Here is a 111,487-nt window from a genome sequence, read left to right as displayed (position 1 = left end):
GCAGAGCGGGGTGTTTTCGGCAGTTGGCGCGGAACTGTAAAATCCGGCGCAACGATTTTCACACCGGAAGAGCCGGAATTTTACAAAGCAGGAAAAGCCTGTGCAAACAATTTACTTCGATTTTTCCCGCGCGTGGTCGCAGTAGCAGAAGGACGGCGGTACAATAAAGGCGTTCCAAGGGAAAACACAAAAAGGAAAAAAGAACCGGGAAAATACGACCCGGATATGGTTATGGAGGAAAACATTATGAAAAAGATCACGCGTCGTTCGTTCCTTGCTGTTTGTGGTGCCGCAGCCGCCGCTGCTGCCCTGACCGCCTGCGGCGGTTCCGCTTCTTCCACTGCGGCTTCTTCCGCCGCTGCATCCACGGCCTCTTCGGCCGCTTCCACTGCTTCCGGCAGCCTGTCCGGCAATGTGGCTACCGGCGGTTCTACATCTATGAAGAATGTCATCGCTGCCCTGACCGAGGGCTTTGCCGAGGTGGAGCCGGGTGTCACCGTCAGCTACGACCCCACCGGTTCCGGCGCAGGCATCACCGGTGCTACCGATAAGACGCTGGACATCGGCCTGTCCTCCCGCGCCCTGAAGGACGACGAGAAGAAGGATGTGGACGGCACCACCGTGGCGCTGGACGGCATCGCCATCATTGTCAACAAGGACAGCAAGGTGGCAGACCTGACCGTGGACCAGCTGAAGCAGATGTTCACCGGCGAGATCACCAACTGGAAGGATGTGGGCGGCGACGACGGCGAGATCGTTCTGGTGGGCCGCGAGGCCGGTTCCGGTACCCGCGATGGCTTTGAGAGCATCGTGGACGTGAAGGACAGCTGCAAGTACGCACAGGAGCTGACCGCTACCGGCGCAGTCATCAGCGCTGTGGAGGCCAATCCTCTGGCCATCGGCTACGCCTCCCTGTCTGCCGTCGGCGAGACTGTGAAGATGGTCACGGTCGGCGGTGTGGCCTGCAGCGAGGATACCGTCAAGGACGGCAGCTACAAGATCCAGCGTCCCTTCGTGTTCGTCACCAACAAGAGCGTGACCCTGTCGGAGCAGGCACAGGCCTTCTTCGACTTCGCCACCAGCGCCGATGCTGCGGACCTCATCCGTACCGCCGGTGCAGTGCCTGTGAATGAGTAATCGAGTATGAAACAAAACGCTTCGCTTCTGAAAAAGATCGAGCTGCCCCGCACCCCCGCCGAATGGCTGGAAGCGGTGATGAACTTCATCTTCTTCCTGTGCGGTATGCTGGCGGTGGGCTGCGTGGTGCTCATCTCGGTGTACATGGTGATCTCCGGCGTGCCGGCCATCCACAAGATCGGCCTGTTCCAATTCCTGTTCGGCACAAAGTGGGCCTCCACGGCGGCCCAGCCGCTGTTCGGCATCCTGCCCTTTATCCTGTCCAGTATCTACGGCACGCTGGGCGCTGCCATCATCGGTGTGCCCATCGGTCTGCTGACGGCGGTGTTCCTCTCCAAGGCCGCCGACCCCAAGCTGCGCACCGTGGTGGTCACCGCCATCGAGCTGCTGTCCGGCATCCCCAGCGTGGTGTTCGGCCTGCTGGGCATGCAGGTGCTGGTGCCCGCCGTGGCAAAGACCTTCGGCAAGGCTTCCGGTGCCTGCCTGCTGAGCGCTATCGTGGTGCTTTCCATCATGATTTTGCCCAGCATCGTGTCCGTGTCGGTCACGGCACTGAACGCCGTGCCGCCGGAGTATGAGCAGGGCAGTCTGGCACTGGGTGCCACCGACACCGAAACATGGTTCAAGATCAGCATCCCGGCAGCTAAAAGCGGCATTGCCGCAGGCGTTGTGCTGGGCATCGGCCGTGCCATCGGCGAGGCCATGGCGGTGATGATGGTGGCAGGCAACAGCCCCAACATGCCGGACAGTCCCTTCCGCAGCGTCACCTTCCTGACCACCGCCATCGCCAAGGAGATGAGCTATGCCGGCGGTCTGCAGCGGCAGGCGCTGTTCAGCATCGCGCTGGTGCTGTTCGTCTTTATCATGATCATCAATGTTGTGCTGAACGTTGTGCTGAAGGGAGGAAGCCGGGATGAATAAGGGCCTTTCGCCTTCCCGTCAGATGTGGAACCGGGTCATGACCGCACTGGTCTGGGCCAGCGCCGTGCTGGTGATGGTGCTGGTGGCCGGTATCATCGGCATGGTGCTGGTGCGGGGCATCCCCCACATCAGCTGGAAGTTCCTTTCCACCACCGCCAGTGTGCTGAAAAAAACTGACGGCATCCTGCCTGCCATCCTCAACACACTGTATGTCATTGTGCTGACATTACTGATCGTACTGCCTCTGGGCGTGGGCGCGGCGGTCTACCTGACCGAGTATGCCTCCAACCGGCGGCTCATCGAGGTCATCGAGTTCACCAACGAAACGCTGGCGGGCATCCCCAGCATCATCTACGGTCTGGTGGGCATGCTGGTGTTCAGTCAGGCGCTGGGCTTCCAGACCTGTCTGCTGTCCGGTTCGCTCACGCTGGTGGTCATGAACCTGCCCACCATCATCCGAACCACGCAGGAATCCCTCAAGACGGTGCCGCAGGGCTACCGGGAGGGTGCCATGGGCTTGGGTGCAGGCAAGTGGCACATCATCCGCACCATCGTGCTGCCCTGCAGCATCGACGGCATCGTGACCGGCTGCATTCTGGCTGTGGGCCGCATCGTGGGCGAAAGTGCCGCCCTGCTCTTCACCGCCGGTGCCGCAGAGGTCATTGCCAAGAGCGTGGCCAAAGCCTACACCTCCAACGGTGCCACCCTGTCGGTGCTGCTGTACCTGCGTGCCTTTGAGGACGGCGATTTTGATTCCGCATGGGGCATCGGCGCGGTGCTGCTGGTGCTGGTGCTGGCCATCAACCTTGCGGCGCGGCTGGCAAAGACTAAGCTGAAACAGAAACAGTAAAAGGGAAAAAGAACCCTCTCCGTCAGTGCTTCCGCACTGACACCTCTCCCGAAGGGCGAGGTTCAGAAGTGCCGGTCAATGCAGCACAAAAGCTCTCCCTTTGGGAGAGCTGCCGAGCGGAGCGAGGCTGAGAGGGTCGTTTCCGATCAAATACGAGGATTTTGTCTATGACAGAGACTGCTCCCATCATCACCGCTAAGGACCTGAACCTCTGGTACGGCGACTTCAAGGCGCTGAAAGGCATTTCGCTGGACGTGGGCGAGCGGGAGATCACCGCGCTCATCGGCCCTTCCGGCTGCGGCAAGTCCACCTTTTTAAAGACCCTCAACCGCATGAACGACCTTGTGCCGAATGTGCGCATCGAGGGCGATGTGCGGCTGAAGGGCGAGGACATCTTTGCCCGGGAAATGCAGCTTACCGACCTGCGCCGCCGGGTGGGCATGGTGTTCCAGAAGGCCAATCCCTTCCCCATGAGCATTTACGACAACATCACCTACGGCCCCAAGCTGCACGGCGTGCGCAATAAGGCTGAGCTGGACGAGCTGGTGGAAAGCTCGCTGCGGGGCGCGGCCCTGTGGGACGAGGTGAAGGACCGCCTGAAAAAGAGCGCGCTGGGCCTTTCCGGCGGACAGCAGCAGCGTCTGTGCATCGCACGCGCACTGGCGGTGAAGCCCGAAGTGCTGCTGATGGACGAGCCCACCAGCGCATTGGACCCCGGCTCCACCATGAAGGTGGAGGAGCTGATGAGTGAGCTGAAGAAGAACTACACGGTGGTCATCGTTACCCACAACATGCAGCAGGCGGCCCGTATCAGTGACCGCACCGCCTTCTTCCTGCTGGGCGAGCTGGTGGAAGTGGGCCCCACGGCCCAGATCTTCAGCGCACCGCAGGATAAACGCACCGAGGACTACATTTCCGGTCGGTTCGGCTGATGAGGGAGGTCACAGTATGACAGTTCGCACACAATACGAGGCCGACCTTACCGCCCTGAAGGCGGCGCTGGTCGAGATGGGCCAGAACTCCGCCGACGCGGTGGAGGCCGCGCTGGAGGCCCTCTGCACCGCTGACGCCGCGGCCGCTGCGGCCATCGTGAAGGAGGATGCCCGCATCAACAATATGGAGCGGGATATCGAGCACCGCTGCATGACGTTGCTGCTGCGTCAGCAGCCGGTGGCAGGCGATCTGCGCCGCATCTCCACCGCCATGAAGGTGGTCACGGATATTGAGCGCATCGGCGACCATGCCGCCGACATCGCCGAGATCATCCCCCACCTTGTCACCGTCCGCAAAGAGGGCGACCCGGCGGTAAGTCAGGCCATCCGGATGGGCCAGAAAGCCCACAAGATGATCCTGGACGCCCTCGCCGCCCTGGCCGGGGAAGATGAGCCTGCCGCCCAGAAGGTTATTGCCGACGACGACGAGGTGGATTACGACTTCAACGCCATCAAGCATCAGCTGGCGCAGGAGATCGCCGAAGACCCCGGCAAGGTGGATGCAGCGCTGGACCTGCTGATGGTCATTAAGTATCTGGAGCGCATCGGCGACCACGCCGTGAATGTGGCCGAGTGGGTGCAGTTCGTGCGCACCGGCCGCTACCACAACGAGAATATGTTCTGAGTTTCTCCCGGAAGATTTTGTGTTTTCCTCACTTTTCCGGAAAAGCTGCCGCCTGTGCCGGGCGGCGGCTTTTTTGTGTAAAATTGTGAAAGTTTTGGTGTGCTCAAAATTTTAGGGAACTGCTGCAATCTTTTGCCAGGTACGACCGTATTATAGTCAGAAGGGCTTCCCAGAAAGCCCATGGAACTGGCAGCGGCGGGCGTCCGGCATCCCCCCTTTGTCCCCTCGCCCGCCGCGCCGCAACGGAGGACCGGATTCTTATGAAACAGATGCAGAAATTTCCGCTGGAAGCGCGCGGCGAGACTGTCAGCCGGGAAGCGCTGGTCCAGGCGGCCTTACAGGAGATCACCCAGAATTACCGCGAAGCAAGCCTTTCCAACGTGGCACGGGAGTACGGCGTTTCGCTGGCATATGTCAGCGAGTGCGTGCGTGCCCAGACCGGACGCACCTATAAGGAATTGCTGCAAAAGCACCGTATGGAGACCGCTGCCCGCATGCTGCGCCGCAGCGACATGAACATCCAGCAGATCATTTCTCTGGTGGGCTACGAGAACACCAGCTATTTCTACCGCCTGTTCCACGAGCGCTACGGCCAGAGCCCCCGCGAGTACCGCAATGCCCGCCAGCGCCGCCCCCATGTGTGATGTGCGGGTTCCTTTCCGACGGCCCTCTCCGCTTTTTGGCGGAGGGGGCCGTTTTGTGTCCGGTCAAAACTGGAATTTCGGCCCGGATTGTGATAAAATGAGACCAATAGACTGGATGCGTCGGTTTCTGCGCATCGCAAGAGAGGGTGAATGAACATGTTTCGTGGAGCGAGACGCTCTGATCTGGACGCTATCATGCAAATTTATGCCCGCGCCCGGCAGGAAATGGCCGCCAGCGGCAACCCGACCCAGTGGGGGACGAGCTTTCCCCGCAGGACCTGATCGAAGAAGACATCGACACCAACCGCCTGTTCGTGTATCTGCACAATGGTGAGATGGAGGCCGTGTTCGCCTTCGTCCTCGGCCCGGACCCGACCTATGCAAAGATCGAAGACGGCCAGTGGCTGAACGATGCGCTGCCCTATGGCACCATCCACCGGCTGGCCTCGGCGGGCAAGCGCCCCGGCGTGGCGACCGATGTCATCAACTGGTGTCTGGAGCACTGCCAGAGCCTGCGTGCCGACACCCACGCCGACAACAAGATCATGCAGCATCTGCTGGAAAAGAACGGCTTTACTCGCTGCGGTGTCATCCATGTGGCCGATGGAACGCCCCGCATCGCCTACCAGCGCCTGTCGCGGGAGGGGATGGCACGATGAACAAAGCGCTGAACGAAGCCGTTGCCGCCCTGCGGCCGGAGATGACCGCCGCTTTGCAGCGGCTGGTGCGGAAGAAGAGCGTGGAAGGGCCGGAGCTGCCCGGCAAGCCCTTCGGTGCAGATGTGGACGCCTGCTTTACGGAGGCGCTGACCCTCTGCCGTGAGCTGGGGTTCGAGACGACCGACCTTGACCGGTACATCGGCTGGTGCGAGATCGGTTCCGGCGACGAGATGGTGGCCGTGCTGGGCCATCTGGACGTCGTGCCCGAAGGCGAGGGCTGGCACCACCCGCCCTATGGGGCCGAGATCGTGGACGGTCGGCTCTTTGGCCGGGGAGCCATCGACGACAAAGGCCCGGTGGTGGCCAGCCTGTTTGCGCTGAAGGCCATCCGGGATCTGAACATCCCGCTCCGGCGCCGGGTGCGTCTGCTCTTCGGCCTGAACGAGGAGACCAACGACCGGGATGTCTTCTATTACCGCGACTATGGCGGCGAGATCCCGGTGCTGGGTTTTACGCCCGATGGCGAATACCCGCTCATCAACGGCGAAAAGGGCATCCTGAATGAGAGCTATGCGGTGCAGCTGCACCAGACCGGGGCCTGGAAGCTGGTCTCGGTCCGAGGCGGCGTGGCCGGCAATGTGGTGCCGGACTACGCCTGCGCCGAGCTGACCGCCCCGGCGGGGGCTTCCCTTCCGGCGGCTGCGCACATCACCTGCACCGCCATCCCCGGCGGCTGGAAGGTGGAAGCCGACGGCGTTTCGGCCCACGGCAGCCACCCCGAACAGGGGCAGAATGCCATCGGGCGGCTGGCGCTCTATCTGAAGCAGCTCCCGCTGGAAGGCGACGCACAGAAGGCCGTGGCCTTCCTGGCAGAAACGCTGGGCATGGACCCCTACGGCGAACGGCTGCTGGGCCACCGGCTGGAAGACGACCTCTCCGGCTCCATGAGCTGCAATCTGGGCCTCATCGAGGGCGACGAGACGCACCTCTGGGTCAAGCTGAACTACCGCTACCCCGTCACCAAAACGGTGGACGACTGCGCTCCCGCCGTCAAGGCCGCCTTCGAGGCCGCCGGCTGGGCGCTGGACCAGTCCGTCCATAAACAGAAGCTCTATTACCCGGAGCAGACCCCGCTCGTGCAGGCGCTGCTGGGCGTCTACCGCGACGCCACCGGCGACCGGTCTGCCCCCAAGTGCATCGGCGGCGGCACCTATGCCAAAGTCCTGCCGAACACGGTGGCCTTTGGCCCCCTCTTCGACGGCGACCCGGTGACGGAACATCAGCCGGACGAGTTTATCGACCTGGACCGTCTGGTGCAGAACGCACAGATCATTGCGCAGGCTGTGGTCAAACTGGCCAACCTGCCGCTGGAATAAGGAGGATGGGCGTATGAAGATCACGCAGGTGCGGCTGGGCCGCATTTCCACCCCGCTGCGGGTGCCGTTCAAAACGGCACTGCGCACCGTCAACAGCGTCGAGGACGTCATCGTGGAGCTCCACACCGACACCGGTGCCGTGGGCTACGGTGAGGCACCTCCCACCGGTGTGATCACCGGCGACACCACCGGTGCCATCATCGGTGCCATTCAGGACCACATCGCCCCGGCCATCCTCGGCCATGACATCGACGAGTTCGAGGACCTGACCGCTGCCGTGCAGAAAGCCCTCGTCCACAACACCAGCGCCAAGGCTGCTGTGGATATGGCCCTGTGGGACCTGCTGGGCCAGAAGTACAACGCCCCGGTCTACCGGATGCTGGGCGGTGCCCGGAAGAACATCGTCACCGACATCACCATCAGCGTCAACGACCCCGAAGAGATGGTGCGCGATGCCCTGAACGCCATCGACCGCGGCTACGACTGCCTGAAGGTCAAGGTCGGCATCGACCCGGAACTGGATGTGGCCCGGCTGGCCGCAGTCCGCGAGGCGGTGGGCAGCGAGGTCTGCATCCGCATCGACGCAAATCAGGGCTGGACCCCCAAGGAAGCCGTGCGCATCCTGAACCAGATGCAGGACAAGGGGCTGGACATCGAGTTCGTGGAGCAGCCCGTCCCGGCGGCAGACCTGGAGGGGATGCAGTACGTCACCCGCCACGCAGACGTCCCGGTGCTGGCCGACGAGAGCGTGTTCTCCCCGCAGGACGCACTGACCATCATGCAGATGGGAGCCGCAGACCTCGTGAACATCAAGCTGATGAAGTGCGGCGGCATCACCAACGCGCTGCGGATCGCGGCGGCGGCAGAGGTGTACGGCGTGGAGTGCATGATCGGCTGTATGCTGGAAGCCAAGATCTCGGTCAACGCTGCCGTGGAGCTGGCCTGCGCCAAAAAGATCATCACCCGGATCGACCTCGACGGCCCCGTGCTGTGCAGTGAGGACCCCATCCTCGGCGGTGCCGTCTTTGACGAAAAGAACATCACCGTCTCTGACGCGCCCGGCCTCGGCATCCAGGGCTTCGTCCCCGGCAAGGTGCAGTATCTCGGCTGAACTGTGAAAAAACGGACCTCCTCCCGTCTGTTTTCAGGCGGGAGGAGGTCTTTTTCTGTCGAATTGTATTCCGTGCAAGGACGATAAAAAACTTCGTGCTTGGAGATGGGTAGATGAAAAACCGAAAAAAGTGGGCGAAATCGTTGACTTTTTGGGAGCCAGAGACTATAATTACACATGTTCCGTGTAGAGGAATGGGAAAATCTGTGCGCGATGGGCGCACAATGAGTGGAAAGAGGAGTGTTTGAATATGAAAACGCTGAAGGCTCTCGTGGCAAAATACAATGCCGCCAGCCTCATCCTGCGCATTCTGGTGGGCCTGCTCGTCGGCGTGGTGCTGGCTCTGGTGGCCCCCGGTGCAGGCTGGGTGGGTGAACTGGGCAACCTGTTCGTTGGCGCACTGAAGGGCATCGCCCCGGTGCTGGTGTTCGTGATCGTGGCAAGTGCTCTGGCACAGGGCTCTTCCAAGCTGGACCGCCGCTTCGGCACGGTCATCTGGCTGTACATGCTCACCACCTTTCTGGCTGCGGCCATTGCGGTCGTCACGAGCTTTCTGTTTCCGCAGACCATCGTTCTGGCAGACGCTGCCCAGTCGGACGTGGTGCCGCAGGGTCTGGGCGAAGTGATGGGCACTCTGCTCACCAACTTTGTGGCAAACCCCGTCAGTGCCATCATGAGCGGCAACTACATCGGCATCCTGTTCTGGGCCTGCATGTTCGGCGTGGCTATGAAGAAGATCGGCTCTGACACCACCAAGACCTTTATGGCAAACACCGCCGATGCGGTCTCCCAGATCGTGCGCTGGATCATCAATCTGGCACCCTTCGGTATCATGGGCCTGGTCTACACCAATGTTTCCGGCAACGGCCTTGCCATCTTTACCCAGTACGGCAAGCTGCTGGCCCTGCTGGTGGGCACCATGCTGTTCATGGCATTGGTGGTCTCGCCGTTCATCATCTTCCTGTATCTGCACTGCAATCCCTATCCGCTGGTGTTCCGCTGCCTGCGTGAGTCTGGCCTGACCGCCTTCTTCACCCGCAGCTCCGCCGCCAACATCCCCGTGAACATGGCCCTGTGCGAAAAGCTGGGTCTGGACAAGGATATGTACTCCGTCTCCATCCCGCTGGGCGCCACCATCAACATGGACGGTGCCGCCATCACCATCACCATCATGACGCTGGCCGCTGCTAACACCTTGGGCATTCAGGTGTCTCTGCCTGCAGCCATCCTGCTGTCGGTCATGTCGGCACTGGGTGCCTGCGGTGCTTCCGGCGTGGCCGGCGGTTCCCTGCTGCTGATCCCCATGGCCTGCTCCCTGTTCGGCATCTCCAACGATGTCGCCATGCAGATGGTGGGTGTCGGCTTCATCATCGGCGTGGTGCAGGACTCTGTTGAGACTGCCCTGAACTCTGCCGGTGACGTGGAGTTCGCTGCCACCGCCGAGTACCATCAGTGGCGCAAGCAGGGCAAGTCCCTGCCGGAGTTCCTGGGCGGAAAAAAGTAAAACGAAAATGCACATCGGCCTCCCTGCTGTTCTGGCAGGGAGGCCGTTTTTGCTGCATGGGTCTGGGACGGATCGCAGGCTTTTTAGCTCCAGAATAATGGAACGGCCATGTGCTCGTCAATGTATACAAGAAGTTTCGCGCAGAGGAAAAACCTTTTGTGAACGCGGAACAATGAACGAAAAAACGTAAAAAATGCAACTATAAATTCATAGAATGTTCATAGTTCGTTCTGCTTTTCTTCATAAATAGATGGCATAATATGGCCATCCCAAGAGGAAAAGGAGATGAAAATTATGAAGGTTCTGAAGAAGATCGCTCAGATCATCGGCGAGGTTTGCTCCGTCAACGCTGGCATCGATTTCTACGCTGGCTAATGAAAAGTTCTGGTTCCTGTGGGAAAGTGGAACACGAACTTTTGAGCAGATAAAAAAGCAAAACGCTTTGATGATAGAACAAAGGGGAGCCCCGCAGCCATTTGGCTTGCAGGAGCTCCCCTTTTTGCGTCCGGGAATGGATCAGTCGATGAAGTTTGCTTTTTGCAGGGCGGTCAGGATGAGCGGGATGAGGATGAGCTGGGCGATGATGCCGGGGATGGCGGTGAGCAGCGCACCGGACAAAAACGCGCTGAACGGGAAGCTGGAACCGGTCAGGCCGGCCAGCACAAAGCGTACCGCACCCCAGACCAAACGGCCTGCCACCATGGCGGTGACGAGGGCGGCATACATCATGGGCAGCGTGTGCCGGACTTTTTTGTACATCCAGCCTGCCACAGCGCCGTAGGCGGCCAGCTCAAAGGCCATGGCAATGGCGATGGGGAACATCGGCGGCATGCCGAACAGCACCGACCGCACCAGCGGAGCAATGAAGCCCACGGCAAGGCCCCATGGGCCGCCCAGCACAAAGCCGCACAGCAGAATGGGAAAGTGCATCGGGCACAGCATGTTGCCCACCTGCGGCACATGGCCGGTGATCATGGGCAGCACAAAGGCCAGCGCCAGAAACAGCGCGGCCAGAACGAGATCCCGTGCGGGAGAGTGGGTCTTGGTGTTCATGAATGGTTCCTCCTCTGGGCAGACAAAAAAAGGGCCTGCCCCGGCGTTCCTCGCCAAAGGCAGACCCCTTCATGGTGTCCGTTCAACAATCTGCAATGAAAAAATGAAGCCGGGCTTCAGCCCGGTGCCCGGCTTCGTGCCGGAATCTGTGAAAAATATAGCAGATGCGGCGAACGCTGTCAAGATGGAAGGAAGCCTTGCAATTTCCACAAAAACGGAAGCAATTGAGCGGATTTTTGCTAATTGATGTACATTTTGACGAAAGAAGCTTGACCTTTTTGCATAGAATAGCTAATATAAACTTGAAAAATAGCGTATTGGGGTGCAACAGCCCGCTGCGCAGACATTCCGATGCAAACGCTGAGGTTCATACGGGAGGACCATCATGACAAATGCAGAAAAACTTACTCTGGCCAAGCACGCCTGCCACATCCGCATGGGCGTGATCGAGGGCACGCACAGCGCAAAGTGCGGCCATCCGGGCGGCAGTCTGGATATCGCCGAGCTGCTGAGCTACCTCTATTTTGTAGAGATGAACGTCGATCCGAAGGCTCCGAAGGACCCGGACCGCGACCGTCTGGTGCTGTCCAAGGGCCATGCAGCACCGGCACTGTATGCAGCGCTGGCAGAGCGCGGCTATTTCCCGGTGGAAGACCTTAAGACCCTGCGTAAGATCGGCAGCTATCTGCAGGGCCACCCCAACATGAACGAGACCCCGGGCGTGGATATGTCCACCGGCAGTCTGGGTCAGGGCGTGTCTGCCGCCTGCGGCATGGCACTGGGTGCCAAGCACGCCGGTAAGCCCATCAACGTCTACACCATCCTGGGCGACGGCGAGGTGGAAGAGGGCGAGTGCTGGGAAGCCTTCATGTTTGCCGCACACTACGGCCTTTCCAACCTGTGCGTTGTGCTGGACCGCAACCATCTGCAGATCGACGGCACCACCGAGACCGTGATGAACAGCGCCCCGCTGGAAGAGAAGCTGAAGGCCTTCAACTTCAATGTCGTCACCATCGACGGCCACGACTACGACCAGATCGAGAAGGCCATCGCAGCCTTCCACGCAGAGAGCGAGAAGCCCACCTGCATCCTGCTGGATACCATCAAGGGCAAGGGCGTCTCCTTTATGGAGAACGCCGTTGACTGGCACGGCAAGGGCCCCAACGATGACGAGTACAAGATCGCAATTGAGGAACTGAACGCCGCATACGCCGCGCTGGAGCAGGAGGAAAACTAAGATGGCAGATGTGAAGAAGATCGCTACCCGTGAAAGCTACGGCAACACCCTGAAGGAGCTGGCCGCCGAAGGCCACGAAGATCTGGTGGTGCTGGACGCAGACCTTGCTGCTGCCACCAAGACCGGTATGTTCCGCAAGGCTTACCCGGATCGTCATTTTGACTGCGGCATTGCCGAGGAAAACATGATGGGCGTGGCTGCGGGCCTGTCCACCATGGGCTACGTGCCCTTTGTTTCCAGCTTTGCCATGTTCGCCGCCGGCCGTGCCTTTGAGCAGGTGCGCAACTCCATTGGCTATCCACACCTGAACGTGAAGATCGGTGCCACCCACGGCGGCATCTCGGTGGGCGAGGACGGCGCTTCCCATCAGTGCTGCGAGGACTTTGCCCTCATGCGCAGCATCCCCGGCATGACCGTGATCTGCCCCGCCGACGATGTGGAGGCCCGCGCAGCCGTCCGCGCCGCATATGCGATGCAGGGCCCCGTCTATCTGCGCTTTGGCCGTTTGGCTGTGCCTGTGTTCCACGATGCCGAGAACTATCACTTCGAGATCGGCAAGGGCGAGCAGATCACCGAGGGCAGCGACATTGCCATCATCGCCACCGGCCTGATGGTCAACGAAGCCCGTATGGCTGCGGAGCAGCTGGCCGCTGAGGGCATCCACGCCCGGGTCATCAACATCCACACCATCAAGCCTCTGGACGAGGAGATCGTCCTCAAGGCTGCAAAGGAGTGCGGCAAGGTCATCACCGCCGAGGAGCACAACGTCATCGGCGGTCTGGGCGAGGCCGTCTGTGCCGTGCTGAGCGAAAAGCTGCCCACCCCTGTGCGCCGCGTAGGCGTGCAGGACGTGTTCGGCTGCTCCGGCCCGGCATGGGACCTGCTGAAGTTCTACGGTCTGGATGCTGCCACCATCTGCAAGACTGCCCACGAAATGCTGTAAGAAGAACTGCAAATGCAAAGCGCCTGTCGGCAGATGCTGACAGGCGCTTTTTGCTGGGTTCAGATGCGGGTGAAGGGCACCATGCCGTGCTCTTCGGGGTGTAGTATTCCATGAGGGCCAGATAATTTTCGCCCTCGTGGCAGTAGGCGGCGCGGAGGACGCTGTCCAGTTCGCCCCGCATCGAGACGAGCTTGACGATGTACTGCGCCATGATCCGGACGATGTTGGACTCGATGCCGTAGCACAGGCCGACGGCCAGCACCGGGATGATGATCTGCTGGGCCAGCAGGGGCACGTTCTGGCCGAACCGCTCCAGAATGGGGCGGCTCATTCTGGAGGCGGCCCAGACGCTGCGGGCGATGGTCCAGAAATCGAACTGGTGCATGTTGGAAAGGCTCTGCAGCCGGAGGACGATCTCCTCGTCGGACAGGATCTTGCCGTAGAGCGCTTCGTCTTCGGTGCGGATGAAGGCGCATTGCAGCATGTCCATGATGGCGGGTTCGAACTTTTCGTGGAAGATTTCCTTGCTGCCGCAGAAGTTCTCGACCGCGCGGATGACGGCAGTGGCGTCCTCGGCGGTGGCAAGGCTGCTGATCTCCAGCGGCACCGGCCCGTAGGAAGCGCCCAGAGCGTCGAGGTCGGCCAGCTCGGTCCGGTTCCGGGTGGCGGGCAGAAAGCGGTCGTTTCCGTTGCGGTGGTAGCCCCAGTCGGAGGGGAGCACACGGGTGACGAGGTCGCCGCTGGAAATGATGTTGAAGATATTGCTCTCGCCCCAGGTGACGCGCAGCGAGCCGTCGGCCTTGTGGTTGTTGTCGAAATCCAGCTGCATGTCCGGCTGGTCGGCAGCGGTCAGGGCCGCAGGGGTGGCAAAGGTGTAGACAAAGCAGTTGGCCTTTTCCAGCTGCGGCAGGGCGTTCAGCGCCTTGGCGGCAAGGAGGTTCGCGATGATGGCTCCGCGGCTGTAGCCGCCCAGCCAGAGCTTGAGCTCACCGGGGTCTCCCTCCTGTGCGATCTGCGCCAGATAGGCCTTGAGGGAGGCAAACACGGCGGCCACCGGCGTCGTGAAGCCGTAGTGGGCGCTGGTGGAGCCGGTGTGGACGTTGCTGGCCCACTCGCCGCCATAGCCGCCGCCCCGCAGCATCAGGGCTACGAGGGTGCGCGTTTTGCCGTTGTGGAGGTAGCGCTTCCGTGCCAGCGAGTAGCCCACGTAATCCCCGGCCTTGCCAGTGTCGATATCGTAGTTGTAGAAACGGGCATCCCCGAAGCCCAGCAGCTCATAGGCTGCAGCGAGGTTCGCCTCGCGGCCCACAGAGCCGTTGACCCAGTACTGCGGGATGCTGACGGCCGCAGTGAACGCAGCCATGACCATGCCCAGCGTCACGAAGGCCAGCTGGTGGTCGTACTCGGTAGCCGGGTGGTCGAACAGGCTCTCGGAGTAGTAGAAATCGTGGGTGATATCCAGATTGCTCAGGATGCTGAGAAACGGCAGCGGATAGGTGCCGTCCGGCACGGCATGGCCCACCGGCTGCGCCGCAGCGGCAGAGCCAGCCGGGAGCAGCAGCCCGCCGACAGCCGAAAGCCCCAGCGCCTTGCAAAAATCCCGTCGCTTCATACGATGTCGTCCCCTTCCCTCCCAGAATACTAAATTTCAGCGTTTGGAATATCCAGATTCATTTCAAGACGATAACAAATATCGATATCACGGATGAGGTCAGTGACATCCATATCATTGAGTTCATCAATCCATAGAAGAAGTTCGTTGATTGTAATAATTTCCTCAATCGCTTTGCGATAATGATTTTCTATAACGATCATTCCGCCGGATCGACGAGAAATGTATTCGTCGAGTTGATTCAATACGCAGTCCTTGGATTTTGTGGTTTTGATTACAAATGTAACCGGGAAATGAAGAACTTTATCAATGTCAAGGAGATACTTATCATAATTATCTACTTCCGTGACCTGAAAAAAGCGTCCGAGGGGACGCATTACGAAATCAATACCACCATCATTGGCGTTGGTACGTCCGGTTTTATAAAGCTGGAGAGACGCTTCGATTAAAGCATCTGGGGAGTATCCAAAGTAAACTTTTGTATTTTTATAGTGATTTTTCAGAATAGAATAGCTTATGATCTCAAAAATCCGCGCCTCGGTTTCCTCATGAAGAAGCTCACGAAGATGGGCTTTTTTGCTGGAAATGTCGGTAAGGGACTGTAGATGCTCTAGGATCTGTGCAAGTTCATGGTCCTTGGCAGAAATCAACTGGATATATCGTTCGATGATCTCACAGCAGATTCTGCTAATATCAAAAGAACCTACATACAAATAGTCAATATGAAGGAGATATTTTCCGTTGTTTGAAATGATAAGGTCATTGAGCGCAGAGGGAAACTTGTTGCGAAATTCACCATTTACACGAGAGTTGAGGGCATGATTCTGAAGCTTGCTTCCGCCGTATAGACTTCGACAAAAAGTTAAAAGTTGTGTGTAGTCATAACCTAGAAAACGACGATAAGCATCTGGATTCTGATAATAATCGCGCTGGTAAAAATGGAGGATTGCATAAACTGCATAGATATTGGCAAAACTTCGACGTGATTTGCTGTTTCGGTGTACTGCGCGCATCTTGGAGTCAAGATATTGGATCAAAAAGCTCTGGTCATATACTCTTTGATAGCTTTCGTGAAAATTACTTTGTAAAATTACACGGACAAAGTCCTCAGAGATTTGCAATCGTATCACCTCTAACATATTTTGATTTTGCCGTTGTTTTTCGCTTCTTTTCTTTTACAAGTGGTTTTCCGTTGTAGGAATCTGTTATCCCAACTCGTCTGAGACCAATCTTGAAATATTCTTCATTGATATCGATTCCGATATTGATTCGTCCCAACCGTGAAGCAACCGCCGAAGTCGTAAAGGACCCGGCAAAGGGGTCGAGGACTACATCTCCTGGATTGGAAGAAGCTTTGATGATTCGTTCCAATAATGCTTCAGGCTTTTGGGTGGGGTGATTTTCGTACTCACTCATTTTGAATCGAACGCGGTTAAAATTCCATACATTTCCAGGAACTTTTTGGCTGCTGTATGGAGCGGGTGGATCTTTTCGATAATCAATCAGTTTGCGTTCGGCTCCGGTCTTGGCAGAAACCAAAATTTCTTCAGAATTAAACGTATAGTGCGATTTTATGTTTTTTGTTATCATTAAAATTGGTTCATATAGAGAACCAAACATTTTCTTTGACTGAACGCCGGAGCTGTCATAGCTCCATATGATTCGGCACAGAACGTGATAATGCTCAGATACATATACATCGAGGTAGGGCATGTGCTGTGTAGCGGTCATAAAGTACATGGTCCCATTATCTGAAAGAACGCGCATACATTCATCGATCCAACTTTTACACCATGTAATATAATTGGAAATAGAGTCCCATTTGTCTTGATTGTTGCCAAAATCTTTTCCGATATTATAAGGGGCATCTGCAAAGATCAGGTTTACAGAATTGTCCTTCATTTGTCTGAGTGTTGTAAGGCTGTCCCCCAAAATTGCAAGAGAAGTATTGTTAGACTGTGCGGTGAAGGAATTGAATGCTGAAGGGACGAAAAGACGTTGGAAATCAAACTGGGGAAGACTGCATGGATAATGGATGTTGTCAGTAAGGCAGGAAGCCGCTGGATCAAAGGTCAGTTGAATCACTTCACGCATAAACAAATTCTCCTTTTGCTCTAGTATATCGCATCCCGGCATCAAAAATCAACGGGGCAGCTGCATTTTGCAGCCGCCCCGCGGTGTGTTATCATGAGATTCAGTCGAGGTGCTGGCAGTACTCGACGATGTGGTGGAACATCTGTTCCACTGCCGGGGCCATTGCGGCGGGGCGCTGCACAGCCAGGCCCACCACACGGTCTTCCTCTGGCTCGATGGGATAGATTTTGATCGCAGCCTTGCAGTCGCGCAGCAGCATCTGCGGCATGATGGAAATGCCCAGACCTGCTTCCACCATGGCGATGTTGGACTGGTCGTCGATGACATGGCAGCGGCGCTCGGTGCCGATCTTATATTTTTTCAGGAACTGGCGCATCTCAGCATCGGTGGCATCGCACTGCACAACGAAGCTTTGGCCGTTCATCAGCTCCGGCGTCATCACGCCGCGGGGCGGTTCGGGCCAGTCCATGGGGGTGATGCACAGCAGCGGCTCGCGGAACAGCTCGGTGAGGTTGAACTCTTCACGGCAGGTGGAGGAAAGGAACGCGATATCCACCTGACCGGTTCGCAGCCATTCCTTCACATCGTCGTAGGTGCCCTGATACACCTCGATCTCGATCTGCGGGAACTGGGCCATGAAGCCCTTGAGGATGTCGGGCAGCAGCCCGGCACAGACGGAGTTGAAAGCGCCCAGCTTCACCTTGCCCTTTTCCAGGCCGTTCAGGCGGGCGATGCTCTGCTTGAGGGCCTCGTCGCTGTTCAGGACGGCCCGGATGGACGGATAGAGCGAGGCACCGTAGCTGGTCATGGATACGCCGTTTTTGCCGCGGTTGAACAGAGCAAAGCCCAGCTCCTCCTCCATTACGGCAATGGCGTGACTGATGGCCGATGGGGTCAGGTGCAGCTGCTGTGCCGCCTTGTTGAAGCTGCCCTGCCGGGCCACGGCATCAAAAATCTCGTAGGAAAAAAGCGTCATGCCCAAAGCCTCCTTCCGTTTTTACTGGTTCGGAGACGCCCGATTCTCTGTGAATCTTTTTCATCTTTCATTTGAGATAGTTCAATTATCTTCTTGATTGTACTATCCCGCGCCTTTTCTGTCAAGCATTTTCGGGCCGATTTCTGGGCACGGCAGGCGGATTTTGTCAAATCGGATGCAGGATTTGGAGAAGAGAGATCGTATAAAACAAAAGAACGAAACAAGACACGGTGCAAACGATCGAAATGAGGGAAATTGAATGGAAACACTTCAGACACAGACCCGGCCGGGCCTGAGCGGAACGGCGCTCAAGCTCGCTGCCTGCATCACCATGCTCATTGATCACATCGGCGCTTCCTGCATCGAGGCGACCTATGGGGTCGCATACCGGACGCCGCCGCAGATCCTGCAACTGGATCGGGTGCTGCGGCTCATCGGGCGGCTGGCCTTTCCCATCTTCTGCTTTCTGGCCGTGGAGGGCTTTCTGCACACCCACGATGTAAAAAAATACGTCCGGCGGCTTCTGCTGTTCGGCCTTCTGAGCGAGGTGCCTTTTGACATGGCTTTCTTCAAGACGCCGTTCCATTGGGGCAATCAGAACGTTTACTGGACGCTGGCGCTGGGCGTGCTGGCTATGGCGCTGCTGCAAAAATCCGAGGATGCCGACGGCAATGCGGCCTGGACAGGCCGTCTCGCAGCGCTGGCCTGCGCAGTGGTGGCCCAGCTGGCGGGGACAGACTATGGGGCCATTGGCGTCGCGCTCATCGTGGCGCTGTACCTGACCCGGAACGACCGGAGGTATCAGTGCATCATCGGCGCGGGGATGATGCTGTTTGAGATCACGGCCCCGCTGGCCTTTGTGCTGGTCTGGTTCTACAACGGTGAGCGCGGCCGCTGCCCGCAGTGGGCCAAATGGGCGTTCTACGGGTTCTATCCCGTACACCTGACGCTGCTGGCGCTGGTGACGAATCTGCTCCTGGCATGAAAATACAGCCGCCCCGGAAGCCCCGGAGCGGCTGCTTTTTTGTGCCCGACAATGGAAAAAGCCCGATGAACTCAAAGGATCATCGAGCTTTTTCTTGGCGGAGTAGGAGGGATTTGAACCCTCGCGCCGTTGTTTAGACGACCTACGCCCTTAGCAGGGGCGCCTCTTCGACCTCTTGAGTACTACTCCAGAGCAAAGTGTGTTACACTTATTCAATAAAAAATGGCGGAGAGAGTGGGATTCGAACCCACGGTACGTTGCCGTACGGCAGTTTTCAAGACTGCTTCCTTAAACCACTCGGACATCTCTCCTTGTGGACATCCGCCTTACGCCGTGTCGAATGCCTATTTAATTTACCAGATTTCCAGCCTGCTGTCAACCCCAAATTGAAAATTTCTCCACGATGCGGACCAAAAATGATTTTGCGACAACTTTTTTTCGAGCCAAAACAAAACTTTCTCTTTACTTGCACAGCCTTTTGTTGTATAATAAAAACAGCAAGAAACAAACCCGACGGACGAGAACAGAGGAGTGTTGAACGATGTCGTTTCCGGAGCTGTTACGGCAATGCCGCAAGCAAAAGCATATGAGCCAGGCGGAACTTGCGTCACTTTTGGGCGTTACCCAGCAGGCAGTGGGCAAATGGGAGAGCGGGAAAAGCTCCCCGGACCCTGCCACGGTGGCCAAGCTTGCCGAGATCCTGGATACCACCGCAGACTACCTGCTGGGCCTGTTCGATCCCGCCAGCGAAGGCCAGACCGAGGAGCGCTTCTTCGGCAGCTATGTGTACAGCCTGATCCCGGTGATCGGCACGGTAAAGGCCGGTTACGGTGCCCTCGCCTTTGAGGAGGACTACGGTCAGGAGTATGCCCGTGTGAAGGACCCCTCCAACTATTTTTATCTGGTGGTGCGCGGCGACAGCATGGAGCCCCGCATTCAGGACGGCGACCTTGCCCTTGTGCACAAGCAGGACACACTGGAAAACGGCGACCTTGGCGTGCTGATCTACGGCGATGAGGGCGAGGGCACCCTGAAGCGCTATATCCAGCGCGGCAACTGCGTGGTGCTGCAGCCCTTCAACCCGGCCTACAGCGAAATGGTCATCAAGGGCGAGGACCTGAATCATTTGCACATCGCCGGCCGCGTGGTGGAGACCAAGGCGAAGTGGTAACCAATTTGCGCTGAAAAGGCTGCTGCAAGGATGCGGCAGCCTTTTTTGATAAACGAACGGAGGTGCGGCATGGAACAGACCCTGATGGACAAGCTTACCATTCTGGCCGACAGCGCCAAATATGATGTTGCCTGCACCTCCAGCGGAGCGTCCCGCGCGGCAAAGGCGGGCAGCATGGGCAGCTGCTATGCACCGGGCTGCTGCCACGCCTTTACCGCCGACGGCCGCTGTGTAAGCCTTTTAAAGGTGCTCATGACCAACTGCTGTGCCTTCGACTGCAGCTATTGCGTCAACCGCAAGTCCAACGATATTCCCCGTGCCACCTTCACGCCCCGGGAATTGGCTGAGCTGACTGTGGAGTTTTACCGCCGCAACTACATTGAAGGGTTGTTCCTTTCCAGCGCAGTGCTGGGCACGCCGGACTACACCACCGAACGGATGCTCAAGACCCTGCGCCTGTTGCGAAACGAATACCATTTCGGCGGGTACATCCACGCCAAGGCCATCCCCGGCACAAGCCCGGAACTGTTGCAGCAGCTGGGATATCTGGCCGACCGCCTGAGCGTGAATGTGGAGCTGCCCAGTGAGCAGAGCCTGAACCTGCTGGCCCCGGACAAAGGGCGGCACTCCATTTTCCGGCCCATGAAGCAGATTGCAGTGGAGGGAGCCGCCAACCGGGAGGAACTGACCCTCTACCGCAAAGCGCCCCGGTTCGCGCCCGCCGGGCAGAGCACCCAGATGATCGTAGGCGCTTCGCCGGAGACAGACTACCACATTTTAAAGCTCACTGAGGGCATGTACCGGAAGTACAGTCTGAAACGGGTGTTCTACTCCGCCTACATCCCGGTAGCCGAGGACACCCGCCTGCCTGCGCTGGACACCAAACCCCCGCTTTTGCGGGAGCACCGGCTATATCAGGCTGACTGGCTGCTGCGGTTTTACCAGTTCAAGGCAGACGAAATTCTGGATGAAGCCAACCAGAGCTTCAACCCCTACCTCGACCCAAAATGCAACTGGGCCGTGCAGCACTACGGGCTTTTTCCGGTAGATGTGAACCGCGCGCCCTTTGAAATGCTGCTGCGTGTGCCGGGCATCGGCCCCAAAAGCGCCCGGCGCATCTGGCATGCCCGGAAACAGGCCTCGCTGGGGCTGGATGAGCTGAAGCGCATGGGCGTGGTGCTCAAGCGGGCACAGTATTTCATCACCTGCCGGGGCTTTGCCGGAGCACATCCGGGGCGGGGCAGCGCGGGCCGGGAGCGGATCACGAGCGCCCTCATCGACCCGAACGTTTTCAGCGGCGGCGTGGAGCAGCTGAGCCTGTTCTCGCCGCCCGCCGTGGACAAGCTGGTGGCACAGGGAGTGCCGCCCCACGCGGCCCAGAAGCTGGTGCGGGAGGAGGCAGTGCAATGTCTGGCCAGAGCGCTGTGAACCCCGCCCGCAAGCTCCACGATGCCGCAGTCGTTTACCTCTACGACAGCAGCTTTGAGGGCTTTCTGTGCTGCGTATTCGAGAGCTTTGCCCAGCACGAAATCCCCTTTGCGGTGTGGACACCCCAGCGGGAAACTTCCACCCTGTACCCGGTCAAGGACATCCCCACCGACCACGCCAAGGCTCAGCGGGTGTTTGCCAGCTTTGGCAGAAAGCTTGGCCCCGAGACAGAGTACCTCGTCAGCCGGGATTTCCTCTCCGGACGGGAGGACAAAGAGCTGCTGCTCATCCGCTTTCTGCATCTGGCCTTCGCCCTCGGCCCCGGCACCGTAAAGCGCACCGGCCACCCGGACGTGGCCCCGCTGTATGAGATGAAGAAAAGCCTTGACTGGGAAGTGGACAAGTTTCAGGGCTTTGTGCGGTTTGAGGAGCACGACGGGATGCTGGGCGCCGTCATCCACCCCAAAAACTACATCCTGCCGCTGCTGCGGCCCCATTTCTGCGGACGGTTCCCGGAAGAGAACTTTATGATCTACGATGCGGTGCATCAGGCTGTGCTGCTGTATCGGGATCACCGGCCGCAGCTGCTGGAGCTGGCTGCACCGCTGGAGCTGCCGCCGCCCAGCGAGCGGGAGCAGCAGTTTCAGGCATTGTGGAAGCAGTTCTACCAGACGCTGGAGATCAAGGCCCGCCACAACGAAAAATGCCGCATGACCCACTGCCCCAAGCGCTTTTGGGCCGATCTGACGGAGCTGCGGGAGGAACTGTGAAGCAGCGCGGAACTTCTTGTATTGTGCCGAATGCTGTGATAAAATAAAAATACCGCCGAACGGCGGTATTGAAGGCGCTGTGTCCCAAAACGCAGGCGGCTGTTCCTTACCGGCACCTAGGCGCGCCGGGCAAGGCGATTTTCTCTTGTAGCTTCGCTTCCCCCGACGCAAAAAGCGAAAGGGGGGATATCCCATGACGTTTGAACAGGTCGTGCTTCTGCTTGGCCTTCTCGGCGGAGCGATTTTCGGTACGTTTCAGATCACGTGGACGATTTCTCACAGCGACAAAGACAAGAAAAAATGACCGCCTCATGCTTCCAAACCTGAACGGTCATTTTTCTTGTGATAATAAGGTGAGGGGCTAGCCGTTTTGCGGACCAGCGCCTTCTTTATCTTTATTATAGACGACGGCTGGTGGTTTGTCAACAAGCGTTCCCGGCCCTTTTTGACGGGAAATCATAAAAATCCGGCCTGAATTTACAAAAACGTTGCAACTGTGCCGTTGCACAAGCCAAAAGGTATGGTATACTATAAGAGGATTCTGGCAGAACTTCTGCCGCAAATGCCCCGCTGAGGGGCCAAGATAAAGGAGCATTGGAACAGTATGGTTCGCATTACTATGGAAGACGGCGGCATCATCGATATCGAGCTGAACGAAGAAGCCGCTCCTATCACCTGTGAGAATTTCAAGAAGCTGGTCAGCGAGGGCTTTTACAACGGCCTGACCTTCCACCGCGTGATCCCCGGCTTTATGATCCAGGGCGGCTGCCCGCTGGGCAACGGCACCGGCGGCCCCGGCTGGAACATCAAGGGCGAGTTTGCTGCAAACGGCGTGAACAATCCGCTCAAGCACACCCGCGGCGTGATCAGCATGGCACGCGCCATGAACCCCAACAGCGCCGGCAGCCAGTTCTTCATCATGCATCAGGATGCACCTCATCTGGACGGCCAGTACGCTGCCTTTGGCAAGGTGGTTGCAGGCATGGATGTTGTGGATAAGATCGCAGCTGTCCGCACCGACTGGAACGATAAGCCCACCACCCCGGTCAAGATGAAGACTGTGGAGCTCATTGAGGGCTGAATTTCAAACCTAAAAAATCCCGACACCTTGCGGTGCCGGGATTTTTTTGTTGATGCTTGTTTTTAGCAGCCTTCCTTTTCGGCCAGCTTGCGGCCCATGAGCACGCCCATGACCGAAGCCATCATCAGGCCGCGGGTCCAGCCGGAGGAGTCGCCCAGACAGTGCAGGCCCTTGATGTTGGTGTCAAGGTTCTCGTCCATCTTCACCTTGTTGGAGTAGAACTTCAGCTCCGGGCTGTACAGCAGGGTCTCGTTGGCGGCAAAGCCGGGCACCACCATATCCAGCATCTTGATGAACTCAATGATGTTGGTCATGGCACGGTAGGGCATGGCGGCGGTGATGTCGCCTGCCACGGCATCCTTCAGGGTGGGCTTCACGTTGGACTGGGCCAGCTCCTTCTGCCAGGTGCGCTTGCCATCCAGAATGTCGCCGTAGCGCTGCACCATGATGTGGCCTGCGCCCAGCATGTTGGTCAGCTCGCCCACCTTCTGGGCGTAGGCAATGGGCTGGTTGAACGGCTCGGTAAAGTTGTGGGAGACCAGAATCGCAAGGTTGGTGTTCTCGCTCTTTTTCTCCTTGAAGCTGTGGCCGTTGACCACGGCAAGGTCGTTGTCGTAGTTTTCCTGCGCCACAAAGCCGCCGGGGTTCTGGCAGAAGGTGCGCACCTTGTTCTTCCAGGGCTTGGGGTAGCCGATGAGCTTGGACTCATACAGCACCTTGTTCACCTTTTCCATGACCTCGTTGCGGCACTCCACGCGCACACCGATGTCTACGGTGCCGGGCTTGTGGGCGATGTGGTGCTCGGCGCAGATCTTTTCCAGCCAGTCCGCACCGCGGCGGCCGGTGCCAATGACCACGGTATCCGCATACACAGGCCGGACCTGATCGCCGTCCTTCAGCAGTACGCCCTTGCACTCCTCGTTCTCAAGGATGATGTTCTCGCACTCGGTATTGAACAGCATCTCCACGCCGTTGTCGGCCAGATAGTTCTGGATGGCCAGATACAGCTGCTGCGCCTTTTCTGTGCCCAGATGGCGGATCGGGCAGTCCACCAGCTTCAGGCCGGCATGGATGGCGTTCTTGCGGATCTCCTTGATCTCCTCGCCGGTGTAGATGCCCTCCACATGGGGGTCTGCGCCGAACTCAAGATAGATCTTGTCGGTGTAGTCGATAAGCTCCTGTGCAAACTCCTCTCCGATCAGGGTGGGCAGGTCGCCGCCCACCTCATAGGAGAGGCTCAGCTTGCCATCCGAGAAGGCACCTGCACCGGAAAAGCCGGTGGTGATGGCGCAGGTGGGGCGGCAGTTGACGCAGTGGCCCACTTCGGCTTTGGGGCAGTGGCGCTTTTCCACGGGCTTGCCCTTTTCCACCAGCAGCATCTTCTTTTTGCTGCCGTGGCGCAGCAGCTCCACAGCGGTAAAAATGCCAGCCGGGCCGGCACCGACAATAATCAGATCATACTTTTCCATTGTTCTGTAATCCTTTGCTGTATTTGATAAAAAACCGCTCAGGCCGCGCTGCGGCCAGTTCCCCCGATGGGGAGCGTTTATGCGGGCTTGTTTTACGGGTCGTCTTCCTGCTCCACCTCAGCGCTCTCGTCCACATGGTCGAGTTCGACAGCAGTGGCTTCCACATCGGCATGGGCGACCTCCGGGGCGACGATGCCGTCGCCGTTCAGGTCTTCACCGGTCAGGGATTCCAGCATGGACTGAGTCTCCGGGTGCAGCTTCAGGAACCGCTTCACCGCGATGACGGTGTACAGCGCACTGAGCAGGTTGATGGAACCCTCCACGATCAGGATGATGCCAATGGCCATGACCAGCGTTTCCATGGTGCCGAAGGGGTTCAGGATCATGACGATGCCCAGCACGATGCTCAGCACGGCCAGCAGCAGGAAGCCTTTCCAGCTGGGATACTGGCACTTGCGCAGCTCCAGTGCGTTCTGGATGCGGCCCAGACTGTCAAAGATCACGAACAGGCCGAACACGATGGGCAGGATACTCACCACGATGTCGCTGCGCAGGATCAGGAACGCACCCAATGCCAGACAGATGATGCCGGAGATCAGGGTGAGCTGGCTCTGGAACACACCGCGTTCCACCGCAAAGTAGCGGACGAGCTGCACCGCTGCGCAGGCCAGCACCACGCCGCCCAGCGCATAGCAGACGATGTTCATCGCGGTGCCCGGCACCAGCAGCAGGAAGATGCCCAGCCCCAGATAGAGGATGCTCATCAGGACCAGATTCCATTTCAACTTCTTTCCCATAAAACAGTCACGTTCCTTTCTCAATTTGGAGAATGCCGGTTCCGCTCACTGCATGGCAGGAGCTTTGTTGTACATGGGTTCGATGATCTTTTTGTCCAGGCGGGCAAAGAAGACAAAACTCAGGGTCACGCTGACCAGCTCGGCGATGACGAACGACCACCACACCAGGTTGACGTTGCCGGTCTGGCTCAGCAGCCATGCGGCCGGCAGCAGCACGAACAGCTGACGGCAGACCGAAACGATCAGGCTGAACACACCGTTGCCCAGTGCCTGGAATGTGGAGGACAGGATGATGCTCATGCCGGCCAGCAGGAAGTGGAAGCAGATGATGCGCATGGCTGGGATGCCAATGGCTAGCATCGCGTCGCTGGCAGCGAAGAAGCTCAGCAGCTTGTCCGGTGCAAACTGGAACAGGCAGAAGCCGATGAGCATGATGCACTCGGCATAGCAGACTGCCAGCTTGATGGTTTTTTTCACGCGGTCCGGTCTGCGGGCACCGTAGTTGTAGCTGATGATGGGCACCATGCCGTTGTTCAAGCCAAAGATGGGCATGAACACGAAGCTCTGCAGCTTGAAGTACACACCGAACACCGCCACTGCCGTGGCCGAGAAGCTCATGAGGATCAGGTTCATGCCAAAGGTCATCAGGCTGCCCACGCACTGCATGGCAATGCTGGGCAGGCCGACGACATAGATGCGCTTGATGGCGTCTGCACTGGGGCGGAAGCCGTGCCAGCGGATCTGGATGTCGGGGTTCTTCTTCAGGTTGAAGAAGATGGCGGCACCGGCACCGCAGAACTGGCCGATGACCGTTGCCACAGCTGCGCCGGTGGTACCACTGAGGGCCTCACCGCAGTAGCCAAAGATGAAAATGGGGTCCAGAATGATGTTCACCACGGCACCCACCAGCTGACTGATCATGCTCAGGTGGGTGCGGCCGGTAGCGGCCAGCAGCTTTTCGCCCATGGTCTGGGTGAAAAGGCCCAGACTGAACACGGAACAGACGGTCAGGTAGCGGATGCCCTGCTCGGCGATCTCCACATCACTGGTCTGTGCATAGAAATAGGGCTTCATGCAGGTAAGGCCGATGATGAAAAAGGCAGCAAAGCTGCACAGCGCCAGGAAGATGCCGTTTTCGGCCGTCTTGTTGGCGCGCTCCTGGTCTTTTTCACCCAGGCTCTTGGACAGCATGGCGTTCACGCCTACGCCGGTGCCGACACCGACGGCGATCATCATGTTCTGCAGCGAGAAGGCCAGCGAAACGGCGGTCAGCGCACCTTCGCTGACGTGAGAGACGAAGATGGAGTCCACGACATTATAAAGTGCCTGGACCAGCATCGAGACCATCATCGGGATGCTCAGCTTGACGAGCAGCGGGTTGATGGCCATGGTGCCCATGATGTTTTCCTGGGCGGTGGGGGGATTGGTCTGCTTGTTTTCCACGATTTCTCCTTTTGACGTTTGACGTTTTTTCTCTATGCTTGAAACGTGGGCAGGGTGCAAAAGCACCCTACCCACGCAACATCATTGTTTTTTGACTTTGCAGCCCGGAGCGGTTACTTCTCCGCAGCCTTTTCCTTGGCAGCGGCTGCGTCCAGGATCATCTTCACGCAGGTCTCGCGGCCCAGAGCAGCGTTGATGGCCAGATCATAGTTGTGGGCATCACCCCAGCGGTTCTGGGTGTAGTAGTTGTAGTAGGCAGAACGGTTGCGGTCGGTCTTTTCCACCTCGTCCTTGATGCCCTTTTCGTCCTTGGCCTTGACCAGAGGGTCGGTCTTGGCCAGCTCACGGCGCCACTCCACCGGCGCATAGATGAAGACGCGCAGCACATCCTTGCGCTCACGCAGCACATAGTCGCCGCAGCGGCCCAGGATCACGCAGGGGCCTTCCTCGGCCAGCTGCTTGATGATGCGGCTCTGAAGAATGAACACCTGATCGCCCAGCGGCAGCTCATTGCCCATGGTGTACAGACTGTACAGCAGGCTGTGAGTATGCCGTTTTTCACTGGCGGCAACAGCTTCTTCCGAAAGACCGGAGTGCTTTGCTGCCATGGTGATCAGCTCTTTGTCGTAAAGCTTGATGCCCAGCGCATTTGCCACATCTTCAGCGATGTAGCGGCCGCCCGTGCAGTATTCACGTCCCAAAGTGATGATCGTCTTTGCCATAATGTGTTCCTCCTATGTAACAGTTTTTATCCCCGGAAAGCGTTTGGCGAGAGCGGGCCTAGAGGTCCGGCTGCCCGGTGCTCTGGGGGTCATTCTGAGGTGCGGCAGGCGGTGCTGCCGGGGGTCTGGGCGGCGCGGGCAGGCGGACTTCCGCGACCCGCATCCGGCCGGTCTGGTCTACGGCGTAAACGCTGCACCGCCCGCCTGCGGCCAGCTGTTCGGGCGGGAAGCACAGGCCTCCGTCCGGGGTGCGCTCCATCCGGCGGAACGTTCGGTGAGCCGTGGTGGCATGGGCGATGCCGTCGTGCAGGGTGTAGGCGGTCCAGCCGGAGAAATCATCCGGCAGCGGGTCGCGCTGGCCACGCTGCTCGAAGTAATAGCAGCGGCCATCCTCGCTGCGGGCCAGGTCGCAGCGGACGCGGTTGGGCAGGTCGGCGGCTGCATCTCTGGGCTTGCGCCGCAGGGCGATGGCCCGGCCTGTGAAGTAGCGCAGGAAATCCGACAGCGCCATGGTGCAGTTGACGGAGCCGTCGCTGTCGGCGGTGGGGTCGTTGAGCAGGACATAATCGGCCATCACGGCGTCGTCGTGGCCAAAGCCCCGCAGCCCCATCCAGATGCCCACCGGGTCACGCTGGCCCCGGATGCGGCGCTCGACCCGGACGGCAACGGGGCAGTCGTCGTGGATCTGGGTGCGCAGGTCTTGCAGGTCCATCCAGGCCTGCCAGCAGGGAAAGCCGCAGCAGCCCACGGCAGCCGCCGCAAAGGCGGCGTTGCCGGTGCTCCGGGTGGCGTTGTCCTCCATGGCGTAGGCCACCTCTTCGGGCAGGATGTCCTCGCCCCAGCGGTTCATCAGCGCCGCCATGACGAGGGGCAGGTCCATCTCCCGGCCAAAGCTGGGATCGTGGGCGGAAAGGCAGTATTCCGGCAGATAGAGCTGCCGGTTCAGCGGCCGGCCCTCGTGTTTTTCCCAGGTCAGGGGGCGGACGGCGGCGGCCAGCAGCCGCACGGCGGGGGTGGATTTGTCGTCGTTGGTCGAGAGGTTGACCTGCAATTGGATGCCGGTGCCGCCGCCGGGCGTTGCCACAGTCACAGTATCGCCCATGAGGAAGATCATGCCGTCGTCACTCTGGGAATTGCAGCTGCAGCGGGGGTAGCCCGGTGCCCACTTGCCAAAGCTCATCCAGCCGGTCCAGTTTCCTCCGGCATATACCCGGCAGCGCACCTCCACCATGGTGTTGTGGGGCGCTAAGGCGTTCCAGCTGACATTCAGGTTGCAGAAGGCCGGCATGGCAAATTCCGGCGTGGTGTAGCTGCCGTAGGGCAGATACCGCCCGGCGGAGCTGTCCAGCACCAGTGCACCGCCGTCCAGTGCCACATTGTCCAGCTGCCCGCGGGAGAAGGTCTCGGTGCCCTGCAAAACCAGATTATTCCGTTGTTCCATCGCACGGTTCTCCTTTGCGCATCGGTGAAAGATCAGTGTTCGGTGCCGTCCGGCTCGTCTTCGCCGTAGTCCTCTTGGAGGGCGGCTTCCAGCTCGGCGTCGTGCAGTTTCTGGAGGCTCTCCTCGATGTGGAAGACGCGGTTCACGTCGCCGTAGATGATCTGGCAGGATACTTCGGTCACGAACCAGAAGCCGAAGATCAGCATGAGCAGCAGGCCCAGCGGCATGCACAGGATCACCACGCCCCAGAACAGGATCTGCACGATGGCCGCCGCCAGTGCGTGGGGCAGGAACGCGATCATGCAGTTGATGCTGTTTTTCACGGTCAGGCTGAAGGGCTGATCCAGCAGCACCACCTGCGGCCACATATAGGCGAACAGCATCTGGAAGATGAGCAGGTTCAGCACCGTGGCCACCCACAGCGGCACGCCCACATTGGTGCCCTTGCTCAGCATATTGAAGCAGAAATACACAAGGAAGATCTGGATGGTGATGACGGTGCAGTAGACGATGCCGGGCAGGATGGCGGCTTTGAAGTTCCGCTTGAACGCGCGGCGGTAGGTGGTCCACCAGTAACCGGCTTCGTCACGCAGGGCACGCAGCACGGTATCGTACATGCCAGCCAGCGCAGGTCCGGCCAGAATGCCGCCCGCAATGGCGCTGACCACCATGACGGTGAGGTTGTTCATCAGAAAACCGACATACACCAGACAGATCACCGGCAGAAAGCCGATGCAGGCCAGCAGATTTGCAAGGAACATGCCGTTCATATCACGGCCCACAAGCTCAAAAAAGCGGCCTATGCCGGTCTTGCGGGGGGTGTCCTTCTCGACGCCCGGCCCGGCCTTGCGGAAATCATTTGCAGAAGGAAAAAGACCCATTTTGTTTCGAACCCTTTCTGGTTTGGCACGGTGCCGCGGGGCAGAAGGAAAAGGAACTGCCCATTGTGCTACCTTTCTTTCTATAAATATACCCGCATTTTGTCAATTTTGCAAGCCATCCGGCCCTTCATTTGTAAAAAAAGTGTTTCGGCTCCCATTTTCGCCCAAAGTGTGGTACAATGAAACAGGCTTTTCAGGCCAGAAGGAGGAACGTATCATGAGCATTTTTCGCACGATTGCGATGTTTGTATATCTGTTTGGCTATATGATCGTCCACTACGGTGTGCTCCGCCGGGCCGAGCGCGCCCTCGCCGCCGGGGACATGGATACCGTGGAGCAGATCATCAACAAGCATATCCCGCACTGGAGCCGGGGCATCCTGAAGGTAACCGGCGCACGGCTGGTGGTGGAAGGGCAGGAGAACATCCCCAAGGACGGCCCCTGCGTGTTCGTGGGCAACCACCGCAGCTACTACGACATCCCGCTTTTGCTGGCGAGTCTGGATAAGCCCCACGGCATCCTTGCCAAGGAAGAGCTGGAAAAGATCCCGCTGCTGAACCGCTGGATGAAGCTGCTGGGCTGCGTGTTCGTGCAGCGCGACGACCTGCGGGCATCCGTGCGCGCCCTGAACGACGCCACTGCCATTGTGGAGAGCGGCAAGAGCTTCGTCATTTTCCCGGAGGGCACCCGCTACAAGGGAGAAGAGGGCGGTGCCGGTGAGTTCAAGGCCGGTGCATTCCGCATTGCCGTCAAGACCGGCGCACCGGTGGTTCCGGTGGCCATCTCCGGTGCCCGCGGCCTGTTCGAGGCCCACGGCAACCGCGCGACTCCCGGTTCCATCCACATCCGCATCCTGCCGCCCATCCGGACTGCAGGCATGAGCAAGGCCGAGCAGAAGCAGCTGCCCGAAGCCGTCCGCCAGACCATCCTCGCACAGCTTTAAGGAGAACTATGGCAAGCTACCGTTACGAACGCGACATCCAGCCCGGCGACCTCAAACCCCGCCGGGAAAAACAGTATACTCGGAAAGAACGCTGGGCCAACTGGTGGGATTATAACCTCAAGTGGGTCATCATCATCGGCATCATCGTGGTGTTCTTCGGCTACAACTTCATCGGGCAGTATTTCTTTACCACCAAGGCCGACTACAATGTGGCCGTGGTGGCCCCCTACTACCTGCCGGAGGATACTGTGAACGCGCTCCAGACCCAGCTTGCCCAATTCGGCGAAGACCGGAACGGCGACGGCAAGGTGGTCGTGACCCTGAACGTCTATACGTTGGACTATTCCGACGAGGAGACCCAGACCGAGAGCGCAGCCTACCTGACCATGGCGGGCACCACCAAGCTGGCCGCCGATGTGCAGGGCGGTCTGAGTGCGGTCTTCCTGCTGTACGACCCGGCGGGCTTTGAAGAGAGCACCGGCACCCTGCGCTACCTCGACGGCAGCCTGCCGCAGTCCGACGCAGACAGTGACTGGTGGAACATGGTCTACCGCTGGACCGACTGCCCCGCCCTGACCGGGCTGGACCTCGGTGAATACCAGGCCGATACCACCCACGCCCAGGGCGGCGACAGCCAGGAATACATGGCGCAGTTCTACGTCGGGATGCGCGGTGCCTGGAACTCCGGCACCGCCGACAACCTCAAGGGCGGCGAAGCGTTCTGGCAGGCGCTGACCGCCGGGGCTGTTTCTACCGCCAGTGCAGAGGGCTGAGCCATGCGGTTCCGCCTGATCAAGCGGGAGGTCGGTGCCCCCCGCCGCCTGCCCGCCCCGCCGCCCCCGGAGCCAAAACGCGCCCCGCCCCGCGCCGCCGACCTCGACAACCCCTATGGCCGGTATTACGGGAAGGCGCGGAGCCGGGAAGACCTGCGAAAATGACCCGACAGAAGAGTCTCATCCGCCCGATGGCAGATGAGATTCTTTCGTTTTTCCAAAGCAAAATCTGAAAAAAACTCCGCACAGAACCGGTGTGGGGTTTGTTGTTTCTGTGTCCGGGTTATGGTATACTCATTCCGTATCATCTCCGGTATCATGAAAACAAAGGATGTGAACCCATGGACGCACTGGACAAAGCCCGCCGGGAGATCGACACGGTGGATGCCCAGCTGGCTGCGCTGTTTGAGCGGCGGATGGCCGCCGTGCTGCAGGTGGCCGAATACAAAAGAGCCCATGGCCTGCCGATCTTCGATGCCGCGCGGGAAGCCGTGGTGCTGGACAAGGCCGAAGCGCGCATTCAGGACCCGGCCCTGCGGCCCTACTATAAAGACCACGTGCAGAACCTGATGGACGTGGCAAAGCAGTACGAAGCCGTGGTGCTGGGCCAAAACCGCGCCGCCTATCAGGGCGTGGAGGGCGCTTTTGCCCACATTGCCCTCCGGGCGCTGTTCCCCCACGCCGAGGCTGTGAGCTACCCCACCTGGGACGAGGTGTTTGACGCGGTGGAACACGGCGATGCTGCCCGGGGCGTCGTTCCCTTTGAGAACAGCCATGCGGGCGATGTTTCCGCCGTGCTGGATCTGTGCTATAACCATCCGGCGCTGTGGGTGGTGGATGTGTACGATCTGCCCATCTCCCAGAATCTTCTGGTGCTGCCGGGCACCCAAATGAGCGAGCTGAAGCATGTGTACAGCCACCAGCAGGCCATCGCCCAGAGCGAGACCTTTTTAAGGCAGTTCGGCCTGCCCGCCACCGCCATGACCAACACCGCCATGGCCGCAAAGTTCGTGGCTGAAAGCGGCGACTCCTCCAAAGCGGCCATTGCAAGCGTGGAGACGGCGGCACTGTACGGGCTGGAGGTGCTGGTGCCCAGCATCAACACCGACGGTGACAACACCACCCGCTTTATCGTGCTCAGCCGCGAAAAGCCCACCGGCGGCAACCGGTTCTCGCTGCTGTTCACGGTGGACAACAAGCCCGGCAAGCTGGGCGAGGTGATCCAGATCATCGGTGCCAGCGGCTTCAATATGGAGTCCATCAAGAGCCGGCCCATGCCTCATGTGCCCTTTGAATATTATTTTTACGTGGAGCTGGTGGGCGACCCCACCGCCGACGAGACCGCCGCGCTGCTGCGTGAGCTTGACCGCACCTGCCGTACCGTGCGGCTGTTAGGAGTGTATACCAAATGAGTGAATTTATCGGAACCAAGCTGACCATGAATCTGGGCGAGCGCAGCTATGACATCATCGTCAAGAGCGGCTCGCTGGAAAACCTGTACCAGTTCGCCCGGCTGGACCGCCGTGTGGCCGTTGTGACCGACAGTGGTGTGCCCGCACAGTACGCCCAGATGGTAGCCGACCAGTGCAAGGATGCCCACATCATCACGGTGCCGCAGGGCGAAGCCAGCAAGAGCTTTAAAATTCTGGAATCCGTGCTGCGCCAGATGCTGGAATTCGGCATGGGCCGCGGCGATCTGGTGATCGCCGTGGGCGGCGGCGTGGTGGGCGATCTGGCCGGTTTTGCCGCTTCCATCTACATGCGGGGCATCGACTTCATCAACTGCCCCACCACCACCCTTTCCATGATCGATTCCTCCATCGGCGGCAAGACCGCCGTGGATCTGGGCGATACCAAAAACATCGTGGGCGCTTTCTGGCAGCCCAAGCTCGTCATCGTGGATCCGGACACCCTTTCCACCCTGCCCCGCCGCCACTTCATCAACGGTCTGGCAGAAGCCGTCAAGGCAAGCCTGCTGGCAGACCCCGAGCTGTTCGCGATCTTTGAAAATGGCGACGTGGATGCCCAGATCGGCGAGATCATCTGCCGCAGCCTGCGGTTCAAGAAGAACATCGTGGAGCAGGACGAGACTGAGCAGGGCATGCGCAAGGCCCTCAACTTCGGCCACACCATCGGCCACGGCATCGAGGCCGTCAAGGGCATCAAGGGCCGCCGCACCGTGGGCCTTTACCACGGCGAGTGCGTGGCGCTGGGCATGCTGCCCATGATCGAATCCAAGGCACTGCAGAAGCGGGTGCGCGCGGTGTACCGCCGCCTCGGCCTGCCCACCCGCACTACTTACGATAAGGAAAAGGTGCTGGCTGAAATGCTGCACGACAAAAAGGCGCAGAGCGGCCAGATCACCATTATCAAAGTGCCGGGTCTGGGCTGCTGGCGCGCCGAGACCATCCCGGTGGAGGGCCTGCGTCCCCTGCTGGGCATTGAGGAGTAAGCCATGAAAAATACATTCGGCAGCGACCTTTCGCTGACCATTTTCGGCGAGAGCCACGGCCGCGCCATCGGCGCGGTGTTGGACGGCATGGCCGCAGGCCTGCCGGTGGACGAGGCATTTCTTGCCGCCTGCATGGACAAGCGCCGTGCCCGGGGCGACGGCCTGTCCACTCCCCGGGTGGAAGCGGATACCGTGCAGCTGCTGTCCGGCGTGGTGAACGGCCGCACCACCGGCACCGCCATTGCCCTGATGATCGAAAATACCAACACCCGCAGCGGCGATTACGCCAAGACCGCAGACCTTCTGCGCCCCGGCCATGCAGACTACACCGCCTATGCCAAGTACCACGGCTTTCAGGATGCGCGCGGCGGCGGGCACTTCTCCGGCCGCATCACGACGGCGCTGGTGGCAGGCGGTGCGGTGGTGCTGGGTGCCCTCGACCGGGCCGGCATCAACATCGTGACCCACATCGGGCGGTGCGCTGGCATTGCGGACACCCGCTTTGCGCTGGATGACCCGGCGGCACTGGGGGCGCAGGCCGAAGCGCTGCTGAGCCGGGGCGATGGCTTCGCCCTGCTGAACGAGGAGGCCGAAGAGCCGATGAAAGCGGCCATCCGCGCCGCAGGCAGCGCAGGCGACAGCGTGGGCGGGATGCTGGAAACCGCCATCCTCGGCCTGCCGGCAGGCATCGGTGAGCCCTATTTCGACAGCGTGGAAAGCGAGATCGCACATCTGGCGTTCTCCGTCCCCGCCGTCAAGGGCATCGAGTTCGGCACCGGCTTCGGCTTCGCCGACCTGAAGGGCAGCGAGGCGAACGATGCCTTCCGGATGCAGGGGGGCCGCATCGTGACGGCTACCAACCACAATGCGGGCATCAACGGCGGCATCGCCAACGGGATGCCGGTGGTGTTCCGCACCGTGGTCAAACCCACACCCAGCATCTACAAGCAGCAGGATACAGTAGACTATCTTGCCAAAAAGGACGCACAGCTGTCCATTCAGGGCCGTCACGACCCCTGCATCGTGCCCAGAGCCGCCATTGTGCAGACCTGCGCGGCGGCGCTGGCCGTCGGCGACCTGCTGACCGCGAAGTACGGCATGGCCTGGATGGAACAGCCAACCGCTTACCGCAAGGAGGAGCTGTAAATGGAATACGGACTCATCGGCGCAAAACTCGGCCACTCCTACTCCAAGATCATCCACGAGATGCTCTGCGGCTACCACTACGACCTGTGCCCTCTGCCCACCGAGGAAGAGGCCCGGGCCTTTCTGGCAAAGCGGCAGTTCAAGGCCATCAATGTGACCATCCCCTATAAAAAGCTGGTGATGGAATACTGCTCCTACATCGACCCGCGGGCCAAGGCCATCGGGGCGGTGAACACGGTGGTGAACAAAAACGGCCTGCTCTACGGCTATAACACCGATTATATGGGCTTTGCCCACCTGTGCGACGCCCACGGCGTGGAGTTCGCGGGCCGGACCGTTCTCATTCTGGGTACCGGCGGCACCCACAACACCACCAGCGCTGTGGCCCGGGACAAGGGCGCGGCAAAGGTGCTCACCGTCAGCCGCCATCCGGACCCGGAAAAGGGCGAGCTTTCCTATGCGGAAGCCGTCCACAGCGGGGCCGACATTGTCATCAACACCACCCCGGCGGGCATGTACCCGAACGTGGGGGTCTGTCATCTGGATGTGGCCGCGATGCCGGGGCTGGAAGCCGTCCTCGATGTGGTCTACAATCCGGACAAAACGGAACTGATCCTCCGCGCCGAGGAAGCGGGCGTGCCGGTGGCTGTGGGCGGCCTTGAAATGCTGGTGGCGCAGGCGGTGTATGCCGCAGAATATTTTCTGGACCGCAAGTTCGACGATGCCCCAGCCGAGATCCGCGCCATCACCGCCCAGCTTCGGAAAGAGCAGCTGAACGTGGCGCTCATCGGGATGCCCTCCTGCGGCAAAACGACCATCGGCCGCGCGCTGGCCGACCGGCTGGGCAAGCGGTTCGTGGACCTGGATGAGGAGATCGTCCGGGCCGCAGGCCGCAGCATCCCGGACCTTTTCGCCGCAGAGGGCGAGGACGGCTTCCGGGCACGGGAGGCCGAGCAGACCGCCCGCTTTGCCAGAGAGGGCCGTCAGGTGCTCTCCTGCGGGGGCGGAGTCGTTAAGCGGCCCGAAAACCTGCGGGCCCTGCGGCAGAACGGCGTGGTGCTCTTCATCGACCGCCCGCTGGACGCTCTGACTGTGGGCGGCGGGCGTCCGCTCTCCACCAGCGCCGAGGCGCTGAAGACCATGGAAGCCCAGCGCCGCCCGCTCTATCTGGCCGCAGCCGATGCGGTCATCCCGAACGAAACGACCGTTGCAGACGCCGTTGCGGCGGCACTGGAGGCATTGGATGCGATTTTTGTTCATTAACGGCCCAAACGTCAACATCACCCGCTTCACCGAGCCCGGTGTAGAGGGCGAAGTGGACTACAACGGCCTGCTGGATTATCTGGACGTCTGCTGCCAGCAGATGGGCATCGAGCCGGATTTCTTCCAGTCCAACCACGAGGGCGACATCATTGATGAGATCCAGTCGGCCGCAGGCCGCGCCGACGGCATCATCCTCAATCCGGGCGGCTATGCCTATTACAGCGTGGCCATTCTGGATGCGCTGCAGCTCTGCGGTGTGCCCGCCGTGGAGGTGCTCATGAGCGAACCCAGCGGCCGGGAGCCGTTCCGGAACACGGACGTCGTCTCGTTCGGCTGTCAGGGCCGCTTTGCGGGCGAGGGCATCGGCGGCTATCTCCACGCATGCAGTTATCTGGTGCAGCTGCTCCGGCTGGACGGCGGCGCACAATCGCACATGGTGCAGTAAAGAAAAAACCTCTCAGCAGTGGCTGAGAGGTTGACACGTTGATAAAAGGGAAAGGAATGCAAGAAGATGATCATTTCGACGAAAAAAGGCACCCCGAAGGAAGAACTGGAAAAGATCGTTGACAAATTCGAGAAGCAGGGTCTGGACGTGACCCTGATCACCGGCAAGAACTACAACGTGTTCGGACTTGTGGGCGACACCACCAAGATCGATGAACGGGATGTGCTGGCAAACCCGTGGATCGACAACGTCACCCGCGTGTCCGCGCCCTATAAGCGTGCAAACCGCCTGTTCCACCCGGCAGATTCCGTGATCGACTGCGGCGGCGTGAAGATCGGCGGCAAGGAAAAAATCGCCGTCATGGCAGGCCCCTGCAGCATCGAGGGCGCAGAGCAGGCTCTGCGCATTGCACAGGGCGTGAAGGCCGGCGGTGCCACCCTGTTCCGCGGCGGTGCCTACAAGCCCCGCACCTCTCCCTACTCCTTCCAGGGCCTTGAGACCGAGGGCATTCTGGATATGGTAAAGGCCCGCGAGGCCACCGGCATGCCCATCGTCTCCGAGCTGATGAGCGAGGACCGCATCCCGGAGTTTGAGGAGTACGTGGACGTGGTGCAGATCGGTGCCCGCAACATGCAGAACTTCCAGCTGCTCAAGGCCGTGGGCAAGATGCACAAGCCGGTGCTGCTCAAGCGCGGCCTGTGCAACACCATTGAGGAGTGGATCATGAGCGCCGAGTACATCATGGCCGGCGGCAACGAGCAGGTCATTCTGTGCGAGCGCGGCATCCGTACCTTCGAGAAGTACACCCGCAACACCCTCGATTTCTCTGCAGTGCCCATCATCCACGAAAAGACCCACCTGCCCATCATCGTGGACCCCAGCCACGCCACCGGCAAGGCCAATCTGGTCGAGCCTATGATGATCGCTGCCGTGGCCGCCGGTGCCGACGGTCTGGAAGTGGAGGTCCACTACGACCCGCAGCACGCATGGAGCGACGGCGCACAGTGCCTGACCCCGGATTCCTTCGCACAGGCCATGGCAAAGTGCCGTCAGGTGGCATGGGCCATCGGGCGGGAGATGTGACCCTCTCAGGCCCCAGCTCTCCCGCAGGGAGAGCGTTTGGCAGAACGGGCAGAAGGAGGGCTGCAAATGCAGATCACGATCCAACCAGACAGAAACATTGACGGAGTCATTATGGCCCCACCCAGCAAGAGCATGGCTCACCGTGCTGTGCTCTGCGCCGCGCTGGCAAAGGGCACCTCGCACATCCGGAATCTGGAGTTCAGCAAGGATATCGCCGCCACCCTCGCGGCGGCGGGCCAGCTCTGCGCCCGCGTCACCACCGGCGGGAACGATGCAGTGGTGGAGGGACTGGGCCGTTTTCTGCCCGTGGAAGCCCCGGTGGACTGCTGCGAGAGCGGCAGCACCCTGCGCTTTCTCATCCCCATCGCCAGCCTGACCGGACAGGCAGTTTCCTTCACCGGCCGCGGGCGGCTGATGGAGCGGCCTCAGTCGGTGTATGACGCTCTGTACCGGGAGCAGGGCCTGCGGTTTGAGCAGAGCGCTGCCGGGCTGACCGTGGAAGGGGCGCTCTCCAGCGGGGACTATACGCTGGCGGGCAATGTATCCAGCCAGTTCATCAGTGGGCTGCTGTTTGCTCTGCCGCTGCTTTCCGGCAACAGCACGCTGCACCTCATCCCGCCGGTGGAGAGCCGCAGCTACATCGATATGACCCGCTCCGTTCAGGCGGCGTTCGGCGTCACGAGCCGGTGGGTGGACGAAACGACGCTGGAGATCCCCGGCGGGCAGGCATACCGCCCCTGGGACTACACCGTGGAGGGCGATTACAGTCAGGCCGCGTTCCCGGCGGTGCTGGGGGCTGTCACCGGCGGCGTCACGCTGACCGGTCTGGCCGAACCGACCTTGCAGGGCGATGCCGCCATTCTGGACATCCTGCGCCGGTGCGGGGCCGACTTCTCCCGCACCGAACAGGGCATCGTCTTCCGGAAAGCGCCGCTCCACGGCACGGACATCGACCTTGCGGACTGCCCGGACCTTGGCCCTGTGCTCATGGTGCTGGGCCTGTTGTGCGAGGGCACCACGGTCATCCGCAACGCAGAGCGGCTGCGCCTGAAGGAGAGCGACCGCATCGCTGCCATGGAGGCCGAGCTGCGCAAATGCGGCGGGGTGCTGTCCAGCGCGGGCGGCACCATCACCATCGAGGGCTGTGCCGGGGCGCTCCATGCGCCGGACGGCGTCCTCTCCGGCCACAACGACCACCGGGTCGTCATGAGCCTGTCGGTGCTGGCACTGGCGGCGGGGCTGCGGCTGCCCATCGACGGTGCCGAGGCCATCACAAAAAGCTGGCCGAATTTCTTTGAAGCCATCAAGCCCTTGGGCGCGGAGGTGGAATATGCTTGATAAAACAAAACGTTATCTCGTGGTGGGCCTTGGCCTGCTGGGCGGCAAATACGCGCTGGAACTGACGAAAGCCGGTTTCCATGTGGACGGCATCAACCGCAGCGAAGGGCATTTGCAGTACGCGCTAGAGCACGGCTATATCGCCAGCGGGGCAAGACCCACGATTTTGAGGACCTTGTGAGCAGCGCCGACCACATCATCTTTGGTCTGTACCCCACGGCCCTCATCGAGTGGTTCCGCACCTACGGCCATCTGCTCAAGCCCGGCTGCATCTTTACCGATGTTTCCGGCGTAAAGACCGGCCTTGTGGAGCCGGTGCAGGCCATGTGCCCGGCGGGCGTGGAGTTCATTGCCAGCCACCCGATGGCAGGCCGTGAGACTTCCAGCGTGGAGCACGCCGCCGAGGTGAACTTTGCCCCGGCCAACTTCATCATCACCCCGACCGGGAAGAATACCCCGGAGGCCATCGCCTGGGTCCGAGAGCTGGCCGAAGTGCTGGGCTTCCACCACATCTGCACCCTGACGGTGCAGGAGCACGACAAGATGATCGGCTATGTGAGCCAGCTGTGCCATGCCATCGCCGTGAGCCTGATGTGCGCCAACGATAACTCTTCGCTGTGCGAGTACACCGGCGACTCCTTCCGTGACCTGACCCGCATTGCACGCATCAACGATAAAATGTGGGCAGAGCTGTTTTTGTGGAATAAGGAAAACCTCATCAGCGAGATCGACCAGTTCGACGCCGCGCTCGGCGCACTGCGCAACGCGCTGGTGGCGGGCGACCGCGAAAAGCTGGAAGAGATGTTCCGTCTTTCCACCCAGCGCCGCGCGGCGTTCGACAAAAAACTGCCCGAATAAACCGGAGGTGCTCCCATGCCCAAGCAGGAAGGCCAGAAATCCAAGCTTTTGACCCTTTTGCGCATCTTTGAGACACAGACCGACGAAGAACACCTGCTCAATGTACCGCAGCTGGTAGAGCTGCTGGAACAGCAGGGCATCCTCTGCGAGCGCAAGAGCGTGTACAGCGACATCGACGCGCTGAACGCACTGGGGTATGACATCCAGCTGCGGCGCGGGCGCGGCGGCGGCTACTGGCTGGCCAGCCGCACCTTTGAGCTTTCTGAGCTGAAGCTGCTGGTGGATGCCGTACAGGCCAGCCGGGTGGTGTCCAGCGCCACGAGCCGCCGCCTGATCCGGAAGCTGGAAAAGCTCTGCTCCGACTACGAGGGCACCCAGCTGCAGCGTCAGGTGTACGTGGACGGCCGCCCCAAGACCGACAGCAGGAGCCTGCTGTACAGCATCGACGCACTGCACGAGGCCATCAACACCGGCCGGATGGTGGAGTTTCACTACAAAAAAGTGGGCCGGCCCGAAAAGCGGGTCATCAGCCCGTGGCAGCTGGCATGGGAAAACGGCTGCTACTACCTTATCGCTTATCAGGACGAGAAAGAGCCTGCGGGCATCCGCAACTACCGCGTGGACCGCATGTCCGGCGTCCGGGTGCTGGAGCTGCCCCGCCGCGGCCGGGAGCAGTTTGCTGATTTCGACCTGCCCGCCTATCTGCGCAAGCACTTCAACATGTTCGGCGGGCCGGAGCACCGGGTCACCCTGCGCTGCACCGCCGACCTGGAAAGCGCCATGCGGGAGCGGTTCGGCGCTTCGCCGACCTTCCTGCCGGAGGAGGACGGGCGCTTCCACTTTGATGTGCCCATCTGTGTCAGCGAGCCGTTCTACGGCTGGGTGTGCGGCTTTGGCGGCAAGGTAGAAGTCCTTGCGCCCGAAGACGTCCGCACCGGGATGCGGGCGCTGGCCGAACAGCTGGCGGAAGAACATCGCTAAACAAGAAAAACGGACCGTGAAAACGGTCCGTTTTTTGTGTGGTTCTGCAATTATTCGTCCAGTTCCAGATCGCTCGGCAGGAGCACATCCAGCTCGGCGGCAGGTTCTGCCACAAGGCGGCGGCTCTGGTGGAAGATGGCCTTTTCCAGCGTGTTGCGGGCAAGACGGCCGTTGCCGGCGGTGCGGGCATCGGCGGCCTGACGGCGGGCGTAGTAGTTTCGCAGCGGTTCCTCGCAGGCCTCCGAGAGGGTGTAGCCCTGATCCCCGATGCGCTGCCGGATGACATCCGTGCGATCTACGACAGCTCCCACAAAAAATAACCCCCTCCGAATCGAAGTTGCACCACCTCCCCGCGCAACCGCCCTTTTCCGCAAAACGCGGGCAAACTTCAAAAAAAGTTACAATTTTTTCTTGAAAAAGGCGGTTTTCCCATTGACAGCCTTGTTATAATAGGAGTGTAAGTTTTTTGAGCCAGCACTCTGCGGCTCGGATTGCTTGAAGGTTCCGATTTGCGGACTTTGGAAAAAAGAAAGAGGCAATTGAATCATGACCAAAATCGATATTTTCTCCGGCTTCCTTGGTGCCGGTAAAACTACCCTGATCAAAAAGCTCATCAAAGAGGCCTTTGCCGGCCAGCAGGTGGTGCTGATCGAGAACGAGTTCGGCGAGATCGGCATTGACGGCGGCTTTCTGAAGGAAAGCGGCATCCAGATCAACGAGCTGAACGCCGGCTGCATCTGCTGCTCTCTGGTGGGCGACTTCCGCACCGCCCTGCAGCAGGTGGTGGAGCAGTACCACCCCGACCGCATCGTCATCGAGCCCTCCGGCGTGGGCAAGCTCTCCGATGTGACCCGCGCTGTGGAAGGCGTGGCTGAGCATCTGGATGTGCAGCTGAACAGCTTTGTCACCGTGGCCGATGTGAACAAGGTGAAGATGTATATGAAGAACTTCGGCGAGTTCTACGACGACCAGATCAGCCACGCAAGCTGCATCCTGCTCAGCCGCACCCAGACCGCCAGCGAAGAGAAGATCGCCGCTGCGGTCGCCATGCTGCGCGAGAAGAACCCCACCGCTACCATCGTGACCACCGCATGGGACGAGCTGACCGGTGAGCAGATCCTGAAGGCCATGTCCACCAAGGACGACTTCAAGGCAGAGCTGATCGCCATGGCTGCAAAGGCCAATGAGGAGCACGCCCACGAGGACGAGGAAGAAGAGCATCACCACCATCATCACCACGATGACGAGAACGGTGTGTGCAGCTGCGGCCATCATCACGACCACGATGATGATGACGACGAGGACGAGCACGAGCATCATCACGATCACGATGAGGATGATGACCACGATGAGCATGAGCACCATCATCACGATCATGACGACCATGACCATTGCTGCTGCGGCCACCATCACGACCACGATGACGACGATGATGACGACGAGCACGAGCATCATCACGACCATGACGGCCACTGCTGCTGCGGCCATCACCATCATCATGACCACGACGCCGACGAGGTGTTCACCAGCTGGGGCGTCGAGACGGCCCGCAAATTCACCAAGGCAGAAGTGGAGCACGCCCTCACCGAGCTGGATACCGGCAATTACGGCATGATCCTGCGCAGCAAGGGCATCGTGAACGGCGGCGCAGACGGCTGGCTGGAGTTCGACTATGTGCCCGGCGAATGGGAAGTGCGTGCCCGCGGTGCAGATGTGGGCGGCAAGCTGGTCGTGATCGGCTCCAAGCTGAACGAAAAGGCCATTGCAGAGCTGTTCGGCTGCTGAACTCCTTCAGTCAAACCCTAACGGGTTTGCCAGCTCCCTCAGAGAGGGAGCCTGATTGGATAATGATTTTTTAAGGAGAAACCATTCCTATGGCAAAAGAAATTCCGGTCTACCTGTTTGTGGGCTTTCTGGAAAGCGGCAAGACCAAATTCATTCAGGAGACCTTTGAAGACCCCAACTTCGACTCCGGCGACAAGACCCTGCTGCTGATCTGCGAAGAGGGCGAAGAAGAGTATAATCCCAAAAAGTTCGCCTTTCCCGGCGTGACCGTCAAGGTGCTGGAGGACAAGGCCGAGTTGAACCCGCAGAATCTGCTCAAGCTGGAAAAGGAATCCGGTGCAGGCCGTGTGGTCATTGAGTACAACGGCATGTGGCTGCTGCAGGATCTGGCCGAGGCTCTGCCCGAGAGCTGGATCGTGTACCAGTGCATCGCCACCGCCGACGGCACCACCGCCCTGACCTACGCCCGCGACAACTCCATGCGCAGCCTGCTGCTGGACAAGATCGCCCGCAGTGAGCTGATCGTGTTCAACCGCGCCGAGGCCGTGAACAACGATGCCGCCCGTCAGGAGCTGCACAAGCTGGTGCGTCAGGCTTCCCGCAAGTGCGATATCGCCTACGAGTTTGCCGACGGCAGCGTGGCCTACGACGATATCCCCGACCCCCTCCCCTTCGACCTGAACAAGCCGGTGGTGGAGATCGGCGACGACGATTTCGGCATCTGGTACATGGACTGTCAGGACGAGCCCCAGAAGTATACCGGCAAAACGGTCAAATTCCTTGCACAGGTGTGTCAGACCAACCGTGCCGGCAAGAACAGCTTCGTGCCGGGCCGTTTCGCCATGACCTGCTGCGTGCAGGACATCCAGTTCGTGGGCTTTCCCTGCAGCTACGATGGCTACAAGGCGCTGGAGCAGCGCGCATGGGTGCGGGTGACCGCAAAGGTAGGCTACAAGTTCCATAACATCTACCGCGGCAAAGGCCCGGTGCTCACCGCCATTTCGGTGGAGCCTGCCGAAAAGCCGCTGAACGATGTGGTAACATTCTCTTAACCCGCACACTGAAATCATATCAAGGAGGATCTCACCATGAAAACGTTGTTTCGCGTTCTGGGCGCGGCTGCTGCCGTCGCCGCCACCGGTGCCGCCATCGTGGTGCTGGACAAAATTCTGAACGACAAGGGCCCGCTCCACGTCGAAGAGGTGGAGTTCCCCGAAGAGGCTGAAAAGGACCCCGCAGAGGCCGCCAAGACTGCCGAAGCCTACGCCGAAGGCGAGGCCAAGACCGCTGAGCCGGGCGATGCATGGCCCCCGGCCTTCGAGAAGGCATCCGAGGAAAAGGCATCCGAAGAGCCGGAGGCTCCCGCTGCACAGCCGGAGACGGCCGAGGAGAAGCCTGTGGCCGAGGAAGCATCCGTGAACCCGGTGGAGGCCGGCCCCGCCGTCGCCCCCAAGGATGAGACGGGCAAGTTCGACGTCACCAAGATCGCTGAGGCCAGCGATTTCACCGGCGTGGAAGAGGAATCCGGCTGCAAGAGCTGAGATCGTGAACGATAAAAAAGGACGTCTCGTCGCAGGATGAGACGTCCTTTTTTGATGCGTTTTATGTGCCGTTGGCGATCTGCTTCAGCCGTTCTTTGTCCAGTACGGTGACGCCGCCGCGGTAAAGGCGGACAAGGCCCTCCCCGGCAAAGTATTTCAGCAGGCGGCTGACGACCTCGCGGGCGGAGCCCATGTAGCGGGCGATCTGGTCGTGGGTCATGCGCACCTCATCACCGCCGGTCTTGGCCAGCTCATCGGTAAGAAAAATGGCAAGCCTGCGGTCTGCGCTCATGAACAGCACCTGCTGCATGGTCCACATGCTGTCGGAAAAGCGCTCCGCCGTCATCTGATAGGCGTAGCAGCGCACATGCACATTCTGCTGCATCAGCCTGCGGAAAACGCCCGCGCTGATGCAGTAGGCCTCGGTGTCCTCTTCGGCATCAATATACAGGTCGATGTTCACCGAGTCCATCACGCAGGATGCCGACAGGATGCACACCTCCCCGCCGAACAGGCGGTAGAGCGTCACGTCCCGCCCGTCCTCCGAGAGCAGGTAGGCCCGCAGCTGGCCCGAGCGCAGCAGCAGGATGCCTACGCAGTTCTCGACCGGGCTGTGGACCCGCTCCCCTTTCCGGTAGCGCACCGGCCGGGTGAAGCGGCAGAGCTGCGCCTGTTCCTCCGGCGTGAGCTGGTCCCAGAATGGGAAAGCGCAGGCCAGACAGTTCCGGTTGACCGGAGTATTTTGCACATCGGACATGGTGTTATCCTTTCCGCACCGCTTTGGCAGCTTCGGTGCCTGCAAGTGCTCCCTCATACACGGCCTTTGCCACCTGCAGCAGGCCGCCGGTGCAGTCGCCCGCCGCATACAGGCCGGGCACGGTGGTCTGCATTTTTTCGTCCACCACGATGCGGTTTCCCTCTACTTCGGCCCCCAGCTTGCGGGCCAGTGCGGTGCTGCCCGCCACGCCCAGTGCCACGAACACGCCGGACAGGGGCACCCGTCGGCCGCCGTTCAGCTGCACACCGGTGACGGTCTGTTCGCCGAGGATGGCGTCCACCGTTTCGGGGCAGACTGTGACCTCCGGCGGGAAGTCCGCCGTCAGCGGTGCGCCGTTGGTCAGCAGGGCAACGCTTTTTGCCACCGGCAGCAGAGCCTGCACCTCGTGCAGAGCATACTCGCCGCTGCCCAGCACCGCCACGTCCTTTCCACGGTAGAAAAAAGCGTCGCAGGCGGCACAGCAGCTCACGCCATGGCCTTCCAGCTCTGCCAGACCGGGGATCTTCGGTGCAGCGCGGGAAGCGCCGGTGGCCAGGATGACGGCATCGGCGGGGAACTCGCCCGCCAGCGTCTCGACGGTGAGCTTGTCGGTGTAAGTCAGGCCCACGGCCTCGGTGGTAACGAACTGCACCCCCAGCGCTCTGGCCCCTTCGATGCCCCGGCGTTCCAGTTCCGCACCGGAGATGGGTTCGGCAAAGCCGTAGTAGTTCTGGATGTGCGCGGCGCGGTCCAGTGCGCCGGGCCCTTTGGTGAGAACGGTCGTTTCGATCCCTGCGCGGGCCGTGTACAGAGCGGCCGACACGCCGGCCGGGCCGGAACCGATGATGACGATGTTGGGCATGGGAAGCCTCCTGAAGTTTTTCTTCTAGTATACACCTTTTCCCGCAAAAATCTGTGACTAGGTCTCAAAACTGCACACTTTTCATCCGGGGCCGAGTGTGTTATACTGAATCGACTGAATTTGACCCAGGGAGGCACCGAACATGTCCAAGCAGCGTTTGCTTTTTATCACCACCGGCGGCACCATCGCCAGTGTGCGCACCGCACAGGGGCTGCGGCCCGTTCTGACCAGCGAGGAACTGCTGGCCCATCTGCCGGAACTGAACGAGCTGTGCTGCCCGGAGACGCTGGCGCTGTGCAGCATCGACAGCACAGACCTCGGCCCCGAACACTGGCTGCTGATGGCGCGGGCCGTGCAGGAGAATTATGCGCTCTACGATGGCTTCATCATCTGCCACGGCACCGATACGCTGGCCTATTCGGCAGCGGCGCTGTCCTACCTCATCCAGAATGCGGACAAGCCGATCATCCTCACCGGTGCCCAGCAGCCCATCTCCAATGAGATCACCGATGCGAAGAAAAACCTGCGCGACAGCGTCATCTGCGCGCTGGACCCCGGCAGCCGGGGCGTGATGGTGGTGTTCGGCGGGCATGTCATCGCGGGCACCCGCGCCAAGAAGAACAAGACCATCAGCTACGATGCCTTTGCGTCGGTCAACTTCCCGGCGCTGGCGCTGGTGCAGGGCGACCGTCTGGTGCGGTATATCCCCTCGCCCTGGCCCACCGGCCCGGTGGAGTTTGGCCGGGCGCTGAACCCGAAGGTCTTTCTGCTCAAGCTGACGCCCGGCCTTGGCCCGGAGCTCATCCCGGCCATTTTTCAACAATACGACTGCGTCATTGTGGAAAGCTTCGGCGTGGGCGGCATCCCGCAGCGGCTCATGGACGCTTTTGCAGAGAATCTGGGCGATTACGACAAGACCCGCAAGATCCTGATCTTAACCACACAGGTCACCTACGAGGGCAGCGATGTTGGCATTTACGAGGTCGGCAAGCGGGTCCGGAACCGTTTCCGCTTCCTGGAAGCCCACGACATGACCATCGAAGCCGTCGTCACAAAGGTGATGTGGCTGCTGGCCCAGAACTGTGAGAGCTTCGACCAGCTCCAGCAGCGGTTCTATCGGCAGGTCAATTTTGATACGTTTTATCATTGAAAATCAGAACCGGGAGATACCATGCGGCATCTCCCGGTTTTTGTATCTTAAAGATATTCTTCAAAATATTGCAAGGTGGAACAGCGGAGCAGGGTTTTGTCCGGCTCCTTCTCACTTGATTTTGCTTTTTTGTATTTTTTGATGTACTTCTGCATCCCGCACTGGATGCGGTATTCCTTTCCGCGCAGGGCATCAAATTCGTTCGGGCGGATGTGCGGCTGCTTTACCTGGTCGATGTATCGTTCCTCGTCCAGAATGAGAACGGCTTTGGTGTAGTCTACGCCGCATCGGTTTTCCTTGTCCGTCAAAAAAGCATGCGGGTGCCTGATATGGGAGCGCATGGGGATCGCGAAAGTCCGCTCGCCTACGGTGACGAAAACGACCACATAGGGGCGGTTCCGTTTCTGCTCGATCTCCGGGTAGCGGCTGGCGGGGTAGTCTTCATAAAAGCAGTCGGACAAAAAAGCAAATCGCATCATAAACATCCTCGGAAAAAGAAATGCCCCTTTTTCAAGGGGCAAGTCTTCTCAGTGAACTTTTCTTTTGTTTTACTTGGTCGCGTTCTACGACCAAATCTTCTCAGTGAACTTTCTTTTTGCTCGCGTTCTACGAGACCATCTTCGGCAGGTCTTCCTGCACTTATAGTATACGGCTTTCTGACGAAAATGTCAACTTGTTTACGCGAAAAAATGCGTTTCTGTCAAAACACCAACTGCACCAGCAGCACATAGCAGACCGTGCCGCCGGCGATGGAAACAAGGGTCTGGTGCTTCCATTTGTGGAGGGCGATGGTCACGGCGATGGCGATGGCCTCCGGAATGCCGCGGCTGCCCGCAAAGGGGGTGACGCTTTTCAGGCAGTAGACGATCAGCATACCAAAGATGGCGGCGGGCAGCACCCGGCCCAGATACCGCACCACCTCCGGCGGCTGCTGATCCTTGGAAGAGAACACCACAAAGGGCAGAAAGCGGGTGAGCATGGTGGCGGCGGTGCACACCGCGATCGTGATGCCCATTTGCAGTGCGGTCATTTCGGCACCTCCGTTTCGCCGTGCTTTGCCTCAATGGACTCAATGGGCCTGCGCAGGGCCACCAGCAGCACCAGGATGCAGGCCATAGCGGGCAGCAGGAAGCTGCCTGCCCCAAAAAGCACCAGGCAGACCAGCGGCACCAGCAGCCCGATGAGGGCGCTGACGTGCTGCTTTTCTTTTTCCCACTGGTTCAGGAAGATGACCACGAACATGGCGGTCATCACAAAGTCCACACCCTCGGTGCTGAAGGGCAGCACCGAGCCCACCACCGCGCCAAGACCGGCACTGGCCACCCAGTAGCACTGATCCAGCAGGGTGATGAAGAACATGAACCAGCCCCTGTCCACCCCTTCCGGCGGCTCGGCCGAACAGGTGATGGAAAAGGTCTCATCGCTCATGGCAAAGATCATATAAAAGCTGCGCAGGCCGTAGCCCTTGTAGCGCTCCAGCATGGCAAGGCCGTAGAACAAATGCCGCGCCTGGATCATGAGCGCCATCAGAAACGCCGAAAGGGGTGAGAACGCGCTCAGCAGCAGGCTTGCCAGCACAAATTCCAGCGAACCGCCGTACACCACGGTGCCCATGAGCATGGGCATCCACACCGGCAGGCCCAGAGATTGAACGAAGATGCCATACCCCATGCCCAGCACGAGATAACCGGCAAACACCGGCACCGTCTGGGGCGCAGCTGCCCGGAGCGCCCGCCACACCTCGCCGGAAGAATGAGGATCTGATTTGACTGGATACATTTCCACTAACCTCCTGGATTAGTAGTATAACAGAATCTCCCGGCATTGCAAGCTGTTTCGGGAAAAAGATTTTGCGCACAAAAACACCCCCGCCGTTTCGAGATGAACTGCACCCCATTTGTTAGACAGTATGGTATACTGTTTAGGAAATGGGGTGTTTTTGTATGCCAAAGGGACAACGAAAGTACAACGGAACGCAGAAGGTAGAAATCATTAAACGAATCCACAGAGAAAACCTGAGCTTTAAGGGAGCGTCCAGAGAATATGGCATTTCGGACCGTACACTCAGGGACTGGGAGCGCATTTATTGGGAGGAAGGAGAAGAAGCACTTCTGTTAGAGCGTCGAGGACGAGCCTGTGCCGCCAGTGGGACGCAGAAAGGTCGGAAGCCAAAGCTGGATAAGCAAGTAGAAGAAGATCTTATTGCAGAAAATCAGCGGCTTCGGATGGAAATCGACTACTTAAAAAAATTGAATGCCTTGGTGCTGGAAGAGGAACGCCAAAACAGAAAGCACAAGTAGTTCAGGAACTAAGGCAGAAATACCCTCTGAAAGCACTGCTGCAACTTGCCGGACTTCCTCGCAGCACGTTCTACTACTATCTGCACCAGTCTCAGAATCCTGCCAAATACCAGATGGTAAAGGAACAGATTGTTATAATCTTCAACGAGAACAAAAAACGATACGGATACCGCAGAATCACAAAAGAACTGCATAACAACGATATTTGTGTGAACCACAAGACGGTTCGGAAACTCATGAAGCAGCTTGGTTTAGTCTGTCAGATTCGTGCAAAAAGGAAGTACAGTTCTTACAAAGGCGAAGTTGGAGAAGTAGCTCCAAACCTGCTGGAACGGCATTTCAAGACAGACCAGCCGAATCGGAAATGGGTCACAGATGTTACCGAGTTCAAAGTGAACGACCAGCAACTCTACCTGTCTCCAATTCTTGATTTGTTCAATGGCGAAGTTGTCAGCTACAATCTGAGCCGCCATCCGAACTTTAAGCAAATCACGGATATGCTGGAAGGTGCTTTTCAAAAGCTGCCGGACAAGGTTGACAATCTGACTCTGCATTCGGATCAGGGCTGGCAATACCAGATGAAGTCCTACCAGAATCTACTGAAAGCAAAAGGAATTACGCAAAGTATGTCTCGGAAAGCCACTTGTCTGGACAATGCTGTTGCCGAGAACTTCTTCGGACTGCTCAAGACGGAGCTGTTCTATCTGGAAAAATTTGATTCCATTGACCAGCTCGAAAAGGCTATTGTCGATTACATCGACTATTACAACAATCGCCGAATCAAATTAAAACTAAACGGTCTGAGCCCTGTACAGTACAGGATTCAGACCGTTGGAGCTGCTTAATTCAATTTTTGTCTAACTTTTTGGGTTCATTTCAAATTCCCGGCGGGGGTGTTCGTGTGTTGTGGGTCACTGCTCGTTCTTTCGGGCAAGGTCTTTGGTGTACAGGGCACGGGTGGCGTTGAGCACAGCCAGCACCATCACGCCCACATCGGCAAAGATGGCGGTCCACATGCTGGCCATGCCGATCGCGCCCAGCACAAGGCAGGCAAACTTGATGGCCAGTGCAAACACGATGTTCTGGTACACGATGCGTAACGTGCGGCGGGCAATGCGCATGGCCAGTGCGATCTTGGCGGGGTCGTCGTCCATCAGCACCACGTCAGCGGCCTCAATGGCAGCGTCAGAGCCAAGAGCGCCCATTGCAATGCCCACATCGGCACGGGACAGCACCGGGGCATCGTTGATGCCGTCGCCCACAAAGGCAAGGTTCTCTTTGGGGCCTTTGGCGGCGAGCAGCGTTTCGATCTGGTCTACCTTGTCGCCCGGCAGCAGGCCCGCATGGTACTCGTCCAGACCCAGATGATTGGCGACCGCTCTGGCTACAGGCTCGGCATCGCCGGTCAGCATCACGGTCTTGCGCACACCGGCATCCTTCAGGCCCCGGATGGCCTGTGCGCTGTGGGGCTTCACCACATCGGCGATCAGAAGATAACCGGCGTACATGCCCTCGATGGCCACATGCACGATGGTGCCCGGCTCGGTCACTTCGGGGGCGGTGAGGCCCAGCTTTTCCATCAGGCGGGCGTTGCCGGCAGCAACAGTCCTGCCGTCCACCTTGGCGGTCACGCCGTGGCCGCCCAGCTCCTGCACATCGGTGACGCGGTTCGGATCGATCTCCCTGCCGTAAGCGGCCTTGATGCTGAGGGAGATGGGGTGCTTGGACCAGCTCTCGGCCAGCGCGGCGGCCTCCACGAGGGCGTCTTCGGTGACACCGTGTTCGGGGTGGACGCCCACGACCTTGAAGGTGCCCTGGGTCAGGGTGCCGGTCTTGTCGAACACAACGATGCCGGTGCGGGCCAGCTCTTCCAGATAGGTGGAACCCTTGACCAGAATGCCGCAGGCAGATGCACCGCCGATGCCGCCGAAGAAGCTCAGGGGAATGCTGATGACCAGTGCGCAGGGGCAGCTGATAACAAGGAAGGTCAGGGCACGGTAGACCCAGTCACCAAAGCGGGCGGGCTGGCCCATGAGCAGCAGCACGATGGGCGGGATAAAGGCCAGAGCCAATGCGCCATAGCACACGGCGGGGGTGTACACGCGGGCAAAACGGGTGATGAAGTTCTCGGCGCGGGCCTTCTTCATGCTGGAATTTTCCACCAGATCGAGAATTTTGGAAACAGTGGATTCGCCGAATTCCTTGGTGGTCTTTACCTTCAGCAGGCCGGTCATGTTCACGCAGCCGCTGATGACCTCATCGCCGGTCTGCACATCGCGGGGCAGGCTCTCGCCGGTCAGGGCGGCGGTGTTCAGGGCAGAAGCGCCCTCCACGATCACGCCGTCGATGGGCACGCGCTCACCGGGCTGGACCACGATCACGGTGCCGATCTCCACGTCGTCCGGGTCCACCTGCTCCAGCCTGCCGTCCTCGCCCTCAATGTTGGCGTAGTCCGGGCGGATGTCCATCAGGCTGGAAATGCTCTGCCGGCTCTTGCCCACGGCCACGCTCTGGAACAGCTCGCCGATCTGGTAGAAGATGATAACGGCACAGCCCTCCACGTAGTCGCCCAGTGCAAATGCACCCACAGTGGCAACGGCCATCAGGAAGCACTCGTCAAAGGGCTGACGGTTCTTGATGCCAAGCAGTGCCTTGCGCAGCACGTCCCAGCCGACCACCAGATACGGGATGCAGTACAGTACCAGCTCCACCGGCGTGGGGAATGCGGGCAGGAGCTTCAGGATCACGATCAGGATGACCGCTGCGATGATCTGATACAGCACCTTTTTCTGCTTTTTGTTCATACAAAACGCTCCTTTTGACGGATGGCTGGGGGCGGTTTCAACAGGTTTTCCCCGGAAAGGAAACTTTTCCACGTTTTCCCCCATGTTTTCCACGAGGTTTTCCCGAAGAAATCTGACTTTTTCGCGTTTGTTTTCAAACTTTTCCGCAAAAGCTGTTGAAAACCCGGTGGAAAGTGTTGAAAACTGGTTTTTCTTTCAACAGGAAATCGCCGGGGAAGGAAACGGCTCCCCCGCAGGAGGAGCCGTTCTCATCGGATGCGTTGCTCAGATGTCAAAGATCTCGCAGTCGTCCTCCACCTTCTTGCAGGCGGCCAGAACGTTCACCATGGTGTCGTGGGGGTCTGCACCTTCAGAGAACTCCACCTTCATCTTCTGGGTCATAAAGCTGACGGTAGCACTTGCCACGCCTGCAACGGTGTTGGCAGCGTCTTCCATCTTCTGAGCGCAGTTTGCGCAGTCCACTTCGATCTTGTAGCTCTTCTTCATAAGTAATACCAGCCTTTCGTTATTCTTCGATATGATCCATCCCCATGGAGAGGATGCTGCGCACATGGTCATCGTCTAGTGCGTAGTAAACGGTTTTGCCCTCGCGCCGGAACCGCACGAGCTTGGAATCCTTGAGCACCCGCAGCTGATGGCTCACCGCCGACTGGCTCAGCTGCACGGCGTTTGCAATGTCCTGCACGCACAGCTCGTTGTCGTGCAGTGCATACAGGATCTTGATGCGGGTGGAGTCGCCGAACACCCGGAACAGGTCGGCCAACTCGTACAGCACCTCGTCGTCCGGCATCACGAGAGGCCCCGGCTGCGCGGCGGGCAGAGCGTCTTTGGGGTCGTTCATGGCAGTTTCTCCTTTCGCGGCACATTCATGTGAACGCTTGTTCATGTGTTCATAGTATCACGCAGAAGAGGCCCTGTCAAGGCTTTTTGCAAAGATTTTGAGCAGAACCTCAAAATTGTAAAAAAATACCCCAATACGCAAGAAAACTGCGATTTCAATCTGCAAAAAGGGTGCGTTTTGAGCGTGGAAAAAGTAAGCGGAAAAAGTGTCAATGTTTCCGTCGATTTTCGGTGAAGTTTTTTGCTGCCCATGGCAGATACATCACCGCCAGTGCCGCAGCGATGGCGGGCAGGAAGCCGAGTATATAATACGGTTCACCCAGAAATCTCGTGAAGGCACAGGTGATGACGTTGGCGGTTGGGTTGTTCAGGAAATAGAAGTTCGTGTACAGAGACTTGTTGAGAAAATAGATGGGCAAGGCGGTGCCGAACAGGAAAGCCAGTACCTGCGGCACCCGGCGGGGGCTGGGGCGGTAGCCGCCCACAACGAGAAGGACCGGGTAAAGCACCAGCAGGGCGTGGATGGAGACCGAGTGCAAGTTGATGAGCGTCCACCATGAAGGCACATCCAACCAGCTTGGGCAGAGCAGGGCCAGCGCCGCGCCGGGGATGCAGAGGGCGTAAAGTTCCTCTTTGCACCAGTTCTGGTCGAACAGGGTGTTGTACAGGCAGACGAAAACATTGATGCTGCATAGGTGGAGCGGGAGATAGCTCCAATTCCACTGGCCAGTCAGGGCCATGCCGAGCAGAAGGGCCGCTTCGTCAAGAAGCAGAAGCACCGTGACCCCCACCAGGATGCGCCGCCGCTGTTTTGGCCCGCTGTGCCTGTACCAGAGCGCAGCACTCAGGATGAAGATCAGTGAAAGCGCCAGTTCGGTGAGATGGATTCTTCCATACAGTGGGTAACACTGATAATTCGCTCCGTACTCCAGCGCGGTGATATCGTAGGATTTCCAGAAGTCGTTCATAGGCGTACCCTCCCCCATTTTGCCCTATCATAACGCGTTTTGGGCTGACAGGAAAGAGGAAAATGCAGAAATCCACCAAAAACAGGTGCATCGACGCGGAAATTGTGGTATCCTATCAGGAGATCGGAAATTTACTGCCGCAAGGCGATTCTGGAAAGGAAGTTTTTTATGTTGACTATTGGTATCCACGGCGAGCAGAGCCAGCTCGTAACGAACGAAAACACCGCAAAGACCATGGGCAGCGGCACGCTGGATGTGTTTGCCACCCCGGCACTGGTGGCGCTGGCTGAAAAGACCTGCTGGATGAGCGTGGCCGACGCGCTGGGCGAAGGCAATGGCTCGGTGGGCACCAAGCTCGAGCTGGAGCACACCGCCCCCACCCCCGTGGGCATGACCGTTACCTGCGAGAGCGAGCTGACCGCCGTGGAAGGCCGGAAGCTGGTGTTCAAGGTCTCGCTGCACGACGAAAAAGGCCCCGTGGGCGGCGGCGTGCATGAGCGCTTCGTCGTCAATGACGCGAAGTTCGCGGCGAAGGCGGAGAGCAAGAAGGGGTGAACCCTCTCAGTCACCTTCGGTGCCAGCTCTCCCAAGGGGAGAGCCACTGGCGAGTCGGTAGTGGTCGTGCTGGACGAGCGAAGTTTTTTTCGATCGGGAACGGTCGGGCTCCGCTGTCTCGATTCACGGCTGCAATACAAATGCCGCTGCCAATGAGAGCAGGGCCCGGCACCTTGCGCCCCATCGGGCCCAAGCGAACAGCAGGGCTGGCCCGGTCTGCCAATGCCTCGCCCTTCGGGAGAGGTGGCAGTGCGCAGCACTGACGGAGAGGGCTAGTCCCGCAGCCGCTGCCAATGAGAGCAGGGCCCGGCACCTTGCGCCCCATCGGGCCCAAGCGAACAGCAGGGCTGGCCCGGTCTGCCAATGCCTCGCCCTTTGGGAGAGGTGGCAGTGCGCAGCACTGACGGAGAGGGTTAGTCCCGCAGCCGCTTCACGGTTTCCGGGCCTTGCCCTCCCTTGAGTGGGGACGGAGCGGTTCTTCCAACCGCAGCGGCGGTTCATCCTCCGCCATCACCTGTTCTTCGGCCCGCTGCTGGGCCTCGTGGAGGAGGCGGGCGGCCTGTTCGCTGGCGCGGAACAGTTCAAAGTACAGCGCTTTATAATCCGGCGCGGCAAACACCCCCTTCCCTGTCTGGTTGGGGATAGTCTGCCCCGCGCTGAGGCAAAAAATCAAAAGAGGAATCAGATCTTATGAAAAAAGTCAATCTTTCGTGGGCGGGTGCCGTGCTGGTGTTTGCCCTGCTGCTGTGGTGCACAGCGGCAACGCCCGGCAAGATCGCGGACCCGTCCACCTATACCTGTGCGGTGTACAGCACCATCTTTTCGCTGCTGCCGCCGGTGATCGCCATTGTGCTGGCGCTGAACACCAAGGAGGTGTACACCTCTCTGCTGGTGGGCATCGCATCCGGTGCACTGCTGTATGCCAACGGCAATCTGGAGCTGGCCATCAACACCCTGTTCTTCAACGAAGACGGCGGCATGGTGGCCAAGTTGTCGGACAGCAGCAATGTGGGCATTCTGATCTTTCTGGTGATGCTGGGCATTCTGGTGGCCCTGATGAACAAGGCCGGCGGCTCGGCAGCTTTCGGCCGCTGGGCCTCCACCCACATCCACTCCCGGGCCGGTGCGCAGTTTTCCACCCTGCTGCTGGGTGTGATGATCTTTGTGGACGACTACTTCAACTGCCTGACCGTGGGCTCTGTCATGCGCCCCGTCACCGACCGGCAGAAGGTGTCCCGCGCAAAGCTGGCCTACCTGATCGATGCCACCGCAGCACCCGTGTGCATCATTGCGCCGGTGTCCAGCTGGGCAGCTGCGGTCACTTCCAGTGTGCCGGAAGGCTCCGGCATCAACGGCTTTACCATGTTCCTGCGCACCATTCCTTATAACTACTATGCCCTGCTCACCCTCGTGATGAGCCTGTTCCTCATCTTCACCGGCACGGACTTTGGCTCCATGAAGCTCAACGAGGACAACGCCAAAAACGGCGACCTGTTCACCACCGCCGACCGTCCCTACGGCAACGATGTGGACGATGGCACCGATACCTGCGGCCATGTCAGACCTGCTCGCCCCGGTGCTGGTGCTGATCGTGGCCTGCATCTTCGGCATGATCTACACCGGCGGCTTCTTTGAGGGCGTGGACTTCGTTACCGCCTTTGCGGACTGCAACGCTTCTGCAGGTCTGGTGCTGGGCAGCAGCATTGCCCTGCTGTTCACCTTTGTGTTCTACCGCGTGCGCAATGTGATGACCTTTCAGGACTTTGCCGCCTGCATTCCCGAGGGCTTCAAGGCCATGGTCAGCCCCATGCTGATCCTCTCCCTCGCATGGACCCTGTCCGGCATGACCGGCCTGCTGGGCGCAAAATATTACGTTGCCAACCTGCTGAGTGGCTCTGCTGCAGCGCTGCAGTACATGCTGCCGGTCATCATCTTCCTTGTGGCAGTGTTCCTTGCCTTTGCCACCGGCACGAGCTGGGGCACCTTCTCCATCCTCATCCCCATCGTGTGCCATGCCTTCCCGGAGGGCGAGATGCTGGTCATCTCCATTGCGGCCTGCCTGTCCGGTGCCGTCTGCGGTGACCACTGCTCCCCCATCTCGGACACCACCATCATGGCATCCGCCGGTGCCCACTGCAGCCATGTGAACCATGTGTCCACCCAGCTGCCCTACGCCATTACGGCGGCGGCCATCTCGGCGGTGTGCTATGTCGTCACCGGCCTGAGCCAGATGTTCCTGGGTGCCAGCGCCAGCCTGTTCACCTCGCTGATCCTGCTGGCCGTTGCCATCGTGCTGGAGCTGGTGGTGCTGAACGTCATCCGGCTGCGAACGGCCAAAGCAGACTGACGCAACGGCGTTTTTGGCCCTGTCAAGGGGGCAAAAATCGTCATTCACGCAGTTTTCAGGGTGTTTCACGCGGCTTTGCTTTCCTTCCGGTTGTTTTTATGGTATGATGGACCCAGAAACGAACGACCGTGCAGCCTTTGGCAGAAGAGGAGGACGACCCCAATGAAAAAACGCATTCTCAGCCTGATCCTGGCACTGAGCATGGTGCTCTCCGTGTTCCCCCTGGGGGCCTTCGCAGCAGACCCCAACCAAGACCTCGTCATGCAGGGCGGTTTCCCGGTCGGCACCAGTGGCAGTGACTGGAGCTATGATGACATCACCAAGACACTGACTCTGACGAGTGGAACGTATGATTTCAGCAACACCAATCCAAAAACCAAGACAGGAAAGCCTACCAATCAGGCTGTGCGGTGCAAGATTGAGATTCAATCGAGGGCGGAAATTACCGGCGGCATCTTCACAGGCGGCAGTGCGGGAGAAGTGAAAAACTACGGCACCATCAGCGGTGGTACCTTCCAGAACACGTGCAGTGTGACAAACGACGGCACCATCATGGGCAACGGCACCTTTGAGGGAAAAGTGACAAGCAACGGCACCATCATGGGCAACGGCACCTTTGAGGGAATCGTGACAAACAACAGCACCATCAGCGGTGGTACCTTCCAGAACGGGTGCAGTGTGACAAACAATAACACTATCAGCGGTGGTACCTTCCAGAACGGGTGCAGTGTGATAAACAACAGCAACATCATCGATGGCACCTTTGAAGGAACAGTGACAAACGAAGCCGACGGAAAAATCAATGGCGGAACCTTCGCAGGCAGTGTGACAAACAACGGCAACGGAATGATCTATGGCGGCACCTTTGAAAAACTCGTGACGAACGGCGGTACCATCGAGAAAGGCACCTTCAATGGAGAAGTGTCAAACAACCAAGGAGGAAACATCACTAACGGCACCTTTGAGCAAGAAGTGATAAACAACGACGGAGGAGAAATCTCTGGTGGAACCTTTAAGGGAACAGTGTTAAACGGCAACGGAATAATCACCGGCGGCACCTTCGCGGCGGGCCTGTCTAGGAACGACGGCAGCGTGACTGGCGGCGTGTTCAACGGCGATAAGGAGCTGACCGGGGTAACAGGTCTCCACTCCATCACTTGGGATGCGGCCTCCTCCGATGCCAAGATCAAGAAAGTCAACGATGTGCCTGCGGTTTGGGACCCCTACGTCGTGATCGAATCGGGCAAGACGAAGGAAGTGACCATCACTGCCGACACCGAGATATACAGCCTGAACGGCAAGCGCCTCGGCACGAACGACCGCGTCAACGGCGACAAGAAGACCGTGAAATTCACCATGCTGGACGAGAACGTGGTGCTCAGCACCGGCGAACTCGTCATCGGCTCGGACGGCTACCCGGTCGGCTCCAACGGCGGACAAGACTTTTGCAGTGGCAACGATTGGGAGTACAGTAATTACAAGGGCACACTGTATCTGAGTGCTGGAACGTTTGATCTCAGTACCACAGAGCCTGTGAAGTGCAAGATTCAGTCGCGTACGACGATCACCGGCGGCACCTTCAATGAGGCAGTGAAAATCATCGCCGCAACGATCACCAAAGGCATCTTCAGTGGAACAGTGTACAACAGCGACGGAACAATCTCTGGCGGAACCTTCCAAAGCACGGGCAGTGTGACAAACTGGGGCACCATCACTGGCGGCACCTTCGCGGGCAGTGTGGAAAATAAGTGTGACATATACGGTGGCGTGTTCAACCGTAATGCAACTCTAACCGACGTAACAGGTGGCCACAACATCACTTGGGATGCAGCCTCCTCCAAAGCCAAGATCGAGAAAGTCAACGGTGTGTCTGCGAATTGGGCCCCCTACGCCTACAAAGACACCACCGTGACCATCACCGCCGATACCAACATCTACAGCCTGAACGGCCAGCCCATCGACGAAAGCAACTACCCCAATAAAAACGACAAGACGACCGTGACCTTTACCATGCCGGACAAGGACGCGGTGCTGAGCGGAGCGATCACCTGCACCAACCTCGTGATGAAGGGCGGTTATCCGGAGGCTTCCAACGGCGGCACCACCCCCTGCAAGGGCAACGGCTGGACTTACAGTAAAAAAGACACGTCGAACCCGAAAGGCAAACTGACTCTGACGGATGGAACGTATGATTTCAGTTACACCTATCCCCAAAACAGTAATGGAGCGGGGGCAGAGCCTGTGGCGTGCGCGGTTGAGACTCAATTGCGTGTGAAAATTACCGGCGGCACCTTTGAGGGAGAAGTGATAAACAACGACCTAGGAGTAATCTCTGGTGGAACCTTCCATGAAAAAGTGTCAAACTACAACGGAATGATCACCGGAGGAACCTTCAAGAGCAGTGTGACAAGCAAGGACCACGGAAGAATCTTTGGCGGCGTGTTCAACGGCAATGCAACTCTAACCAACGTAACAGGTCTCCACTCCATCACCGTGGCCTCCGGTGCCAAGATCAAGGAAGTCAACGGTATGTCTGCGGATTGGGACCCCTACGTCGTCGTGACCGAAAATGCCACGACGAATGAAGTAATCATCACCGCCAGCACCGAGATCTTCAGCCTGAACGGCAAGCCCATCGGCGATGGCAACTGCAACAGCAGCTACGGCAGCGACAAGACGATCGTGACCTTCACCATGCCGGACGATGACGTGGTGCTGAACAAAGCGATCACCAGCACCGACCTCGTCATGGAGAACGGCTGGCCGAAGGATTCCAACGGCGGCAAAACCCCCTGCAAGGGCGACGGCTGGGAGTACATCCCCAATGACCCGACCAATGGCGACATGCTGCTTCTGACGGACGGGCTGTTCGATTTCAGCACCATCGGAGATGGTTCGGCGGTGGAGTGCAACGTCTTTGTGGGCAAGCCGACGGCCATCACGGGCGGCGAGTTCAACGGCAAAGTGATCAACAATAGCCACATTCTGGGCGGCACCTTCCACGGCCCGGTCGACAATACGATCATGGGCACCATCGAGAAGGGCACGTTCCACGGCGCTGTCGAGAATAACGGCATTATCGAAAACGGCACCTTCAAGAACATGTGCAGGGTGATAAACAACAGAACCATAGAGAACGGCACCTTTGAAGGAACAGTGGAAAACAACACCAACGGAACGATCTCTGGCGGCACCTTCGCGGGCAGTGTGAGCAACAACGGCGGCACCGTGAACGGCGGCATATTCAACGGCAACACAGGTTTGGACGGGGTAACAGATCTCCGCTCCATCACCGTGGCCTCCGGTGCCAAGATCGAGAAAGTCAACGGTGTGCCTGCGGAGTGGGCCCCCTACGTCGTGACCAGCAATGCCACGACGAAGGAAGTGACCATCACTGCCGACACCGAGATTTTCAGCCTGAACGGCCAGACCATCGCAGAAAGCAGCTACGGCGTCGACAAGAAGACCGTGACCTTTACCATGCCGGACGATGACGTGGTGCTGAACGGCGAGCTCATCACCAAGCCGGAACCGGAGCCGAAACCGGAACCCGAACCGGAACCGGAGCCGAAACCGGAACCGGAACCTGAACCGACGCCGAAACCCAATCCGGAGCCTCAACCGGAACCTGAACCGGAACCCACCACCTACACCGTGACCGTCATCGGCGGCACGATCGACGGCAAGACGTCCGTTTCCGCCAAGGAGAACGACACCCTGACCGTGGTGCTGGACCAGAACGACATTCCGGACGGCATGACGTTTGACCTGTGGAGCATTTCGTCGGACAAGCTCAGCGGCGATATCAACGTCGATTACCGGGCCGAGGCCATGACCTTCCGGATGCCCCCCGAAGATGTGACCATCCGGGCGCAGTACCGCTCGGCGGAGATCATCGAGGACGCAGCGCCCTCTCCGCTGGCAACGGCGGCGACCATCGCGGTGGGCGGCGCAGCCGCAGGCATTGTGGTGTGGCAGGGCGTGAGCCTGGGCGTAGACCTCTACCTCGCCAATGCGCTGCCCCAGGGGGTGCCGGTGCCGACCGACCGCCGTGCGCTGGCGCTGCTCCTGTGGGAGACCGCAGGCAAACCGGAGGTGGCTCTGCCCACCCTTTACGGCGATATCCCCGCCGAAGAGATCGAGCTGCAAAAGGCCACCCGCTGGGCGGTCCAGAACGGCCTGATGGACGCGGCCGACAAGGAGGATGCGTCCTTCTTTGACCCGGACCATTATGTCACCAAGATGGACGTCTTCGGCGCATGGCTCCGGCTCAAAAAGCTCCTCGGCACCACCTGAACATCCCCGACGCAGTGAGCGTCCCCCCTTAACGCAAAGGACCTCCCGGCCTGCATGGGCTGGGGGGCCCTTTGTTTCAAAACGGAAAAATTCCGTTGCTTCTGGGAAAAAACATGGTATACTAAAGGAAATTGAGCGATCGGAAGGAGCCGCACCATGCTGGAAAAAGCATTCAACGACGTATACACCAAATTCAAGCTGCATTTCTACCAGAACATTTTTCAGCGTTTTGCCACCCGGGAAGCCACGCTGACCACGGTGGAGTCCTTCTGCATGGAGGGCATCATGGCCATGGGCGAACCCACCATTGCGGAGTTTTCCCGCATGATGCAGATCTCCACCCCCAACGCGGCGTATAAGATCGGCAGTCTGGTGAAGAAGGGCTATGTGGAAAAGATCCAGTCCACCACCGACCGGCGCGAGTATCACCTGCGCCCCACCCAGAAGTATATCGATTACTACAACATCAGCTATTCCTATCTGCACACTGTGGTGGAGCGTGTGCGGGAGCGCTTCCCCGCCGAGGACGTGGACAAAATGGAACAGATGCTCACCATCATCAGCGAGGAGCTGATGCCGGAGCTGGATCTGAAATCAAAGACGGAGGACGAATAAGCGCCGTTTCACCCCGTTGGAGTAAAACGGCCGGGGCAATTGCAATCCGTGCGCCGGAATGATACAATAGGAGCCAGCGAGAACCGCCGCCGGACGTTTTTCCGGCAAGTGCAAGTGTAAGAAAGAAGGCTTTTATCATGAGCATGAATACAGTCCCTGAGCGTCTGGCTGCGCTGCGCGCCGCCATGGACGCCAATGGCGTGGACCTCTACCTCATCCCGGTGGGCGACCCGCACTCCAGCGAGTATCTGCCCGACCACTACACCTCCCTGACCTATTTCTCCGGGTTCCACGGCGAGAACTCCAACTTCGTGGTCACCCGCACCGAGAGCGCCCTGTGGGCCGACGGCCGTTATTTTGTGCAGGCCGAGAAGGAAATTGCGGGTACCGAGATCAAGCTGCAGCGCATGGGGGAACCCGGCGTGCCCACCGTGGAGGAATACTGCGCCGATGCCCTGCCGGAAGGCGGTGTGCTGGGCCTGTGCGGCCTGACCGCTTCCTGCCAGCTGGTGCGCAGCGTACAGAAAGCGCTGGACGCCAAGCACGGCACCATCAAGACCCTGAACCTTGAGGACGAGCTGTGGACGGAGGGCCGCCCTGCCCTGCCGGATACCCCAGCGTGGATCCTGCCGAAGGAATATGCGGGCTTCTCCCCGGCGGAAAAGCTGGATCAGCTGCGCAGCAAGCTCAAGGAGCTAGGCTGCACCGCTCAGTTTGTGGGCAAGCTGGATAATCTGGCATGGCTTTTGAACCTGCGCGCCATGGATATTGAGTGCACTCCCTATGCCATGGCCTACTGCTATGTGACCGGGGACCGTGCCGTCCTCTTCATCAACACCCGTCGTCTGGGCGCGGAGGCCGCTGCCGAGCTGAAGGAGAACGGCGTCGAGATCGCCGAATATGACGACGTCCTCACCTTCCTGGCTGCAGAGACCGAGGCCCAGACCGTTCTGGCCGACCCGGCTTCCGTCAACTATGCGGTCTATGAGACCCTGCGCAACAACCCGGTCCTGACCGTCAAGGACGAGGCCGACCCCCTGCTGCCGATGAAGGGCGTCAAGAACGAGACCGAGCTGAACCACAACCGTGAGGCCCATCTGCGCGATGCCGTGGCCATGGTGCGGTTCCAGATCGAGCTGGAAGAGCGTCTGGCCGCAGGCGAAGAGCTGACGGAGCTGACCGTGGATGAGATCCTCCACAAGTACCGCTCGGCACAGGACAAGTTCATCGTGGAAAGCTTTGGCACCATTGCGGCCTACGGCGGCAACGCAGCCATGATGCACTACCACGCCACCCCGGAAGATCACGCTGTGCTGGAAAAGAAAGGCTTTCTGCTGGTGGACAGCGGTGCCACCTACATGGACGGCACTACCGACATCACCCGCACCTACCCGCTTGGCCCGCTGACCGAGGACGAAAAGCGCTTCTACACATGGACTCTGCAGAGCCACATCGACCTTGCCAAGGCCGTCTGGCTGGATTACTGCGAGTGTAAGATGATCGACACCATTGCCCGGGAACCGCTGTGGCGGCACCTCATCAACTACCGCTGCGGCACCGGTCACAGCGTCAGCTTTGTGGGCAATGTGCACGAGGGCCCCCATGCCCTGAACAGCCGCAACACCACCCGGATGCGTCCCGGCATGGTGGTCACCGACGAGCCGGGCGTTTACGAGACCGACCTCGTGGGCATCCGCATCGAGAACGAGCTGGTGTGCGTGCACAAGGCCGATAACCAGTACGGTACCTTCCTGGCCTTCCGCCCGCTGACCTTTGTGCCCATCGCCACCTCGCCTGTGGTGCCCGGCATCCTGACCAAGGACGAGATCGAGTGGCTGAACGCCTACCACCGCGAGGTCTTCACAAAGCTCGCTCCCCGCCTGACCGAGGAGGAGCGCGACTGGCTGGCCAAGAAGTGCGCCGCCATCGGAGCGTAACCTCTCATAACGAAAATCGAGAGGCCATCGGCCTCTCGATTTTTGTTATCCTTCCTGTTCCGGTTTGTGCTCTTTCCAGTAGGCTTTTGCCTCATCAATGGCCTTTTTGAACGGGCCGGAGGGGTAGGTGCTCTCGGCGATGTCCACCAGAAATTTATACAGCTGGGGGCGCACCTCCTCATACATGCCCAGGCGGGTGTAGAGGTCTTTGTAATAGCGGAACACCTGCAGTTTGTTCTGCACCACGGTGGATACGTGGACCTGCGTGTGGCAGATGCTCTGCGGGTTCTGGACGTAGTAATAACCGGCCTTGCCGATGGAAACGAAGGTCTCGGCGTACTGGATATACCGCAGGTTGAAGACGAGGTCTTCGGCCCAGTGCATCTCGCTGACGAACTGGATGTCGTTCCGGGTCAGGAGGTCGCGGCGGTAGAGCTTGTTCCAGAGCACGCTGTAGAAGAAGGATGCGGGCTTCTCCATCAGGCGCAGGGCAAAGGTGTCCTTGTCATAAACGCCTGCAGGCAGAAAGCCGTACTCCCGCATCTCCGGGGGCCGGGCGACGCTCATGACGCCCAGCTCGTCCTGGATCTTATCGAGCACCTGTTCGGGCTTGGAAGCGCCCGCCGGGATGACCATTTTGTAAGGTGCGATGACGAGGTCGGCGGTGTGCTCCTCGGCCGCGGCCACGAGAGCGGCCGTGAAGTCCGGGTCGAGGTAGTCGTCGCTGTCCACGAACTGCACATACTTGCCGCCGGCCAGCTTCAGGCCCAGGTTGCGGGTGTCCGCTACGCCGGAGTTTTCCTTATCCACCAGCACGATGCGGGGGTCTTTGGCGCGGAACTCTTCGCAGACGGGCAGGCTCTGGTCCTTGGAACCGTCGTTCAGGATGATGATCTCGATGTTGGAATAGGTCTGTGCGCAGATGCTGCCCACGCAGCGGGCCAGATGGTTCTGGGCGTTGTACACGGGCAGGATGATGCTGACAAGGGGCTGATTCATGGCGGCGTCTCCTTTTCTGATTTTATAGTAACTATACTCCCGTGCGGCGCAAAATGCAAGCGCCCGGAAGGCCGGGCAGGAGGAAGGAATTGAAAAAATGATCTTTCACATTGCGGTCTGCAGCCCGGATGCGGTGCTGCGGGGGCGGGTGCAGCGGCACTGCCTTGAATATTATGCCCGCCGGGCAGACGCCTGCATCGTGGAACAGCTGGAGGACGCGGGGGCACTGCTCCGGAAAGAGGACGCGGGCAGCCGGTTCGAGCTGTATCTCATCGAGCTGACGGCGGCAAACCCGGCGGCAGGTCTGCAGGCGGCGGCACAGCTGCGGCAGCGCGGGGTGCGGGCACCGCTGGCCTTTCTGGCCCACACGCCCGCCTACGCCTACGAGGCGTTCCGGGTGGATGCCATGCAGTATTTGCAGATCCCCTTCCGGCCCGAACAGCTCACCGCCCTGCTGGATCGCGCCACCGAGCCGGAGTACGGCCCCGTCATCCCGGTGACGACGGCGACCGGCCTGCGGGCCCTCCCCTTTGCGGACATCGAATATCTGGAGTGCACCCACCATGTGGTGCACTTCCATCTGCTCAGCGGCGAGGATGTGGTGTCCCTTTCGCTGCGGGTGTCCTTTGCCGAGGTAGCAAAGCCGCTGCTGGAAGACGGGCGTTTTTTGCAGCCGCACCGCTCCTATGTGGTCAATCTGGCGGCGGCGTCGCAGCTGTCCGTGGGGGAGCTGTGGATGCGCAGCGGTGCCCGCGTCCCCATCCCCCGCGGCCGCGAAGCCGCCGTGAGGGCAGCCTTCCGGAAGTTTTTGGAACGGTAAGACGCCTCAGAGAATGAGTGTGTTGCGTTTGCGGTCGGAGCAAAGGTCTTTGAGAAAAGCGGTCACCCGTGTTACAACGGCGCTGTCCACGGAGCGTGCATGAACTGGGCAGCGGGAAACACAGCGCATACAGGTGATACACTTGGCGGGGTCGGTGATGGTGAAATCATTGTAGGAGATGGCACCTACAGGACACGCTTGGGCACAGAGGCCGCAGGATGTGCAATTGACGGCGACGGTGGGAATCAGCCCGGCCCGTTTCTCTTTGCAGTTGTGTTCTCCGGGAATCGGAGGACAGGTACAGATACCGGAACTGAATTTTTCGAAGATCTGTTTGCCAAAATCCGCCAACTGTTGACAGTCGGCGGCATCGGGGCGTCCGATGGCAAATGTGGGAAGCAGGCTGTGTGCAGCAACGGCAGAAACGGCGGCAATGGGGTGGAAACCAGCATTCTGAGCATGATCTTCCATCTGAGCCAGTGCGTTATCCACGGCACGGTTGCCATAGACTGCGGCTAGAGCACAGCGTGCACCGTTTCCTTGTAAGAGGGCCAGCCGATCCAGGGCGGGTTGGGGTGCCATTCCTTCGAAAACTGGCAGAGCGATCAGAACAAGATCATCTTCATGAAATGAAATGGCAGGTGCCGTGAAGTTTTGTACAGACAAGTCGATGGTTTGTACAGCAGGCCAGTTCTGGGTCAGGGCCTTTGCAACGCGCTCCGTTCCACCTGTGGGACTGAAAATGAGTTGGAAGCAGTTCATAAATAGATCCTCCTTGATGTAAAACTTAACACTACATCTTGGGACGAAGTATACCACTTGTCTGGTGTAACGTCAATGTTTACAGCCATAAAAAGATGCGATAAAATAAGTGTAGGAGGTCTGCGCCGATGCACATTAGCAATAAATGTTCGGTTGCAATTCACTGCCTGATTTTTCTTTCGGAATACGGAGAACGAGAACGGGTGACCAGTGAACTGCTTTCGCACTCGACAGGATGCAACCCGGTGACCATCCGGAATATTCTCAGCGCGCTGAAAAAAGATAAGATCATCACCGTAAAGCCCGGTACGGGCGGGGCCGCGCTTGCTCTTCCGCCTGATGAGATCAGCTTGCATCGTGTTTGTCTCGCTGTAGAACCGGAAGCCATTGATAAGATGATCGGTATTCATGTTTCGCCATCTCCATTCTGCCCGGTAGGGCGAAATATTGGAAATGTGCTGGGAAAAACTTACGATACCCTGAAAGCGGACTTGGTCGCAAGTATGAAGTCCATTACGCTGAAACAAATCCTTGCAGACTATCACGAAGCGTTAGCGGAAGAAAGATAGAAAAGAGGCTGTTGCACTTTCGGCTAAAACGATGTGCAACAGCCTCTTTTTGTCAGAACTTCAACTCCGCCCACCGGGTCAGGAACTGGTCGCTGATGCGGCGGAGGGCGGGTTCATCGGCGGCGCTGGCGGCGTCGGCGATGCCGATGACGTAAAAACCTGCGTCGTGGGCGGTGCGGGCCGCGTAGAGGGAATCCTCGCAGACGGCGCAGCCGTGTGGGTCGGTGCCGCCGAGGCGCTGTAAGGCCGCGAAAAAGACGTCCGGGCGGCTCTTGTGCAGGGGGCCCTGGGCTTCGATGTAGAACTCGAAGCAGTCGTCCACACCCAGGCGGGTGAGCACCGTTTTGCACTGGTCGCTCCAGGTGTTGGAGCAGATGCACATGCGTGCGCCCTCGGCCTTGAGGCGGGCCAGCAGCTCCCGCACACCGGGCTTCAGCTCCACGGTCTCGTACAATTCGGCGATCACCTCGCGCATCACGCCGAAGTAGTCCTCCGGCCGCAGGGGCAGCGCGTATTCGCGGATGAGGTACTGTGCCCCATCCGCCATGCCCATGCTCAGGAGCGTGGAGCGCAGGTCGGCCTTTGGGGTGCGGCCATAGCGGCGCAGCAGCGCCAGCGGGGCGTTCTCCCACACCACGGTCATACTGTCGGTCAGGGTGCCGTCCATATCAAAAATCCATTGCTTGCAGTTCATGCAGTCCTCCTCACAGTCATAATTTACTAAATTATACCACGCTTTTTGTTCCAAAAACAGGGAGAAATTTTCCCGAAAATATGGTATACTTTTTGCAGGTTTGAATCGGACGACAAGGAGGCGTATTGGATGGCGCAGAACGATACCCCCAGAAAGGCGCTGGTGCTGGCGGGCGGCGGAGCCAGGGGCAGCTATCAGGTGGGTGTGTGGCGCGCGCTGATGGAGCTGGACTGGCACCCGCAGATCATTACCGGCACCAGCGTTGGCAGCCTGAACGGTGCCATGTTCGTGCTGGACCAGTACGAGACGGCCCGCGATATGTGGCTGGCCATCCGCAGCAAGGATGTGATGGAGCTGCCGGAGGAGACCCGGAACCTGACCGAGCTGCACCAGTTCCTGCGGGACGTGGTGCGCGCGGGCGGCATGGATGTGACCCCGCTGGAAGAGATCGTGGAGCGGGTGCTGGACGAGGATGCCCTGCGCGCGGCTCCCATCCGCTTCGGCCTTGTCACGGTGGAGCAGCGGGGCTTAAAGCCCCGGGAGCTGACGCTGGACGAGATCCCGGCAGGAAAGGTCAAGGACTACCTGATGGCCTCCGCTGCCTGCTTCCCGGCGCTGCGTGCGCGGGAGATCGACGGGGTCAAGTTTCTGGATGGCGGCTACAGCGACAACATGCCCACGGCGCTGGCCCAGAAAATGGGGGCCGAGGAGCTGGTCTGCGTCGATCTGGAAGGCGTGGGCATCACCCGCCCCAACCTCACCGGCCTGCCCACCGTGATGGTGCGCAGCTACTGGGAGCTGGGCGATATCCTGCACTTTGACCCCGACACCGCCCGCCGCAACATCGAGCTGGGTTATTACGACACCCTGCGGGCCTTCGGGCGGCTGCGCGGCTGTGCCTACGCGGTGGCGAAGAACGAGCAGACCGCACAGGATGCTGCCGCATTCCGGCAGCGGTTCGACGCTGTGCAGAAGGCGGTGAAGGCAAAGTACCCGGTGACACTGACGGCAGACCTGGCGCTCAAGCTGGCCAACATGCAGGACGCAGAGCTGGCCCCGCTGGAAGCGGCCGCCGAGGATGTGGGCGTGGACCCCACCCGGTATTACACCGTGGAGACGCTGGCAAAGGCGTTTCTGGAGACCTGTGACCGTACCCGCATCGAGGGGTTTGAACCGCTGTTCGAGGGCAGCGGAAACGCGGCGCGGGCCGCACTGGCCGCGCTGCTGCCCAATACCTTTTTGCAGGCGCTGGTCTGGCGCACCCTGACTGCGCCTGCCCCGACGGAGGTGACGGAGGAATGAAAGTCTATCAGGGATATGCCGCCTCGTCCGGCCTTGTGCTGGGGCAGGTGAGCCGTCTGGAGCGCAGGACCGAGAGCTTCGGCACAGGGCCGTTCAACCCGGACCGGGAACAGCGGCTGCTGGACCGGGCCGTCAAGACGGCACAGGCCGAGCTGGACTCGATGGCTGAGCGCAGCGGCCCCACCGAACAGGCCATTTTTCAGTTCCAGAGCATGATGCTGGACGACGAGGGCATGATGAACGAAGTCCGGTTCCAGATCAAGGCGGGCGTCGGCGCAGCCGAAGCCGTAGACCGGGCCGGCCGCCGCTATGCCGACCAGCTGGCCCAGATGGAAGACAATGCCTATATGCAGCTGCGCAGCGTGGACATCCTTGATGCCGCCCGCCGCGTGGTGAACATCCTGACCAACCGCCCCCGCATGTGGCTGGCGCTGGATCACCCGGTGATCCTTGCGGCAGAGCGGCTGATGCCCACCGACCTGTTCAGCGTGCCCTCCGGCATGATTTTAGGCATCATCACGGCAGAGGGCAGCGGCCAGAGCCACGCGGCCATCATTGCCCGGGCAATGAATATCCCGGGCATCGTGCAGGTGGGCCGGGATTTTCTGGACGACTGCGACGGCCGCACGGCCATCCTGGATGCCGACAACGGCGAGTGCATCCTCGACCCGGATGCCGTCACCCGCCAGCAGGCGATGTCCCGCATCTGCGAGAAGCAGTGGGAGAACGAGGAGATGAACCGCGTCTGCGCCTTGCCGTGCCGGACGAAGGACGGCCAGCCCTTTGAGCTGCTGGCCAACTGCTTTGGGCCGGAGGACATCGACACGGCCATGCAGTCCGGCGCACAGGGCGTGGGCCTGCTGCGCACCGGCTACATGATGCTGCCGGGCCGCATTCTGGACGAGCAGGAACAGTATGTGTTCTATCACTCCTGCCTGGCGGCGGCAAAGGGCGGGGTGGTCACGGTGCGCACCTTCGACTTTGGCTCAGACCGCACCATTTCCGACGCCTATCAGGGCCTGCAGTCTTCCAAGCTTGGCCTGCGGGGCATCCGCAACAGTCTGCGCCAGCCCCACCAGTTCGAGACGCAGCTCTGTGCGCTGCTGCGCGCCGCCGCCCGCGGCCCGCTGCGGGTGATGTTCCCCATGGTGACGAATGTGGAGGACTGGGACGCAGCCATGCGTGTGGTGGAGCGCTGCCGCGAGCACCTGCGGGAGCGGGGGAGCGCTTCAACGAGAAGATGCCCTTCGGCGTCATGCTCAGTGTGCCGTCGGCCTGCCTGACGGCGGAAGAATTTGTGGCCCACGGGTGTGAGTTCTTCGTCATCGAGACGAACGATCTCATCCAGTACACCCATGCCGTGGACCGCGACCTCTCCATCGCCGAGCACTACTACCGCCCGGCCAGCAAGGCCATGAAAAAGCTCATCACCATGGTCGTGGAGGCGGCGGACGCGGGCCAGATCCCCGTGACCATCTGCGGCCTTGCGGTGGGCAACCCGGCCAACACGGTGCAGTATCTGCAGCTGGGCCTGCGCAGCTTCTCGGTGAGCCCGCAGAGCCTCATCAGCGTGAAGCGCGCGCTGCTGGAAGCAGAAGCAAAGACAGAATAAACAAAACAGGAGGGACAGCCGCGGTTTGCGTGGTTCTGCAATTATTCGTCCAGTTCTAAATCGCTCGGCAGGAGCACATCCAGCTCGGCGGCAGGTTCTGCCACAAGGCGGCGGCTCTGGTGGAAGATGGCCTTTTCCAGCGTGTTGCGGGCAAGACGGCCGTTGCCGGCGGTGCGGGCGTCGTCGGCCTGACGGCGGGCGTAGTAGTTCCGCAGCGGTTCCTCGCAGGCCTCCGAGAGGGTGTAGCCCTTGTTTTTTGCGAGGACGTGGGTGATCTGCAGCAGCTCGTCTGCCGTGTAGTCCGGGAACTCGATCTTGTTGGGGAAGCGGCTGGCAAGACCGCTGTTGGCGGTAAGGAACACCTCCATCTCCCGGGTGTAGCCCGCCAGAACGACCACCAGCTCGTCCCGGTGGTCCTCCATGCCCTTCACAAGGGTGTCGATGGCTTCGAGCCCAAAGCTGTCCTGCTCGCCGCGGTAGAGGCTGTAGGCTTCATCGATAAACAGCACACCGCCGAGGGCACTCTCGATGACGCTGTTTGTCAGCGGGGCGGTGTGGCCGGTGTAGCGGCCCACAAGGTCGGCACGGGTCACTTCCACCAGCTGACCGCCCTTCAGCGCGCCGATGGCCTTGAGGTACTTTGCCACCAGCCGGGCAATGGTGGTCTTGCCGGTGCCCGGGTTGCCGGTGAAGATCATGTGCATGGAAAGGCTGGCGGTCTTGAAGCCTGCCGCCGCGCGGCGCTGCTGCACCTGCAGGTTATCCGCCAGACCGAACACATACTCCTTGACTGGGGCCAGACCGACCAGCTCCGAGATCTCCGCCCGGATCTCATCCAGCGCGCCGGTGTAGGCGGCGGGCAGCAGGTCGAACAGCGGGGCCGGGGCGGCATCGTTCAGGTGGAAGAGCAGGCCCTCCGGGGCGGCGGTCAGGGTCACGGTGCCGGTGAGCGGCTTGTCCGTTTGCAGGCAGTATTCGCTCAGGGCGCGGAAGATACGGTCGCAGCAGCCGGACAGCCCGGCTGCGCCCTTCTGGGGGGTGCACTGGGCGGCTACATAGTCCCGCACATCGGCCCCGGCAGAGAGGGTCAGCCCAAGGCGTGCGCTCACCTTCTGGGCCAGCGCATTCAGCTGCTGCGCCGCCAGCGCTGCAAGGTCTGCCCGCTGGTAGGCGGTCGTCTCGCAGACGTCGCCCAGCGCCGAGATCATGCCTGCGCCAAACTTGTCCGCCATGGCGGCGCGGCCCTTGTTCGAGAAGAAGATGAGGTACTTGCCGCAGGGGTCGAGACGGCTGACCGCGCCGGGGGCCAAGGCCGTTCCGGCGTCCATCAGAATGCCGTCCCGGTTGACGATATACCGGCTGGAGAGCGGGGCGCTGCCCCGGACGGCCAGGTCGGACAGCGTTTTCAGAAAGCTGGGACAGCAGCTCTCGTAATGCTCAAAGATCACGATCTCCCCGGGGGCGTGGAGCGCGGCGTAGAGGTCCAGCAAAAAGAGCTTTTCGGCGGCGGGATTCGCGTAAAGCGCCAGGTCGAGCGCGGCGATCTGGTCGTTTTGCAGCAGGCCCCGCGCCGCCATGATGCGGGCGGTCTCTGCCAGCGCAAAGTGCCGCCCCGTACCGGCTCCGCCGCACAGCAGGATCACATTGCGTGCTGCCGGGCGCTCGGTGCCCAGCACAAAGGGCCGACGCATGGCGCGGACGACCGCGTCCACAAAGGCGTCCTGCCCCAGCACGGTCTGCCGGACTTCGTCGGCCAGCCCCTCGAAGCTGCCCAGATGTTTAGGTTTCACGTCGGTGGTGCCTTTGGCCAGCAGGCCGTCGTTCTCCATATCCCGCAGCATCTGGCGGCTGTCGGCCAGCGCAGCCTCGGCGGCGGTGTCCTGCGTCTTCAGCTGGGCCGACTGGGCCTTGAGCATCGCGTCCAGCTTCTTCTGCTGCTCCAGAAGCGCCGCGTTCAGGTCGTTCAGAGTGCTGTTTGGCTGCTGCCGGGGTTCGGCGGGGGTGCCGGGGGCGGCCTTGAATCTGCCGCCCGGCCCGAAGACTCCATTCATCAGGGTCTCCCAATCGTCTGTGTATGCCATGTCATCGCCTCCGTGATCGGTTCATTTCTTTCAGTATAGTGTACCGCAGCCCCATTTGCAAGGAAACTCTTGCAAAATCCGCGCAAGCCGGGTACACTGATTTCAAAAGGCCTGCCTCTGGCGAGGGCGGGAATGTTAGGATAAAGGATGAGAGTCAATGAAAACGCCTGCACAATGGAAAGCATGGTTCGAAAGCGAGGAGTTTGCCCGTCAGACCGGCTATCAGGGACCGCTGGGCGCGGCGTATTCCCCATCGGGCACCCATCTGCGCCTGTGGGCACCCACGGCGCAGTCGGTCCGGGTCGATCTTTACCGGAAAGGCGACGGCGGGGCCTGCATCGGCAGTCTGCCGCTGAGCCCGTGGGGGCAGGGCGTCTGGGGCGTTTACCTGCCCGGCGACCAGCACGGGAAGTATTATCATTTCAACGTGACCACCGAGTGGGGCAGTGTGACCACCGCTGACCCCTATGCCCGTGCGGCAGGCGTGAACGGCACCCGCAGCATGATCGTGGACCTTGCCCGCACCGACCCGCCGGGCTGGGAACAGGACAAACGGCCGGTCATCCCGGCGTCGAAGCGGAGCGTCTGGGAGGTCAACGTCCGGGATTTCTCGCAGGACCCGGCCAGCGGGGTGCGCAATGCGTGGCGGGGCAAGTTCATGGCCTTTACCCAGCAGGGCACCACCCTGCACGGGGACGGCATCCACCCCACCTGCCTGAACTACCTCCGGCGTCTGGGTGTGAAGTATGTGCAGCTGATGCCCATTTTTGATTTTGGCAGCGTGGACGAGGCAAAGCCGCTGCTGCGGCAGTACAACTGGGGCTATGACCCCACCAACTACAACGTCCCGGAGGGCAGCTACTCCACCGACCCCGCCCGCGGCGAAGTCCGGGTGCGGGAGTGCAAGCAGATGATCCAGGCCCTCCATGCGGCGGGCATCGGTGTGGTGATGGATGTGGTGTACAACCACATGTACCGCTTCGACAACGTGCTGAACCGAGCGGTCCCCCTCTATTATTTCCGCCAGAACGAGGATGGCAGCTTTTCCAACGGCAGCGGCTGCGGCAACGAATTTGCCAGCGAGCGGCCCATGGCCCGGCGGTATATGATCGATTCCATCCTCTACTGGGCGCAGGAATACCACATCGACGGCTTCCGGTTCGACCTGATGGGTCTGTACGACGTGGAGACCATCAACGCGGTGCGCGCCGCGCTGGATACGCTGCCCGGCGGGCGGGATATCCTGATGTACGGCGAGCCGTGGCAGGGCGGCGGCAGCCAGCTGCACCGGTACGAGGCCAACAAGGCGAATCTTGCCATGCTGAACGATCGCATCGGCATCTTCTGCGACGACACCCGCGACACCATCAAGGGCGGCTGCTTCAACGCCCGGGAGCCGGGCTATGTGGAGGGCAGGCCCGGCAGCTTCTGGGATATCGGCGGCGCGGTGGCGGCATGGTGCCGCAGCGACCGTCTGCCGCCCCACGCGCCCAGCCAGATCGTGAGCTATGTTTCCGCCCACGACAACTTCACCCTGTGGGACAAGCTGCTGCTGGTGCGGTACGAGCGCCCGGAGTTCGGCGCGGTGGACCGTGCCGCCCTTGCCCAGAACCGGCTGGCGGCGGGCATTTACCTGACCAGCTTCGGCCTGCCTTTCCTGCAGGCGGGCGAGGAGTTTGCCCGCACCAAAAAAGGGAAGGGCAACAGCTACCGCTCTTCGCCTGCGCTGAACCGGCTGGACTGGGAGCGGGCCGAGCAGTTCCATGGGCTGGTGGATTACTACCGGGGCCTCATCGGGCTGCGGAATGCCTTCCCGCGGCTGGGCGCGGTGGACAGGGCCAGCCCCAACGCCATTGCATTTTTTGATTTGGAACAGCCGCTGGTGGGCTGGTGTCTGTCTGCCCTGCCCGGCGATGGGGCGTGGTGGGGCGCGCTCTGCGTCTACTACAACCCCACCGAACAGGAACAGCCCATCCGGCTGCCCGACGGGCGCTGGAAGCTGCTGAGCGACGGCACCTCGTCCAGCCTGTGGCGGGGCGACAGCCGCATCCTGAGCGGTGAAGCGGTCCTGGCCCCGGTCAGTGCGACCATCTTCGGCTTGGTATAAACAACGATCCCCCGGCCAGCGGGTCACCGCCAGTCGGGGGATTTTTGAAGAAGAAAGGAATCAAATCTTGATAACGCCTTGCGGCGGGGGTAGCTCAGTTGTTGGCCGAACGCTGTGCGGCGGTGTTCGACGCATTCTTTTCGCCCAGCGTCAGCGAGACGGTCTGCATCTGGCCGTCGCGTGCAATGGTGATGGAAAGCGTATCGCCTGCTGCGTGCTTCTGCATCAGGGTGCCAAGGTCGTCCTTGGAGGCGATCTCGGTGCCGTCCACGCTCACGATGCGGTCACCGGCCTGCAGGCCTGCCTTTTCGGCAGGGCCGCCCTGCACGACGTCCACGACATAGACGCCGTAGGCGTTGACGTTGAGCTGTGCCGCCGTCTGTGCGTCGGTCACGGCCAGATAGGTGATGCCCAAATAAGGCCGTCCGGTCACATAGCCGTTCTCCAGCAGTTCCTGTGCCACCTTGATGGCATCGTTGATGGGGATGGCAAAGCCCAGACCCTCCGCGTCCGAGCTGGAGGACTTGGCGTTGACCAGACCGATGAGCTCACCGTTCATATTGAACAGGCCGCCGCCGGAGTTGCCGGGGCTGACCGAAGCATCCATCTGGATCAGGGACATGGTGTTCACAGAGCTGCTGCCCTGAATGGTGACGCTGCGGTTCAAAGCGCTGATCATGCCGCCGGTGACGGTGCCGCCCAGCTCACCCAGCGGGTTGCCCACAGCCATCACGCTCTGGCCCACCTTCAGGCTGTCGCTGTTGCCCACGGTGGCGGGGGTCAGGCCGGTGGCGTCGATCTTCAGCACAGCGACATCGCTGGTGTCGTCCTCGCCCACCACGGTGGCGGTGTAGTCGGTGTCCCCGATGGTCACGGTGATCTGCGATGCACCGGAGACCACGTGCGCACAGGTGAGGATGTAGCCGTCCGAGCTGATGATCACGCCGCTGCCGGCACCGCTCTCCACCTGATTCTGGCCGTACCACGACCACTGAGAGTAGACCACCTGCTCCGTAGTGATGACCACCACGCTGGGGCTGACCATCTCGGAAACCTGCGAAGTAGTCATGCCGCTGGACGCGACGGCGGTGCCGGAGGCCGCGCTGCTGTCGGTGCGCTCCACCTGCTGGATGACGACCTTATTGCCTGCATTGCCGACCCGTGCGCCCACAAAGCCGCCCGCAAAGCCCATGGCTGCGGCCAGCACCAGCGCCACAGCGCTGCGGGCGATGCGGCCGCCGCTATGCTTGCGGCGCTTCTTCGGGGGCTTGGAGGCTGCGGCCTGCGGCTCCGGGCCTGCCGGGGGCGGCGTGGTGCCGCCATTGCCGGTGGAAGTTTCCGACGGGCGGGCCGGGGCGGGGTCGCTGTAAGTGCCCGCCGTGTTGGCGGTGTTCATGCCGGAAGAGCCGACGTTGGGGTATCCGGTATCGCCGGACGAACTATTTGCAGAGGAATAATCATATTCCCATTTGTTCTCATTGTCCATGGTACAACTTCCTTTCTCGAAGGGACTGGTTCGGGAGAGGCGCTTCGCCCGTCCCTCTCTGGAACTGGCTCTATTGTAGCCGCTAATTGTGAAAACGAATCGCTGAGCGGGTGAAGAATGTGTGAAATAAGGTCGTAACCGCAGGCCTTGACAGCGGCGCGGGAGCTTGGTATTGTAAGGGAAAAGGAGACTGCGTATGAAATTGGAAGAACGGCCCGGCGGCTTTGCACTGTATAAAGAGAAGACCGAGGTGGGCTGCTGTCAGCTGACCCGGACGGCGGCAGGGGCGGACGTTGCCTGCCTTACCATTGTACCAGAATGGCGGCGGAAAGGCTATGGGTCTTATCTGCTAAAAGAGATATTGCGCCGCTTTGGCGGATATGACAGGGAGACGGCCACCGTTTTCACGGCTCCGCTGCCCGCTGTGCCGGGGGAGAAAGCGTTCTGGGCAAAGTTCGGCTTCCGGGAGGAGGCCGGGCGGCTCTGCCGCCGCCGCACGCCGGACCTGACCGCCGTCAAGTTCGTGCAGGACTTCCTTGCGGCCCGGCTGCAGAACCCGCAGCTGCTGGTGGATGCCACCTGCGGCAACGGCGGAGATACGGCGTTTCTGTGCCGTCTGGCGGGCGGGACAGGCCGGGTGCTGGGCTTTGACATCCAGCCCGAAGCCATTGCCTCCACCCGACGGAATCTGGCCGCGAACGGGCTTTCCGCCGAGCTGTACTGCGGCAGCCACGCAGACCTGCTGCATTATGTCCAGCCCGGCACGGCGGATGCCGTGATGTTCAACTTCGGCTGGCTGCCGGGGGCAGACCACACGGTCTTTTCCCACGCGGAGAGCAGCATCCCCGCGCTGGAAGCAGCCCTCGACGCACTGCGGCCCGGCGGGGTGCTCAGCGCCATCCTTTACAGCGGCCGGGTCATCGGGTCGGACGAGAAGACGGAGATCCTGCACTGGATGCGCACACTGCCCCTGACGCGCTGCACCGTCCTCGTCTGCGATTTCGCCAATTGGGCCGAAACGGCACCCCTGCCCTGCTTTCTTCTGAAAAAATGAGAAAAGTCTTGCATCTAGGTGGAATTTCTGCTAAAATAAATGCTGTTTGATTTTTAGACGGCCGGACCCTCTTCGGCATCGCGTATGCGATGCCGCCTCTCCCTTTGGCGGAGCGGGCGCAAAGCGCCTGAGAGGGCAGGCCTGTCGATGGAGAACGACCCATGTGACGAAAAAAGGACCCGAAACAAACCCCTCTGACTTGAAATTGGGAGACTTATAAATCTATGACAAATCGTGAAGAAATCGAGCGCCGCCGGACGTTTGCGATCATCAGCCATCCCGACGCCGGTAAGACCACTCTGACCGAAAAGCTGCTGCTGTACGGCGGAGCCATCAATCAGGCAGGCTCCGTCAAGGGCAAGCAGAGCGCAAAGCACGCCGTGTCCGACTGGATGGACATTGAGAAGCAGCGCGGTATTTCCGTCACCTCTTCTGTCCTGCAGTTCAACTACGCGGGCAAGTGCGTGAACATTCTGGACACCCCGGGCCATCAGGACTTCTCGGAGGACACCTACCGCACCCTGATGGCGGCAGACTCTGCCGTCATGGTCATCGATGCCGCAAAGGGCGTTGAGGCCCAGACCATCAAGCTGTTCAAGGTGTGCACCCTGCGCCACATCCCCATCTTCACCTTCGTCAACAAGATGGACCGCGAAGCCCGCGACCCCTTTGAGCTGATGGAGAACATTGAGGAGATTTTGGGCATCAAGACCTACCCCATGAACTGGCCCATCGGCTGCGGCAAGGAGTTCAAGGGCGTGTTCGACCGCAACACCCGCAAGGTGCTGGCATTTTCCAGCGACGGCCGCGCCAACGGCGTGAAGAAGGTGGATGAGACCGAGGCCGAGCTGGGCGATCCCGCACTGGACGAGCTGCTCACCCCGTATCTGCACCAGCAGCTGGTGGATGAGATCGAGCTGTTGGACGGTGCCGCCGAGGAATTTGACCTCGACAAGGTGCTGCGCGGCGAGCTGAGCCCCGTGTTCTTTGGTTCCGCTCTGACCAACTTTGGCGTGGAGCCCTTTCTGGAGAACTTCCTGCGCCTCACTCCCACCCCGCTGGCCCGCGTGGACAGCCTGACCGGCGAGACCGTGGACCCCTGCCGCGACGAGTTCTCTGCCTTCATCTTTAAAATTCAGGCCAACATGAACAAGGCCCACCGCGACCGCATCGCCTTTATGCGCATCTGCTCCGGCAAGTTCGAGCGCGGCATGGAGGCCTTCCATGTGCAGGAGGGCAAGAACATCAAGCTGGCCACCGGCACCCAGCTGATGGCGCAGGACCGCGCCATCGTGGACGAGGCCTACGCCGGCGACATCATCGGCCTGTTCGACCCGGGCATCTTCTCCATCGGCGACACCTTGTGCACCGGCAAAAAGAAGGTCCAGTTCGCAGGCATCCCCACCTTCTCGCCGGAGCACTTTGCCCGCATTGAGCAGAAGGACACCATGAAGCGCAAGCAGTTCGTGAAGGGCATGGAGCAGATCGCGCAGGAGGGTGCCATCCAGATCTTCCGCGAAGTGGGCGGCGGCATGGAAGAAGTGGTAGTCGGCGTGGTCGGCGTGCTGCAGCTGGAAGTGCTGGAGTACCGCCTGAACACCGAGTACAACGTGGAGATCCGGATGCAGCAGCTGCCCTTTGAACAGCTGCGCTGGGTGCAGAACGACCCCGACACCTACAACCTGCGGGATCTGGACCTGACCAGCGACACCAAGGCTGTGGAGGATATGAAGGGCAACCGCCTGCTGCTGTTCACCTCCGACTGGGCGGTGCGCTGGGCTGAGACCCACAACGAAACGCTGAAACTGAGCGAGTTCGGCAATATCTGAGTTGAAAGAGAGCTGCGGTGCGGGAATATCCCGCAGCTGCGGTTCTTTTTTCATAAAACGCAAAAAATACAACGAAGAATGCCAGCTACGGAATGCGCTGCTCCCATTGCGGGGAACACTGCTGGCATGGAGGGAAAATATATGCAAAACATCAATATTGGCAAAAGCGGCATTCAGGTGCCGTTTCTCGGCATGGGCACCTGGGCCATCGGCGGCGGCTCCTGGTGGGGCGACAACGACGACGCCCTTTCAGTCAAGGCCATCCAGACTGCTGTGGAGCAGGGCATCCAGTGGATCGACACCGCCCCCATCTACGGCCTGTACCACAGCGAGACCGTGGTGGGCGAGGCCATGAAGCACATCGACCGCGACAAGGTGGTGCTTTCCACCAAGTGCGGTCTGGAGTGGCGGCATGAAACACCGGTGCTGCACAAGGTCGTGGACGGCACCACCGTTTACCGCGACCTTTCTGCAAAGAGCATCATCGAGGATGTGGAGGATAGCCTGCGCCGCCTGCACACCGATCATCTGGATGTGCTGTACACCCACTGGCAGACCCCCGATTTCGGCATCTACCCGCTGGAAGAGACGGTGGAAGCCATGATGAAGCTGAAGGAGCAGGGCAAGATCCGTGCCATCGGTGCATCCAACGTCACTGCAGACATCATCCGCGGCTACTGCAAGTACGGTCAGCTGGATGTCATTCAGGAAAAGTACAGCCTGCTCACCCGCCGTGTGGAAAAGCAGCTGCTGCCTACCTGCAAGGAGCTGGGCGTATCGGTGCAGGCATACTCTCCGCTGGAGCAGGGCCTGCTGACCGGCAAGGTGACCATGGACACCACCTATCCCGAGGGCAGCACCCGCAACTCGAACCCCAGCTTCCAGCCCGCCCGCCGGGCACAGGCGCTGGACATGCTGGCAAAGTGGGGCGACCTGACCGAGAAATACGACTGCTCTCTGGCACAGCTGGTGATCGCCCTGACCGCCCGTATGATCCCCGGCCTGCATGTGCTGTGCGGTGCCCGCACTCCGCAGCAGGTGATGGACAACGCCGGTGCGCTGAACATCAAACTGGACGGTGCCGATGCCGTCCGCATGAAGTGGGACGTGGATGCCATTTCGTAAGATAAAATTGACCCAAAAGAACCGGATGGACGCCATCCGGTTCTTTTTTGTGCTGATTGCTGCAAATTTGCTGTTGAATTTTACAGCGGAATCCGCTATACTGAATGTGAAGGGAGTTGATTTTATGCCGAACATCAAACCGATTTCTGACCTGCGGAATTATACGGAGGTCCTCCGGGATGTGGAAGAGGGTTCGCCGGTGTTTCTGACCAAGAACGGCCGCGGGAAATATGCCATTCTCGATATGCACGACTACGAGAAAGCGCAGGCGACCATCCGACTGATGAATGAGATTGCGAAGGGCAGGCGGTCCGGAGAAACGGAGGGGTGGCTGAGTATGGAGGCCGTAGAAGAATCGCTCGGAATTGCGAATGAATAAACTTCAAGTATCAAAAGCTGCCCAGTATGATCTGTTGGAGATCAAAGCGTATATTGCAAACGATTTGGAAAATCGAACGGCAGCGGTTTCGACGGTAAAGAAGATCACGCAGAAAATTCGACGATTGCAAGAACATCCGTTGATGGGTGCACCAATTTCGTCTGTTTCAAATGCCAATAGTGAGGAGCGTTTTCTGGTCAGCGGAAAATATCTGGTATTTTACCATGTGATCGGAAAAGAAGTTTTCATTGACCGTGTCCTTTATGGCGGCAGAGATTATCTGAAGATTCTGTTCGAGGATGCCCTTAAAGAAGAAGCGCGAGAAGAAAACGACTGAGCGTATCAAACAACGAGAGAGGAGCCGCGGCCATTGGCCGCGGCTCCTCTCTCGTTTGTTCAAACTATTTTTGCTTCACCCGTTTTCACGCCAGAATGCCCCGCCGCTGGTCTGGAACAGCATCCACGGGTTCACGCTCTTGCTGCCAAGCTTGAAGTCCTTGGTCAGCTCCTCGCCCAGCACACCCACAGCCTGCCCTTTCTGGACGGTCGCGTTCCGGCTGACGGAGAGGGTCTGCAGCCCGTACAGGTAGCTGCGCATCCCGCAGCCATGGTCGATGACCACCGTGTTGCCGGTAAGGGCAAGGTTTCCGGCAAAGACGACGACGCCGTCCGCCGGGGCACGGGCCGGGTCGCCGGGGATGGTGTAGAGCTTGGTGGAGTTGGAGCGGGAACCCTGCTGGCCGTTCGTGACCTTGACCTGACCGAAATCCAGCAGAATGAGATAATTTTCGGCCGGGCAGATGAACCCGCCGGACCAGAGTTTTTCCCGCACAGGCAGCTCATACAGCGGCCAGATGTTGTTCCGGAACTCGGTGTTCGCGGCCTCGGTGGGGGCCGGTTCAGCCTCGACTTCCGCAGTGCCGAAGTCTTTGGGCAGAACGGTCAGCGTCCGGGAAATCGTCTCCCCATTGACCGTGATGCGGATCTCGTGGGCTCCGGCGGAGGCGTTGTAGGCCGCAGGGATGTAGGCCCGCCAGCCGGAGGGGCTGCGGGTGCATGAAACACTGCCGAGGTCGGTCTCCAGGGTGGGGGCCGTGTCCCCGGCCATGCCGGTGATGGCAACGCCTACGATGCCGCCCTGCTCGACCCGCTCAGCCGAAAGCTCGACGTTGGCGCTGGCCTGCAGCGTGAACCGGAAGGAGAACCGATACCAGCCGGTGGGCCGGGCCGGGTGTTCCTGCCCCCAGTTCTTATGAATGGCACCGTTGGTACCGCCGTCGAACTGGGTGGCAGAAAGGTCGGCCGGAAGCCGCCAGACTGTCATCGTGGCCTTGTAGCTGCCGTTGGCCGGGAAGAGGAAGTCTTCATACTGCCCGGCAGAACCGGCGAACACGAGGCTGCCGACGTCGGTCTCGATGGTCAGGGTGGTGTAGGTGGCCCAGTCGGGCAGGGCGAGTGCCGGGTGAGCATCGTACAGTGTGCCCAGCTTTTGCACGGTAAGGGTGTCCGGCTCGGCAAAGACCCTGTCGAGCACACCGCCCACCAGCGGCACCTGCCAGCAGGAGCCGTTCACTTCCAGTGCCTGCCCGCCGAACTGTACGTCCGCCGCAGGGCGGGCCCCCTCGCCGGTAAAGGAATAGCTCACGGCCATTACGGTCCCCAGCAGCACGACGACGCCCAGCGCGACGCCGATGATCCAAAGAAAAAATCGCTTCATGATATGTAACATCCTCCTGACATGAAAGTGCAGGGTTGCAAAAAGGGCGCACGCGGCGGGTCAGGAACTGACCACCGGGTGCGCCCTTCAGCGGATCGATTATTCTTCTGCGGCGTCCTCGGCAGGTGCGTCGGCGGGTTCCGCCTTGTCTTCGCCGAACAGCAGACGCTCGTACTCGTCCAGCTCCTTCTCACGGCGGCGGAGATAAACGGCCACGGCGGCCAGTGCACCGGCGATGGCGGCCAGCGTAGCAATCACGGCGATCAAACAAGATTTCTTCATAGGTTCAATACACTCCTTTTTTGGGTCGGAACGATGGGTCCAGAACATCCTTTGTGTCGGGGTGGCCCTTTTCGCGGTGGGCCATGGAACCGCCCTTGCGGATATCGTGTAGAAATATCGCGTTAGGAATATTATACCCGGAATGCAAAAAAATTACAACTGCCAATCCGTAAATTTTCATCGACCTGCACGAAAGAAGTTAAAATGCAGCGGCCAGCAGTTTGCGGTACGCCTTGAACGCACCGGGCAGGGTGTACGCGGCTTCCAGCTGTTCCGGGCTGGCCCAGACGCAGCCGGCGGGGGCGGGCTGGCGCTCTGCCGTGAAGAGATAACCGCCCATGTGCCACTCGATGTGGCTGAAGATGTGCCGGGCCGGGCGGAGGGCTTTGGCGGCATCGGGGGTGCAGACGACACCCAGCGCTGCCAGGCGGGCGCGGGCCTCGTCTGCGGAGAGAGATTCGTCCTCCCACAGTACCGGCTGCCACAGCCCGGCAAGCAGGCCCTTTTGGGGCCGCTGCTGGAGCAGGACGCCCTCCGGGCTGCGGACGAGCGCCAGCGTCACCGGCTCGATGCGGCGGGCCTTGGGGGCCGCTTTGCGGGGCAGGGTGAGGGCCGTCCCGGCGGCATGGGCGGCGCAGAGATGGGCCAGCGGGCACTGCGCGCAGAGCGGGGCACCGTTCGGCACGCAGACCAGCGCTCCCAGCTCCATAAGGGCCTGATTGTAGTCGCCGGGCGCATCCGGCGGCTGGTGCTCCATCACGCGGGCGGTGAATGCCCGCTTGACCTTGGGGTCGGTGATGAGGCGGTCGTCGTTGTACAAACGGGAGAACACCCGCAGCACATTGCCGTCCACGGCGGGCACCGGGATGCCGAAGCTGATGGACGCAACGGCTCCCGCCGTGTAGTCCCCGATGCCGGGCAGGGCCCGCAGGGCATCATAGTCGGCGGGCAGCTGTCCGCCGTACTGCTCGCAGACGATGCGTGCAGCCTTTTGCAGGTTGCGCACCCGGCTGTAGTAGCCAAGACCCTCCCAGAGCTTGTGCAGCTTTTCCTCTTCGCAGGCGGCAAGGGCCGGAATGTCCGGCAGGGCGGCGAGAAAGCGTTCGTAGTAGGGCAGTGCCGCCGAGACCCGGGTCTGCTGCAGCATGATCTCGCTGAGCCACACATGGTAGGGGCTGGGGTCGGTGCGGAAGGGCAGGATGCGGTGGTTCGCATGGAACCAGTGGAGCAGGGCGGGCGAAATGTTTTCCACGAAATGTTACCTCGATGTTGAAAATAACCCTCTCAGTCTCGCTATCGCTCGCCAGCTCCCCCAAGGGGGAGCTTTGGTGCGGTACTTTACCGGAAGAACCAAACCTCGCCCTTCGGGAGAGGTGGCATTGCGAAGCAATGACGGAGAGGGTCGTACTTTATTTTTTAGAATCCGTACGCGGTGCGGGGGAAGGGCAGCACGTCACGGATGTTCTGGATGCCCGTGAGGTACATGATCATGCGCTCGAAGCCCAAGCCGTAGCCGGCGTGCTCCACGCCGCCGAACTTGCGCAGGTTCAGGTACCAGTCGTAGTTGGTCTTGTCCATGCCCAGCTCGTCCATGCGGGCCACCAGCTTGTCGTAGTTCTCTTCACGCTGGCTGCCGCCGATCAGCTCGCCGATGCCGGGCACCAGCATATCTGCGGCTGCCACGGTCTTGCCGTCGGGGTTCTGCTTCATGTAGAAGCTCTTGATCTCCTTCGGGTAGTCGGTGACGAACACAGGCTTTTTGAACACCACCTCGGTCAGGTAGCGCTCGTGCTCGGTCTGGATGTCCACGCCCCACTCCACAGGGAACTGGAACTTCTTGTTGTTCTTCTTCAGGATCTCGATGGCCTCGGTGTAGCTGATGCGGCCAAACTCGCTGTTTGCCACCAGCTCCAGACGCTCGATGAGGCCCTTGTCGATGAACTGGTTGAAGAAAGCCATCTCATCCGGGCAGTTGTCCAGCACGTAGCGGATGACGTACTTGGTCATGGCCTCGGCGGTGTCCATGTAGCCGTTCAGGTCGCAGAAGGCCATCTCCGGCTCGATCATCCAGAACTCGGCGGCGTGACGGGTGGTAAAGCTCTTCTCGGCACGGAAGGTGGGGCCGAAGGTGTACACCTTGCCGAATGCCATAGCCATGGCCTCGGCTTCCAGCTGGCCGGAAACGGTCAGGTTGACCGGCTTCTCGAAAAAGTCCTGCGTGTAATCCACGGTGCCGTCCTCGTTCTTAGGCACATTCTCCAGATCCAGCGTGGTGACGCGGAACATCTCGCCTGCGCCCTCACAGTCGGAAGAGGTGAGCAGCGGAGAGTGAGAGTAAACGAAGCCGTTCTCCTGGAAGAACTTGTGGATGGCGTAGGCAGCGGCGCTGCGCACGCGGAAAGCGGCGTTGAAGGTGTTGGTGCGGGGGCGCAGGGTGGGCATGGTGCGCAGATATTCCATGCTCATCTTCTTTTTCTGCAGCGGATACTCGTCCGCCGGGCAGTCGCCCAGGATCTCCACACTGTCGGCATTCAGCTCAAAGGGCTGCTTTGCCTGCGGGGTGAGCACCAGCTTGCCCTTGACGCGCAGGCTGCTGTACAGACCGGTGTGGATCACCTCATCGTAGTTTGCCAGCTTGCCTGCTTCCAGCACGACCTGCAGGGTCTTGAAGCAGCCGCCGTCCGACAGGGCGATGAAGCCGATGTTCTTGGAGTCGCGGATGTTCTTTGCCCAGCCGCAGACGGTGATCTCGGTGCCGTCGGCGGGGGTGTTTTTGAACAGCGAAACGATCTCAGTGCGTTCCATAGTGTTTGTTCTCCCTTTCGATATAAAATGAAAAAGACAGCTTTGTTCTCCCTGAAAGTTCAGGGCGAACAAGCTGTCTTGTAATGTCCGCGGTGCCACCTGAATTACCGGAAGTGTCCGGTCGCTCACGCGCTCATCTCAAAAAGAAAGCGCTGCCCTTGTAACGCGGGGCGCAGCGGCGCACCTACTGGCAGTTTTGCAAAAAACTGGGTTCAGGTTGCAGCTCCTGGGTGTTCGTTCGCGCAGGGGGCGCTCACGGCTCGCAGCAACTGCCGTGTTCTCTGGAAGCGTCCCGGATGCGTTACTTTTCCCGATCTGTGCTTTTCGGTAATTCTAAAAATAGCACAGGAAAGCGGCTTTGTCAATCGGAAATTGCAGGGTCTGCGCTGCGCAGCACTTCGATCAGCCCCTCGGCGGCCAGCTGCCCGGCATAAAGAGCCTCGTTCAGGTTATTGCCGTGCCCGCCGATCTCAATGAGCAGACTGCCGGTGGTCAGATCCTGATTGTAGAACCGGTAGCTGAACAGCACGGGCCGGGTGAGGCCGGGGAATGTCCCCTCCATCGCCCGCTCCCATGCAGCGGCGAAGCGGAGGTTCTGGCGGTAGTTGGGCAGGGAGATGCTGCTGCCGTTGTCGCACCCGCAGATGATCATGACCTGTGCGGCCTGCCGCCCGTCCACCGTGCACACCGGGGCCATCCGGGAGCCGTTCTCGGTCTCGATGGCATCCCGGTGGACATCCAGCACCACCTTGATGCTGGGATACCGGGCCAGATACTGCTGCACCACGGCCCGGCTGTTGGCATAGCTTCCGGTGTAGCTGGGGTAGTCGTTCAGGGTCTCGTCGTGAAGGGTGTTGATGCCTGCCGCATTGAGGGTATCGGCCACCACACGGCCCACCGCGCACATGTTGTAATTCCGGTCGGTGGTGCGGGAGCCGTCGCCGGGGCGGAACCACAGCCCGGCCGAAAGGCGGTAGTCCTCGGTGGCGTGAGTGTGCATGATGAGGACCTGCGGCTCCGGGCTGTTCCACTCCACCGCAAAGGGGAGCGGAGCTTCGACCTCGGCCGCGATCTCCGCCGCCGGGACGCGGGTATTGTTTTTGATGCTGCCTGCCCCGCAGGGAATGTACTTTTCGCCGCTGCCCTGCGGATAGGTCTTTTCGAGGATGGTGCCTGCGTCTTCGGGCCGGGCGTCGTCGCTTTCCAGCGGGACGAGGTAGGAGCTGTCTGCGGCGGCGGGCAGAGATCCCGGAGCGGGTTCGAGGACTTCGGGCGGAAGCGCTTCTGCCGCAGATCCGGTGCTCTGTGCGGAGGCGGCCTGCTTCCGGCTGAGAGAAAGGGCCGTCTGCGCGGCGGGCAGCGGCCCGATGATGAGCGCCGCCAGACTGAGCACCAGTCCATGGGCAAAAACGGTCAGCGCCAGCATCAGCGCCGCCGCCCCGGCCAGACTGAGCACCGGCCCGGCCCAGAAATCTCCCTGCCTGCGGCGCATGGCGGACACCTCCTTCCCTCTTGATAGGGTATGAAATTAACCTGTAGAGATAGAACGTTTCGTGCCGGAATGCCAAGGCCTCTCCTACCAGGAGAGGTGGCACCGCAGGTGACGGAGAGGTTGTACAGAGGAAAGGCTTCCCTTCATACAACCTCTCAGTCTCGCCTACGGCTCGACAGCTCCCCTGGTAGGGGAGCCAAGGCCTCAGCTCGTCAGCCAGCCCAGCTGGGCAATGCTCAGGCGGGGCTGCAAAGCACGGTTGATGGCCGCGGCCAGCAGAGCGGCCCCGTGGGCGATGACGCTGTCCAGCTCGCGGGGGGTCACCACAAGGTCGCTGCCCTCCTCGGCCTGCATCAGGGTCGGGATGCCTGCCGCTACGACCGGCACCCCCAGCCGGGCGGCATCCAGATGGCGGCTGTGGCCGGGCTGGGCCGGGAACAGCCCGGTGTCCGAGAATTGCAGGGTCCGGCCCAGCCGCTCCGGCTCGGAAGAGCAGAGGCTGTCCACGCAGAGCAGGGCAGCGGGGCGGATCTCCCGCACCAGTGCCCCGGCCAGCTGCTGCAAACTCAGCCCGGTGGCAGCCGACACGCCCGGTGCCACTGCCGCCACCGGCCGGATGCCCTGCACCGGGACGGTATGCTGCCCCATCGTGACGAAAATCTTCTGCGCCGTGCGCGGGCCGAGGGCATCCGCCGTGACCCGCCGGTTTCCGATGCCCAGCACCAGCACCGGCCCTTCCGGCGGCAGCAGGGCGCGCAGTTCTGCCGCACAGGTCTCGATCACCGCAGCGTCCCGCTCGTCCAGCACGCTGACGCTGGGCATTTCCAGCGTGACATACCGTCCGCGGGGCTTCGCCAGCCCTTCGCGCGCGATCTCCACCCGCGTCACGGTCACGCCGCCGCGCCTGGCTGTGGCCACCCGCACACCGGTGGGCGGCGCACTGCCCGGTGCCCGGAACAGCTCATCGGCAAGGTCTGTTTCCCGCATGATTCATCCCGCTTTCCCATCTGAAATTTGCATTTGGGGCCGTTTTGGCCCGGTTTTACAGTTTCAGTATGGGATTTTGAAAACTTTTCTAAACAAAAATCAAAAAAACGCTTGCGCTGGTACGCGAAATATGGTATCATAGGGTGCGCTGTTATAGGTAGCCAAGGAGGTGGAACGAATGCCTAACATCAAATCTCAGAAGGACCGCGTCGTGCAGGCTGCTGCAGAGCAGGCTCACAACAAGGCCATTAAGACCAACCTGAAAACAGTCGTCAAGAAGGCAGACGCTGCCATCGATGCGAATGCCGCTGACAAGGACGCAACCGTCCTGGCTGCTGTTTCCGCGATCGACAAGGCTCGCGCTAAGGGTGTCATCAAAAAGAACACCGCCAGCCGCAAGATCAGCCGTATGGCAAAGCGTGCTAACAAGAACGCTTGAGTTCATGCCTGATCGAGTGATCGACTGACGAACAAAACCTCTGTGCCGGTTTCCGGTGCGGGGGTTTTTGTTTTTTGCATCCTACCACCCGCCGGGCGCGAACCGGCGCGAAGCAGCGCTGCTTTTGATTGCGGGCTAGTTCTGGTCGTGGCTCCGGCCGACCCAGGAGCAGACCACGCCGCACACAAGGCTGGTGGTAACACCGGCCGCAGCGGCGGTCAGCCCGCCGGTGAGGATGCCCACAGCACCTTCTTCCTGCAGCGCGGTGCGCACGCCCTTTGCCAGCAGATGGCCGAAGCCCAGCAGGGGAACCGTGGCCCCGCACCCGGCAAACTCGGCCAGCGGGGCATACCACCCAATGGCCGAAAGCACCACGCCCGCCACCACATATCCGGTCAGGATGCGGGCCGGGGTCAGGCCGGTCAGGTCGATGAGGATCTGCCCGACGGCGCAGATGCCGCCCCCGATGACGAAAGCCCAGAGATAGTTCATGATGCGGCTCCTTTCTCCGGCGCACGCAGCTCCACCAGATGCGCCACCGCCGGGATGGTCTCCTTCTGCAAAAAGGTGGTCTGGCTCATCAGGGCCCCGGTGGCTGTGAACAGTACCCGCTTCTGGCTGCCCCGGCGCAGGCGCGGCAGGATGTGCCCGCACAGCACCGCCGCGCAGCAGCCCGGGCCGGAGCCGCCGCTCTTTACGCTCTGCTCGTTTGCGTCGAACAGGATGCACCCGCAGTCCACATGGTTTTTGATCAGCAAGCCTTCTGCGGCCAGCAGCTCCCGCAGCAGCTGACTGCCCACCTGCCCAAGGTCGCCGGTGTAAATGGCGTCGAAATCCGGCGGCTCTGCGTGGGTGTCCCGCAGGTAGTGCAGCAGGGTCGCGCTGGCGGCGGGGGCCATGGCTGCGCCCATGTTGTTGATGTCCCGGATCTGATAGTCCTGCACCCGCCCGAAGGTCACGGCCCGGATGCCGACCCCCTGCCCGGCGGGGCGCAGCAGACAGGCCCCGGCGGCGGTGGCCGTCCACTGGGCGGTCGGGGTGCGGACGGCTCCATAGCTCAGCGGCGTGCGGAACTGCCGCTCTGCCGCGCAGAAGTGGCTGGAAGCCATGGCCAGCAGGCCGTCGGCCAGCCCGGCCGAGCAGAGCGCAGCCCCCAGCCCCAGCGCTTCGGCCATGGTGCTGCAGGCCCCGAACAGCCCGGCAAAGGGCACGCCCAGCTCCCGCATGGCATAGCTGGATGCCGTGCACTGGGCCTGCAGGTCTCCGGCCAGAGCCAGACTGACCTCTTTCTCAGTGATCTGTGCTTTTTTCAGGCAGAGCCGCGCCGCCCGCAGCTGCAGCTGGGTCTCGGCGGCTTCCCAGCTGGACTGGCCAAAGCGGTTGTCTGCGCTCAGCGCATCGAAGCCCGCCGCAAGGGGGCCTTCCCCCTCTTTTTGCCGCCCACCGCCGCATGGGCCGCGATGACGGGCGGAGTCTGGAAGATCAGGGTGTCGCCGCGCCGGGTCGCCATGAAAAATTCCTCCTTTCAGGGATGTTTTTTTGCGGATTTTGTGGTATACTGGAAAATCGCCGGAAGAGTGCAATCTTTTCGCCCGGCAAAGCGTATGGTAAGTGAGAGGGATCAGCCGCCCAGCACCCACAGCACCGCGCCGTACACCACCGCCGCCAGCGTGCCGTACACGATCACCGGCCCGGCAATGGTGAACATCTTGGCCCCGGTACCCAGCACCCGGCCCTCGGCCTTGAACTCGATGGCCGCGCTGACCACCGCATTGGCAAAGCCTGTGATGGGCACCAGCGACCCGGCCCCGGCCTTTGCGGCCAGCTTCTGGTACCAGCCCAGCGTGGTAAGCACCGCTGAGAGCACGATCAGGCTGCAGCTGGTCAGGGTGCCGGCAAGGTCGGCTTCGAGCCCCAGACCCAGATACCACTGGCGCAGCACTTCGCCCAGCAGGCAGATGCCGCCGCCCACGCCAAAAGCCCACAGGCAGTCGGTGCCCAGCGGCGAATGCGGGCCTGCCCGCTGCACCCGGCGCGCATATTCCTGTGCTGTCATTTTCATGCAGAACACCTCCGGGGATAGGATGTCCCCGGCCCGGAGAGAATATACAAGGAGAAGCCTTATGAATCAACGACCTGTGAACCAACCGCACCGCCGCATGACCCGCGCCGAAGCGCGCCGCCGCCGTCGCAGCCGTGCCATCCGCCGGGTGGGCGAGCTGACCGTCGCCGTCTGCCTGTTCGTGGGCGGGCTGACCGTCGCCGTCTGCCTGTTCGTGGGCGGGGCTGCGTTCCTGCTCAACCGCCACGCCCCGGTGCTTTCCGCCAGCGCGGCCAGCGCCCCGGCAGAGGATGCGGAGAACAGCCTGCTTCCGGCAGCGTCCAGCACCGTGGAGGAGACCAATGGCAATGCTCTGGGCCTGACCGCCGACGAGGCCGCTGCTATGCTGGCCGACCCGCTGATGGTGCTGGTGAACCACACGAACAAAATGCCGGACGATCATACTTTTACCACCAAGGCGTGCGGCTCGGCCACCGCTGTGAACAAGACCCTGCAGACCGTGGCCTGCGATGCCTTTCTGGAGATGCAGAAAGCCGCTGCCGCCGAAAATGTGACCATCTGGATGCAGAGCGGCTACCGCAGCGTCAAGTACCAGACCGGTCTGTACGAGCGGAAGACGAAATACTACACCGACCAGGGCTACGACCTGGCCACAGCCAAGGAAAAGGCGGCGGCGGTCGTCAACCCGCCGGGCTACTCGGAGCACAACTGCGGCCTTGCTGCCGACCTGAACAGCCCGGAGCACACCGACCTGACCGAGGGCTTTGAAAACACCGAGGCCTTCCGCTGGCTGTGTGAGCACGCGGCAGATTACGGCTTCATCCTGCGCTACCCCAAGGGGGCCGAGGCCCAGACCGAGATCACCTACGAGCCGTGGCACTGGCGCTATGTGGGCGTGGAAAATGCCCGGAAGATCAGTGCCAGCGGCCTGTGCTTCGAGGACTACATCGCCCAGCTGCACACCCTTGCGGGCTGAGCGGAAAAGCGCTGGCAAAGACCGGTGAAGAAACCGTAAAAATTTGCGCGAACCTTTGCATTTCCGGCAAGGGTATGGTAAGATAGCAATGGCCCGGCCAGCCGCGCCGGAAGGCACAGCGCCGGGCTTGAGTGTAATGAATGCAAAAGAAGGAATAATCTATGAAGATCCGTTCAAAACTGATACTGTCCGCTGTGGCTGCCACGCTGGGCTGCGCTCTGCTCGCAGGCTGCGGCGGCGCGGCTTCCTCGTCCACGGCGTCCTCGGCAAGCCCGGCGGCGTCCTCGGTGGTGCTGTCCCAGGCGGAGAGCGCCCTGCCCGACGACGGCACCAACAGCCCCGATGCGCTGGCCGACGAGGTGGATGCGCTGCTGGAAGCCGACCCCATCTCCAACCAGTTCGAGATCGCAGCCATGAACATTGAGTACGATTTCGGCCTGAAGGCTGAGGACGTGGTGAGCTACAAGGGTGTGAAGAGCAACGACAACGGCGATGCCGGTCTGGTGCTGGTCATCGAGCCGGCAGAGGGCAAGGCCGAAGAGATCGTGGAGGCCCTGAAGGCCTACCAGCAGGATCAGGTGGCCTTCTACGGCAACTACGCCGAGTTTGCCGCGGCACAGGCCAATGTGGAAAATGCCGTCATCGCCAACAGCGCCGACCGCGTGGTGATGGTCATTGCCTCCAACGCGTGCACGGAAGACCTGACCGACGCCGTCAACGGCGTTCTGCTCAAGTAACAACGATCATCGTGGGCCGGTGCCTTGGCGGCATCGGCCCTTTTTCAAAGGAGGAACACCTTGGTTTTCAGCACCATAATCTTCCTGTTCCGCTTTCTGCCCATCACGCTGGCGCTGTATTACCTTGCGCCCGCAAAGCTCAAGAACACCGTGCTGTTCCTCTGCAGTCTGGTGTTCTACTGCTGGGGCGAGGTACGGTTTTTCCCGGTCATGGTGGCCCTCATCCTCATCAACTATCTCTGCGGCCTGGGGCTGGAACGCATGGAGGACAAGCCCGCCGCCCGCACGGCGCTGCTGCTGGTGGCTCTGGCGGGGAGCCTGGGGATGCTGTTCTATTTTAAGTATGCGAACTTCGTCCTCTCCAGCCTGAACAGCCTGTTCGGCACCCAGTTCGCGGCCATTCAGGGCATCAGCACTCTGCCGCTGGGCATCAGCTTTTACACCTTCCAGACCCTTTCCTACTCCATCGACGTCTACCGCCGGGATGTGAAGGCAGAGCGCAATATCATCGACTTCGGCGCCTATGTGGTCATGTTCCCGCAGCTCATCGCAGGCCCCATCGTCAAATACCGCGATGTCTCCAGCCAGCTGCACGTATACCGGCACCGCTACAGCCTGCGGCAGATCGAAGAGGGCATGACCCTGTTCACCTTCGGCCTTGCCAAAAAGGTGCTGCTGGCGGATGCCGTGGGCGCGCTCTGGACCGACATCATCGGCATCCAGAACAGTCCCTCCACCACCTTTGTGGGCCTTGCCAACGCCTCCACCCCGCTGGTGTGGCTGGGCATCATCGCCTACAGTCTGCAGCTCTACTTTGACTTTTCCGGCTACTCCATGATGGGCATTGGCATGGGCAAAATGCTGGGCTTCGACTTCCCCGCGAACTTCAATTACCCGTATATCTCCGCATCCATCACCGAGTTCTGGCGGCGCTGGCACATGACCCTGTCCGGCTGGTTCCGGGAGTATGTATATATCCCGCTGGGCGGCAACCGCAAGGGCCTGAAGCGCCAGATCTTCAACCTGTTCGTGGTGGAGCTGCTCACCGGCATCTGGCACGGCGCGAACTGGAACTTCATCTGCTGGGGCCTGTACTACTTTGTACTGCTGGCGGCAGAAAAGCTGTTTTTGCTGCCCCACCTGCAAAAGGGTAAAGTCTGGCCCCACATCTACACCCTGTTCCTCGTGGTGGTGGGCTGGGCCATGTTCGTGGGCAACGACTGGGGCGTCGGGTTCAACGACCTGTTCTATAAGCTCTTCGTACCTGCGGGCGGTGTGTCGCCGGTGTATTTCCTGCGGAATTACGGTGTGCTGCTGGCGGTGTCGGTGGTCTGCTGCACCCCGCTCATTGAAAAGATTTGGAACCTGCTCAAAAAGCGCACCGCAACGCGGGTGGCCACGGTGCTGGTGCTGCTGGTGGTCTCCACCGCCTATGTGGTGGGCAGCACCAACAGCCCATTCCTCTATTTCAATTTCTGAGGAGGACGTAAAGCATGAATCCGAAAAAGCGTGTTTCCTCCCTGAAGCAGTACCCGGTGCTGGCGGCCTTCACCCTGTTCTTCGCGGCGCTGTTCGTGCTGGACCTGGTGACGCCGGACCGCGCCTACAGCGAGATGGAAAACACCACCCTCACCCAGCGGCCCAAACTGACGGCCGTGTCGGTGGATGGGCTGAACAACTATTTTACGAACTATACCAAATATGTGAAGGATCAGGTGTTCGGCCGCGATGAGTGGATCAGCCTGCAGAGCCTGGCCGAGACGACCCTGTTCCAGAAGACCCAGAGCGGCGGTATCCTGCTGGGGCGGGAGCACCGGATGTTTGCCCGGCGCTACCGCGTTCTGCCCACCGAAGAGCGGGTCTGGAACAAGAATCTGGCAACGGTGCAGTCGCTGGGCGAGCGTTACCCCGGCAAGGTGAGTTTCATGCTCGTGCCGTCGGCCTCAGTGCTCTACCCGGAAGACCTGCCCCTCGCTGCGCCCCAGATGGACGAGGAAGGGCGGATCGACGAAGCGCAGGCAGCGCTCCCGGCGGTGCAGTTTCTCCGCGTCACCGATGCGCTGCGGGCGCACAAGGACGAATATATCTACTACCGCACCGACCATCACTGGACGACGCTGGGGGCTTACTACGCCTACGAGCAGTTCTGCGAAGCGCAGGGCCTGACACCCTTTGACCGCAGTGCGCATTCTGTGGAGACGGCGGAAAATTTCTACGGCACCCACTACTCCAAGGCCCGCACATGGAATGCCGAACCGGACACCATCACCTGGTATGATCTGCAGAATCGGCTCACCATCTGGAACGTCACTGCGCCGGGCCAGCCCACCGAGGGCACACAGACCGGCCTGTACGACACGGACAAGCTGAACGTGTACGATAAGTACGCCATGTTCCTGCATGGCAACAACGGCCTGAGCCGCATTGAGGGCGACGGTACCGGGCGCATTCTGGTGATCAAGGACAGCTACGCCAACTGCTTTGCACCGTATCTGACGGCAAACTACGCCCAGATCGATGTGGTGGACTTCCGCAACTACAACTACGGTCTGGATCAGCTGATCGCGGACAACGACTACGACGCCATCCTGGTGTTGTACAGCTATTCCAGCTTTACCAGCGACCCGTATCTCTACCGTGCGGGCGTGGCTGGCTGAGCTGTAAAAAAACGCAGTCCTTTTTCACAAACTTTTCGTGAAGTTTTCATGCGACTTTCCGATTTTTCATAGTTTTGCACAGAATCTATTGCAGAAAATCGACAGACGTAGTAAAATGAGCGTATAAAGAGTGAGTGAGGAATGCGGCAGGGTTGCTGTATGCGGCGGAGGAACAGAAACCGTCGAAATGAGGGAAAACGAAAGATGAAGAACGAACTGAAGATGCCCGCACACTGCGCCGTGGTGTCGGAAGATGAAATGACTTATGTTGAGGGCGGCGGCTATCTGGATGCGCTCTCGACGGCGGCAACGGTCGTAGGAGCTGTGGTGCTGGGTGCCAGCTATGTCTGGGGCATCGGAACGGCCCGCAGCTGGCTGAACCAGAAGGAGAACCGCAAGGGCAATGTCTTCACGGTAATCGGCCGTGCGCTGGATGATATCGGCGAGGACATGAGCCAGAGCCCGTCCAACTTCCTGCGGGATGTGGTCTCCACCGCTGCGGTGGTGGGTCTGGCCCCGGTCAGCGTGGTGCTGATGCTCATCTGAGCAGACTGCCCCGGATGCCTCTTGGAACCCCTTAGCATTTGTTTGGAAACCTGCAGTGCAGCGAATGCACTGCTTGGGATATTATTGCTTTTTCAAAGGAGTGTTATTATGGAAAACAAGATGAAGATGCCCGCGAACTACAACGTCATGAACGAAGAGGAAATGACCTATACGCAGGGCGGCAGCGCTATTGGTGCTATTTCTGCTCTGGCTAGCACCGCATTTGGCATCTGGAACCTGTACAACTACTACAAGGGCATGGTCGCTACTCGCAACTATGTCGCAGCGCACAAGGGCCAGGATACCGCAGCTCTGCTGGAGGGCGGCATGAACACCTATGTGAACTACCTGCAGAAAGATCTGATCAGCGCATTCAAGGGCATCTGCGCTGGTACGGCTGCTGTCGGCCTGTGGCCCATCACCGCTCTGGTCATCGTGACTGCCTAAAACATTGAGGCCAGACAGCCCGGAGTACACCAAAGAACAATGAAAAGCGGCGGCTCTCCCCAACCGGGGCGGGCCGCCGCTTTTTGTTGTGTTTTGTGACCCGGTTACGGAAGCGGGGCGGCATTTGGGGTATACTAAGACCATCGAACAACAAACACACCCGCAGGAGGTAGAAGATATGGGACCCATTACGATCACGACCGAAAATTTTGACGCCGAGGTACTGCAGAGCGCAAAGCCTGTCCTGCTGGACTTCTGGGCCAGCTGGTGCGGCCCCTGCCGCATGCTCAGTCCCGTTGTGGACGAGGTGGCCGAGGAGCGCACCGATGTGAAGGTGGGCAAGGTGAACGTGGACGAGCAGCCGGAGCTGGCCGGCCAGTTCGGCGTGATGAGCATCCCCACCCTGCTGGTCTTCCAGAACGGTCGGCTCGTCAATCAGGCGGTCGGTGCCCGCCCGAAGAGCGGTGTGCTGGCCCTGCTGGATCGCTGAGCCGGCCCCCCCGAAGAATCGCGTTTTGCCCCGCTGTGCGCATCCTGCGCCCGGCGGGGCATTTTTGCGCTTTGGGGAGCGGTGCGTTTGCGGAACGCATCATCTGATTTGCCGGTACGATGAAACAATTTCGCGTTTCTGTACAAACACACAGAAAAACGGTAAGATAAAAGAGAAAAGTTTGATACTTTCGCGCTTTACAACTTTATCAAGATAAAGTAAAATAAATTCAAGAACGATTTCGCAGAGCAAATGGCGCGGACGGTGCCGCGCACAGGGCGGGAAAGAGGAAAGGGAAACCAGCATGGGATTTGATCTGTCGGATCTGCAGCCCAAGGAGCGCGCCTCCTTTGCGCTGCGCGCCTTGTACGAAGCGGCGGGCTGCCGCAAGTATCATATGGGCCGGTTTGAGGAGTACGGCCTGTATCAGGAGAACCGCAGCTTTTTGTCGTCCGAGCAGGTCATCACCTTTACCGATCTGGATGGCCGTCTGCTGGCCCTCAAGCCGGACGTGACCCTCTCCATTGCCAAGACGGCGCAGCCCGCCCCCAGCGAGACCCTGTGCTACTACTATCACGAGAACGTCTACCGCCCTTCCGCCGAGAGCCACACTTTTAAAGAGATCAGCCAGATGGGCCTTGAGATGCTGGGTGCGGTGGGCGAAGCACAGGTGCAGCAGGCAGTCTGGCTGGCGGCAAAATCGCTGGAACAGCTGGGCGCGGCCTGGGTGCTGGAGCTGAGCCACATGGGGTATCTGTTCGGTCTGCTGGATGCGCTGGCAGTGCCCGAAACGGCCCGCCCCGCCCTGCTGGACCTGCTGCGGGAGAAAAACGCCCACGAGCTGCGGGCCGCCGCAAAGGCCGCCGGGCTGGACGATGCCGGGGCCGATACGCTGTGTGCGCTGCTGACCCTCTGCGGCGGCTGCGAAGAGACGCTGGCCCGCGCCGAGGCTTTCTGCAAAAACGACCGGATGCGGGCCGCTGCCGCCGAACTGCGGGCGCTGACACGCTCTCTGAGCGCCGGGGGCGGGAGCGTCCGGCTGGACCTCTCGCTGGCGGGCGAGATGGAGTACTACAACGGCCTTGTGTTTCAGGGCTACCTGAAAGCCCTGCCCCGTCCCCTGCTCAAGGGCGGCCGCTACGACCTGCTGATGCAGAAGTTCACCCCCGGGGCCGGGGCCATCGGCTTTGCGGTCTATCTGGACGAGCTGGACCGCCTGAGCGCCCCACTGCCGCCGGTGCAGAAGAACAGCACCGACAGGGTGATGCTGAACGTGGCTCTGCCCAAGGGCCGTCTGGGCGATAAGGTGTATCACCTGCTGGCGGGCATCGGCTACGGCTGCCCGGAGGACTACAACGCCACCCGCAAGCTGGTGGTGGAAAACCCGGAGGCCGGCATCCGCTACTTCCTCGTCAAGCCCAGCGATGTTGCCATCTATGTAGAGCACGGTGCCGCCGATGTGGGCATCGTGGGAAAGGACATCCTCACAGAGGCTTCTGCCGATGTGTACGAGCTGCTGGACACCGGCCTTGGCAAATGCCGCATGTGCGTTGCCGCCCCGGCCGATTACAAGGACGACCCCAGCCGCCCGGTGCGGGTGGCCACCAAATTCGTCAACATTGCAAAGAGCTACTACGCATCCATGGGGCGGGACATCGATATCATCAAGCTGAACGGCTCCATTGAGCTGGCCCCCATTCTGGGCCTTTCGGACGTCATCGTGGATATCGTGGAGACCGGCACCACCCTGCGGGAGAACGGCCTGAAGGTGGTCACCGAGTTCATGCCCATCTCGGCCCGATTCATTGCCAACAAGGCCAGCTACCAGTTCAAACACCGGGAAGTGGACCGAATGCTCGAACAACTGCGGGAGACCTTACAGGAGGCTGCAAAATGATCAAGCTGTATAACTTTGACGAGCTCAGGCCCGAAGAGATTCTGAACCGCGACATCCGCGCGGAAAAGAACGTGGAGGATGTGGTGGACGGCATCATTGCCGATGTGCGCGCCCGGGGCGATGCGGCCCTGAAGGAATACGCCCTGAAATTCGATGGCGCATCCATCGAAGAATTGCAGGTGACCCAGGAGGAGATCGACGAAGCCTTTGCGGGCATGGACCCCTACTTCCTCGAAACGCTGCGCGAAGCCGCCGCCAACATCGAGAGCTTCCACCGCCAGCAGGTGCACAAGAATTTTGTGGTGAACGACAAGCCCGGCATCGTGCTGGGCCAGAAATATACCCCCATTGAAAAGGCCGGCGTCTATGTGCCCGGCGGCACGGCGGCCTATCCCTCCACCGTGCTCATGGACGTGATCCCGGCAAAGGTGGCAGGCGTGTCCGAGATCGTCATGACCACCCCCGCCGGAAAGGACGGCAGGGTGAACCCGGTCATCCTTGCCGCCGCTGCCACCGCAGGCGTGACCAAGATCTTCAAGACCGGCGGCGCACAGGCTGTGGCGGCTCTCGCCTACGGCACCCAGAGCATCCCTGCGGTGGATAAGATCGTTGGCCCCGGCAACATCTACGTTGCCACCGCCAAGCGCAAGGTGTTCGGCAAGGTGGGCATCGATATGATCGCAGGCCCCAGCGAAATTCTGGTGCTGGCCGACGGCGGCTGCAACCCCGCATGGGTGGCAGCAGACCTGCTGAGTCAGGCCGAGCACGACAAACTGGCAAGCCCGGTCCTCGTCACCGACAGCCCGGAGCTGGCCAAGGCCGTGCAGGCAGAGCTGGAGGTGCAGATCCCTCAGCTGCCCCGTGCCGCCATCGCCCGCGCCAGCGTGGACGACAACGGCAAGATCATCCTCTGCACCGACCTGCACAAGGCCATTGAGGCCTGCAACATCATTGCACCGGAACATCTGGAAGTATGCGTAGAGGATCCCTTCGGCGTGCTGAACGAGATCAAAAATGCAGGCAGCATCTTCCTTGGCCGCAACGTGCCGGAAGCGCTGGGCGATTACTTTGCAGGCCCCAACCACACCCTGCCCACCAGCGGCACCGCCCGCTTCTCAAGCCCCTTGGGCGTAGACGACTTTGTAAAGAAGTCCAGCTTCCTCTACTACACCCGGGAAGCGCTGGGCGAAGTAGCCCCCCGCATCGCCGATTTTGCCGAGCGCGAGGGCCTGCACGCCCACGCCCGCAGCGTGACCATCCGGTATGAAAAGTGAGGATTTGAACCATGAGTAAATTCCTTTCTCCCACGCTGGCCGCTGTCACTCCCTACACCCCGGGTGAGCAGCCGCAGGATCAGCAGTACATCAAACTGAACACCAACGAAAGCCCCTATCTGCCCTCCCCGGCGGTGATCGCTGCCGTGAGCGAGCACGAGGTGGAAAAGCTGCGCCTTTACTCCGACCCCGCCTGTGCCGACCTGCTCAAGGCGGCCGCAGCCCACTTCGGTTTGCAGCCGGAGCAGATCATGCCCGGCAATGGCAGCGACGAGAACCTCTTCTTTGCGCTGCGTGCCTTCTGCGACGCAGACCACCCGCTGGCCTATGCCGACATCACCTACGGCTGCTACGGCGTGTGGTGCGGGCTGATGCACATTCCCAGCCACATCATCCCGCTGAAAGAGGATTTCACCCTTGACCCGAAGGACTACTACGGCCTGAACCAGACCATCGTCCTTGCAAACCCCAACGCCCCCACCGGCATTGCACTGCCCCGGGCGGAAATTGAGGGCATCTTAAAGGCAAACCCGAACAATGTGGTCATTGTGGACGAGGCCTATGTGGACTTTGGCGGCGAGAGCTGCGTGCCCCTCATCGACCAGTACGAGAACCTGCTGGTGGTGCAGACCTTTTCCAAGTCCCGGCAGCTGGCCGGTGCGCGTCTGGGTCTTGCCATGGGCAATGCAAAGCTCATTGCCGACCTGAACCGGGTCAAGTTCAGCCTGAACCCCTACAACATCAACCGCCTGACCCTGAAGGCCGGGCAGGCCGCGCTGGAAGACACCGCTTATTTTGACAGGACCCGCGCCGCCATCGTGGACACCCGCGCATGGACAAAACAACAGCTGGAACAGCGCGGATTTGCCGTGCTGGACAGCCGCTCCAACTTCCTGTTTGCAAGTACCGACAGGAAAGATGGCGAGACACTCTACAAAGAGTTAAAGAAAAACGGCGTTCTGGTGCGCCATTTTGACGCGCCCCGCATCCAGAACTGGCTGCGCATCACCATTGGCACATCGGAACAGATGAAGATATTCGTGAACACACTGGATAAGATCATGGAGGAATGAACCATGCCGAACCGAATGATCTCGCTGGAACGCAACACCAATGAGACCCAGATCGACCTGACCCTTGATTTGGACGGCACCGGCCGCTACGAGGTGGACACCGGGTGCGGCTTTTTGAACCACATGCTGGAGTTGTTCGCCCGCCATGGCCGGTTCGATCTGGTGCTCACCTGCCACGGCGATGTGCAGGTGGACTACCACCACACCACCGAGGATGTGGGCATTGCACTGGGTCAGGCCTTTGCACGGGCGCTGGGCGATATGCGCGGTATCCAGCGCTACGGCAGCTTTTATCTGCCCATGGATGAAGCGCTGATCCTGTGCGCCGTCGATCTTTCGGGCCGCTGCACCCTGAACTGGGACATCCATTGCAGCACCGAAAAGGTGGGCGATTTTGACGTGGAGTGTGCCAAAGAATTCTGGCTGGGCTTTGCCCGCAGCGTGCCCGCCACGATCCACTTTGTACAATTTGCGGGAGAAAATACCCACCACATCCTCGAGGCCTGCTTCAAGGGCGCAGGCCATGCACTGGGCGCGGCCGTGAAGATCGACGAAGCCCACAAGGACGAAATTCCTTCCACGAAAGGACTGCTGGTATGATCGCAATTATCGATTATGGCGTGGGCAACCTGTTCAGCCTGAAGTCCAGCCTGGCCCATCTGGGGCAGGAGGCCGTTGTCACCGCCGACCCGGCGGTCATCCGCGCGGCCGACCGGCTCATCCTGCCGGGCGTGGGCGCTTTTGCCGATGCCATGGCCAAGCTGGAAGCCACCGGCCTGGTGCCCGTCCTCCGGGAAGAAGCCGCCAAAAAGCCGCTGCTGGGCATCTGCCTTGGCATGCAGCTGCTGTTTGAAAAGAGCTACGAGTACGGTGAGCACGAAGGCCTCGGCTTTGTGAAGGGCGAAGTCTGTCCGCTGGAGCCCGACCTTGCGGACAAGAGCCTGAAGGTGCCGCAGATCGGCTGGAACGCCTTGCACATTGTAAAGGACGACCCGCTTTTCCAGTACATCCGTGAGGGAGAATACGTCTATTACGTCCACAGCTACTACGGCAAGAACTGCGCCGAAAGCACGCTGGCCGTGAGCGATTATTCCATTCCCGTCACCGGCGCGGTGCGGGCGGGCAGGGTGTACGGCACCCAGTTCCACCCGGAAAAGAGCGGGGATACCGGCCTGCGCATTCTGAAAGCCTTCAGTGAATTGTGAACGGCCCAACCCTCTCCGTCATCGCTTACGCGATGCCAGCTCCCCCTTTGGGGGAGCTGGCGCGAAGCGCCTGAGAGGGGTGAGCCAGTTAAAGGAGATCTATAATGCAATTATTTCCAGCCATTGACCTGCGGGGCGGCAAGGTGGTGCGCCTGACGCAGGGCGACTACAGCCGCATGACCGTCTATGGTGAGGATCCTTGCGCACAGGCGCGGGAGTTCCTTGCAGCGGGGGCCAAAAATCTGCACGTCGTCGATCTGGACGGCGCAAAGGACGGCACCCTTTCCAACTACGATACCATTGCCGCACTGGCAAAGCAGGGCGGCTTATACATTGAGGTGGGCGGCGGCATCCGCACCGAGGAACGCATTGAAACATACCTCTCCCTCGGCGTGGGCCGCTGCATCCTGGGCAGCGTGGCGGTGACAGATTTTGCCTTTACCGCCCGGATGCTGAAACGGTATGGCGACCGGATCGCCGTGGGCGTGGACGCAAAGGACGGCTATGTGGCCATCCATGGCTGGAAGGAAGTGAGCGCCGAGCCGGGCGTGGACTTCTGCAAGCGGCTGGCAGATGCCGGATGCACCGCCATCATCTACACGGACATTGCCTGCGACGGTGCCATGCAGGGCACGAATCTGGCCCTCTACCGGCAATTGCAGGCCGAAGTGCCCGGCGTGGCCTTTACGGCCAGCGGCGGCATCTCGTCCGAAGCAGAGCTGGAAGAGCTGGACCGGATGGGCGTGGCGGCGGCCATCCTGGGCAAGAGCCTGTACACCGGCGCACTGGACCTGAAACGCTGCGCTGCGCGGGTGCAGCGCTGAACCGGAAGGGAGCAGAACATGATCACCAAACGCATTATTCCCTGCCTTGATGTGCGCAATGGCCGCGTGGTCAAGGGCACGAACTTTGAAGGCATCCGGGACGTGGCCGACCCGGTGGAAATGGCCCGCATGTACAACGCTGCCGGTGCCGATGAGCTGGTGTTCTACGATATCACCGCCAGCTTCGAGGGCCGGGCACTGTTTACGGATATCCTGACCCGCGTCGCCAGCGAAATTTTTATCCCGCTCACGGTGGGCGGCGGCATCAACACGTTGGAAGATTTCGACCGGGTGCTCAAGTGCGGCGCGGACAAGGTCAGCGTCAACTCGGGCGCATTGAAGGACCCCGGCCTTATCCCGGCGGCAGCACAGCGCTACGGCAACCAGTGCGTGGTGCTCTCTGCCGATGTGAAGCGGGTGGACGGCCAGTTCCGGGTGTTCGCCAAGGGCGGGCGCGAGGACACCGGCCGGGATGCACTGGACTGGATCAGCTGGTGCGTGGACCACGGCGCGGGCGAGATCTGCCTGAACAGCATCGATACCGACGGCGTGCGCAGCGGCTTCGACCTTGAGATGCTGGATGCAGTTGCGGCGCGGGTGAACGTGCCCATCATTGCCAGCGGCGGCGCAGGCAAAAAGGAAGACTTTCTGGAGCTGTTCCACCACAAGGGCATCGATGCAGGTCTTGCCGCGGGCATCTTCCACCAGAAGCTGCTCTCCATTGCCGACCTGAAAGCCTACCTGAACGAAAATGGCATCGAAATGCGGGTCTAAGCTCTTGCGTTTCGGCCCCATTTAGGATAAACTGTAAGTATCCCCTTTTGAGGGGGAGGAGAACTACGATGGAATTGAAATTTGATGAAAAGGGCCTGATCCCTGCCATCGTGCAGGACCACTACACCAAAGAGGTGCTCACCCTCGCATACATGAACGCCGAGACGCTGGCGCTCACCATCGCCGAGGGCCGCACTGTGTTCTGGAGCCGCAGCCGTCAGGAGATCTGGCGCAAGGGCGAGACCAGCGGCAATGTGCAGCGGGTGGTGTCCATCACCGCCGACTGCGATGCCGATGCTCTGGTGGTGGAAGTGGTCAAATCCGGCCCCGCCTGCCACACCGGCGCCGAGAGCTGCTTCTTCAACGAAGTATACGTCTCGCCGGAGCTGAAGCAGTTCAGCTGGCAGGGCCTGTACCAGCTCATCAAGGGCCGCAAGACCGATCCGCAGGAGGGCAGCTATACCACCTACCTGTTCGAGAAGGGCAAGGAGAAGATCCTGAAAAAGGTGGGCGAAGAGTGCACCGAGGTCATCATTGCGGGCGAAAAAGAGGATAAGGAAGAGACCGTTTACGAGATCAGCGATCTTGCCTACCATGTTCTGGTGCTGATGGTCAGCGCCGGCATCACGGTGGAGGATGTGACCCGTGAACTGGAAAAACGTCACGTCATTGACCACAAGGTCAAACAGGAAAGGATGCAGTGAATTATCTATGGCAGATTATAAGAAGTCCAGTGTCCATTGCCACTCCACCATGTGCGATGGCAAAAATACCTTGCAGGATATGGCAAGTGCTGCGTGTGCGCAGGGCCTGACCACGCTGGGCTTCACCGGCCATAGCTATACCCAGCGCGACCGCGAATACTGCATGAGCCCCAGCCGCACCGCCCAGTACAAGGCCACCATTGCCAAGCTCAAGACCGAGTACAAGGGCAAGGTGGATATCCTGTGCGGCATCGAGTGGGACATCCTGAGCGAGGATAAGCGCACCGGCTACGATTACTGGATCGGCAGCGCACACCACCTGTACGGCAAGAACACCGGCAAGTATTACGAGATCGATTTCCGCCCGCAGGACCTGTGCGACTGCATCTTCGATGACTTCGACGGCGACCCGCTGGCCGCAGTCGAGGCCTACTATGCCGAGGTGGCAAAGGTGGCGGCCAAAGGCCCGGACATCCTGGCCCACATCGACCTCATCAAGAAGCTGAATGCCAACGGCGAGTTCTTTGACGAAGAATCGCCCCGCTACAAGGCCGCTGCCCTCAAGGCACTGGCCGCAAAGGCATACGATTGCCTGCTGGAAGTGAACACCGGCGGCGTGTACCGCGGCTACCGCAAGGACTTCTACCCCGGCCCGTGGCTGCTGGGCGAGTGGCAGAAGATGGGCGGCAAGGTCATCATCACGGCCGATGCCCACGACACGGCCAGCCTGACCTTCGACTTTGACGAAGCAGCCGCTGCCCTCCGGGCCGCAGGCTTCACCCAGGTGGATGTGCTCACCGTCAACGGCTTCGAAGCACAGGAACTGTAACGGTATCATCAGAATGGCCCTCTCTGTCCCAGACGGAGAGGGTCATTTTCCGGTCTGATAGGAGGAACTGCATGACCCAAACCGCAAAAAGATCCCCATTTACGATGAACGTAGACCTGATGCACGGGCCTATTTTAAAAAGCCTGCTGCTGTTCATGCTGCCCATTCTGGTTTCCAACCTGTTCCAGCAGCTCTACAACACGGTGGATACCATGATCGTGGGCAATGTGCTGGGCGATACAGCCCTTGCCGCCATTGGCTCCTGCGGTTCGATCTACGAGCTTTTAGTCGGCTTTGGCATCGGTATCGGCAATGGCCTTGCCATCGTTGCAGCGCGCTCCTACGGCGCGCAGGATCACGATCTGCTCAAGAAGACGGTGGCAGGCTCCCTTGTCATCGGCCTCATTGCCTCGCTCTGCATCACGCTGGCCGGTGCGGTGGGCCTGCGCCCGCTGCTGGTGCTGCTGGACACCCCGGCGGAGATCCTCGAAGACGCCTACCGGTACATCATCGTCATCAACTACGGCGTCCTCGTCATGTTCGCTTACAACCTCTGTGCCGGTCTGCTCCGTGCCATTGGCAACAGCGTAATGCCGCTGGTGTTCCTGCTCCTCTCGTCGGGCCTGAACATCCTGCTGGATCTGCTCTTCATCGCCCGGATGGGGATGGGCGTGCGGGGCGCAGCGGTGGCAACGGTCATCTCTCAGGGCGTGTCGGTCCTGCTCTGCATCGCGTATGTGTTCGCCAAAGTCAAGCTGCTTCTCCCGGAGAAAAAGCACTTCCGGGTCGGTCGGCATCTCTACTGGGAGCTGTTCAGCCAGAGCATCTCCATGGGCCTGATGAGCAGCATCGTATCTGCGGGTTCGGTGGTGCTGCAGTACGGCATCAACGGGCTTGGCACCCTGACCATTGCGGGGCACACCGCTGCCCGCAAGATGTTCATGTTCACCGATATGCCGCTGCTGAGCATGGCGTCGGCGGGTTCGACCTTTGTTTCTCAGAACTGCGGCGCGGGCCAGCCGGACCGCGTCCGCAAGGGGATGAAGGAGATCTACCTCTACTCGGTCGTCATGACCGTGGCTGCGGTTCTGCTGATGCGGGTGGCAGCGCCGTGGATGGTGGCCTTCGTCTCCGGCTCCACGGAGCCCATCGTGCTGGAAAACGGTGCGCGGTACCTGCTGTGGAACGCACCGTTCTATGCGGTGCTGGGGGTGCTGCTGTGCACCCGCTACGCGCTGCAGAGCCTTGGCCAGAAGGTGCTGCCGCTGTTCTCCAGCGTGATCGAGCTGGTGGGCAAGGTGATCTTTGTGCTGGTGTTCATCCCGAAATTCCAGTACAATGCGGTCATCCTGTGTGAGCCCATTATCTGGTGCTTCATGGCAGCCTACCTCGTGGCCGTCTACCGGCACGACCCCTTCGTCTTCCCGAAACAGGAAAAGCGCTGAACGGCAGCGCACAAACCGAAAACAGACGCAGAAAAGCATGATTTGAGAAAAAATCGCATGGGATTTTATCAAACTGTTATCCTTCTGTGAATTTTAGCACTCTTCTATTGACAGTGCTAAAAACATGTGCTATAACAGGGCCGTGCTCAGGAGGAAGGGCAAACAGAGAGCCGCAAGGCGCTCCGGAAAGCCTTTCCGAGTGGACGCTTCAGATTTTTTGCCCCGACCCGAACGCCGGGATTGGAGGGTTGTTTTATGTTTATGCCTGCTGTTTTCCATGAAAATCTGTTCGATGATTTCTTTGATCCGTTCTGGAACGACGGTGCGCTGGAGCGTGCAATGAATCGTGAAGAGCGTGAGACCTTCGGCAAGCGCGGCGCAAACATGATGAAAACCGATGTCAAACAGACGGACAACGGCTACGAGATGGCCGTTGACCTGCCCGGCTGCAAGAAGGAAGACGTTCAGATGGAGCTGAGTGACGGCTACCTGACCATTCAGGCCGTCCGCAACCACTCCAATGACGAGAAGGACAACGATGGCCGTTATCTGCGCCGTGAGACCTTCTCCGGTACCTGTGCCCGCAGCTTCTATGTGGGTGATGCCGTGAAGAAGGAGGACATCCACGCAAAGTTCGAGGATGGCGTCCTGCACGTCGAGCTGCCTGCTCCTCAGCAGACGAAGGCTTTGCCTGAGAACCCGAATCTGATCGAGATCGAGTAAAACGCCGGTCGTGTGCGCCAAAGCACAACGCACATAAGATGCCCCCGGAGCGCTGCGAAAGGCCCTCCGGGGGCATTTTTGCGCACAGAAAAACCCCGCCGCATGGGAACAGGAGCGTGTCCGGTGCGGCGGGGCAGAAGAGGACGATGGGGGCAGCTTACAGGGCGGAATAACCGAAGCTGTTGACGAGGGCGTCGATGTGCTGGCCGGCCTTGCACAGGGGGCAGTCGCGGCTGTCAAAGCTGGCGTAGTCCGGCAGGCTGGCGGGGTCAAAGATGGAGGTGACCGGGATGCCCAGGCAGTCGGTGGCGGTGGCGAAGATGGCCGACAGGCCCGCGACCATGCCGCCGTAGTAGTTCACGGCCTCCACAGCGGCCTGCACGGTGTAGCCGGTGGTGATGGAAGCGGACAGAATGAGCACATGCTTGCCCTTGACCATGGGGGCCAGATTGTCGCGCAGGATGATCTGGCTGCCGGTGGTGTACTCCGGGGTGATCACATAAATGGTCTGGTGGGCGTTCATGTTGGCAAAGCCGTCCTTGGTCAGCTCGTTGGCAAGGCAGGTGCCGATCACCTGCGTGCCGTCCAGACAGAGCACGGTGTCCACAATGGTGCTGTGCTGGTAAGCGGCCACCAGCTCCTTTGCCACGGCCTTGGCCTCGGAAAGGCGGGACTTCTGGGTGGTGACATCGATGTAATAGTTGATATGGCTGTGGCTGGTAGCAAAGTGGCCCTTTGCTACGCGCAGGAACAGATTGCTTTTTTTGGTGGGAAGCTTTACCATATTGATCATAACTGCAACACTCCTGTTCATCAAAAGTCCGGACTTCCGGTTCCGGGCGGAAAACAAACAGCGCGGCGGCATGTTCTGAGCCGCTGCGCTCCCATCCTTTTCCATGACCCTATTGTAAAGGAAAAACACCCTGTACACAAGATACAAAACTGCTGAAAATCAGAGGAAAAATTGAGGCACCTTGCCAGAACGCGGGCAAACAAAAACCGCCCGGAACCAGTCCGGGCGGAAGATGCGGAACAATTGCGGAAGATCAGTCCTTTGCGCGGGTGGTCTTCCAGTTCAGGGAGTACTCGTTGTACTGCAGGTCAGGGCAGTAGGTCAGCACGATGGACTGGCCCGGTTCGAGAGCAGCGCTCAGAGTCAGGGTAACATTGCCCGACACGGAGGCGTCCTTCTTCAGGTTGGTGTCGCACAGGGGGGCATCCGGGGTCAGGCCGTTGATCGCCGTATACTTGGCAATGACCTCGTCTTTAGCGTTCAGAACGGTGGCCTTGAAGTTGTTGGGGTTCACATAGATGGGGTTGGCGCGGCCATTGGTGATCTTAAAGGGGAAGGCAATGGTCGTACCGGTGACAACCGGTGCGGTGTAGCTCTTGCTGGCCTCCACATAGGTGCCCATGGCGGCAGTGACCTGCAGGACCGTGAGCTCACCGGGCGTCGTGCGGAGCGCGTTGTAGGAATCGCTGGTATCGACTTTGCAGCCTGTGAACAGGCTGGCACCGGCAACGGCGACAGCGGCGACGGCAGTGTATTTCAGGAACGAGCGGCGGGAAAATGCGAAAGACATGATGGTTCCTCCTTTGTATGGGATCACATATCATTTTGCCAAAACGGCCTTGCCTATACAATAGGCGAAAACCGGGCGGATGTCAATGCTTTTCACAGATTTTTTGAGAAGATCTCACCCGAAAAAAACAGAGGTGAGACGAAATTTCGTCCCAAAAGGTCAGCTGTTCTTCAGGTCGGAAGCGCTCATCACGAAGGTGATGCTCTTGCCGGATGCGAAGGTGGGGTTGTAGGTCACGGTCATCTGCTGCCAGCCGGCGGGCACCATGCAGACCAGCTCAATGTAGCCGGTGCCCTGCGGGGGCAGGCTGGGCACATCGGAGAAGCTCTCCGTGGCGGCGTCGTACAGGGAGACGTAAGCGCCGGCCTCGGCAGCCTGGCCGTCCACGGTGACGGTGAAGTCGGTGGTGGAAGCGGACAGCGCGTGGAAGTAGGGGGCGGTGTTGGCGGCGCGGGAAGCCTCATCGGTCAGGGGATAGGCGGCGTCGATCTCCGCGATGTTCTGTGCGCCGATGGCCATGCTGTCGGTCTTGGAGCGGTTGACAGCCGTGACCAGAACGGCGACATACTGGTGGCCAGCCACATCGGGTGCATCGGACAGCGTGAAGACGCTGGACAGCTGGACGCCCAGGTTGTTCCAGTTGCTGACCTTATCACCGACCTTCACCTCGACAGAGCCGCTGGAAGACTGGCAGCCGCCCAGCATGGATGCGGCACACAGTGCAAGCGCAGAAACGCCGGTGACCTTCAGAAAGGCGCGGCGGGAAATCTTGTTCGACATAAAACTGCCTCCTTAATTGGCATAGCCTTTTTCTTCTATGGTTCGTTTATAACATCTTTTGCCGGGAAGTGCAAGCCTTTTGCGGAAAAATTAACACGAGTTTCACACAGGGGCTTACTGCTCCGGTCCAAGGCCCTTGACGCGGGTCTCGCTGGTTTTGACCAGATTTAACAGGCTGGGCGTATAAAGCGGGAACTCGCGGGTCAGGCTTTCTGTGGTCATGGTCAGGCAGGCCGGGTCCTTTACGCCCTCGCCGACGCCGACGTTCTCACCGGCCAGCAGGGCTTCCACATTGGCTTCGGACATGCGCATCACGGCATCGGCATAGCCGGGCCAGCGGCGGGCCTCCACGCTGAACAGGCTCTGGGCGTTGTGCGGCTCGGCCGAGTACAGCAGGCGGAACATTTTGGCTACGGCCATCATCAGGTAGGCGCTCACCTCGGTGGTAAGGGCCTTGCTGTGGCACTGGCCGATCTTGGCGTACAGCACGTTCAGGCCGTTGGAGATCAGCTTTTTGTTCATGGTGGGCAGCACGCTGCCGTGGTAGATGTTGTCCTTCATCTTGTCCGGGTTCGGAAGGTCTTCTGCCGAGAGCATCATGCCGTTGCGCTCTGCACTGCGGCCCAGAAGATAATCGCAGGAAACATTATAATAGTCTGCCACGCGCACCACAAAGTCCAGGCCGCATTCGCGGATGCCTTTTTCGTAGTGGGACAGCAGCGCCTGCGAGACGCCAAGATCCTCGGCGGCCTGCTTCTGGGTGATGCCGCGTTCCTTGCGCAGCAGCTTGATGATACGGTTGAATTCCATGATTTTTGGCTCCTCAGTGAAAAATGAGACTTCTTTGATTTTTGGTTTACAGCAGGTTGATTATACACAACGGAAAACCTTTTGTAAAGCAAGAAAAGTGACGATATTTTTCGTTGATTTTCGTCATTTTTGTCAAAAGACTTGCTCTGGACACCATATCTATGCTAAACTAAGGGGTAACTGGTATATATTTTGTGCCGCGCCGGGGTCGTGAAAATTGCGCCCGGCGTGAAGAAACGGGCACAATGAGACGATCTTTGCGAAAATCGAGGTGTTTTGACCCATGAAAACGTTCAAGCTTCATCTCATCCGCCACGGCATGACTGCAGGCAACCTGCAGGGCCTGTACATCGGCAGCGGCACCGACATCCCTCTGTGCGACGAGGGCCGCGCGCAGCTCAATGAGCTGAAAGAGCGGTTCGAGTATCCGCAGGTGGATACCGTGTTCTCCTCTCCGCTGCTGCGCGCGGTGGAAACAGCCAACATCCTGTTCCCCAACGCGGCCCATCAGTTCTCGGTCCACGACCTGCGGGAGGCCGGCTTTGGCAAGTTTGAGAACAAGCCGGTCAAGGAGCTGGTGCACGACGAGGACTTTAAAAAGTGGATCACCCCCGGCTCCGGCTATGTGCCCGAAGGCGCAGAGCCTACCGACCAGTTCCACGCCCGCTGCGCCGAAAGCCTGATGAAGCTGTTTGAGTATATGATCCGCATGGATGTGACCGAAGCAGCCTGTGTGACCCATGGCGGCGTGATCATGAGCATGCTCAGCCAGCGCGCGGTGCCCACCCGCCGCCCGGAGCAGTGGATGGCAGACCCCGGCTGCGGCTACACCGTGCAGACCGATGTGCAGCTGTGGATGCGGGACCGTCTGGTGGAAGCCATCGACATCGTGCCCTTTGGCTATGCCGATACCCTGCGCGGTCAGGCCGAAGCCGAGGAAAACGAGGCATACGAGTAAATACACAGTAAAATTCCGGGCAAAGACCTTGACAGGCTGTCCGGAATTTACTATTGTATAGAGAGAACTATTTTTCCGCTGTTAGGAGGAATCCCCGATGTCACAATCTCTGTCCCGCCGGTCATTCCTGAAATGTGCCGGCTCCGGTGCGGTCAGCCTTGCGGCAGCGCTGCTCACCGGTGTTTCGGCTG

The 111,487-nt window shown here is 60.1% G+C and carries 108 protein-coding genes, 2 tRNA genes and 5 pseudogenes (1 of these 115 cut by a window edge); 73 read left to right on the top strand and 42 right to left on the bottom strand.

Annotated features, from left to right (window positions below; genetic code table 11):
* The first annotated feature begins 246 nt into the window (after positions 1–246).
* The 11 genes from ACNQFG_RS01925 (at position 247) to sstT (ending at position 9,819) form a co-directional block, all read left to right on the top strand.
* The gene (locus ACNQFG_RS01925) at positions 247–1,137 is read left to right on the top strand and encodes a phosphate ABC transporter substrate-binding protein (RefSeq protein WP_423405816.1); all 891 of its coding nucleotides are present in this window, start codon (positions 247–249) and stop codon (positions 1,135–1,137) included.
* 6 nt (positions 1,138–1,143) lie between these two features.
* Entirely contained in the window at positions 1,144–2,058 is a 915-nt protein-coding gene (pstC, locus tag ACNQFG_RS01920) for a phosphate ABC transporter permease subunit PstC (protein ID WP_423405815.1), read from the top strand.
* Positions 2,051–2,908, top strand: coding sequence for a phosphate ABC transporter permease PstA (pstA, locus tag ACNQFG_RS01915; protein WP_097776899.1), 858 nt, complete (start codon positions 2,051–2,053; stop codon positions 2,906–2,908). The genes pstC and pstA overlap by 8 nt, the downstream gene beginning before the upstream one ends.
* Before the next feature lie 167 nt (positions 2,909–3,075).
* Positions 3,076–3,840 carry a phosphate ABC transporter ATP-binding protein PstB gene (gene pstB / locus ACNQFG_RS01910; protein WP_423405814.1) on the top strand — a complete coding sequence of 255 codons (765 nt, stop codon included), beginning with the start codon at positions 3,076–3,078 and terminating at the stop codon, positions 3,838–3,840.
* Between the two features lie 16 nt (positions 3,841–3,856).
* Positions 3,857–4,525 carry a phosphate signaling complex protein PhoU gene (phoU, locus tag ACNQFG_RS01905; protein ID WP_423405813.1) on the top strand — a complete coding sequence of 223 codons (669 nt, stop codon included), beginning with the start codon at positions 3,857–3,859 and terminating at the stop codon, positions 4,523–4,525.
* A 260-nt stretch (positions 4,526–4,785) separates the two neighbouring features.
* Entirely contained in the window at positions 4,786–5,169 is a 384-nt protein-coding gene (locus tag ACNQFG_RS01900) for a helix-turn-helix transcriptional regulator (protein WP_423405812.1), read from the top strand.
* Positions 5,170–5,319: 150 nt separating this feature from the next.
* The gene (locus ACNQFG_RS01895) at positions 5,320–5,451 is read left to right on the top strand and encodes a hypothetical protein (RefSeq protein WP_423405811.1); all 132 of its coding nucleotides are present in this window, start codon (positions 5,320–5,322) and stop codon (positions 5,449–5,451) included.
* A complete protein-coding gene (locus ACNQFG_RS01890) occupies positions 5,421–5,828 on the top strand; it encodes an N-acetyltransferase (protein WP_423405810.1) in 408 nt (135 codons plus the stop codon). Before ACNQFG_RS01895 ends, ACNQFG_RS01890 begins: the two co-directional genes overlap by 31 nt.
* Entirely contained in the window at positions 5,825–7,204 is a 1,380-nt protein-coding gene (locus ACNQFG_RS01885) for a Sapep family Mn(2+)-dependent dipeptidase (protein ID WP_423405809.1), read from the top strand. The genes ACNQFG_RS01890 and ACNQFG_RS01885 overlap by 4 nt, the downstream gene beginning before the upstream one ends.
* A gap of 13 nt (positions 7,205–7,217) precedes the next feature.
* Complete coding sequence (locus tag ACNQFG_RS01880) at positions 7,218–8,315, top strand: dipeptide epimerase (protein ID WP_423405808.1); 1,098 nt, start codon at positions 7,218–7,220, stop codon at positions 8,313–8,315.
* Between the two features lie 259 nt (positions 8,316–8,574).
* Positions 8,575–9,819 carry a serine/threonine transporter SstT gene (gene sstT / locus ACNQFG_RS01875; RefSeq protein ID WP_423406536.1) on the top strand — a complete coding sequence of 415 codons (1,245 nt, stop codon included), beginning with the start codon at positions 8,575–8,577 and terminating at the stop codon, positions 9,817–9,819.
* Between the two features lie 516 nt (positions 9,820–10,335).
* On the opposite strand, the gene ACNQFG_RS01870 is transcribed toward sstT, so the two are convergent.
* Positions 10,336–10,872: an ECF transporter S component gene (locus tag ACNQFG_RS01870; RefSeq protein ID WP_423405807.1), complete on the bottom strand. Its 537-nt coding sequence runs from the start codon at positions 10,870–10,872 to the stop codon at positions 10,336–10,338.
* On the opposite strand from ACNQFG_RS01870, the gene ACNQFG_RS01865 reads away from it, so the two are divergent.
* The 3 genes from ACNQFG_RS01865 to ACNQFG_RS01855 all read left to right on the top strand — a co-directional run bounded on the left by ACNQFG_RS01865 (position 10,862) and on the right by ACNQFG_RS01855 (position 13,052).
* Complete coding sequence (locus tag ACNQFG_RS01865) at positions 10,862–11,119, top strand: hypothetical protein (protein ID WP_423405806.1); 258 nt, start codon at positions 10,862–10,864, stop codon at positions 11,117–11,119. The genes ACNQFG_RS01870 and ACNQFG_RS01865 overlap by 11 nt on opposite strands.
* Before the next feature lie 138 nt (positions 11,120–11,257).
* Entirely contained in the window at positions 11,258–12,109 is an 852-nt protein-coding gene (locus tag ACNQFG_RS01860) for a transketolase (RefSeq protein ID WP_423405805.1), read from the top strand.
* 1 nt (position 12,110) lies between these two features.
* Complete coding sequence (locus ACNQFG_RS01855; protein WP_423405804.1) at positions 12,111–13,052, top strand: transketolase family protein; 942 nt, start codon at positions 12,111–12,113, stop codon at positions 13,050–13,052.
* A gap of 772 nt (positions 13,053–13,824) precedes the next feature.
* Here ACNQFG_RS01855 and ACNQFG_RS01850 read toward each other — a convergent pair.
* The 4 genes and pseudogenes from ACNQFG_RS01850 to ACNQFG_RS01835 all read right to left on the bottom strand — a co-directional run.
* Positions 13,825–14,193: pseudogene (locus ACNQFG_RS01850) on the bottom strand (lipase family protein); the annotation flags it as partial.
* Positions 14,194–14,693: 500 nt separating this feature from the next.
* Complete coding sequence (locus ACNQFG_RS01845) at positions 14,694–15,803, bottom strand: hypothetical protein (RefSeq protein WP_423405803.1); 1,110 nt, start codon at positions 15,801–15,803, stop codon at positions 14,694–14,696.
* Positions 15,772–16,758 carry an adenine-specific DNA-methyltransferase gene (yhdJ, locus tag ACNQFG_RS01840; protein ID WP_423405802.1) on the bottom strand — a complete coding sequence of 329 codons (987 nt, stop codon included), beginning with the start codon at positions 16,756–16,758 and terminating at the stop codon, positions 15,772–15,774. Before yhdJ ends, ACNQFG_RS01845 begins: the two co-directional genes overlap by 32 nt.
* Positions 16,759–16,858: 100 nt before the next feature.
* Positions 16,859–17,734 carry a LysR family transcriptional regulator gene (locus ACNQFG_RS01835; RefSeq protein WP_423405801.1) on the bottom strand — a complete coding sequence of 292 codons (876 nt, stop codon included), beginning with the start codon at positions 17,732–17,734 and terminating at the stop codon, positions 16,859–16,861.
* 259 nt (positions 17,735–17,993) lie between these two features.
* On the opposite strand from ACNQFG_RS01835, the gene ACNQFG_RS01830 reads away from it, so the two are divergent.
* On the top strand, positions 17,994–18,719 hold the full coding sequence (locus ACNQFG_RS01830) for a TraX family protein (RefSeq protein ID WP_423405800.1): 726 nt from the start codon (positions 17,994–17,996) through the stop codon (positions 18,717–18,719).
* Positions 18,720–18,814: 95 nt separating this feature from the next.
* Here the strand turns inward: ACNQFG_RS01830 and ACNQFG_RS01825 are convergent.
* Positions 18,815–18,908, bottom strand: a tRNA-Ser gene (locus tag ACNQFG_RS01825).
* Between the two features lie 34 nt (positions 18,909–18,942).
* Positions 18,943–19,030: transfer RNA gene (locus ACNQFG_RS01820), tRNA-Ser, on the bottom strand.
* Positions 19,031–19,260: 230 nt separating this feature from the next.
* Here ACNQFG_RS01820 and ACNQFG_RS01815 point away from each other — a divergent pair.
* The 4 genes from ACNQFG_RS01815 to ACNQFG_RS01800 all read left to right on the top strand — a co-directional run bounded on the left by ACNQFG_RS01815 (position 19,261) and on the right by ACNQFG_RS01800 (position 23,169).
* Positions 19,261–19,890 (top strand): LexA family protein, encoded by a 630-nt coding sequence (locus ACNQFG_RS01815; RefSeq protein WP_423405799.1) that lies wholly within the window; start codon positions 19,261–19,263, stop codon positions 19,888–19,890.
* Between the two features lie 69 nt (positions 19,891–19,959).
* Positions 19,960–21,318 carry a putative DNA modification/repair radical SAM protein gene (locus tag ACNQFG_RS01810; protein ID WP_423405798.1) on the top strand — a complete coding sequence of 453 codons (1,359 nt, stop codon included), beginning with the start codon at positions 19,960–19,962 and terminating at the stop codon, positions 21,316–21,318.
* On the top strand, positions 21,297–22,088 hold the full coding sequence (locus tag ACNQFG_RS01805) for a TIGR03915 family putative DNA repair protein (RefSeq protein WP_423405797.1): 792 nt from the start codon (positions 21,297–21,299) through the stop codon (positions 22,086–22,088). The genes ACNQFG_RS01810 and ACNQFG_RS01805 overlap by 22 nt, the downstream gene beginning before the upstream one ends.
* A gap of 604 nt (positions 22,089–22,692) precedes the next feature.
* Positions 22,693–23,169, top strand: a complete 477-nt coding sequence (locus ACNQFG_RS01800) for a peptidylprolyl isomerase (protein WP_005943496.1) — start codon at positions 22,693–22,695, stop codon at positions 23,167–23,169.
* 62 nt (positions 23,170–23,231) lie between these two features.
* Here the strand turns inward: ACNQFG_RS01800 and ACNQFG_RS01795 are convergent, their stop codons facing one another.
* The 6 genes from ACNQFG_RS01795 to ACNQFG_RS01770 all read right to left on the bottom strand — a co-directional run bounded on the left by ACNQFG_RS01795 (position 23,232) and on the right by ACNQFG_RS01770 (position 29,922).
* A complete protein-coding gene (locus tag ACNQFG_RS01795; RefSeq protein WP_118527713.1) occupies positions 23,232–24,638 on the bottom strand; it encodes an NAD(P)/FAD-dependent oxidoreductase in 1,407 nt (468 codons plus the stop codon).
* A gap of 92 nt (positions 24,639–24,730) precedes the next feature.
* Positions 24,731–25,435 carry an HdeD family acid-resistance protein gene (locus tag ACNQFG_RS01790; RefSeq protein ID WP_423405796.1) on the bottom strand — a complete coding sequence of 235 codons (705 nt, stop codon included), beginning with the start codon at positions 25,433–25,435 and terminating at the stop codon, positions 24,731–24,733.
* A 45-nt stretch (positions 25,436–25,480) separates the two neighbouring features.
* Entirely contained in the window at positions 25,481–26,878 is a 1,398-nt protein-coding gene (locus tag ACNQFG_RS01785) for an MATE family efflux transporter (RefSeq protein WP_423405795.1), read from the bottom strand.
* 113 nt (positions 26,879–26,991) lie between these two features.
* Positions 26,992–27,600, bottom strand: a complete 609-nt coding sequence (locus tag ACNQFG_RS01780; RefSeq protein ID WP_423405794.1) for an AAA family ATPase — start codon at positions 27,598–27,600, stop codon at positions 26,992–26,994.
* Between the two features lie 58 nt (positions 27,601–27,658).
* Positions 27,659–29,041, bottom strand: a complete 1,383-nt coding sequence (locus ACNQFG_RS01775) for a hypothetical protein (protein WP_423405793.1) — start codon at positions 29,039–29,041, stop codon at positions 27,659–27,661.
* Between the two features lie 32 nt (positions 29,042–29,073).
* The gene (locus ACNQFG_RS01770) at positions 29,074–29,922 is read right to left on the bottom strand and encodes a DUF624 domain-containing protein (RefSeq protein ID WP_423405792.1); all 849 of its coding nucleotides are present in this window, start codon (positions 29,920–29,922) and stop codon (positions 29,074–29,076) included.
* A gap of 217 nt (positions 29,923–30,139) precedes the next feature.
* Here ACNQFG_RS01770 and ACNQFG_RS01765 point away from each other — a divergent pair, with 217 nt between their 5' ends.
* The 12 genes and pseudogenes from ACNQFG_RS01765 (at position 30,140) to ACNQFG_RS01710 (ending at position 41,204) form a co-directional block, all read left to right on the top strand.
* Positions 30,140–30,865, top strand: a complete 726-nt coding sequence (locus ACNQFG_RS01765) for a lysophospholipid acyltransferase family protein (RefSeq protein ID WP_423405791.1) — start codon at positions 30,140–30,142, stop codon at positions 30,863–30,865.
* 8 nt (positions 30,866–30,873) lie between these two features.
* Positions 30,874–31,638, top strand: a complete 765-nt coding sequence (locus tag ACNQFG_RS01760; protein WP_423405790.1) for a hypothetical protein — start codon at positions 30,874–30,876, stop codon at positions 31,636–31,638.
* Between the two features lie 3 nt (positions 31,639–31,641).
* Positions 31,642–31,803 (top strand): hypothetical protein, encoded by a 162-nt coding sequence (locus tag ACNQFG_RS01755; RefSeq protein ID WP_423405789.1) that lies wholly within the window; start codon positions 31,642–31,644, stop codon positions 31,801–31,803.
* 176 nt (positions 31,804–31,979) lie between these two features.
* Positions 31,980–33,050: a bifunctional chorismate mutase/prephenate dehydratase gene (locus tag ACNQFG_RS01750; RefSeq protein ID WP_423405788.1), complete on the top strand. Its 1,071-nt coding sequence runs from the start codon at positions 31,980–31,982 to the stop codon at positions 33,048–33,050.
* Positions 33,047–34,090 (top strand): 3-dehydroquinate synthase, encoded by a 1,044-nt coding sequence (aroB, locus tag ACNQFG_RS01745; protein WP_294648761.1) that lies wholly within the window; start codon positions 33,047–33,049, stop codon positions 34,088–34,090. The genes ACNQFG_RS01750 and aroB overlap by 4 nt, the downstream gene beginning before the upstream one ends.
* Before the next feature lie 3 nt (positions 34,091–34,093).
* Complete coding sequence (gene aroC, locus ACNQFG_RS01740; RefSeq protein ID WP_423405787.1) at positions 34,094–35,236, top strand: chorismate synthase; 1,143 nt, start codon at positions 34,094–34,096, stop codon at positions 35,234–35,236.
* Positions 35,237–36,499, top strand: coding sequence for a shikimate kinase (locus tag ACNQFG_RS01735; protein ID WP_423405786.1), 1,263 nt, complete (start codon positions 35,237–35,239; stop codon positions 36,497–36,499). It begins immediately after the preceding gene.
* A complete protein-coding gene (locus tag ACNQFG_RS01730; protein ID WP_423405785.1) occupies positions 36,480–36,944 on the top strand; it encodes a type II 3-dehydroquinate dehydratase in 465 nt (154 codons plus the stop codon). Before ACNQFG_RS01735 ends, ACNQFG_RS01730 begins: the two co-directional genes overlap by 20 nt.
* 66 nt (positions 36,945–37,010) lie before the next feature.
* Entirely contained in the window at positions 37,011–38,027 is a 1,017-nt protein-coding gene (gene aroF, locus ACNQFG_RS01725; protein WP_423405784.1) for a 3-deoxy-7-phosphoheptulonate synthase, read from the top strand.
* A gap of 66 nt (positions 38,028–38,093) precedes the next feature.
* The gene (gene aroA / locus ACNQFG_RS01720) at positions 38,094–39,365 is read left to right on the top strand and encodes a 3-phosphoshikimate 1-carboxyvinyltransferase (RefSeq protein ID WP_423405783.1); all 1,272 of its coding nucleotides are present in this window, start codon (positions 38,094–38,096) and stop codon (positions 39,363–39,365) included.
* Positions 39,358–40,223, top strand: a pseudogene (locus ACNQFG_RS01715) (prephenate dehydrogenase). Before aroA ends, ACNQFG_RS01715 begins: the two are co-directional and overlap by 8 nt.
* Positions 40,224–40,238: 15 nt before the next feature.
* Positions 40,239–41,204: a helix-turn-helix transcriptional regulator gene (locus tag ACNQFG_RS01710; RefSeq protein ID WP_423405782.1), complete on the top strand. Its 966-nt coding sequence runs from the start codon at positions 40,239–40,241 to the stop codon at positions 41,202–41,204.
* A 50-nt stretch (positions 41,205–41,254) separates the two neighbouring features.
* Here ACNQFG_RS01710 and ACNQFG_RS01705 read toward each other — a convergent pair whose 3' ends face one another.
* On the bottom strand, positions 41,255–41,515 hold the full coding sequence (locus tag ACNQFG_RS01705) for a hypothetical protein (protein WP_423405781.1): 261 nt from the start codon (positions 41,513–41,515) through the stop codon (positions 41,255–41,257).
* A 235-nt stretch (positions 41,516–41,750) separates the two neighbouring features.
* Between ACNQFG_RS01705 and ACNQFG_RS01700 the strand changes: the two genes are divergently transcribed.
* From ACNQFG_RS01700 to ACNQFG_RS01690, 3 genes are all read left to right on the top strand, one after another.
* Positions 41,751–42,989 (top strand): CobW family GTP-binding protein, encoded by a 1,239-nt coding sequence (locus ACNQFG_RS01700; RefSeq protein ID WP_417097611.1) that lies wholly within the window; start codon positions 41,751–41,753, stop codon positions 42,987–42,989.
* Positions 42,990–43,078: 89 nt separating this feature from the next.
* Complete coding sequence (locus tag ACNQFG_RS01695) at positions 43,079–44,041, top strand: outer membrane insertion C- signal (protein ID WP_423405780.1); 963 nt, start codon at positions 43,079–43,081, stop codon at positions 44,039–44,041.
* Positions 44,042–44,077: 36 nt separating this feature from the next.
* The gene (locus ACNQFG_RS01690; RefSeq protein ID WP_423405779.1) at positions 44,078–44,530 is read left to right on the top strand and encodes a hypothetical protein; all 453 of its coding nucleotides are present in this window, start codon (positions 44,078–44,080) and stop codon (positions 44,528–44,530) included.
* A 61-nt stretch (positions 44,531–44,591) separates the two neighbouring features.
* Here the strand turns inward: ACNQFG_RS01690 and ACNQFG_RS01685 are convergent, their stop codons facing one another.
* A complete protein-coding gene (locus ACNQFG_RS01685; protein ID WP_423405778.1) occupies positions 44,592–45,278 on the bottom strand; it encodes a Crp/Fnr family transcriptional regulator in 687 nt (228 codons plus the stop codon).
* A gap of 13 nt (positions 45,279–45,291) precedes the next feature.
* Complete coding sequence (locus tag ACNQFG_RS01680; protein WP_423405777.1) at positions 45,292–46,149, bottom strand: NAD(P)/FAD-dependent oxidoreductase; 858 nt, start codon at positions 46,147–46,149, stop codon at positions 45,292–45,294.
* Positions 46,150–46,291: 142 nt separating this feature from the next.
* Here ACNQFG_RS01680 and ACNQFG_RS01675 point away from each other — a divergent pair, with 142 nt between their 5' ends.
* Complete coding sequence (locus ACNQFG_RS01675; protein ID WP_097791772.1) at positions 46,292–47,299, top strand: asparaginase; 1,008 nt, start codon at positions 46,292–46,294, stop codon at positions 47,297–47,299.
* Positions 47,300–47,346: 47 nt separating this feature from the next.
* Here the strand turns inward: ACNQFG_RS01675 and tenpIN are convergent, their stop codons facing one another.
* From tenpIN to ACNQFG_RS01660, 3 genes are all read right to left on the bottom strand, one after another.
* Positions 47,347–47,778, bottom strand: coding sequence for a type III toxin-antitoxin system TenpIN family toxin (tenpIN, locus tag ACNQFG_RS01670; protein WP_423405776.1), 432 nt, complete (start codon positions 47,776–47,778; stop codon positions 47,347–47,349).
* Positions 47,779–47,999: 221 nt separating this feature from the next.
* Positions 48,000–48,329, bottom strand: a complete 330-nt coding sequence (locus tag ACNQFG_RS01665) for a branched-chain amino acid transporter permease (protein WP_423405775.1) — start codon at positions 48,327–48,329, stop codon at positions 48,000–48,002.
* Complete coding sequence (locus ACNQFG_RS01660; RefSeq protein ID WP_423405774.1) at positions 48,326–49,078, bottom strand: AzlC family ABC transporter permease; 753 nt, start codon at positions 49,076–49,078, stop codon at positions 48,326–48,328. Before ACNQFG_RS01660 ends, ACNQFG_RS01665 begins: the two co-directional genes overlap by 4 nt.
* A gap of 164 nt (positions 49,079–49,242) precedes the next feature.
* Here ACNQFG_RS01660 and ACNQFG_RS01655 point away from each other — a divergent pair, with 164 nt between their 5' ends.
* The gene (locus tag ACNQFG_RS01655) at positions 49,243–49,599 is read left to right on the top strand and encodes a helix-turn-helix domain-containing protein (protein ID WP_173016547.1); all 357 of its coding nucleotides are present in this window, start codon (positions 49,243–49,245) and stop codon (positions 49,597–49,599) included.
* Positions 49,548–50,444: an IS3 family transposase gene (locus ACNQFG_RS01650; protein WP_423406535.1), complete on the top strand. Its 897-nt coding sequence runs from the start codon at positions 49,548–49,550 to the stop codon at positions 50,442–50,444. Before ACNQFG_RS01655 ends, ACNQFG_RS01650 begins: the two co-directional genes overlap by 52 nt.
* A 66-nt stretch (positions 50,445–50,510) precedes the next feature.
* On the opposite strand, the gene ACNQFG_RS01645 is transcribed toward ACNQFG_RS01650, so the two are convergent.
* The 4 genes from ACNQFG_RS01645 to ACNQFG_RS01630 all read right to left on the bottom strand — a co-directional run bounded on the left by ACNQFG_RS01645 (position 50,511) and on the right by ACNQFG_RS01630 (position 54,211).
* Positions 50,511–52,403 (bottom strand): heavy metal translocating P-type ATPase, encoded by a 1,893-nt coding sequence (locus ACNQFG_RS01645; RefSeq protein WP_423405773.1) that lies wholly within the window; start codon positions 52,401–52,403, stop codon positions 50,511–50,513.
* Positions 52,404–52,667: 264 nt separating this feature from the next.
* A complete protein-coding gene (locus ACNQFG_RS01640) occupies positions 52,668–52,889 on the bottom strand; it encodes a cation transporter (protein ID WP_097774536.1) in 222 nt (73 codons plus the stop codon).
* A gap of 19 nt (positions 52,890–52,908) precedes the next feature.
* Positions 52,909–53,244, bottom strand: a complete 336-nt coding sequence (locus ACNQFG_RS01635; RefSeq protein ID WP_423405772.1) for an ArsR/SmtB family transcription factor — start codon at positions 53,242–53,244, stop codon at positions 52,909–52,911.
* A 208-nt stretch (positions 53,245–53,452) separates the two neighbouring features.
* Positions 53,453–54,211 (bottom strand): TIGR02206 family membrane protein, encoded by a 759-nt coding sequence (locus tag ACNQFG_RS01630; RefSeq protein WP_423405771.1) that lies wholly within the window; start codon positions 54,209–54,211, stop codon positions 53,453–53,455.
* Positions 54,212–54,379: 168 nt separating this feature from the next.
* On the opposite strand from ACNQFG_RS01630, the gene ACNQFG_RS01625 reads away from it, so the two are divergent.
* Positions 54,380–54,766: a thioesterase family protein gene (locus tag ACNQFG_RS01625; protein ID WP_423405770.1), complete on the top strand. Its 387-nt coding sequence runs from the start codon at positions 54,380–54,382 to the stop codon at positions 54,764–54,766.
* Positions 54,767–55,196: 430 nt separating this feature from the next.
* Here ACNQFG_RS01625 and ACNQFG_RS01620 read toward each other — a convergent pair whose 3' ends face one another.
* Positions 55,197–55,439: a hypothetical protein gene (locus tag ACNQFG_RS01620; protein WP_143406127.1), complete on the bottom strand. Its 243-nt coding sequence runs from the start codon at positions 55,437–55,439 to the stop codon at positions 55,197–55,199.
* Positions 55,440–55,456: 17 nt separating this feature from the next.
* Here ACNQFG_RS01620 and ACNQFG_RS01615 point away from each other — a divergent pair.
* The 4 genes and pseudogenes from ACNQFG_RS01615 to ACNQFG_RS01600 all read left to right on the top strand — a co-directional run bounded on the left by ACNQFG_RS01615 (position 55,457) and on the right by ACNQFG_RS01600 (position 63,961).
* Positions 55,457–57,113 (top strand): annotated as a pseudogene (locus tag ACNQFG_RS01615) (Na+/H+ antiporter NhaC family protein).
* Positions 57,114–57,275: 162 nt separating this feature from the next.
* Positions 57,276–61,409 carry a hypothetical protein gene (locus tag ACNQFG_RS01610; protein ID WP_423405769.1) on the top strand — a complete coding sequence of 1,378 codons (4,134 nt, stop codon included), beginning with the start codon at positions 57,276–57,278 and terminating at the stop codon, positions 61,407–61,409.
* A 156-nt stretch (positions 61,410–61,565) separates the two neighbouring features.
* The gene (locus ACNQFG_RS01605; protein WP_423405768.1) at positions 61,566–62,024 is read left to right on the top strand and encodes a MarR family winged helix-turn-helix transcriptional regulator; all 459 of its coding nucleotides are present in this window, start codon (positions 61,566–61,568) and stop codon (positions 62,022–62,024) included.
* Between the two features lie 137 nt (positions 62,025–62,161).
* The gene (locus ACNQFG_RS01600) at positions 62,162–63,961 is read left to right on the top strand and encodes an aminopeptidase P family N-terminal domain-containing protein (RefSeq protein WP_423405767.1); all 1,800 of its coding nucleotides are present in this window, start codon (positions 62,162–62,164) and stop codon (positions 63,959–63,961) included.
* 45 nt (positions 63,962–64,006) lie between these two features.
* Here the strand turns inward: ACNQFG_RS01600 and ACNQFG_RS01595 are convergent, their stop codons facing one another.
* Complete coding sequence (locus ACNQFG_RS01595; protein WP_423405766.1) at positions 64,007–64,960, bottom strand: glycosyltransferase family 2 protein; 954 nt, start codon at positions 64,958–64,960, stop codon at positions 64,007–64,009.
* A 97-nt stretch (positions 64,961–65,057) separates the two neighbouring features.
* Here ACNQFG_RS01595 and ACNQFG_RS01590 point away from each other — a divergent pair, with 97 nt between their 5' ends.
* Complete coding sequence (locus ACNQFG_RS01590) at positions 65,058–65,780, top strand: LytR/AlgR family response regulator transcription factor (protein ID WP_423405765.1); 723 nt, start codon at positions 65,058–65,060, stop codon at positions 65,778–65,780.
* A 6-nt stretch (positions 65,781–65,786) separates the two neighbouring features.
* On the opposite strand, the gene ACNQFG_RS01585 is transcribed toward ACNQFG_RS01590, so the two are convergent.
* Complete coding sequence (locus ACNQFG_RS01585) at positions 65,787–66,542, bottom strand: 4Fe-4S binding protein (RefSeq protein ID WP_423405764.1); 756 nt, start codon at positions 66,540–66,542, stop codon at positions 65,787–65,789.
* Positions 66,543–66,670: 128 nt separating this feature from the next.
* Here ACNQFG_RS01585 and ACNQFG_RS01580 point away from each other — a divergent pair, with 128 nt between their 5' ends.
* The gene (locus tag ACNQFG_RS01580) at positions 66,671–67,111 is read left to right on the top strand and encodes an RrF2 family transcriptional regulator (RefSeq protein WP_302275053.1); all 441 of its coding nucleotides are present in this window, start codon (positions 66,671–66,673) and stop codon (positions 67,109–67,111) included.
* A gap of 52 nt (positions 67,112–67,163) precedes the next feature.
* Here the strand turns inward: ACNQFG_RS01580 and ACNQFG_RS01575 are convergent, their stop codons facing one another.
* Entirely contained in the window at positions 67,164–67,805 is a 642-nt protein-coding gene (locus ACNQFG_RS01575) for an HAD family hydrolase (protein ID WP_423405763.1), read from the bottom strand.
* 129 nt (positions 67,806–67,934) lie between these two features.
* On the opposite strand from ACNQFG_RS01575, the gene ACNQFG_RS01570 reads away from it, so the two are divergent.
* Both ACNQFG_RS01570 and ACNQFG_RS01565 read left to right on the top strand, forming a co-directional pair.
* A complete protein-coding gene (locus ACNQFG_RS01570; RefSeq protein WP_423405762.1) occupies positions 67,935–69,107 on the top strand; it encodes a patatin-like phospholipase family protein in 1,173 nt (390 codons plus the stop codon).
* Positions 69,104–70,719, top strand: a pseudogene (locus ACNQFG_RS01565) (phosphoenolpyruvate--protein phosphotransferase). Before ACNQFG_RS01570 ends, ACNQFG_RS01565 begins: the two are co-directional and overlap by 4 nt.
* Before the next feature lie 41 nt (positions 70,720–70,760).
* On the opposite strand, the gene ACNQFG_RS01560 reads toward ACNQFG_RS01565, so the two are convergent.
* Entirely contained in the window at positions 70,761–72,800 is a 2,040-nt protein-coding gene (locus ACNQFG_RS01560; RefSeq protein ID WP_423405761.1) for an AAA family ATPase, read from the bottom strand.
* A 157-nt stretch (positions 72,801–72,957) separates the two neighbouring features.
* On the opposite strand from ACNQFG_RS01560, the gene pulA reads away from it, so the two are divergent.
* Positions 72,958–74,907 carry a type I pullulanase gene (gene pulA, locus ACNQFG_RS01555; RefSeq protein ID WP_423405760.1) on the top strand — a complete coding sequence of 650 codons (1,950 nt, stop codon included), beginning with the start codon at positions 72,958–72,960 and terminating at the stop codon, positions 74,905–74,907.
* Between the two features lie 94 nt (positions 74,908–75,001).
* On the opposite strand, the gene ACNQFG_RS01550 is transcribed toward pulA, so the two are convergent.
* The gene (locus ACNQFG_RS01550) at positions 75,002–76,393 is read right to left on the bottom strand and encodes a S1C family serine protease (protein WP_423405759.1); all 1,392 of its coding nucleotides are present in this window, start codon (positions 76,391–76,393) and stop codon (positions 75,002–75,004) included.
* A gap of 196 nt (positions 76,394–76,589) precedes the next feature.
* On the opposite strand from ACNQFG_RS01550, the gene ACNQFG_RS01545 reads away from it, so the two are divergent.
* The 5 genes from ACNQFG_RS01545 to ACNQFG_RS01525 all read left to right on the top strand — a co-directional run bounded on the left by ACNQFG_RS01545 (position 76,590) and on the right by ACNQFG_RS01525 (position 81,117).
* Positions 76,590–77,447, top strand: a complete 858-nt coding sequence (locus tag ACNQFG_RS01545) for a GNAT family N-acetyltransferase (protein ID WP_423405758.1) — start codon at positions 76,590–76,592, stop codon at positions 77,445–77,447.
* Between the two features lie 224 nt (positions 77,448–77,671).
* Positions 77,672–79,276, top strand: a complete 1,605-nt coding sequence (locus ACNQFG_RS01540; RefSeq protein WP_207698798.1) for a peptide chain release factor 3 — start codon at positions 77,672–77,674, stop codon at positions 79,274–79,276.
* A 141-nt stretch (positions 79,277–79,417) separates the two neighbouring features.
* On the top strand, positions 79,418–80,401 hold the full coding sequence (locus ACNQFG_RS01535; RefSeq protein ID WP_044953880.1) for an aldo/keto reductase: 984 nt from the start codon (positions 79,418–79,420) through the stop codon (positions 80,399–80,401).
* Between the two features lie 124 nt (positions 80,402–80,525).
* Positions 80,526–80,780, top strand: a complete 255-nt coding sequence (locus ACNQFG_RS01530; RefSeq protein ID WP_423406534.1) for a type II toxin-antitoxin system prevent-host-death family antitoxin — start codon at positions 80,526–80,528, stop codon at positions 80,778–80,780.
* A complete protein-coding gene (locus tag ACNQFG_RS01525) occupies positions 80,773–81,117 on the top strand; it encodes a type II toxin-antitoxin system RelE/ParE family toxin (RefSeq protein ID WP_423405757.1) in 345 nt (114 codons plus the stop codon). The genes ACNQFG_RS01530 and ACNQFG_RS01525 overlap by 8 nt, the downstream gene beginning before the upstream one ends.
* Positions 81,118–81,192: 75 nt before the next feature.
* Here ACNQFG_RS01525 and ACNQFG_RS01520 read toward each other — a convergent pair whose 3' ends face one another.
* The 6 genes from ACNQFG_RS01520 to gpr form a co-directional block, all read right to left on the bottom strand.
* On the bottom strand, positions 81,193–82,497 hold the full coding sequence (locus ACNQFG_RS01520) for a murein hydrolase activator EnvC family protein (protein ID WP_423405756.1): 1,305 nt from the start codon (positions 82,495–82,497) through the stop codon (positions 81,193–81,195).
* A gap of 99 nt (positions 82,498–82,596) precedes the next feature.
* On the bottom strand, positions 82,597–82,779 hold the full coding sequence (locus ACNQFG_RS01515; RefSeq protein ID WP_097791814.1) for a phosphatase: 183 nt from the start codon (positions 82,777–82,779) through the stop codon (positions 82,597–82,599).
* Between the two features lie 199 nt (positions 82,780–82,978).
* The gene (mutY, locus tag ACNQFG_RS01510; RefSeq protein ID WP_423405755.1) at positions 82,979–84,031 is read right to left on the bottom strand and encodes an A/G-specific adenine glycosylase; all 1,053 of its coding nucleotides are present in this window, start codon (positions 84,029–84,031) and stop codon (positions 82,979–82,981) included.
* Between the two features lie 164 nt (positions 84,032–84,195).
* Positions 84,196–85,584, bottom strand: coding sequence for an asparagine--tRNA ligase (asnS, locus tag ACNQFG_RS01505; RefSeq protein WP_332375825.1), 1,389 nt, complete (start codon positions 85,582–85,584; stop codon positions 84,196–84,198).
* A 361-nt stretch (positions 85,585–85,945) separates the two neighbouring features.
* On the bottom strand, positions 85,946–87,076 hold the full coding sequence (gene spoIIP, locus ACNQFG_RS01500; protein ID WP_423405754.1) for a stage II sporulation protein P: 1,131 nt from the start codon (positions 87,074–87,076) through the stop codon (positions 85,946–85,948).
* A 204-nt stretch (positions 87,077–87,280) separates the two neighbouring features.
* Positions 87,281–88,063, bottom strand: a complete 783-nt coding sequence (gpr, locus tag ACNQFG_RS01495) for a GPR endopeptidase (RefSeq protein WP_423405753.1) — start codon at positions 88,061–88,063, stop codon at positions 87,281–87,283.
* 178 nt (positions 88,064–88,241) lie between these two features.
* Between gpr and rpsT the strand changes: the two genes are divergently transcribed.
* Positions 88,242–88,502 carry a 30S ribosomal protein S20 gene (gene rpsT, locus ACNQFG_RS01490; RefSeq protein WP_005943554.1) on the top strand — a complete coding sequence of 87 codons (261 nt, stop codon included), beginning with the start codon at positions 88,242–88,244 and terminating at the stop codon, positions 88,500–88,502.
* 135 nt (positions 88,503–88,637) lie between these two features.
* On the opposite strand, the gene ACNQFG_RS01485 is transcribed toward rpsT, so the two are convergent.
* The 3 genes and pseudogenes from ACNQFG_RS01485 to ACNQFG_RS01475 form a co-directional block, all read right to left on the bottom strand.
* Positions 88,638–88,994, bottom strand: a complete 357-nt coding sequence (locus ACNQFG_RS01485) for a SpoVA/SpoVAEb family sporulation membrane protein (RefSeq protein ID WP_423405752.1) — start codon at positions 88,992–88,994, stop codon at positions 88,638–88,640.
* Positions 88,991–90,012 (bottom strand): annotated as a pseudogene (locus ACNQFG_RS01480) (stage V sporulation protein AD). Before ACNQFG_RS01480 ends, ACNQFG_RS01485 begins: the two are co-directional and overlap by 4 nt.
* Before the next feature lie 111 nt (positions 90,013–90,123).
* Positions 90,124–90,564 carry a SpoVA/SpoVAEb family sporulation membrane protein gene (locus tag ACNQFG_RS01475; protein ID WP_423405751.1) on the bottom strand — a complete coding sequence of 147 codons (441 nt, stop codon included), beginning with the start codon at positions 90,562–90,564 and terminating at the stop codon, positions 90,124–90,126.
* A gap of 61 nt (positions 90,565–90,625) precedes the next feature.
* Between ACNQFG_RS01475 and ACNQFG_RS01470 the strand changes: the two genes are divergently transcribed.
* From ACNQFG_RS01470 to ACNQFG_RS01385, 18 genes are all read left to right on the top strand, one after another.
* A complete protein-coding gene (locus tag ACNQFG_RS01470; RefSeq protein ID WP_423405750.1) occupies positions 90,626–91,540 on the top strand; it encodes a M15 family metallopeptidase in 915 nt (304 codons plus the stop codon).
* Positions 91,541–91,701: 161 nt separating this feature from the next.
* On the top strand, positions 91,702–92,277 hold the full coding sequence (locus ACNQFG_RS01465) for a DUF4358 domain-containing protein (protein WP_423405749.1): 576 nt from the start codon (positions 91,702–91,704) through the stop codon (positions 92,275–92,277).
* Positions 92,278–92,337: 60 nt separating this feature from the next.
* The gene (locus ACNQFG_RS01460; RefSeq protein ID WP_423405748.1) at positions 92,338–93,756 is read left to right on the top strand and encodes an MBOAT family O-acyltransferase; all 1,419 of its coding nucleotides are present in this window, start codon (positions 92,338–92,340) and stop codon (positions 93,754–93,756) included.
* 14 nt (positions 93,757–93,770) lie between these two features.
* Positions 93,771–94,934: a DHHW family protein gene (locus tag ACNQFG_RS01455; RefSeq protein WP_423405747.1), complete on the top strand. Its 1,164-nt coding sequence runs from the start codon at positions 93,771–93,773 to the stop codon at positions 94,932–94,934.
* A 204-nt stretch (positions 94,935–95,138) separates the two neighbouring features.
* Positions 95,139–95,480 carry a hypothetical protein gene (locus tag ACNQFG_RS01450; RefSeq protein ID WP_423405746.1) on the top strand — a complete coding sequence of 114 codons (342 nt, stop codon included), beginning with the start codon at positions 95,139–95,141 and terminating at the stop codon, positions 95,478–95,480.
* A gap of 108 nt (positions 95,481–95,588) precedes the next feature.
* The gene (locus tag ACNQFG_RS01445) at positions 95,589–95,927 is read left to right on the top strand and encodes a hypothetical protein (protein ID WP_302275076.1); all 339 of its coding nucleotides are present in this window, start codon (positions 95,589–95,591) and stop codon (positions 95,925–95,927) included.
* Between the two features lie 178 nt (positions 95,928–96,105).
* Complete coding sequence (gene trxA, locus ACNQFG_RS01440; protein ID WP_423405745.1) at positions 96,106–96,417, top strand: thioredoxin; 312 nt, start codon at positions 96,106–96,108, stop codon at positions 96,415–96,417.
* A gap of 304 nt (positions 96,418–96,721) precedes the next feature.
* On the top strand, positions 96,722–98,314 hold the full coding sequence (hisG, locus tag ACNQFG_RS01435) for an ATP phosphoribosyltransferase (protein WP_423405744.1): 1,593 nt from the start codon (positions 96,722–96,724) through the stop codon (positions 98,312–98,314).
* Entirely contained in the window at positions 98,311–99,588 is a 1,278-nt protein-coding gene (gene hisD / locus ACNQFG_RS01430) for a histidinol dehydrogenase (protein ID WP_423405743.1), read from the top strand. Before hisG ends, hisD begins: the two co-directional genes overlap by 4 nt.
* A gap of 11 nt (positions 99,589–99,599) precedes the next feature.
* Positions 99,600–100,661 carry a histidinol-phosphate transaminase gene (gene hisC, locus ACNQFG_RS01425; RefSeq protein ID WP_423405742.1) on the top strand — a complete coding sequence of 354 codons (1,062 nt, stop codon included), beginning with the start codon at positions 99,600–99,602 and terminating at the stop codon, positions 100,659–100,661.
* A gap of 3 nt (positions 100,662–100,664) precedes the next feature.
* Entirely contained in the window at positions 100,665–101,261 is a 597-nt protein-coding gene (gene hisB / locus ACNQFG_RS01420; protein WP_223388347.1) for an imidazoleglycerol-phosphate dehydratase HisB, read from the top strand.
* Entirely contained in the window at positions 101,258–101,866 is a 609-nt protein-coding gene (gene hisH / locus ACNQFG_RS01415) for an imidazole glycerol phosphate synthase subunit HisH (protein ID WP_423405741.1), read from the top strand. The genes hisB and hisH overlap by 4 nt, the downstream gene beginning before the upstream one ends.
* 104 nt (positions 101,867–101,970) lie before the next feature.
* Positions 101,971–102,690 (top strand): 1-(5-phosphoribosyl)-5-[(5-phosphoribosylamino)methylideneamino]imidazole-4-carboxamide isomerase, encoded by a 720-nt coding sequence (gene hisA, locus ACNQFG_RS01410; protein WP_423405740.1) that lies wholly within the window; start codon positions 101,971–101,973, stop codon positions 102,688–102,690.
* Positions 102,691–102,708: 18 nt separating this feature from the next.
* Entirely contained in the window at positions 102,709–103,464 is a 756-nt protein-coding gene (gene hisF, locus ACNQFG_RS01405; protein ID WP_423405739.1) for an imidazole glycerol phosphate synthase subunit HisF, read from the top strand.
* Between the two features lie 68 nt (positions 103,465–103,532).
* Positions 103,533–104,168 carry a bifunctional phosphoribosyl-AMP cyclohydrolase/phosphoribosyl-ATP diphosphatase HisIE gene (hisIE, locus tag ACNQFG_RS01400; protein WP_423405738.1) on the top strand — a complete coding sequence of 212 codons (636 nt, stop codon included), beginning with the start codon at positions 103,533–103,535 and terminating at the stop codon, positions 104,166–104,168.
* Between the two features lie 7 nt (positions 104,169–104,175).
* Positions 104,176–104,997, top strand: coding sequence for a histidinol-phosphatase HisJ family protein (locus tag ACNQFG_RS01395; protein WP_423405737.1), 822 nt, complete (start codon positions 104,176–104,178; stop codon positions 104,995–104,997).
* A 71-nt stretch (positions 104,998–105,068) separates the two neighbouring features.
* The gene (locus ACNQFG_RS01390; protein ID WP_423405736.1) at positions 105,069–106,442 is read left to right on the top strand and encodes an MATE family efflux transporter; all 1,374 of its coding nucleotides are present in this window, start codon (positions 105,069–105,071) and stop codon (positions 106,440–106,442) included.
* 255 nt (positions 106,443–106,697) lie between these two features.
* On the top strand, positions 106,698–107,165 hold the full coding sequence (locus tag ACNQFG_RS01385) for an Hsp20/alpha crystallin family protein (RefSeq protein ID WP_423405735.1): 468 nt from the start codon (positions 106,698–106,700) through the stop codon (positions 107,163–107,165).
* Positions 107,166–107,322: 157 nt separating this feature from the next.
* Here ACNQFG_RS01385 and ACNQFG_RS01380 read toward each other — a convergent pair whose 3' ends face one another.
* The 4 genes from ACNQFG_RS01380 to ACNQFG_RS01365 form a co-directional block, all read right to left on the bottom strand.
* Positions 107,323–107,958: an orotate phosphoribosyltransferase gene (locus ACNQFG_RS01380; protein ID WP_423405734.1), complete on the bottom strand. Its 636-nt coding sequence runs from the start codon at positions 107,956–107,958 to the stop codon at positions 107,323–107,325.
* A 253-nt stretch (positions 107,959–108,211) separates the two neighbouring features.
* Complete coding sequence (locus ACNQFG_RS01375; protein WP_423405733.1) at positions 108,212–108,748, bottom strand: twin-arginine translocation signal domain-containing protein; 537 nt, start codon at positions 108,746–108,748, stop codon at positions 108,212–108,214.
* 159 nt (positions 108,749–108,907) lie between these two features.
* A complete protein-coding gene (locus ACNQFG_RS01370; protein WP_423405732.1) occupies positions 108,908–109,528 on the bottom strand; it encodes a Tat pathway signal sequence in 621 nt (206 codons plus the stop codon).
* Positions 109,529–109,642: 114 nt separating this feature from the next.
* Positions 109,643–110,338, bottom strand: a complete 696-nt coding sequence (locus ACNQFG_RS01365; RefSeq protein ID WP_423405731.1) for a helix-turn-helix domain-containing protein — start codon at positions 110,336–110,338, stop codon at positions 109,643–109,645.
* Between the two features lie 283 nt (positions 110,339–110,621).
* On the opposite strand from ACNQFG_RS01365, the gene ACNQFG_RS01360 reads away from it, so the two are divergent.
* Both ACNQFG_RS01360 and ACNQFG_RS01355 read left to right on the top strand, forming a co-directional pair.
* Entirely contained in the window at positions 110,622–111,296 is a 675-nt protein-coding gene (locus ACNQFG_RS01360; RefSeq protein WP_423405730.1) for a histidine phosphatase family protein, read from the top strand.
* A 97-nt stretch (positions 111,297–111,393) separates the two neighbouring features.
* Positions 111,394–111,487 carry the start of a hypothetical protein gene (locus ACNQFG_RS01355; RefSeq protein WP_423405729.1) on the top strand. It continues 176 nt past the right edge of the window, so the window shows 94 of its 270 coding nt (coding positions 1–94); its start codon is at positions 111,394–111,396; its stop codon lies beyond the right edge, outside the window.

The sequence above is a fragment of the Faecalibacterium prausnitzii genome, assembly GCF_049532945.1.
GTDB lineage: Bacteria > Bacillota > Clostridia > Oscillospirales > Ruminococcaceae > Faecalibacterium > Faecalibacterium prausnitzii_N.
Note: the sequence above shows the minus strand (reverse complement) of the source record. Positions and strands in the feature narration are given on the sequence as shown.

Excerpts from the sequence above, each read along its gene's own strand:
- ACNQFG_RS01855 (WP_423405804.1), top strand. The coding sequence starts at position 12,111 with ATGGCAGATGTGAAGAAGATCGCTACCCGTGAAAGCTACGGCAACACC.
- ACNQFG_RS01895 (WP_423405811.1), top strand. The coding sequence starts at position 5,320 with ATGAACATGTTTCGTGGAGCGAGACGCTCTGATCTGGACGCTATCATG.
- ACNQFG_RS01580 (WP_302275053.1), top strand. The coding sequence starts at position 66,671 with ATGCACATTAGCAATAAATGTTCGGTTGCAATTCACTGCCTGATTTTT.
- tenpIN (WP_423405776.1), bottom strand. The coding sequence starts at position 47,778 with ATGATGCGATTTGCTTTTTTGTCCGACTGCTTTTATGAAGACTACCCC.
- pstB (WP_423405814.1), top strand. The coding sequence starts at position 3,076 with ATGACAGAGACTGCTCCCATCATCACCGCTAAGGACCTGAACCTCTGG.
- ACNQFG_RS01780 (WP_423405794.1), bottom strand. The coding sequence starts at position 27,600 with ATGGCAAAGACGATCATCACTTTGGGACGTGAATACTGCACGGGCGGC.
- aroA (WP_423405783.1), top strand. The coding sequence starts at position 38,094 with ATGCAGATCACGATCCAACCAGACAGAAACATTGACGGAGTCATTATG.
- ACNQFG_RS01625 (WP_423405770.1), top strand. The coding sequence starts at position 54,380 with ATGTTGACTATTGGTATCCACGGCGAGCAGAGCCAGCTCGTAACGAAC.
- ACNQFG_RS01810 (WP_423405798.1), top strand. The coding sequence starts at position 19,960 with ATGGAACAGACCCTGATGGACAAGCTTACCATTCTGGCCGACAGCGCC.
- ACNQFG_RS01630 (WP_423405771.1), bottom strand. The coding sequence starts at position 54,211 with ATGAACGACTTCTGGAAATCCTACGATATCACCGCGCTGGAGTACGGA.
- ACNQFG_RS01485 (WP_423405752.1), bottom strand. The coding sequence starts at position 88,994 with ATGAACTATCTCTGGGCTTTCGTCATCGGGGGCGGCATCTGCGCCGTC.
- pulA (WP_423405760.1), top strand. The coding sequence starts at position 72,958 with ATGAAAACGCCTGCACAATGGAAAGCATGGTTCGAAAGCGAGGAGTTT.
- ACNQFG_RS01525 (WP_423405757.1), top strand. The coding sequence starts at position 80,773 with ATGAATAAACTTCAAGTATCAAAAGCTGCCCAGTATGATCTGTTGGAG.
- ACNQFG_RS01470 (WP_423405750.1), top strand. The coding sequence starts at position 90,626 with ATGAATCAACGACCTGTGAACCAACCGCACCGCCGCATGACCCGCGCC.
- ACNQFG_RS01770 (WP_423405792.1), bottom strand. The coding sequence starts at position 29,922 with ATGGGTCTTTTTCCTTCTGCAAATGATTTCCGCAAGGCCGGGCCGGGC.
- aroC (WP_423405787.1), top strand. The coding sequence starts at position 34,094 with ATGAAAAATACATTCGGCAGCGACCTTTCGCTGACCATTTTCGGCGAG.
- ACNQFG_RS01880 (WP_423405808.1), top strand. The coding sequence starts at position 7,218 with ATGAAGATCACGCAGGTGCGGCTGGGCCGCATTTCCACCCCGCTGCGG.
- asnS (WP_332375825.1), bottom strand. The coding sequence starts at position 85,584 with ATGGAACGCACTGAGATCGTTTCGCTGTTCAAAAACACCCCCGCCGAC.
- ACNQFG_RS01830 (WP_423405800.1), top strand. The coding sequence starts at position 17,994 with ATGGAAACACTTCAGACACAGACCCGGCCGGGCCTGAGCGGAACGGCG.
- aroF (WP_423405784.1), top strand. The coding sequence starts at position 37,011 with ATGATCATTTCGACGAAAAAAGGCACCCCGAAGGAAGAACTGGAAAAG.
- ACNQFG_RS01815 (WP_423405799.1), top strand. The coding sequence starts at position 19,261 with ATGTCGTTTCCGGAGCTGTTACGGCAATGCCGCAAGCAAAAGCATATG.
- ACNQFG_RS01885 (WP_423405809.1), top strand. The coding sequence starts at position 5,825 with ATGAACAAAGCGCTGAACGAAGCCGTTGCCGCCCTGCGGCCGGAGATG.
- ACNQFG_RS01540 (WP_207698798.1), top strand. The coding sequence starts at position 77,672 with ATGACAAATCGTGAAGAAATCGAGCGCCGCCGGACGTTTGCGATCATC.
- hisH (WP_423405741.1), top strand. The coding sequence starts at position 101,258 with ATGATCGCAATTATCGATTATGGCGTGGGCAACCTGTTCAGCCTGAAG.
- ACNQFG_RS01370 (WP_423405732.1), bottom strand. The coding sequence starts at position 109,528 with ATGTCGAACAAGATTTCCCGCCGCGCCTTTCTGAAGGTCACCGGCGTT.
- hisD (WP_423405743.1), top strand. The coding sequence starts at position 98,311 with ATGATCAAGCTGTATAACTTTGACGAGCTCAGGCCCGAAGAGATTCTG.
- ACNQFG_RS01845 (WP_423405803.1), bottom strand. The coding sequence starts at position 15,803 with ATGTTAGAGGTGATACGATTGCAAATCTCTGAGGACTTTGTCCGTGTA.
- ACNQFG_RS01735 (WP_423405786.1), top strand. The coding sequence starts at position 35,237 with ATGGAATACGGACTCATCGGCGCAAAACTCGGCCACTCCTACTCCAAG.
- ACNQFG_RS01575 (WP_423405763.1), bottom strand. The coding sequence starts at position 67,805 with ATGAACTGCAAGCAATGGATTTTTGATATGGACGGCACCCTGACCGAC.
- ACNQFG_RS01375 (WP_423405733.1), bottom strand. The coding sequence starts at position 108,748 with ATGTCTTTCGCATTTTCCCGCCGCTCGTTCCTGAAATACACTGCCGTC.
- ACNQFG_RS01835 (WP_423405801.1), bottom strand. The coding sequence starts at position 17,734 with ATGACGCTTTTTTCCTACGAGATTTTTGATGCCGTGGCCCGGCAGGGC.
- ACNQFG_RS01655 (WP_173016547.1), top strand. The coding sequence starts at position 49,243 with ATGCCAAAGGGACAACGAAAGTACAACGGAACGCAGAAGGTAGAAATC.
- hisG (WP_423405744.1), top strand. The coding sequence starts at position 96,722 with ATGGGATTTGATCTGTCGGATCTGCAGCCCAAGGAGCGCGCCTCCTTT.
- spoIIP (WP_423405754.1), bottom strand. The coding sequence starts at position 87,076 with ATGCGCCGCAGGCAGGGAGATTTCTGGGCCGGGCCGGTGCTCAGTCTG.
- ACNQFG_RS01550 (WP_423405759.1), bottom strand. The coding sequence starts at position 76,393 with ATGGACAATGAGAACAAATGGGAATATGATTATTCCTCTGCAAATAGT.
- ACNQFG_RS01455 (WP_423405747.1), top strand. The coding sequence starts at position 93,771 with ATGAATCCGAAAAAGCGTGTTTCCTCCCTGAAGCAGTACCCGGTGCTG.
- ACNQFG_RS01710 (WP_423405782.1), top strand. The coding sequence starts at position 40,239 with ATGCCCAAGCAGGAAGGCCAGAAATCCAAGCTTTTGACCCTTTTGCGC.
- ACNQFG_RS01600 (WP_423405767.1), top strand. The coding sequence starts at position 62,162 with ATGAGCATGAATACAGTCCCTGAGCGTCTGGCTGCGCTGCGCGCCGCC.
- ACNQFG_RS01535 (WP_044953880.1), top strand. The coding sequence starts at position 79,418 with ATGCAAAACATCAATATTGGCAAAAGCGGCATTCAGGTGCCGTTTCTC.
- ACNQFG_RS01390 (WP_423405736.1), top strand. The coding sequence starts at position 105,069 with ATGACCCAAACCGCAAAAAGATCCCCATTTACGATGAACGTAGACCTG.
- pstA (WP_097776899.1), top strand. The coding sequence starts at position 2,051 with ATGAATAAGGGCCTTTCGCCTTCCCGTCAGATGTGGAACCGGGTCATG.
- ACNQFG_RS01610 (WP_423405769.1), top strand. The coding sequence starts at position 57,276 with ATGAAAAAACGCATTCTCAGCCTGATCCTGGCACTGAGCATGGTGCTC.
- ACNQFG_RS01635 (WP_423405772.1), bottom strand. The coding sequence starts at position 53,244 with ATGAACGACCCCAAAGACGCTCTGCCCGCCGCGCAGCCGGGGCCTCTC.
- ACNQFG_RS01675 (WP_097791772.1), top strand. The coding sequence starts at position 46,292 with ATGTCCAAGCAGCGTTTGCTTTTTATCACCACCGGCGGCACCATCGCC.
- ACNQFG_RS01795 (WP_118527713.1), bottom strand. The coding sequence starts at position 24,638 with ATGGAAAAGTATGATCTGATTATTGTCGGTGCCGGCCCGGCTGGCATT.
- ACNQFG_RS01680 (WP_423405777.1), bottom strand. The coding sequence starts at position 46,149 with ATGCCCAACATCGTCATCATCGGTTCCGGCCCGGCCGGCGTGTCGGCC.
- ACNQFG_RS01805 (WP_423405797.1), top strand. The coding sequence starts at position 21,297 with ATGTCTGGCCAGAGCGCTGTGAACCCCGCCCGCAAGCTCCACGATGCC.
- ACNQFG_RS01380 (WP_423405734.1), bottom strand. The coding sequence starts at position 107,958 with ATGATCAATATGGTAAAGCTTCCCACCAAAAAAAGCAATCTGTTCCTG.
- ACNQFG_RS01870 (WP_423405807.1), bottom strand. The coding sequence starts at position 10,872 with ATGAACACCAAGACCCACTCTCCCGCACGGGATCTCGTTCTGGCCGCG.
- ACNQFG_RS01515 (WP_097791814.1), bottom strand. The coding sequence starts at position 82,779 with ATGAAGAAATCTTGTTTGATCGCCGTGATTGCTACGCTGGCCGCCATC.
- hisB (WP_223388347.1), top strand. The coding sequence starts at position 100,665 with ATGCCGAACCGAATGATCTCGCTGGAACGCAACACCAATGAGACCCAG.
- ACNQFG_RS01800 (WP_005943496.1), top strand. The coding sequence starts at position 22,693 with ATGGTTCGCATTACTATGGAAGACGGCGGCATCATCGATATCGAGCTG.
- rpsT (WP_005943554.1), top strand. The coding sequence starts at position 88,242 with ATGCCTAACATCAAATCTCAGAAGGACCGCGTCGTGCAGGCTGCTGCA.
- ACNQFG_RS01445 (WP_302275076.1), top strand. The coding sequence starts at position 95,589 with ATGGAAAACAAGATGAAGATGCCCGCGAACTACAACGTCATGAACGAA.
- ACNQFG_RS01790 (WP_423405796.1), bottom strand. The coding sequence starts at position 25,435 with ATGGGAAAGAAGTTGAAATGGAATCTGGTCCTGATGAGCATCCTCTAT.
- ACNQFG_RS01645 (WP_423405773.1), bottom strand. The coding sequence starts at position 52,403 with ATGAACAAAAAGCAGAAAAAGGTGCTGTATCAGATCATCGCAGCGGTC.
- phoU (WP_423405813.1), top strand. The coding sequence starts at position 3,857 with ATGACAGTTCGCACACAATACGAGGCCGACCTTACCGCCCTGAAGGCG.
- ACNQFG_RS01520 (WP_423405756.1), bottom strand. The coding sequence starts at position 82,497 with ATGAAGCGATTTTTTCTTTGGATCATCGGCGTCGCGCTGGGCGTCGTC.
- ACNQFG_RS01570 (WP_423405762.1), top strand. The coding sequence starts at position 67,935 with ATGGCGCAGAACGATACCCCCAGAAAGGCGCTGGTGCTGGCGGGCGGC.
- ACNQFG_RS01665 (WP_423405775.1), bottom strand. The coding sequence starts at position 48,329 with ATGACCGCACTGCAAATGGGCATCACGATCGCGGTGTGCACCGCCGCC.
- ACNQFG_RS01395 (WP_423405737.1), top strand. The coding sequence starts at position 104,176 with ATGGCAGATTATAAGAAGTCCAGTGTCCATTGCCACTCCACCATGTGC.
- ACNQFG_RS01760 (WP_423405790.1), top strand. The coding sequence starts at position 30,874 with ATGGCAAGCTACCGTTACGAACGCGACATCCAGCCCGGCGACCTCAAA.
- ACNQFG_RS01700 (WP_417097611.1), top strand. The coding sequence starts at position 41,751 with ATGACCAAAATCGATATTTTCTCCGGCTTCCTTGGTGCCGGTAAAACT.
- ACNQFG_RS01640 (WP_097774536.1), bottom strand. The coding sequence starts at position 52,889 with ATGAAGAAGAGCTACAAGATCGAAGTGGACTGCGCAAACTGCGCTCAG.
- gpr (WP_423405753.1), bottom strand. The coding sequence starts at position 88,063 with ATGCGGGAAACAGACCTTGCCGATGAGCTGTTCCGGGCACCGGGCAGT.
- ACNQFG_RS01360 (WP_423405730.1), top strand. The coding sequence starts at position 110,622 with ATGAAAACGTTCAAGCTTCATCTCATCCGCCACGGCATGACTGCAGGC.
- ACNQFG_RS01755 (WP_423405789.1), top strand. The coding sequence starts at position 31,642 with ATGCGGTTCCGCCTGATCAAGCGGGAGGTCGGTGCCCCCCGCCGCCTG.
- ACNQFG_RS01750 (WP_423405788.1), top strand. The coding sequence starts at position 31,980 with ATGGACGCACTGGACAAAGCCCGCCGGGAGATCGACACGGTGGATGCC.
- ACNQFG_RS01925 (WP_423405816.1), top strand. The coding sequence starts at position 247 with ATGAAAAAGATCACGCGTCGTTCGTTCCTTGCTGTTTGTGGTGCCGCA.
- ACNQFG_RS01585 (WP_423405764.1), bottom strand. The coding sequence starts at position 66,542 with ATGAACTGCTTCCAACTCATTTTCAGTCCCACAGGTGGAACGGAGCGC.
- ACNQFG_RS01730 (WP_423405785.1), top strand. The coding sequence starts at position 36,480 with ATGCGATTTTTGTTCATTAACGGCCCAAACGTCAACATCACCCGCTTC.
- ACNQFG_RS01660 (WP_423405774.1), bottom strand. The coding sequence starts at position 49,078 with ATGTATCCAGTCAAATCAGATCCTCATTCTTCCGGCGAGGTGTGGCGG.
- pstC (WP_423405815.1), top strand. The coding sequence starts at position 1,144 with ATGAAACAAAACGCTTCGCTTCTGAAAAAGATCGAGCTGCCCCGCACC.
- ACNQFG_RS01530 (WP_423406534.1), top strand. The coding sequence starts at position 80,526 with ATGCCGAACATCAAACCGATTTCTGACCTGCGGAATTATACGGAGGTC.
- hisF (WP_423405739.1), top strand. The coding sequence starts at position 102,709 with ATGATCACCAAACGCATTATTCCCTGCCTTGATGTGCGCAATGGCCGC.
- ACNQFG_RS01765 (WP_423405791.1), top strand. The coding sequence starts at position 30,140 with ATGAGCATTTTTCGCACGATTGCGATGTTTGTATATCTGTTTGGCTAT.
- hisA (WP_423405740.1), top strand. The coding sequence starts at position 101,971 with ATGCAATTATTTCCAGCCATTGACCTGCGGGGCGGCAAGGTGGTGCGC.
- ACNQFG_RS01590 (WP_423405765.1), top strand. The coding sequence starts at position 65,058 with ATGATCTTTCACATTGCGGTCTGCAGCCCGGATGCGGTGCTGCGGGGG.
- ACNQFG_RS01560 (WP_423405761.1), bottom strand. The coding sequence starts at position 72,800 with ATGGCATACACAGACGATTGGGAGACCCTGATGAATGGAGTCTTCGGG.
- ACNQFG_RS01605 (WP_423405768.1), top strand. The coding sequence starts at position 61,566 with ATGCTGGAAAAAGCATTCAACGACGTATACACCAAATTCAAGCTGCAT.
- ACNQFG_RS01385 (WP_423405735.1), top strand. The coding sequence starts at position 106,698 with ATGTTTATGCCTGCTGTTTTCCATGAAAATCTGTTCGATGATTTCTTT.
- ACNQFG_RS01465 (WP_423405749.1), top strand. The coding sequence starts at position 91,702 with ATGAAGATCCGTTCAAAACTGATACTGTCCGCTGTGGCTGCCACGCTG.
- ACNQFG_RS01450 (WP_423405746.1), top strand. The coding sequence starts at position 95,139 with ATGAAGAACGAACTGAAGATGCCCGCACACTGCGCCGTGGTGTCGGAA.
- hisIE (WP_423405738.1), top strand. The coding sequence starts at position 103,533 with ATGGAATTGAAATTTGATGAAAAGGGCCTGATCCCTGCCATCGTGCAG.
- hisC (WP_423405742.1), top strand. The coding sequence starts at position 99,600 with ATGAGTAAATTCCTTTCTCCCACGCTGGCCGCTGTCACTCCCTACACC.
- ACNQFG_RS01690 (WP_423405779.1), top strand. The coding sequence starts at position 44,078 with ATGAAAACGTTGTTTCGCGTTCTGGGCGCGGCTGCTGCCGTCGCCGCC.
- ACNQFG_RS01545 (WP_423405758.1), top strand. The coding sequence starts at position 76,590 with ATGAAATTGGAAGAACGGCCCGGCGGCTTTGCACTGTATAAAGAGAAG.
- ACNQFG_RS01475 (WP_423405751.1), bottom strand. The coding sequence starts at position 90,564 with ATGAAAATGACAGCACAGGAATATGCGCGCCGGGTGCAGCGGGCAGGC.
- yhdJ (WP_423405802.1), bottom strand. The coding sequence starts at position 16,758 with ATGCGTGAAGTGATTCAACTGACCTTTGATCCAGCGGCTTCCTGCCTT.
- ACNQFG_RS01900 (WP_423405812.1), top strand. The coding sequence starts at position 4,786 with ATGAAACAGATGCAGAAATTTCCGCTGGAAGCGCGCGGCGAGACTGTC.
- ACNQFG_RS01775 (WP_423405793.1), bottom strand. The coding sequence starts at position 29,041 with ATGGAACAACGGAATAATCTGGTTTTGCAGGGCACCGAGACCTTCTCC.
- ACNQFG_RS01365 (WP_423405731.1), bottom strand. The coding sequence starts at position 110,338 with ATGGAATTCAACCGTATCATCAAGCTGCTGCGCAAGGAACGCGGCATC.
- aroB (WP_294648761.1), top strand. The coding sequence starts at position 33,047 with ATGAGTGAATTTATCGGAACCAAGCTGACCATGAATCTGGGCGAGCGC.
- ACNQFG_RS01695 (WP_423405780.1), top strand. The coding sequence starts at position 43,079 with ATGGCAAAAGAAATTCCGGTCTACCTGTTTGTGGGCTTTCTGGAAAGC.
- trxA (WP_423405745.1), top strand. The coding sequence starts at position 96,106 with ATGGGACCCATTACGATCACGACCGAAAATTTTGACGCCGAGGTACTG.
- ACNQFG_RS01595 (WP_423405766.1), bottom strand. The coding sequence starts at position 64,960 with ATGAATCAGCCCCTTGTCAGCATCATCCTGCCCGTGTACAACGCCCAG.
- ACNQFG_RS01860 (WP_423405805.1), top strand. The coding sequence starts at position 11,258 with ATGACAAATGCAGAAAAACTTACTCTGGCCAAGCACGCCTGCCACATC.